111 protein-coding genes, 1 tRNA gene and 1 other RNA gene (1 of these 113 cut by a window edge) are annotated in these 110,513 nt (G+C 63.2%); 53 read left to right on the plus strand and 60 right to left on the minus strand.

The genetic code is table 11. From position 1 onward, the window contains the following. The 3 genes in view from ACFELO_RS01280 to ACFELO_RS01290 are tightly spaced (at most 10 nt apart) and all read left to right on the plus strand, a layout consistent with a single transcriptional unit that may run on beyond the window. On the plus strand, positions 1-568 hold the final stretch of the coding sequence (locus ACFELO_RS01280) for a TonB-dependent receptor (RefSeq protein WP_440958771.1). The gene continues 1,589 nt to the left of window position 1, outside the view; the window shows 568 of its 2,157 coding nt (coding positions 1,590-2,157); its start codon lies off the left edge, out of view; it ends in the stop codon at positions 566-568. Positions 569-578: 10 nt separating this feature from the next. Beyond that, positions 579-1,712, plus strand: coding sequence for a PepSY-associated TM helix domain-containing protein (locus ACFELO_RS01285; RefSeq protein ID WP_440958772.1), 1,134 nt, complete (start codon positions 579-581; stop codon positions 1,710-1,712). Continuing rightward, positions 1,709-1,888 carry a hypothetical protein gene (locus ACFELO_RS01290; protein WP_440958773.1) on the plus strand — a complete coding sequence of 60 codons (180 nt, stop codon included), beginning with the start codon at positions 1,709-1,711 and terminating at the stop codon, positions 1,886-1,888. Before ACFELO_RS01285 ends, ACFELO_RS01290 begins: the two co-directional genes overlap by 4 nt. On the opposite strand, the gene ACFELO_RS01295 is transcribed toward ACFELO_RS01290, so the two are convergent. The 3 genes from ACFELO_RS01295 to ACFELO_RS01305 form a co-directional block, all read right to left on the minus strand. Beyond that, positions 1,885-2,703, minus strand: coding sequence for an SDR family NAD(P)-dependent oxidoreductase (locus ACFELO_RS01295; RefSeq protein ID WP_440958774.1), 819 nt, complete (start codon positions 2,701-2,703; stop codon positions 1,885-1,887). The genes ACFELO_RS01290 and ACFELO_RS01295 overlap by 4 nt on opposite strands. 88 nt (positions 2,704-2,791) lie before the next feature. After that, on the minus strand, positions 2,792-3,661 hold the full coding sequence (locus tag ACFELO_RS01300; RefSeq protein ID WP_440958775.1) for a tetratricopeptide repeat protein: 870 nt from the start codon (positions 3,659-3,661) through the stop codon (positions 2,792-2,794). Positions 3,662-3,746: 85 nt separating this feature from the next. Continuing rightward, entirely contained in the window at positions 3,747-3,917 is a 171-nt protein-coding gene (locus ACFELO_RS01305) for a DUF465 domain-containing protein (RefSeq protein ID WP_009802004.1), read from the minus strand. A gap of 106 nt (positions 3,918-4,023) precedes the next feature. On the opposite strand from ACFELO_RS01305, the gene ACFELO_RS01310 reads away from it, so the two are divergent. The 3 genes from ACFELO_RS01310 to ACFELO_RS01320 all read left to right on the plus strand — a co-directional run bounded on the left by ACFELO_RS01310 (position 4,024) and on the right by ACFELO_RS01320 (position 5,442). After that, positions 4,024-4,629 carry a UbiX family flavin prenyltransferase gene (locus ACFELO_RS01310; RefSeq protein ID WP_440958776.1) on the plus strand — a complete coding sequence of 202 codons (606 nt, stop codon included), beginning with the start codon at positions 4,024-4,026 and terminating at the stop codon, positions 4,627-4,629. Next, entirely contained in the window at positions 4,626-5,111 is a 486-nt protein-coding gene (locus ACFELO_RS01315; RefSeq protein ID WP_440958777.1) for a TIGR02444 family protein, read from the plus strand. The genes ACFELO_RS01310 and ACFELO_RS01315 overlap by 4 nt, the downstream gene beginning before the upstream one ends. Before the next feature lie 121 nt (positions 5,112-5,232). Further along, positions 5,233-5,442: a YdcH family protein gene (locus ACFELO_RS01320; RefSeq protein ID WP_440958778.1), complete on the plus strand. Its 210-nt coding sequence runs from the start codon at positions 5,233-5,235 to the stop codon at positions 5,440-5,442. 10 nt (positions 5,443-5,452) lie between these two features. Here ACFELO_RS01320 and ACFELO_RS01325 read toward each other — a convergent pair whose 3' ends face one another. Further along, complete coding sequence (locus ACFELO_RS01325; protein WP_440958779.1) at positions 5,453-6,184, minus strand: GGDEF domain-containing protein; 732 nt, start codon at positions 6,182-6,184, stop codon at positions 5,453-5,455. A 218-nt stretch (positions 6,185-6,402) separates the two neighbouring features. Here ACFELO_RS01325 and arsH point away from each other — a divergent pair, with 218 nt between their 5' ends. The 3 genes from arsH to ACFELO_RS01340 all read left to right on the plus strand — a co-directional run bounded on the left by arsH (position 6,403) and on the right by ACFELO_RS01340 (position 8,802). Beyond that, a complete protein-coding gene (gene arsH / locus ACFELO_RS01330) occupies positions 6,403-7,122 on the plus strand; it encodes an arsenical resistance protein ArsH (RefSeq protein WP_440958780.1) in 720 nt (239 codons plus the stop codon). A 93-nt stretch (positions 7,123-7,215) separates the two neighbouring features. Then, positions 7,216-7,725, plus strand: a complete 510-nt coding sequence (purE, locus tag ACFELO_RS01335) for a 5-(carboxyamino)imidazole ribonucleotide mutase (RefSeq protein ID WP_440958781.1) — start codon at positions 7,216-7,218, stop codon at positions 7,723-7,725. 3 nt (positions 7,726-7,728) lie between these two features. Beyond that, a complete protein-coding gene (locus tag ACFELO_RS01340; RefSeq protein ID WP_440958782.1) occupies positions 7,729-8,802 on the plus strand; it encodes a 5-(carboxyamino)imidazole ribonucleotide synthase in 1,074 nt (357 codons plus the stop codon). Between the two features lie 6 nt (positions 8,803-8,808). On the opposite strand, the gene ACFELO_RS01345 is transcribed toward ACFELO_RS01340, so the two are convergent. Then, complete coding sequence (locus ACFELO_RS01345) at positions 8,809-9,483, minus strand: COQ9 family protein (RefSeq protein ID WP_440958783.1); 675 nt, start codon at positions 9,481-9,483, stop codon at positions 8,809-8,811. A 208-nt stretch (positions 9,484-9,691) separates the two neighbouring features. Between ACFELO_RS01345 and rpsU the strand changes: the two genes are divergently transcribed. Beyond that, positions 9,692-9,931, plus strand: a complete 240-nt coding sequence (rpsU, locus tag ACFELO_RS01350; protein WP_440959931.1) for a 30S ribosomal protein S21 — start codon at positions 9,692-9,694, stop codon at positions 9,929-9,931. Positions 9,932-10,052: 121 nt separating this feature from the next. Here rpsU and ACFELO_RS01355 read toward each other — a convergent pair whose 3' ends face one another. Beyond that, positions 10,053-11,522 carry an ABC transporter permease gene (locus tag ACFELO_RS01355; RefSeq protein WP_440958784.1) on the minus strand — a complete coding sequence of 490 codons (1,470 nt, stop codon included), beginning with the start codon at positions 11,520-11,522 and terminating at the stop codon, positions 10,053-10,055. 2 nt (positions 11,523-11,524) lie between these two features. Further along, positions 11,525-12,472: an ABC transporter ATP-binding protein gene (locus ACFELO_RS01360; RefSeq protein WP_440958785.1), complete on the minus strand. Its 948-nt coding sequence runs from the start codon at positions 12,470-12,472 to the stop codon at positions 11,525-11,527. Between the two features lie 118 nt (positions 12,473-12,590). Between ACFELO_RS01360 and ACFELO_RS01365 the strand changes: the two genes are divergently transcribed. Next, positions 12,591-12,992, plus strand: a complete 402-nt coding sequence (locus ACFELO_RS01365; RefSeq protein ID WP_440958786.1) for a DUF1499 domain-containing protein — start codon at positions 12,591-12,593, stop codon at positions 12,990-12,992. Here the strand turns inward: ACFELO_RS01365 and ACFELO_RS01370 are convergent. The 4 genes from ACFELO_RS01370 to ACFELO_RS01385 all read right to left on the minus strand — a co-directional run bounded on the left by ACFELO_RS01370 (position 12,989) and on the right by ACFELO_RS01385 (position 15,888). Continuing rightward, positions 12,989-13,495 carry a DinB family protein gene (locus ACFELO_RS01370; protein ID WP_440958787.1) on the minus strand — a complete coding sequence of 169 codons (507 nt, stop codon included), beginning with the start codon at positions 13,493-13,495 and terminating at the stop codon, positions 12,989-12,991. The two genes, ACFELO_RS01365 and ACFELO_RS01370, sit on opposite strands and share 4 nt — an antisense overlap. Before the next feature lie 152 nt (positions 13,496-13,647). Next, entirely contained in the window at positions 13,648-14,268 is a 621-nt protein-coding gene (locus ACFELO_RS01375; protein ID WP_440958788.1) for a class I SAM-dependent methyltransferase, read from the minus strand. A 9-nt stretch (positions 14,269-14,277) separates the two neighbouring features. Next, a complete protein-coding gene (locus tag ACFELO_RS01380) occupies positions 14,278-15,258 on the minus strand; it encodes an alpha/beta hydrolase (RefSeq protein WP_440958789.1) in 981 nt (326 codons plus the stop codon). A 129-nt stretch (positions 15,259-15,387) separates the two neighbouring features. Continuing rightward, a complete protein-coding gene (locus ACFELO_RS01385; RefSeq protein ID WP_440959932.1) occupies positions 15,388-15,888 on the minus strand; it encodes a MarR family winged helix-turn-helix transcriptional regulator in 501 nt (166 codons plus the stop codon). 79 nt (positions 15,889-15,967) lie between these two features. Here ACFELO_RS01385 and ACFELO_RS01390 point away from each other — a divergent pair, with 79 nt between their 5' ends. Then, positions 15,968-16,843: an EamA family transporter gene (locus ACFELO_RS01390; protein ID WP_440958790.1), complete on the plus strand. Its 876-nt coding sequence runs from the start codon at positions 15,968-15,970 to the stop codon at positions 16,841-16,843. Positions 16,844-16,886: 43 nt separating this feature from the next. On the opposite strand, the gene ACFELO_RS01395 is transcribed toward ACFELO_RS01390, so the two are convergent. From ACFELO_RS01395 to ACFELO_RS01415, 5 genes are all read right to left on the minus strand, one after another. Beyond that, positions 16,887-18,293, minus strand: a complete 1,407-nt coding sequence (locus ACFELO_RS01395; RefSeq protein ID WP_440958791.1) for an NAD(P)(+) transhydrogenase (Re/Si-specific) subunit beta — start codon at positions 18,291-18,293, stop codon at positions 16,887-16,889. A gap of 3 nt (positions 18,294-18,296) precedes the next feature. After that, positions 18,297-18,629, minus strand: a complete 333-nt coding sequence (locus ACFELO_RS01400) for a proton-translocating transhydrogenase family protein (RefSeq protein WP_293011783.1) — start codon at positions 18,627-18,629, stop codon at positions 18,297-18,299. Between the two features lie 60 nt (positions 18,630-18,689). Then, positions 18,690-19,820: a Re/Si-specific NAD(P)(+) transhydrogenase subunit alpha gene (locus ACFELO_RS01405; protein ID WP_440958792.1), complete on the minus strand. Its 1,131-nt coding sequence runs from the start codon at positions 19,818-19,820 to the stop codon at positions 18,690-18,692. A 139-nt stretch (positions 19,821-19,959) separates the two neighbouring features. Then, a complete protein-coding gene (locus ACFELO_RS01410; RefSeq protein ID WP_440958793.1) occupies positions 19,960-20,250 on the minus strand; it encodes an aa3-type cytochrome c oxidase subunit IV in 291 nt (96 codons plus the stop codon). A gap of 80 nt (positions 20,251-20,330) precedes the next feature. After that, positions 20,331-21,266 carry an alpha/beta fold hydrolase gene (locus ACFELO_RS01415; protein WP_440958794.1) on the minus strand — a complete coding sequence of 312 codons (936 nt, stop codon included), beginning with the start codon at positions 21,264-21,266 and terminating at the stop codon, positions 20,331-20,333. A 280-nt stretch (positions 21,267-21,546) separates the two neighbouring features. Here ACFELO_RS01415 and ACFELO_RS01420 point away from each other — a divergent pair, with 280 nt between their 5' ends. Continuing rightward, on the plus strand, positions 21,547-23,043 hold the full coding sequence (locus ACFELO_RS01420; RefSeq protein ID WP_440958795.1) for a sigma 54-interacting transcriptional regulator: 1,497 nt from the start codon (positions 21,547-21,549) through the stop codon (positions 23,041-23,043). Between the two features lie 222 nt (positions 23,044-23,265). Next, positions 23,266-23,658, plus strand: a complete 393-nt coding sequence (locus ACFELO_RS01425; RefSeq protein ID WP_440958796.1) for a VOC family protein — start codon at positions 23,266-23,268, stop codon at positions 23,656-23,658. A 56-nt stretch (positions 23,659-23,714) separates the two neighbouring features. Here ACFELO_RS01425 and ACFELO_RS01430 read toward each other — a convergent pair whose 3' ends face one another. Continuing rightward, positions 23,715-24,320 (minus strand): hypothetical protein, encoded by a 606-nt coding sequence (locus ACFELO_RS01430; protein WP_440958797.1) that lies wholly within the window; start codon positions 24,318-24,320, stop codon positions 23,715-23,717. A gap of 8 nt (positions 24,321-24,328) precedes the next feature. After that, positions 24,329-24,613, minus strand: coding sequence for a DUF2312 domain-containing protein (locus tag ACFELO_RS01435; RefSeq protein ID WP_009801976.1), 285 nt, complete (start codon positions 24,611-24,613; stop codon positions 24,329-24,331). A gap of 172 nt (positions 24,614-24,785) precedes the next feature. On the opposite strand from ACFELO_RS01435, the gene ACFELO_RS01440 reads away from it, so the two are divergent. Then, positions 24,786-25,661 carry a 50S ribosomal protein L11 methyltransferase gene (locus ACFELO_RS01440; RefSeq protein WP_440958798.1) on the plus strand — a complete coding sequence of 292 codons (876 nt, stop codon included), beginning with the start codon at positions 24,786-24,788 and terminating at the stop codon, positions 25,659-25,661. Between the two features lie 69 nt (positions 25,662-25,730). On the opposite strand, the gene ACFELO_RS01445 is transcribed toward ACFELO_RS01440, so the two are convergent. Next, entirely contained in the window at positions 25,731-25,889 is a 159-nt protein-coding gene (locus ACFELO_RS01445) for a hypothetical protein (RefSeq protein WP_440958799.1), read from the minus strand. A 175-nt stretch (positions 25,890-26,064) separates the two neighbouring features. Here ACFELO_RS01445 and ACFELO_RS01450 point away from each other — a divergent pair, with 175 nt between their 5' ends. Beyond that, complete coding sequence (locus ACFELO_RS01450; RefSeq protein ID WP_440958800.1) at positions 26,065-27,900, plus strand: aminopeptidase P family protein; 1,836 nt, start codon at positions 26,065-26,067, stop codon at positions 27,898-27,900. Beyond that, entirely contained in the window at positions 27,900-28,460 is a 561-nt protein-coding gene (locus tag ACFELO_RS01455) for a hypothetical protein (protein WP_440958801.1), read from the plus strand. Before ACFELO_RS01450 ends, ACFELO_RS01455 begins: the two co-directional genes overlap by 1 nt. Positions 28,461-28,525: 65 nt before the next feature. On the opposite strand, the gene ACFELO_RS01460 is transcribed toward ACFELO_RS01455, so the two are convergent. The 4 genes from ACFELO_RS01460 to ykgO form a co-directional block, all read right to left on the minus strand. Then, on the minus strand, positions 28,526-29,365 hold the full coding sequence (locus ACFELO_RS01460) for an alpha/beta fold hydrolase (RefSeq protein WP_440958802.1): 840 nt from the start codon (positions 29,363-29,365) through the stop codon (positions 28,526-28,528). Positions 29,366-29,386: 21 nt separating this feature from the next. Further along, positions 29,387-29,959, minus strand: a complete 573-nt coding sequence (locus tag ACFELO_RS01465; protein WP_440958803.1) for a hypothetical protein — start codon at positions 29,957-29,959, stop codon at positions 29,387-29,389. Positions 29,960-30,075: 116 nt separating this feature from the next. Continuing rightward, a complete protein-coding gene (locus ACFELO_RS01470; protein WP_440958804.1) occupies positions 30,076-30,681 on the minus strand; it encodes an HAD family hydrolase in 606 nt (201 codons plus the stop codon). Positions 30,682-30,687: 6 nt separating this feature from the next. After that, positions 30,688-30,813 carry a type B 50S ribosomal protein L36 gene (gene ykgO / locus ACFELO_RS01475; protein WP_009801967.1) on the minus strand — a complete coding sequence of 42 codons (126 nt, stop codon included), beginning with the start codon at positions 30,811-30,813 and terminating at the stop codon, positions 30,688-30,690. A gap of 175 nt (positions 30,814-30,988) precedes the next feature. On the opposite strand from ykgO, the gene ACFELO_RS01480 reads away from it, so the two are divergent. Continuing rightward, the gene (locus tag ACFELO_RS01480; RefSeq protein ID WP_440958805.1) at positions 30,989-32,197 is read left to right on the plus strand and encodes a lytic murein transglycosylase; all 1,209 of its coding nucleotides are present in this window, start codon (positions 30,989-30,991) and stop codon (positions 32,195-32,197) included. Positions 32,198-32,204: 7 nt separating this feature from the next. Here ACFELO_RS01480 and ACFELO_RS01485 read toward each other — a convergent pair whose 3' ends face one another. Together ACFELO_RS01485 and ACFELO_RS01490 are read right to left on the minus strand one after the other, a co-directional pair. Then, on the minus strand, positions 32,205-33,491 hold the full coding sequence (locus ACFELO_RS01485) for an MFS transporter (RefSeq protein ID WP_440958806.1): 1,287 nt from the start codon (positions 33,489-33,491) through the stop codon (positions 32,205-32,207). A gap of 129 nt (positions 33,492-33,620) precedes the next feature. Then, positions 33,621-33,860 carry a hypothetical protein gene (locus ACFELO_RS01490; protein WP_440958807.1) on the minus strand — a complete coding sequence of 80 codons (240 nt, stop codon included), beginning with the start codon at positions 33,858-33,860 and terminating at the stop codon, positions 33,621-33,623. Here ACFELO_RS01490 and ACFELO_RS01495 point away from each other — a divergent pair. From ACFELO_RS01495 to ACFELO_RS01510, 4 genes are all read left to right on the plus strand, one after another. Continuing rightward, positions 33,859-34,512, plus strand: a complete 654-nt coding sequence (locus ACFELO_RS01495; RefSeq protein WP_440958808.1) for a hypothetical protein — start codon at positions 33,859-33,861, stop codon at positions 34,510-34,512. The genes ACFELO_RS01490 and ACFELO_RS01495 overlap by 2 nt on opposite strands. Positions 34,513-34,809: 297 nt before the next feature. Then, the gene (gene motA, locus ACFELO_RS01500; protein WP_440958809.1) at positions 34,810-35,676 is read left to right on the plus strand and encodes a flagellar motor stator protein MotA; all 867 of its coding nucleotides are present in this window, start codon (positions 34,810-34,812) and stop codon (positions 35,674-35,676) included. A 69-nt stretch (positions 35,677-35,745) separates the two neighbouring features. Then, the gene (gene mnmC, locus ACFELO_RS01505; RefSeq protein WP_440958810.1) at positions 35,746-37,647 is read left to right on the plus strand and encodes a bifunctional tRNA (5-methylaminomethyl-2-thiouridine)(34)-methyltransferase MnmD/FAD-dependent 5-carboxymethylaminomethyl-2-thiouridine(34) oxidoreductase MnmC; all 1,902 of its coding nucleotides are present in this window, start codon (positions 35,746-35,748) and stop codon (positions 37,645-37,647) included. A 340-nt stretch (positions 37,648-37,987) separates the two neighbouring features. Then, positions 37,988-38,842 (plus strand): WecB/TagA/CpsF family glycosyltransferase, encoded by an 855-nt coding sequence (locus tag ACFELO_RS01510; protein ID WP_440958811.1) that lies wholly within the window; start codon positions 37,988-37,990, stop codon positions 38,840-38,842. 117 nt (positions 38,843-38,959) lie between these two features. Here the strand turns inward: ACFELO_RS01510 and ACFELO_RS01515 are convergent. Beyond that, positions 38,960-39,036: transfer RNA gene (locus tag ACFELO_RS01515), tRNA-Val, on the minus strand. A 327-nt stretch (positions 39,037-39,363) separates the two neighbouring features. On the opposite strand from ACFELO_RS01515, the gene ACFELO_RS01520 reads away from it, so the two are divergent. Continuing rightward, positions 39,364-42,474 (plus strand): TonB-dependent receptor plug domain-containing protein, encoded by a 3,111-nt coding sequence (locus ACFELO_RS01520; protein ID WP_440958812.1) that lies wholly within the window; start codon positions 39,364-39,366, stop codon positions 42,472-42,474. Positions 42,475-42,609: 135 nt separating this feature from the next. Here the strand turns inward: ACFELO_RS01520 and ACFELO_RS01525 are convergent, their stop codons facing one another. Further along, the gene (locus ACFELO_RS01525) at positions 42,610-43,239 is read right to left on the minus strand and encodes a hypothetical protein (protein WP_440958813.1); all 630 of its coding nucleotides are present in this window, start codon (positions 43,237-43,239) and stop codon (positions 42,610-42,612) included. A 178-nt stretch (positions 43,240-43,417) separates the two neighbouring features. On the opposite strand from ACFELO_RS01525, the gene ACFELO_RS01530 reads away from it, so the two are divergent. Further along, entirely contained in the window at positions 43,418-45,397 is a 1,980-nt protein-coding gene (locus ACFELO_RS01530; protein ID WP_440958814.1) for an alpha/beta hydrolase family protein, read from the plus strand. A 58-nt stretch (positions 45,398-45,455) separates the two neighbouring features. Here ACFELO_RS01530 and cpdR read toward each other — a convergent pair whose 3' ends face one another. Then, entirely contained in the window at positions 45,456-45,824 is a 369-nt protein-coding gene (cpdR, locus tag ACFELO_RS01535) for a cell cycle two-component system response regulator CpdR (RefSeq protein WP_440958815.1), read from the minus strand. Positions 45,825-45,970: 146 nt separating this feature from the next. On the opposite strand from cpdR, the gene ACFELO_RS01540 reads away from it, so the two are divergent. The 3 genes from ACFELO_RS01540 (at position 45,971) to ACFELO_RS01550 (ending at position 48,237) form a co-directional block, all read left to right on the plus strand. Next, positions 45,971-46,843 carry an N-formylglutamate amidohydrolase gene (locus tag ACFELO_RS01540; RefSeq protein ID WP_440958816.1) on the plus strand — a complete coding sequence of 291 codons (873 nt, stop codon included), beginning with the start codon at positions 45,971-45,973 and terminating at the stop codon, positions 46,841-46,843. 170 nt (positions 46,844-47,013) lie between these two features. Further along, positions 47,014-47,406: a helix-turn-helix domain-containing protein gene (locus ACFELO_RS01545; protein ID WP_440958817.1), complete on the plus strand. Its 393-nt coding sequence runs from the start codon at positions 47,014-47,016 to the stop codon at positions 47,404-47,406. Positions 47,407-47,433: 27 nt separating this feature from the next. Continuing rightward, positions 47,434-48,237: an inositol monophosphatase family protein gene (locus ACFELO_RS01550; RefSeq protein WP_440958818.1), complete on the plus strand. Its 804-nt coding sequence runs from the start codon at positions 47,434-47,436 to the stop codon at positions 48,235-48,237. A gap of 47 nt (positions 48,238-48,284) precedes the next feature. Here ACFELO_RS01550 and ACFELO_RS01555 read toward each other — a convergent pair whose 3' ends face one another. After that, positions 48,285-49,241, minus strand: coding sequence for a class I SAM-dependent methyltransferase (locus tag ACFELO_RS01555; protein ID WP_440958819.1), 957 nt, complete (start codon positions 49,239-49,241; stop codon positions 48,285-48,287). Between the two features lie 278 nt (positions 49,242-49,519). Here ACFELO_RS01555 and ACFELO_RS01560 point away from each other — a divergent pair, with 278 nt between their 5' ends. After that, positions 49,520-49,990: an Hsp20 family protein gene (locus ACFELO_RS01560; protein ID WP_440958820.1), complete on the plus strand. Its 471-nt coding sequence runs from the start codon at positions 49,520-49,522 to the stop codon at positions 49,988-49,990. 150 nt (positions 49,991-50,140) lie between these two features. On the opposite strand, the gene ACFELO_RS01565 is transcribed toward ACFELO_RS01560, so the two are convergent. The 4 genes from ACFELO_RS01565 to gpmA all read right to left on the minus strand — a co-directional run bounded on the left by ACFELO_RS01565 (position 50,141) and on the right by gpmA (position 54,987). Next, complete coding sequence (locus ACFELO_RS01565) at positions 50,141-52,198, minus strand: NAD(+) synthase (protein WP_440958821.1); 2,058 nt, start codon at positions 52,196-52,198, stop codon at positions 50,141-50,143. A 76-nt stretch (positions 52,199-52,274) separates the two neighbouring features. Beyond that, positions 52,275-53,573 carry a pentapeptide repeat-containing protein gene (locus ACFELO_RS01570; RefSeq protein ID WP_440958822.1) on the minus strand — a complete coding sequence of 433 codons (1,299 nt, stop codon included), beginning with the start codon at positions 53,571-53,573 and terminating at the stop codon, positions 52,275-52,277. A 101-nt stretch (positions 53,574-53,674) separates the two neighbouring features. Continuing rightward, entirely contained in the window at positions 53,675-54,262 is a 588-nt protein-coding gene (gene ribD / locus ACFELO_RS01575) for a bifunctional diaminohydroxyphosphoribosylaminopyrimidine deaminase/5-amino-6-(5-phosphoribosylamino)uracil reductase RibD (protein ID WP_440958823.1), read from the minus strand. Positions 54,263-54,267: 5 nt separating this feature from the next. Further along, positions 54,268-54,987, minus strand: coding sequence for a 2,3-diphosphoglycerate-dependent phosphoglycerate mutase (gpmA, locus tag ACFELO_RS01580; RefSeq protein ID WP_440958824.1), 720 nt, complete (start codon positions 54,985-54,987; stop codon positions 54,268-54,270). A 167-nt stretch (positions 54,988-55,154) separates the two neighbouring features. On the opposite strand from gpmA, the gene ACFELO_RS01585 reads away from it, so the two are divergent. From ACFELO_RS01585 to galU, 6 genes are all read left to right on the plus strand, one after another. After that, positions 55,155-56,144, plus strand: a complete 990-nt coding sequence (locus ACFELO_RS01585; protein ID WP_440958825.1) for a KpsF/GutQ family sugar-phosphate isomerase — start codon at positions 55,155-55,157, stop codon at positions 56,142-56,144. A 90-nt stretch (positions 56,145-56,234) separates the two neighbouring features. Beyond that, positions 56,235-57,167, plus strand: coding sequence for a Gfo/Idh/MocA family protein (locus tag ACFELO_RS01590; RefSeq protein WP_440958826.1), 933 nt, complete (start codon positions 56,235-56,237; stop codon positions 57,165-57,167). 88 nt (positions 57,168-57,255) lie between these two features. Beyond that, positions 57,256-58,764 carry a phosphomannomutase/phosphoglucomutase gene (locus ACFELO_RS01595; protein ID WP_440958827.1) on the plus strand — a complete coding sequence of 503 codons (1,509 nt, stop codon included), beginning with the start codon at positions 57,256-57,258 and terminating at the stop codon, positions 58,762-58,764. A 98-nt stretch (positions 58,765-58,862) separates the two neighbouring features. Continuing rightward, complete coding sequence (locus ACFELO_RS01600) at positions 58,863-60,164, plus strand: UDP-glucose dehydrogenase family protein (protein WP_440958828.1); 1,302 nt, start codon at positions 58,863-58,865, stop codon at positions 60,162-60,164. 136 nt (positions 60,165-60,300) lie between these two features. Continuing rightward, a complete protein-coding gene (gene glmS / locus ACFELO_RS01605; RefSeq protein ID WP_440958829.1) occupies positions 60,301-62,124 on the plus strand; it encodes a glutamine--fructose-6-phosphate transaminase (isomerizing) in 1,824 nt (607 codons plus the stop codon). A 76-nt stretch (positions 62,125-62,200) separates the two neighbouring features. Further along, the gene (galU, locus tag ACFELO_RS01610; RefSeq protein ID WP_440958830.1) at positions 62,201-63,082 is read left to right on the plus strand and encodes a UTP--glucose-1-phosphate uridylyltransferase GalU; all 882 of its coding nucleotides are present in this window, start codon (positions 62,201-62,203) and stop codon (positions 63,080-63,082) included. Here galU and glmM read toward each other — a convergent pair. Beyond that, on the minus strand, positions 63,079-64,422 hold the full coding sequence (glmM, locus tag ACFELO_RS01615; RefSeq protein WP_440958831.1) for a phosphoglucosamine mutase: 1,344 nt from the start codon (positions 64,420-64,422) through the stop codon (positions 63,079-63,081). The two genes, galU and glmM, sit on opposite strands and share 4 nt — an antisense overlap. A 180-nt stretch (positions 64,423-64,602) precedes the next feature. On the opposite strand from glmM, the gene ACFELO_RS01620 reads away from it, so the two are divergent. The 3 genes from ACFELO_RS01620 (at position 64,603) to cysN (ending at position 68,803) form a co-directional block, all read left to right on the plus strand. Then, positions 64,603-65,715: a DegT/DnrJ/EryC1/StrS family aminotransferase gene (locus tag ACFELO_RS01620; RefSeq protein WP_440958832.1), complete on the plus strand. Its 1,113-nt coding sequence runs from the start codon at positions 64,603-64,605 to the stop codon at positions 65,713-65,715. A gap of 216 nt (positions 65,716-65,931) precedes the next feature. Then, complete coding sequence (gene cysD / locus ACFELO_RS01625) at positions 65,932-66,903, plus strand: sulfate adenylyltransferase subunit CysD (protein WP_440958833.1); 972 nt, start codon at positions 65,932-65,934, stop codon at positions 66,901-66,903. Between the two features lies 1 nt (position 66,904). After that, positions 66,905-68,803: a sulfate adenylyltransferase subunit CysN gene (gene cysN / locus ACFELO_RS01630; RefSeq protein WP_440958834.1), complete on the plus strand. Its 1,899-nt coding sequence runs from the start codon at positions 66,905-66,907 to the stop codon at positions 68,801-68,803. Positions 68,804-68,850: 47 nt separating this feature from the next. On the opposite strand, the gene cysQ is transcribed toward cysN, so the two are convergent. From cysQ to ACFELO_RS01660, 6 genes are read right to left on the minus strand one after another with little or no spacing between them, the layout of a single operon-like run. Continuing rightward, positions 68,851-69,639 (minus strand): 3'(2'),5'-bisphosphate nucleotidase CysQ, encoded by a 789-nt coding sequence (cysQ, locus tag ACFELO_RS01635; protein WP_440958835.1) that lies wholly within the window; start codon positions 69,637-69,639, stop codon positions 68,851-68,853. A 24-nt stretch (positions 69,640-69,663) separates the two neighbouring features. Further along, the gene (gene rfbA / locus ACFELO_RS01640; RefSeq protein ID WP_440958836.1) at positions 69,664-70,548 is read right to left on the minus strand and encodes a glucose-1-phosphate thymidylyltransferase RfbA; all 885 of its coding nucleotides are present in this window, start codon (positions 70,546-70,548) and stop codon (positions 69,664-69,666) included. 13 nt (positions 70,549-70,561) lie between these two features. Beyond that, positions 70,562-71,446 carry a dTDP-4-dehydrorhamnose reductase gene (gene rfbD, locus ACFELO_RS01645; protein WP_440958837.1) on the minus strand — a complete coding sequence of 295 codons (885 nt, stop codon included), beginning with the start codon at positions 71,444-71,446 and terminating at the stop codon, positions 70,562-70,564. Beyond that, complete coding sequence (gene rfbB / locus ACFELO_RS01650; protein ID WP_440958838.1) at positions 71,443-72,489, minus strand: dTDP-glucose 4,6-dehydratase; 1,047 nt, start codon at positions 72,487-72,489, stop codon at positions 71,443-71,445. The genes rfbD and rfbB overlap by 4 nt, the downstream gene beginning before the upstream one ends. Before the next feature lie 2 nt (positions 72,490-72,491). Further along, positions 72,492-73,070, minus strand: coding sequence for a dTDP-4-dehydrorhamnose 3,5-epimerase (rfbC, locus tag ACFELO_RS01655; RefSeq protein ID WP_440958839.1), 579 nt, complete (start codon positions 73,068-73,070; stop codon positions 72,492-72,494). A 9-nt stretch (positions 73,071-73,079) separates the two neighbouring features. Beyond that, a complete protein-coding gene (locus ACFELO_RS01660) occupies positions 73,080-75,230 on the minus strand; it encodes a sulfotransferase (RefSeq protein WP_440958840.1) in 2,151 nt (716 codons plus the stop codon). Between the two features lie 462 nt (positions 75,231-75,692). Between ACFELO_RS01660 and ACFELO_RS01665 the strand changes: the two genes are divergently transcribed. From ACFELO_RS01665 to ACFELO_RS01680, 4 genes are all read left to right on the plus strand, one after another. Continuing rightward, positions 75,693-77,099 (plus strand): hypothetical protein, encoded by a 1,407-nt coding sequence (locus ACFELO_RS01665; RefSeq protein WP_440958841.1) that lies wholly within the window; start codon positions 75,693-75,695, stop codon positions 77,097-77,099. 163 nt (positions 77,100-77,262) lie between these two features. Then, positions 77,263-79,029: a GspE/PulE family protein gene (locus ACFELO_RS01670; RefSeq protein ID WP_440958842.1), complete on the plus strand. Its 1,767-nt coding sequence runs from the start codon at positions 77,263-77,265 to the stop codon at positions 79,027-79,029. Positions 79,030-79,040: 11 nt separating this feature from the next. After that, on the plus strand, positions 79,041-79,736 hold the full coding sequence (locus ACFELO_RS01675) for a hypothetical protein (protein WP_440958843.1): 696 nt from the start codon (positions 79,041-79,043) through the stop codon (positions 79,734-79,736). Positions 79,737-79,738: 2 nt separating this feature from the next. Continuing rightward, the gene (locus ACFELO_RS01680) at positions 79,739-80,938 is read left to right on the plus strand and encodes a type II secretion system F family protein (protein ID WP_440958844.1); all 1,200 of its coding nucleotides are present in this window, start codon (positions 79,739-79,741) and stop codon (positions 80,936-80,938) included. Here the strand turns inward: ACFELO_RS01680 and ACFELO_RS01685 are convergent, their stop codons facing one another. After that, positions 80,939-81,652, minus strand: coding sequence for a methyltransferase domain-containing protein (locus ACFELO_RS01685; RefSeq protein WP_440958845.1), 714 nt, complete (start codon positions 81,650-81,652; stop codon positions 80,939-80,941). It abuts the gene before it with no gap. 164 nt (positions 81,653-81,816) lie between these two features. Here ACFELO_RS01685 and gspG point away from each other — a divergent pair, with 164 nt between their 5' ends. Next, positions 81,817-82,269 carry a type II secretion system major pseudopilin GspG gene (gspG, locus tag ACFELO_RS01690; protein WP_440958846.1) on the plus strand — a complete coding sequence of 151 codons (453 nt, stop codon included), beginning with the start codon at positions 81,817-81,819 and terminating at the stop codon, positions 82,267-82,269. A gap of 3 nt (positions 82,270-82,272) precedes the next feature. Further along, a complete protein-coding gene (locus tag ACFELO_RS01695; RefSeq protein ID WP_440958847.1) occupies positions 82,273-82,689 on the plus strand; it encodes a pilus assembly FimT family protein in 417 nt (138 codons plus the stop codon). On the opposite strand, the gene ACFELO_RS01700 is transcribed toward ACFELO_RS01695, so the two are convergent. Genes ACFELO_RS01700 through ACFELO_RS01745 form a run of 10 tightly spaced genes read right to left on the minus strand, consistent with a single transcriptional unit; the run spans position 82,686 to position 91,653 of the window. Further along, entirely contained in the window at positions 82,686-83,102 is a 417-nt protein-coding gene (locus tag ACFELO_RS01700) for a PulJ/GspJ family protein (protein WP_440958848.1), read from the minus strand. The two genes, ACFELO_RS01695 and ACFELO_RS01700, sit on opposite strands and share 4 nt — an antisense overlap. Beyond that, positions 83,099-83,722 (minus strand): hypothetical protein, encoded by a 624-nt coding sequence (locus tag ACFELO_RS01705; RefSeq protein WP_440958849.1) that lies wholly within the window; start codon positions 83,720-83,722, stop codon positions 83,099-83,101. The genes ACFELO_RS01700 and ACFELO_RS01705 overlap by 4 nt, the downstream gene beginning before the upstream one ends. Positions 83,723-83,731: 9 nt before the next feature. Beyond that, a complete protein-coding gene (locus tag ACFELO_RS01710; RefSeq protein WP_440958850.1) occupies positions 83,732-85,891 on the minus strand; it encodes a secretin N-terminal domain-containing protein in 2,160 nt (719 codons plus the stop codon). After that, positions 85,888-86,376, minus strand: coding sequence for a hypothetical protein (locus ACFELO_RS01715; RefSeq protein ID WP_440958851.1), 489 nt, complete (start codon positions 86,374-86,376; stop codon positions 85,888-85,890). Before ACFELO_RS01715 ends, ACFELO_RS01710 begins: the two co-directional genes overlap by 4 nt. Beyond that, positions 86,373-86,957 carry a hypothetical protein gene (locus ACFELO_RS01720; protein WP_440958852.1) on the minus strand — a complete coding sequence of 195 codons (585 nt, stop codon included), beginning with the start codon at positions 86,955-86,957 and terminating at the stop codon, positions 86,373-86,375. The genes ACFELO_RS01715 and ACFELO_RS01720 overlap by 4 nt, the downstream gene beginning before the upstream one ends. Then, positions 86,954-88,006 carry a hypothetical protein gene (locus ACFELO_RS01725; protein WP_440958853.1) on the minus strand — a complete coding sequence of 351 codons (1,053 nt, stop codon included), beginning with the start codon at positions 88,004-88,006 and terminating at the stop codon, positions 86,954-86,956. Before ACFELO_RS01725 ends, ACFELO_RS01720 begins: the two co-directional genes overlap by 4 nt. Beyond that, complete coding sequence (locus tag ACFELO_RS01730; RefSeq protein ID WP_440958854.1) at positions 87,960-89,006, minus strand: hypothetical protein; 1,047 nt, start codon at positions 89,004-89,006, stop codon at positions 87,960-87,962. Before ACFELO_RS01730 ends, ACFELO_RS01725 begins: the two co-directional genes overlap by 47 nt. Then, entirely contained in the window at positions 89,003-89,671 is a 669-nt protein-coding gene (locus ACFELO_RS01735) for a type II secretion system protein (RefSeq protein WP_440958855.1), read from the minus strand. Before ACFELO_RS01735 ends, ACFELO_RS01730 begins: the two co-directional genes overlap by 4 nt. A 45-nt stretch (positions 89,672-89,716) precedes the next feature. After that, positions 89,717-90,727: a glycosyltransferase family 2 protein gene (locus ACFELO_RS01740; RefSeq protein ID WP_440958856.1), complete on the minus strand. Its 1,011-nt coding sequence runs from the start codon at positions 90,725-90,727 to the stop codon at positions 89,717-89,719. After that, complete coding sequence (locus ACFELO_RS01745) at positions 90,724-91,653, minus strand: sulfotransferase family protein (protein WP_440958857.1); 930 nt, start codon at positions 91,651-91,653, stop codon at positions 90,724-90,726. Before ACFELO_RS01745 ends, ACFELO_RS01740 begins: the two co-directional genes overlap by 4 nt. Positions 91,654-91,805: 152 nt before the next feature. On the opposite strand from ACFELO_RS01745, the gene ACFELO_RS01750 reads away from it, so the two are divergent. The 8 genes from ACFELO_RS01750 to ACFELO_RS01785 all read left to right on the plus strand — a co-directional run bounded on the left by ACFELO_RS01750 (position 91,806) and on the right by ACFELO_RS01785 (position 99,525). Further along, a complete protein-coding gene (locus ACFELO_RS01750) occupies positions 91,806-95,285 on the plus strand; it encodes a glycosyltransferase (RefSeq protein WP_440958858.1) in 3,480 nt (1,159 codons plus the stop codon). Positions 95,286-95,364: 79 nt separating this feature from the next. Further along, on the plus strand, positions 95,365-95,682 hold the full coding sequence (locus tag ACFELO_RS01755; protein WP_440958859.1) for a DUF4164 family protein: 318 nt from the start codon (positions 95,365-95,367) through the stop codon (positions 95,680-95,682). Next, positions 95,679-96,083, plus strand: coding sequence for a cell division protein ZapA (locus tag ACFELO_RS01760; protein ID WP_440958860.1), 405 nt, complete (start codon positions 95,679-95,681; stop codon positions 96,081-96,083). The genes ACFELO_RS01755 and ACFELO_RS01760 overlap by 4 nt, the downstream gene beginning before the upstream one ends. Positions 96,084-96,117: 34 nt before the next feature. Then, a non-coding RNA gene (gene ssrS / locus ACFELO_RS01765) (6S RNA) lies at positions 96,118-96,277 on the plus strand. Positions 96,278-96,297: 20 nt separating this feature from the next. Beyond that, positions 96,298-96,873 (plus strand): 5-formyltetrahydrofolate cyclo-ligase, encoded by a 576-nt coding sequence (locus tag ACFELO_RS01770; RefSeq protein WP_440958861.1) that lies wholly within the window; start codon positions 96,298-96,300, stop codon positions 96,871-96,873. An 89-nt stretch (positions 96,874-96,962) separates the two neighbouring features. After that, on the plus strand, positions 96,963-97,751 hold the full coding sequence (locus ACFELO_RS01775; protein WP_440958862.1) for a hypothetical protein: 789 nt from the start codon (positions 96,963-96,965) through the stop codon (positions 97,749-97,751). A gap of 107 nt (positions 97,752-97,858) precedes the next feature. Beyond that, positions 97,859-98,629 carry a ferredoxin--NADP reductase gene (locus tag ACFELO_RS01780; RefSeq protein WP_440958863.1) on the plus strand — a complete coding sequence of 257 codons (771 nt, stop codon included), beginning with the start codon at positions 97,859-97,861 and terminating at the stop codon, positions 98,627-98,629. A gap of 77 nt (positions 98,630-98,706) precedes the next feature. Continuing rightward, positions 98,707-99,525, plus strand: coding sequence for a TIGR00282 family metallophosphoesterase (locus ACFELO_RS01785; protein ID WP_440958864.1), 819 nt, complete (start codon positions 98,707-98,709; stop codon positions 99,523-99,525). Here the strand turns inward: ACFELO_RS01785 and fghA are convergent, their stop codons facing one another. Genes fghA through ACFELO_RS01800 form a run of 3 tightly spaced genes read right to left on the minus strand, consistent with a single transcriptional unit; the run spans position 99,526 to position 101,941 of the window. Beyond that, the gene (fghA, locus tag ACFELO_RS01790) at positions 99,526-100,362 is read right to left on the minus strand and encodes an S-formylglutathione hydrolase (protein WP_440958865.1); all 837 of its coding nucleotides are present in this window, start codon (positions 100,360-100,362) and stop codon (positions 99,526-99,528) included. It lies immediately after the preceding gene. A gap of 4 nt (positions 100,363-100,366) precedes the next feature. Next, positions 100,367-100,819 carry a YaiI/YqxD family protein gene (locus ACFELO_RS01795; protein WP_440959881.1) on the minus strand — a complete coding sequence of 151 codons (453 nt, stop codon included), beginning with the start codon at positions 100,817-100,819 and terminating at the stop codon, positions 100,367-100,369. A 9-nt stretch (positions 100,820-100,828) separates the two neighbouring features. Next, entirely contained in the window at positions 100,829-101,941 is a 1,113-nt protein-coding gene (locus ACFELO_RS01800; RefSeq protein ID WP_440958866.1) for an S-(hydroxymethyl)glutathione dehydrogenase/class III alcohol dehydrogenase, read from the minus strand. Between the two features lie 168 nt (positions 101,942-102,109). On the opposite strand from ACFELO_RS01800, the gene serA reads away from it, so the two are divergent. Further along, positions 102,110-103,333 (plus strand): phosphoglycerate dehydrogenase, encoded by a 1,224-nt coding sequence (gene serA / locus ACFELO_RS01805; RefSeq protein ID WP_440958867.1) that lies wholly within the window; start codon positions 102,110-102,112, stop codon positions 103,331-103,333. Here serA and ACFELO_RS01810 read toward each other — a convergent pair. Beyond that, positions 103,323-104,624, minus strand: coding sequence for a hypothetical protein (locus ACFELO_RS01810; RefSeq protein WP_440958868.1), 1,302 nt, complete (start codon positions 104,622-104,624; stop codon positions 103,323-103,325). The two genes, serA and ACFELO_RS01810, sit on opposite strands and share 11 nt — an antisense overlap. Before the next feature lie 13 nt (positions 104,625-104,637). Further along, positions 104,638-105,288 (minus strand): fructose-6-phosphate aldolase, encoded by a 651-nt coding sequence (fsa, locus tag ACFELO_RS01815; protein ID WP_440958869.1) that lies wholly within the window; start codon positions 105,286-105,288, stop codon positions 104,638-104,640. A 99-nt stretch (positions 105,289-105,387) separates the two neighbouring features. Between fsa and ACFELO_RS01820 the strand changes: the two genes are divergently transcribed. Beyond that, the gene (locus ACFELO_RS01820) at positions 105,388-106,224 is read left to right on the plus strand and encodes a class I SAM-dependent methyltransferase (RefSeq protein ID WP_440958870.1); all 837 of its coding nucleotides are present in this window, start codon (positions 105,388-105,390) and stop codon (positions 106,222-106,224) included. Here the strand turns inward: ACFELO_RS01820 and ACFELO_RS01825 are convergent. The 4 genes from ACFELO_RS01825 to kdsB all read right to left on the minus strand — a co-directional run bounded on the left by ACFELO_RS01825 (position 106,221) and on the right by kdsB (position 110,342). After that, positions 106,221-107,627: an exopolysaccharide biosynthesis polyprenyl glycosylphosphotransferase gene (locus ACFELO_RS01825; protein WP_440958871.1), complete on the minus strand. Its 1,407-nt coding sequence runs from the start codon at positions 107,625-107,627 to the stop codon at positions 106,221-106,223. The two genes, ACFELO_RS01820 and ACFELO_RS01825, sit on opposite strands and share 4 nt — an antisense overlap. A gap of 83 nt (positions 107,628-107,710) precedes the next feature. Next, positions 107,711-108,925 carry an O-antigen ligase family protein gene (locus ACFELO_RS01830; RefSeq protein WP_440958872.1) on the minus strand — a complete coding sequence of 405 codons (1,215 nt, stop codon included), beginning with the start codon at positions 108,923-108,925 and terminating at the stop codon, positions 107,711-107,713. After that, the gene (locus tag ACFELO_RS01835; RefSeq protein WP_440958873.1) at positions 108,922-109,566 is read right to left on the minus strand and encodes a histidine phosphatase family protein; all 645 of its coding nucleotides are present in this window, start codon (positions 109,564-109,566) and stop codon (positions 108,922-108,924) included. Before ACFELO_RS01835 ends, ACFELO_RS01830 begins: the two co-directional genes overlap by 4 nt. Next, entirely contained in the window at positions 109,566-110,342 is a 777-nt protein-coding gene (kdsB, locus tag ACFELO_RS01840; RefSeq protein WP_440958874.1) for a 3-deoxy-manno-octulosonate cytidylyltransferase, read from the minus strand. Before kdsB ends, ACFELO_RS01835 begins: the two co-directional genes overlap by 1 nt. Positions 110,343-110,513 lie beyond the last annotated feature (171 nt).

Here is a 110,513-nt window from a genome sequence, read left to right on the forward strand (position 1 = left end):
AGCGGGCATCAAGTATGACGGCGGCAATTTCGGCGTGACCGCGAACCTGTTCGAGCTGACCCAGCCAAACGCCATCGTGGTGGGCGACCGCTTCACCGACGCCGGCGAGCAGCGCACCCGCGGCGCCGAGCTGACAGTCTTTGGCGAACCTCTTGAAGGCGTGCGCCTGATCGGCGGGGCGACCTGGCTTGATTCCGAACAGGCCAGAACCGAAGGCGGTCTCAATGAGGGCAAGGCGACCGTGGGCGTGCCGGAATTCCAGGCCAGCTTCAATGCGGAATGGGATGCCAGCTTCCTGCCGGGTCTCGTTCTGGAAGGTCGCGTGATCTACACCGGCGAGCAATACGCCAGCGCGGACAACACGCTGGAGATCCCGGCCTGGGCGCGGTTTGACGCCGGTGTGCGCTACAGCTTTGAGGCGCAAGGCCATCCGGTCGCGCTGCGGGCGCGGGTGGAGAACCTGCTTGATGATGATTACTGGGCCTCGACGGGTGGATATCCGGGCGCGAACTATCTGGTGCAGGGCGAGCCGCGCACCGTTCGCGTGTCCGTGAGCACCGACTTCTAGGCGAGGCGAGATGACCCAATCGGCGATCCGGATCTGGAGCGGCATTCACACCTGGACATCCCTGGTGTGCACGCTCTTCCTGCTCATGCTCTGCGTGACCGGATTGCCGATCATCTTCCATGACGAGTTCGAGGCGGCGCTGAACCCGTCTGAATTCATGCCGGGCAATCCTGACGGGACGATGCTGGATCTCGATCAGATCCTGGACCGCTCACTGGACAACCGCCCCGGCGAAGTCCCGCTCTTCATGAGCTTTGACATCGACCGTCCCGTGGTGAACGTCACCACCGGACCGACCCCGGATGCGCCGGGCGGAGCGATGTGGTTTGAGCGGTTCGATCAGACCGACGGCTCCATCGTTGCAGCGCCCGCAGATGCGGGCGGTGTCATGGACTTCCTGGTCCAGCTGCACACCGACATGTTCCTCGGACTGCCGGGCAAGCTGTTTCTGGGCGCCATGGGGGTGAGCTTCATCCTCGCCATCATTTCCGGCGTGGTGCTCTACTGGCCCTTCATGCGCAAGCACCGTTTCGGCCTGTTGCGGCTGGAGCGATCAGCGCGCACCAAATGGCTCGACTATCACAATCTTCTGGGCGTGGTGACGCTGGGCTGGGTGATCGTGGTGGGCGGCACAGGGGTCATCAATACGCTGGACGATGTCATCTACGGATACTGGCGAGACGCGGCGCTGGCCGATCTGATCGCCGAATACCCTGACCGCGCTGTCCCAACGCCGGATGAGATGGCCTCGCTTGATCAGGCGGTGAGAGCTGCGATCGTGGCCGCGCCGAACATGACCTTGCAGTTCGTGGCCTTTCCGGGCGGGACTTTCTCGACCGATTTTCACTACGCCATCTTCCTGCATGGCGATACGCCGCTGACCGAGCATCTGATTGCACCAGTGCTGGTGGATGCGGTGACGGGCGAGGTGGCGGGCCTGCGGGAGATGCCGTGGTACACGAAAGCGCTGGCGCTTTCCCAGCCTCTGCATTTCGGCGATTATGCCGGTCTGCCGCTGAAGGTCCTCTGGGCGCTTCTGGATGTCCTGACCATCGTCGTGCTGATCAGCGGGCTCTATCTGTGGGCCGTGCGCAAGGGCTATCTCAGCAGCACGCGCCGCCGCACCGGGGAGGTCCCTGCATGAGCGAGCTCTGGCGCGTGTTCGGCTGGCCGCTGGTGATCCTCGGCCTCAGCCTGTTCGGGCTGATCGTCTCGCTTGTGGGCAATGGCGTCTGGGATGCGGCGGGCTGGATCGGCCTGTTCAGCCCGCTCGCCATCCTGGTCTGGGCGCGCTTTGTCCGCGCGCCCTCAAGGACCTAGTCCTCGTAGTCTTCTGGCTTCATCGTGTAATTGAGCGCCAGTCGGCCGCCATCGGCGTAGATGCATTCGCCGGTGATGTAGCTGGCATCCTTGCCCGCCAGGAACCAGGCGACGCCTGCAATCTCGTCCGGGTCGCCCAGGCGGTTCAGCGGCGTGCGCGACAGGATGCGCTGCATCGCCTCGCGGTCATCGGCGACGGCCTTGAGGATGTCGGTGTTGATCGAGCCCGGCCCGATGGCGTTCACCCGGACGCCCCAGGGCGCCAGCGCCAGCGCCATGGACTTGGTCATCTGGTTCAGTGCGCCCTTGCTCATCGTATAGGCGAGCTGGTCGGGCAGGGAGACCACGGCGTTCACCGAGCTCATATTGATGATGGCGTAGCGCTTGCGGCAATCCTCGGCGCGGGCCTGCTCTTCCTCGATCTGTTCGATCATCTGCTTGGAGGCCGCCTTGGCCACCAGGAAAGCGCCACGCAGATTGACGTCCATCACCGCGTTGAAATCGTCAAAGGACAGGTCGAGCACGTCGCCCTTGGCCAAAGTCGCAGCGTTGTTGATCAGGATGTCGACACGGTCAAAGGCCGATCGGGTCTCGGCCATGAGATTGGCCACGGCCAGCTTGTCAGAGACGTCGCAGCTGACATAGAGCGCGCGCTCCTTGCCTGCGTTCAGCGTCTCGACCAGCGCCTCACCGGCCTCGTCATCAATATCGGCGACCACCACCCGCAGGCCTTCCTCGACAAAGCGTCGGGCGCATGCCGCGCCAATGCCCTTGGCGCCGCCGGTGATGATGGCCACGCGATCAGATACGGCCATGAGGATACTCCACTTCCCAAAAATCGGCGGCGATCAAACAGCCGTCGGACGGTTCTGTAAACCGCTCAGTCAGTCACAATGAAAGAGATCAGGGCGTCTGGTTGAAGACCCGCTCATAGTCTGCGGTCACTACCGGATCGTCCGGAGCCTGCTCATGGGCGAGCGCAAACAGGCGATGCGCTTCCTCGGTCTCGCCAATCTGCTCCAGCGCTGCGGCGAGCGAATGGGTGATCGAGCCTTCTTCGGGCGCAGCGTCCGAAGCGGCGCGGCAGGTCGCCAGACCATCTGCAGCGCGGCCGTCCTTGACCAGCGCCCAGCACAGGGCGTTGAGCGCGCCGGGGTCCTCGGGCGCGAGCGCAACCGCTTCCTGGGCGTCCTCGACCGCCAGTTCGGTGAGGTCCATTTCCACAAACGCCGCCGAGCGCCCGATCCACGCGGAGGGATAATCGGGTTCAGCGCGCACGGCCTGATCAAAGGCGGCGACGGCTTCCTCGGGGCGGTAAAGATCCAGATAGGCCGAGCCGGCCAGCACGGCTGTGAAGCCGTCCTCGGGGATGCGCGCCAGAGCGATCTCGAGATCGGTGATGGCGTCCTCGGGGCGGTCCAGCTGCAGATAGGCGGCGGCGCGATTGCGGCGGATCAGCGGATTGTCGACATCGCCGTCATTGGCCTCGACCAGCGCGAAAATCTGATTGTAGGCGATCAACGCCTCTTCGGAGCGGGCGGTGGCCAGATAGGCCGCGCCCAGCCGGGTGCGCAATTCCGCTTCCTGTGGCCAGTCATAGAACTGATCGGCGAGGCAGTCCTGAAAGGCGGCGATGGCGGCTTCGGCGTCATTGTCGGAGAGGGCGGCATAGCCTTCCGGGCAAAGCTGCTCGCGCGGGGTCTGGGCCTCAGCGGTTAACGGCGCGAAGCCGATGACAGCAAAAATCGTCAGAAGGCGGACGGGATCAAGCACGGGCGGCCTCGACCTTGAGGGTGCGACAAAAGAAAAGGGCGGACGCAATGTCCGCCCTTTCCGATCAGGCTAGCAGCTCGCGGCGTTATTGTCGTCGTCTGAGCGCTTCGATCTCTTCTTTAAGTTTAAGCTTTTGTTTTTTAAGGGAGGCGATCTGAAGGGTGTCGGTGGAGGGGCGCTTCATTTCTTCGACAATCAGGTGGTCCAGCTTGTCGTGGCGGGCGTCCAGTTCACGAATACGCGCGTCAGTGGCCATTAATGCCTCCCTTGCTATAGGACTTACATTGAACCATTTGATAGCGCGTTCTGACAATTCAAATTCGATTGCGACATTTTAACGGAGTTAACTCGCGGTGACGGATGTGACGCCAGATCGGCTCGTGGTTGGAATTTCCGGCGCATCTGGCGTGATTTACGCCATGAGGGCTCTGGAAGCGCTTCGGCAATTAGGTGTGGAAAGTCATGTGGTGGCCTCCAAGGCCGCCGAGATGACCCTGTCCTATGAGCTGGACGAAAAGCCGTCGATCCTGCGCGAGAAGGCGGATTATCTTTACAAGCCCGCCGATGTGGGCGCGCCGGTCGCTTCGGGCTCCTTCAAGACCCGCGGCATGCTGATTGCGCCCTGTTCGGTGCGCACGATGAGCGAGATCGCCACCGGGGTGACCTCATCCCTGCTGACCCGCGCCGCCGATGTGGTGCTCAAGGAGCGCCGTCTTCTGGTTCTGATGGTGCGGGAGACGCCCTTCCATCTGGGCCATCTGCGCACCATGACCCAGCTGGCGGAAATGGGGGCTGTGATCCTGCCGCCCCTGCCAGCCTTCTACGCCCACCCTGAGACCGTGGATGACATCGTCAACCAGTCCGTGGGCCGGGCGCTTGATCTGTTCGGGCTGGATTGGGACGCCACCAAGCGCTGGGGCGAGGATCTTGAGCAGGGCCGCCGTCCCCAGGCGCGGACCGACCGGTGAGCGCGTTCTGGAATTTCTCCGTTCGCCTGTACGCTCAGGAGGGCGTGAAACCCGCCTGTCTGGCGCTGCAGGCGGCGGGCATGGATGTGAATGTGGGGCTGTGGATCATCTGGGCCTGCGTCAATGGCCGTGATCCGGGCCCGGCGCTGGGGCAGGCGGTTGAGCTGTCGGCCCTGTGGAGCGCACAGGTCGTCAAGCCGTTGCGGGGCGCGCGCGACCATCTCAAGCATCCGCTCTCAAGCGTGGACACGAATGCGGCGCTCGCCCTGAGAAAGAGCGTGCTGGCCGCCGAGCTGGAAGCGGAAAAGCTGGAGCAACAGGCTCTTGAGGCCCTGACCCATGCTTGCCCGGAAATCGGCGCGGCGGACCGTCGCGATCTGGCGCTCAAACGCTTGCAGGACTATGCGGCCCGGCTGGGCTCGAGTGCGGTCAGCGCAGGCGCATTTGTGGAAAACGTTTTCGAGACGACCAAAAATGTGTAATATAGGCGTCCTCGAAACGAAGTGAGCGCAAGCGTATCGCTGAGGCGCCCGAGGTCTTTTCGACAATCCACTCAGCCGGATGGGTCCGGCTTGCGTCTGATTGAAGAGGTCGGTCACGGTAATGGACGGCGAGTTCGACGAAACCGCGCTCAAGCGCAGGCTCGAAGATCTGCAGATCGAACACCGCACCCTCGATGAAGAGGTGTCGGCTCTGGCGGCCTGCGGCGTGTCCGACCAGCTCAAGCTGGTGCGGCTCAAGCGTCGCAAGCTGTTGCTGAAAGACGAGATCTATCGTCTGGAAGACATCCTGAACCCGGACATCATCGCCTAGCGAGACGGTGCTAGCCCGCTGCGCGGGCCTTGCTGGCCTGTTTGTGCGCATACATGGCGGCGTCCGCAGCGGCGAGTGCGTCTTCAGGGGCGACGCCGTGCGAGAGCGCATGAACGCCCCAGGCCGCGCCCACTTTCAGCGCCTTGCCCTTATGTGTGATTGACGCGTCGGCGATGGCCTTGGCGAGATCCGCCGCCTTCTGACGCGCGGCGTTTTCCGGGGTCAGCGTCAGGACGATGCCGAACTCATCCCCGCCCAGACGGCCGACTGCATCGGTTTCGCGCACATGATCGGTGATCAGGTTCGCGACCTGCTCGAGCGCGGCATCACCGGCGGCATGGCCATGCTCGTCATTGATCTGCTTGAAGCCATTGAGATCGATGTAGATCAGGCTCGACGGCGCGCCATGACGTTCGGCCAACGCCAGGGCCTTTGAAACCTCACGCAGAAAGGCGCGACGATTGAAGACGGGCAGCAGGGCGTCCCGATCAGCCAGGCTTTCCAGATCACGCAGGCGACCGCGCAGGGCCTCGGTCTCGCGACGCAGCTGGTCGACCTCGCCCATCAATGACAGCAAGGCGCGCTGCACGTTCGGCGTCAGCTCGGCTTCGGGCACGCCCATGATGGACGCGCTGTCTGTCGGTGCGCTCGTCCCCTTGGGCGCAGCAGAGGTGCGCCGGGTGTCTTCACGTCGACCCACCGGGCCGGCGCCAGCGAGCGGACCGCCGGATCGAATTCGCATGTCGCGGGCTCCATGAGACAGGTCTCGCCCTGTAAGCCTCGGTGGTTGTGGTAAAAAAAAGGTTCATTCGCGCCAGACAGACAGGTCGGGCCTCAGAAAATCCTCTATTTCAAAACATCATGAATCATTGAGCAGGAGGGCCCGCGAGGCTAGGCTTCCATCCCATCTTCAGCGCCTGGCCCGGTTCGGGCGTCGCGCCTTTGATCCGGAGCCACTTCGTGTCTGATCTTCACGCCAAGTCCCTGCCCAATCTGGCGGCCGGTTGCATCGCCCCGATCGATCGCGAAGCGCTGGCGCCGGCGGGCCGGATGACCCACAAACCGCGCATCTTGCTGCTCTACGGTTCCTTGCGGCAGCGGTCTTTCTCGCGCTTTGCGGCGATGGAGGCGGCACGCCTTCTTGAGATGTTCGGGGCCGAGACGCGGATCTTTCATGCGGACGGTCTGCCGCTGCCTGACGACGCGGAAGCGGATCATCCCAAAGTGGCCGAGCTGCGCGATCTCGTGACCTGGTCTGAAGGCATGGTCTGGTGCAGCCCCGAGCGGCATGGCGCGATGACGGCGGTGCTGAAGGCGCAGATTGACTGGATTCCGCTGGCGCTGGGCGCGGTGCGTCCGACCCAGGGCAAGACGCTGGCGCTGATGCAGGTGTCGGGCGGCTCGCAGAGTTTCAACGCGCTTAATCAGATGCGGGTGCTGGGCCGCTGGATGCGGATGATCACCATTCCCAACCAGTCCTCGATTCCCAAGGCTTTTCTGGAGTTTGACGAGGCGGGGCGGATGAAGCCCTCCGCGCTGTATGACCGGATCGTCGATGTCATGGAGGAGCTGGTGAAGTTCACCCTCATGACCCGCGAGCAGGCGGGCTATCTCGTGGACCGCTACTCCGAACGCAAGGAAAGCGCAGAGGAATTGATGGCGCGGGTGAACTCCGCCTAGCGCTCTTGCAGTGCAGATATGGGTTTTGCTTGACCGAAAGCGCGCCGCGGTTAAGTTGGCGTGCTTTCCAATCGCCTGTCAGGCAAGGCTATTATGAGCGAAAGCACTTCGGGCGGCGCCAAAGCTGCTCCCATCTCCATCATCATGGGTTCCCGGTCAGACTGGCCGACGATGAAAGCCGGCGCCGATCTTCTGGATCAGCTGGGTGCGTCCTATGAGACCAAGGTGGTCTCCGCGCACCGTACGCCCGACCGTCTGGTGGAGTTCTCCAAGTCTGCAGCCGGTCGCGGCGTCCAGGTGATCATCGCCGGCGCAGGCGGTGCGGCGCACCTGCCGGGCATGGTGGCGTCCATGACGCATCTGCCGGTGCTGGGCGTGCCGGTGCAATCGCGCGCCCTGTCAGGTCTGGATTCGCTTCTGTCCATCGTTCAGATGCCCGGCGGCGTGCCGGTGGGCACGCTGGCGATCGGTGAGGCGGGCGCCAAGAACGCCGCCATCATGGCCGCGTCCATTGTGGGGCTGTATGACGCGGAGCTGATGGAGCGCCTGAAGGCCTATCGGGCGTCGCTGACGGAGTCGGTGGCTGAAACGGTCGAGGACTGATCCATGACGCAAGCTCTGGCGCCGACCTCCCGGATCGGCATTCTGGGCGGTGGCCAGCTGGGCCGCATGCTGGCGCTGTCGGCGGCCCGGATGGGGCTCGATGTGGTGATCTTCGATCCCGAGCCTGATTGCCCGGCCAGCCGCGTCGCCGCCGAGACCGTGACCGCCGCGTATGACGATCTCGACGCCGTGGCGAAGTTCGCCGCCAGCGTGGATGCGGTCACCTACGAGTTTGAAAATGTGCCCGCCGCGACGGCGGCGGCGGCCGCCGAGCATGCCCCCCTGCGTCCGGGCGCGAAGGCGCTCGACGTGGCGCAGGATCGCCTGACCGAGAAAACCTTCCTCAACGCGCATGGCGCAACGACCGTGGCCTTCCGGCCTGTGAGCACTCTTGCAGAGCTGCACACGGCGATTTCCGAGCTTGGCCTGCCCGCCATCCTGAAAACCCGCCGCTTCGGCTATGACGGCAAGGGGCAGGCGGTGATCCGTGAGATGTCGGACGCTGAAGAGGCGCTGGCCGCCATGAACGGCCAACCGGCCATCCTCGAAGCCTTTGCTGACTTTACTCACGAGCTGTCCATCGTGGCCGCGCGCGGCGTGGATGGCGAGGTGCGCGCCTATCCCCTGTCCGAGAACCGGCATTCAGACGGGATTCTGCGTGAAAGCCTCGCTCCGGCCAAAGTCAGTGACGAGACGACGAAGACCGCGCTCGGCATGGCGACGCGGGTGCTGGATGCGCTCGAGTATGTAGGCGTGATGGGAATGGAGCTGTTTGCGCTGAAAGACGGTACGCTGCTGGTCAACGAGATCGCGCCACGGGTCCACAATACCGGACACTGGACGCAGGACGCCTGCACGGTCTGTCAGTTCGAACAGCATATCCGCGCGGTTGCGGGCTGGCCGCTAGGCGATCCCGTTCCGCACGCCTCGGCTCGCATGGTCAACCTGATCGGCCATGACGCGGATGCCTGGGAAGACTGGCTGAAGACGCCGAATGCGGTGCTGCATCTTTATGGCAAGCGCGAGACGCGCGATGGCCGCAAGATGGGCCATGTGAACGTGCTGGGGTCGCTCTAGGGGCGCCTAGCGCGCCCGGCGGAAGCCGTAGCGCAGATCCCCCATCAGGCCGGGCAGGCCGGGCAGGCTTTTCGTCAGCTTGGTGACCTGGCCTTTGACCTTTTCAAACTGCATGACGTTCCCGATCCGGCGGTCGAGGAATTCGGTCGTCTTGGTGCGGCCCTCGGTGTCGTCTTCGAGCCAGATGGCGAAGGTCGAGGCGTAAACGCCAGAGAGAATCGCCCGCTTGGAATAGAAATTCGCATCGGTGCTTTTGTCCCCGATGGCGCTCCAGATCATGTGAGATGTGGCCCAGACAAGCCGGGCGCCGCGATCAAGTCCGTCAGGCAAAAGCAGTCGGGCGCGGGCGCGGGCGGCGGCCTCTTCATGACCCTCATACTGCGCCAGACGGATCAGCACCGCCTGGCTGACCTTGTCGCGAATCCGGTTGGCGGGATTGGCCTCGATCTCGACGCGGGCCTGGGCGTCGCAGCGTCGCGTCCAGGTCTCGATGACGTCGAGAATCCCTGCAGGGCAATAGAGTTGCACCTCCCCCTCGCTCAGGCCGGCTTCCTCGGCGGCGCGGGCGAGGGTGTGCTCGCTCCAGCCATCAAACGCGGCGTTGGGCAGGGCGGCGTCCACAAGCGCTTCACGGGCGCGCTGGGCGCGGGACGGGGCGGTGTTTTGTGCTTTTGCGGTCATGGGTGTATATCTAGTGCGCTCTTGGCCTGACGTCACGGGGCGTTTCGCCGCGCTCTACGCTGGACAGGGGCTTCCAGACCCGGTATATCGCCCGCCTCTGTTGGAAGCGATCCGGCGCGGACGGTGGAGCCACGCGGCTCTTGGGTTCGCGTGAGCTATATCGGTCTGGGTTCCGGAGCGGGCTTAGACCACCTATTCGAAGGGAGAGATTACCATCGTCCAGATCGTCGTGCGCGATAACAACGTTGAGCAAGCGCTCAAGGCGTTGAAGAAAAAGATGCAGCGGGAAGGCACTTTCCGCGAGATGAAGCGCCGCAACCACTACGAAAAGCCGTCTGAAAAGAAAACGCGCCAGAAAGCGGAGGCGATCCGTCGCGCCCGCAAACTGGCTCGCAAGCGCGCTCAGCGCGAGGGCCTGCTGCCGAAACGCGGCGGTGGTCGCCGCTAGAACGCTGCGCCGGGCTTAACCGCTCCTAAGCAGACACGAAAAACCCCGTACGCCTGGCGTACGGGGTTTTGCTGTATCTGCGCGGGCCTGACAGACAGGCTCAAGGCCTGAGGCTTGCGCCTCAGGCCTTTTTCTTGCCGCCCATTTTCAGGAGCTTGCGGACAGAATCCGCATTGGCCTGACGCAGCGCGCCCTGGCGGAACACCGCCGCAGCGCCCCACAGGACGATCAGGGTGGTCGCCACCATCAGCGCACAGGCGCTCAGAAGCTCCCACAGCGGCGGATCGGTGGGCAGGCGGGCCATCATCACGAAAGGCGTCCACAGCGGCACCCAGGAGCCGATCTGGATGACCATGGAATCCAGCGCCTCGATGGAGAACACGATGATCAGCATGGGCAGCATCAGGATCCAGATCACCGGGCCCATCAGGGTCTGGGCGTCCTGCAGCGTGTCGCACAGCGAGCCCATGGCGAGGAAGATCGCGCCATACATCAGATAGCCGCAGGTGAAGAAGAACAGACCCGCCAGCAACAGACCCGGATCAAAGACCGAGGTGAGAAGCTGCAGAAGGTCCGGGTCAAGCGCTGCGATTGCTGAACCGCCCAGCGTGCTCAGAAGCACGCCCACGCCGCCCCAGATGGCGAACAGGGTAACGGACACGCCCGCCACGCCCAACAGCTTGCCCAGAAGGATGTCCTCGAGCCGGGCGGTGGAGAGCAGCAGCTCGATGATCTTGCCGCCCTTCTCCTCGATCATGGAGGTGAGCAGCATGTTGGCGACCGAGAACACCGCCATCCAGAGGATGAAGGCGAGGCCGAGCGCCACGAAGAAGGGCGCCCGGTCGGCGAAGGTGACTTCCTCTTCCACGCCTGCCTCACTGGACGGATCAAGGCTCGTCACCAGCGGGCGGATGTCGAGGATGGTGTCGATCCGGCCCGGGTCGAGGCCTTCGCTCACCAGCGCCTGTTCGCGCATGTGTGCGCGGACGATGTCGCGGACATCACCGCGCAGCTCGGAATTGGTCAGGTTGGTGGAGAGATAGACGATCTCCAGCCCGTCTTCGGCATGCTCGCGGATGATGAAGGCGGCGAACAGGGCCTTGGGGCCTTCAGGGGTGTCGATGGTCCGGTCGCCGGACAGATAGGGGCGCAGGGCCTCTACAGACTGTGCAGGGGGCGTGACCTGCACAGCCTTGGTGCGTCCGGCCTCAAGCGCGCTGGCGGCGTCTGACAGGCCCACAGACTGCAAGGCGACCTCGGTCTGGCTGACCCCGTCCGGGTCTTCGTCAAAAATGGCGAGGGCGCGTTCAGCGGCCTCTTCGCCCCCGACGCCTTGGGCCATCATCTCGATGGCGCCGCGCACCTGGGCGCGCCGCTCCTCGAGACGGGCCACCTGGACCAGCCGGTCCAGCCCTTGGCCGGTTTCATCGATGACCGAGAAATAGCGCACAGGCTGACTCGACTGGATCAGCGCCGGGGTCACCCCGCCAATGGTGGCGAAGATCGGCACGGCCAGCAGCGAGAGCCAGAAGCCCCAGGTGGCGACATAGGAGAGGTATTCGCGGCGAGCGATCAGATAGGCGGCGCGCATGATCAGGCCTCCTGACGGAGTGTTTCGACCGCATCCTCGCCCACAAGGGCGACAAAGGCGTCGTGGAGATGGGGGCGACGGGGCTCAAAGCGGGTCAGGGGCACGCCCGCCTGCACGCAGGCGCGCAGCACGTCCTGAGCGTCCACGCCCGGCTTGAGCGTCAGAAGCAGGTTCACCGCGCCGTCTTCATCAGGCGCAAGCGTCTCTATCTCGCCCATCGGGGAGATCACTTCGGCGAGGTTGGAGCCCGCCGACGCGCCCAGCGTCACCTGTCGCGGCACGCGCGCCAACGCTTCGTCCACCCGACCGTCAAACACCTTCTGGCCGCGCGCCATCAAGACGATGCGGTCACACAGCCGTTCGGCGTGTTCCATCACATGGGTGGAGAACAGCACGGTGCGGCCCGCCTGGGCCTGCTCGCGGATCACCTGCTCCAGCATGGCCTGATTGACCGGGTCGAGGCCGGAGAAGGGCTCGTCGAGAATGATGAAATCGGGCTCGTGGATGATGGCGGAGATGATCTGGATCTTCTGGGCCATGCCCTTGGAGAGTTCCTTGATCTTCTTGGTCGCCGCATCCTTGAGGCCGAAGCGTTCGAGATAGACCAGCGCCCGGCGGCGGGCTTCGCTGGCGGACAGGCCTTTCAGGCGCGCAAAGAACACGATCACGGCCTCTGCGGTCATCTTGCGATAGACGCCGCGCTCTTCAGGCAGGAAACCCACCCGGTCCATGCTGGAGGCGTTGGGGGTTTCGCCAAACAGCTTCACCGTGCCCGTGTCCGGTACGATCACGCCCAGCGACATGCGCAATGTGGTGGTCTTGCCGGCTCCGTTCGGGCCCAGAAAGCCCGTCAGCTCGCCCTTGCGAGCCTTGAATGAGACGTCGCGTACGGCCGGTTTGCCGCCGAACGTCTTGCTCAGGCCTTCGACCTCAAGCGCATATTCAGTCATCGGATTGGATGCTCCCCGAACTCTTTGGTTCATCTTTAGGGTGATGCGAGCGCGTAATCCAGTTACGAATGGGGTAGGTGAATCGCACGCGATGGGATCGCGCAGGAGGAAAACCGCCATGGCTGACAGACCCTTCCCGCTGAACTTTTCGACCCTTGTTCCTGACACGCGCCCGCGTCGCTGGCTGGTCCTGCCCGAGGGGTTCAAGGCCGCCGTCGCGCCCGATCAGACCAGCCCGGTCTTCAGCGTGGCGCCTGACGCCTTGCTGGCGGCCTTCAAGGGGTATGCGCAGGAGCAACCGCGCGTCTCGCTCGTGCGGGAAGGTGAGGGTCAGGTCGAGCTGGTGCAGCGCACGAAGCTGTTCCGCTTTCCCGACTACATCACCGCCGAGGCGTTTGACGTGGAGGGCGGTGCGGCGCTGGCGATCTATTCGCGCGCGGTGATCGGCTATTCCGATATCGGGGTGAACCGCAAACGCATCACGGCGTGGCTTGAGGCGTTGAAAACCCGGCTCGACTAGGCGGTCGGCAGGGCGAAATACAACAGGTCGAGCGAGGGCGGCTCGGCCACGCCCAGCTGACGCAGGATATGGGTCGCCTGTCCGCGGTGATGGGTCTGGTGATTGAACAGATGGGTCAGCACCACGCCCAGCGGCAGGGCCTTCGCCTCGCCGCGCGTGTTCACATACTCAAGGATGGTCTCAAGCTGCTCGGGCTTCACTGTGGCGGCGTAGTCCATCAAGCGCTTGTCCTCGACCTCACGGGCTTCGCGCAGCTCCGAGAATTGCTCAAACAAGACCGTGTCGAGCCTGGCGGGCGCCTCGCCTTCTCCGGTGAGGCGCTTGAGCCAGATCCGGTCCGCAGTGAGCAGATGGTTGAGCGTACCGTGCAGGCTGGTGAAATAGGCTTTCACATCACGCTTGCGCTCGAAATCTGTCAGCGCGGTCGCAGCATCATACAGGCGCGCATTCGCCCAGGTGTTGTAGGCCGCCATGCGGGACGGGTGGCTGTAGAGCATCGCCATATGTCATCACTCATTCAGACGCCGGACCAGACAGGCGCACGGATCATTGTAGACGTCCGGCCCGGCGCGGCGCCAGCCCGGCGGACGCCTCAGAGGCGTATCACCCTGTTATTGACCGAAGATAAAGCTGTAAAGGCGGCGCAGGGCCTTGCCTATCGGATAAGTGCGGAGCCCGCATAATTGAAGCTGGCGAATTTCGGACTCTTGGGCAGATAGCCTGCCGTCATCTCCTCGATCGCAAAGCCGGCCGCCTCGATCAGCCGGTCCGGCTGACGGGTCAGATGGCAGCCGCCGCCGATGGGCTTCCAGACCGGCTCGATGAACTTTTGCCAGCGCTGCACACCCGCGTCCGGCGCCAGTCCGTGTTCGGAGAATAAAAGCCGCCCGCCCGGTTTCAACACCCGGCGCATCTGTGCGAGGGCGGCGTTCACATCGGGAATGGTGCAGGCGGTATAGGTGAGCACCACCGTGTCCACGTTGTCATCGTCAAGCGGGATCTCCTCGCCGGGCAGATCAATCAGCTCCACCTCGATCGGGCAGTCTGCTATCGCCTTCTGCGCCTTGCGGCGCATGCCTTCTGATGGTTCCAGCGCGAAGACGCGGCTGACCTTTGCCGGATCGTAGAAGCTCAGATTGGGGCCGGCGCCGAAGCCGACCTCAAGCACCCGGCCTTCGGCTTTTGGCGCCAGAAGCGAGCGCTGTTTCATGATCTGGGGTGCGCCGCAGGCGCAGCCGATCAGATGGGGCAGGATATGGGTTTCATAAAACGACATGGCTTCAGGCTAGCGGGGTTTCCGCGTCAGAGGAACGCGGCGCTTTGACAGTTCGGGCCGGGCGTCTTCACGCGGCAGGACCGGATCGATGACGCTGATATCGGGCATAGGGCGGTCCCGCCCGCTCAGACTGGCGCAGGCTTCTGCAAAGAAGCGGATATGCTGGTTGAAGACCGCCTGGGTGTAGATGCCGAAATGGTTCGCGCCCTTCACCAGCGCCGCGTATTTCGTGGACAAGGCGGCGTCATAGAGCCGCCGTCCGCGTCCCTGCGGGATCACCCGGTCCTTGTCGCCATGAATCCACAAGACCGGCGCTTTCACAGCCCCGATCTGGCGGATGGAATCGTAGCGCTCGCGGAAGATCGCCCTTGGCAACAGCCAGGCGGTTCGTGAGCGGACAATGTCGCGGAAACTGTCATAGGGCGCGTGCAGGATCAGCCCGCCCACAGGCCGCACCGCCGCCAGCTGCACGGCTGTGCCAGAGCCCAGGCTTTCGCCATAGACCACGATCCGCCCCGGCCTCATGCCTTCGCTGACGAGCGCATCAAAGGCATGGATGGCGTCGGCCACATTCGCTGGCTCGCTTGGCCGACCGGTCGAGCCGTTAAAGCCGCGATGGGCCAGGGCGCTCAACCCCCAGCCCGAGACGATGAACAGCCGGAAGAAGCGCGCCCGTCGCCAGAGCGCCCGACGATTGCCGTGCAGGTAGAGGATATGGGGCAGGTCATCATCGTCCGCATCAGCGCGCCATATGACCAGCGTCTGGCCATCGAGGGTGCGCAGCTCGGTCTCTTCGGTGCGCTCAAGCTCGCAATCAGAGGGATGGATGCGGGTCGGGTCGGTGAAATACAGGATGCGGCGCTGGGTGAAGAACAGCACCAGCCACAGAACGTACACCCCGATCAGAGCGAGGATGGCATAGCGCACCGGCTCCGGCGTGTCCTGCCAGACACGCCAGGCGGCTTCGCTCCAGTGCACGAAGCGATCCATCCCCGTTTCCATCCCCATTACGCCGTGTCCCCTTTGGCGTTTGAGACAGGAAGGCGGACCGGGCGAGCAGAGTCCAGCACGAAGCCGGGATCACGGTCGGAAAAGAGGGGCCGGTGCGGCGCGAGAGCCTCACCCGGCTGGATCTGATGCTTCAAAACTGGCGAGCCAGGCGCGCAGTCCCTCTTCAAAGGCAGGGCGCAGCGTGTCTGGCAGCTGGCGGATCAGACGGTGCTGATTGGCGACGTGCTCATCAATGACGGTATCGATGAGGGCGAACCCTGCCTTCGACAGGGCGACAACCGTACTGCGTCGGTCTTCGGGATTGGGGCGGCGCTCGATCAGGCCTTGCGCCTCAAGCCGGTCAATCCGGTTGGTCATGGTGCCCGAAGTGACCATGGTCCAGCGGATCAGGTCTGACGGGCTGAGCGCATAGGGCGGACCCGAACGGCGCAAGGTCGCCAGAACGTCAAAGCTGGCGAAGCTGAGCCCGTGCTTGCGATAGACCGCATCAATCTCGGCCTGCAGATGATCGCTCAGGCGCTTGAGGCGCCCAAACAGCCCCATAGGGCTGACATCCAGCTCCGGTCGCTCTGAGGCCCATTGGGCAAGAATTCGGTCCACATGATCCATGTGAGACAGGGTATCGCCAGTTATCTTGACGTCAAGGCAATCGCTCGTTATCTCGACGTCAAGATAAAAGGAGGCGGCCATGTCGCGTACGCTTGATATTACCCTGACGGCCAGCGCGCCGGTCATCTGGGGCACGACCTATCTGGTCACAACACATATGCTGCCCGATGGCTATCCGCTGACCGCGGCCGTATTGCGGGCCTTGCCGGCTGGTCTCGTCCTGATGGCGATGACGCGGACACTGCCGCCTCTGACCTGGCTCGCGCGCCTTCTGGTCCTGGGCGGGCTGAACTTCTCGGTCTTCTGGTCGGCCCTGTTTATCGCCGCCTACCGCTTGCCGGGCGGGGTTGCGGCGACCCTTGGGGCCGTACAGCCCCTGATCGTCCTGTTCCTGTCGAGCCTGTTGCTGGGAACGGCGTTGACGGCGCGCAAGCTCATCGCCGCGTTCGCAGGCATTGGCGGCGTGGCGCTGCTGGTGCTGGGTCCGCAAGCCCAGCTGGATGGCGTTGGCGTGATCGCGGCGCTTGCCGGGGCGGGCGCCATGGGGCTGGGCAGCGTGCTGACGAGGCGCTGGCAGCCGCCGGTTTCGCCATTGGTGTTTACCGGCTGGCAGCTCACCGCGGGCGGTGTGCTGCTCTTGCCGGTCGCGCTGATCCTGGAGCCGGCCTTGCCGCCCTTCACCCTGGCGAGCACGGCAGGCTTTGTCTGGTTGGGGCTGTTCGGCGCCGCCTTCACCTATTTCGTCTGGTTCCGGGGCATTGCCCGTTTGGGTCCGGCCTCGGTGACGGCGTTCGGGTTTCTGAGCCCGCTGACCGCCGTGCTTCTGGGCTGGATTGTACTCGGTCAGGCGCTCAGCCCGCTTCAGATCGCAGGGGCGGTCATTGTTATGGGATGCGTCTGGCTGGGCGGAGCGTCGGGCAAGCCGGCTCAGGCGCGGGTCAGCGTGAAGGCCTGACAGTCAACGCCCCGCCGCGGAGGTCCGGGCGGGGCGCTTTGGCCTAGTCGAGCGATTTGACGATGCTTTCGCTCATCTTCTTGGCGTCGCCGAGCAACATCATGGTGTTGTCGCGGAAGAAGAGCGGGTTCTCGATGCCCGCATAGCCCGAACCGAGCGAGCGTTTGACGAAGAATACGGTCTTCGCCTTCCACACCTGCAGCACCGGCATGCCATAGATCGGGCTGGTCGGATCTTCCTCGGCGGCGGGGTTGGTGACGTCATTGGCCCCGATCACGAACGCCACGTCAGCGGTCGCAAATTCGGAGTTGATGTCCTCCAGCTCGAACACCTCGTCATAGGGCACCTGGGCTTCGGCCAGGAGCACGTTCATATGCCCCGGCATCCGGCCCGCCACCGGGTGGATGGCGTAGGAGACGTCCACGCCCTCTTCCTTGAGGATGTCAGCCATTTCCTTGAGCGCATGCTGGGCCTGAGCCACCGCCATGCCATAGCCGGGCACGATGATGACCTTGCCGGCGTTCTTCATGATGAAGGCGGCGTCCTCGGCCGAGCCCTGCTTGACGCTGCGATCCACATCGGACGCAGCCGCTGCAGCAGAGGTGTCGGCGCCGAAGCCGCCCAGGATCACCGAGATGAAGGAGCGGTTCATGCCCTTGCACATGATGTAGGACAGGATCGCGCCCGAGCTGCCCACCAGCGCGCCGGTGATCAGCAGCGCCGTGTTCTCCAGCGTGAAGCCGAGCGCGGCCGCCGCCCAACCCGAATAGGAGTTGAGCATGGAGACCACGACCGGCATGTCCGCGCCGCCGATCGGGATGATCAGCAGCACGCCCAGCACCAGTGCGAGGAGGGTGATGATCCAGAATGCGATCTTGGCGTCCCCGCCCGAGGCGGTCAGGAAGGTGATGAACACGAAGATCGCAACGCCAATTGCAAGGTTCAGCCAGTGCTGGCCCTTGAAGACGATCGGCGCGCCGCTCATCAGGCCCTGAAGCTTCATGAAGGCGATGACCGAGCCCGAGAAGGTGATCGCGCCGATGGCGACGCCCAGCGACAGCTCGACCAGCGACAGGCCCTTGAGCTTGCCGGTGGCGGTGGCGATGTGGAAGGCGTGCGGTTCATAGAGCGCGGCGGCGGCGACCAGCACGGCGCACAGACCCACCAGCGAGTGAAAGCCTGCGACCAGCTGGGGCATGTCCGTCATGGGGATGCGCTTGGCGATGACCGCGCCAATGCCGCCGCCAATGGCGACTGCGCCCAGGATCAGGAACAGGCCCAACCCGTCAAGCTCGACATAGAACAGGGTCGTGCCAATGGCGATGGCCATGCCGGCCATGCCCAGATAATTGCCCTGACGGGAGGTTTCCGGGCTCGACAGGCCCCGAAGCGCCATGATGAACAGGATGCCCGAGACCATGTAGAGAAGTGCGGCGAGATTGGCTGACATGTCCTAGCCCTCCGCCTTCGGCTTGGCCGCCGGCTTTTCTTTTTTCTTGTACATCGCCAGCATGCGCTGGGTGACCATGAAGCCGCCGAAGATGTTGATGCTGGCGAGGATCACCGCGAGCACGCCCACGCCTTTGGAGAACTGTCCCGCCTGATCCAGCGCGGTGGCGCCCGCTGCGATCAGCGCGCCGACAATGATCACCGAGGAGATGGCGTTGGTCACGCTCATCAGCGGCGTATGAAGGGCCGGGGTCACCGACCAGACGACGTAATAGCCCACGAAACAGGCGAGCACGAAAATCGCCAGGCGAAAGATAATCGGATCAACGGCTTCCATGAGAGGCTCCGTATGCGGGGGCGGTCAGAAAGAGGTGAGTGCGGCGTGCGAGGCAAACCATTACGCGTCGCCTGTCAGGCTGGGATGGATGACGGCGCCGTCCCGGGTCAGGGCCATGCCCTTGATGATCTCGTCATCCCAATGGGGCGCGAAAGCGGCGTCTTCGCCCACCAGAAGCGGGAAGAGATTGACGAGGTTCTTGGCCAGAAGCTGGCTTGAATCCGCAGCGAGGCGGGCGGGCAGATTGGTGAAGCCCGCGATTTTCACGCCATTATGGTCGACGACCTTGTCGGGTTCGGTCAGCTCGCAATTGCCGCCATTGGCCGCGGCGATGTCGATGATCACAGAGCCCGGACGCATGCTTTCGACCATGGCTTTGGTGATCAGGCGCGGCGCCGGGCGGCCCGGAATAAGGGCTGTGGTGACCACGATGTCCTGTTTGGCGATGTGGCTGGCGACCAGCTCGGCCTGCTTGGCTTTATACTCGTCGCTCATTTCCTTGGCGTAGCCGCCCGCGGTCTCGGCTTCCTTGAACTCGTCATCCTCGACGGCGACGAATTTCGCGCCCAGCGAGCCCACCTGCTCCTTGGCGGCGGGCCGCACATCGGTGGCGGAAACGACCGCGCCCAGACGGCGGGCGGTGGCGATGGCCTGAAGGCCCGCCACGCCGGCGCCCATGACGAAGGCCTTGGCGGGCGCGATGGTGCCCGCCGCCGTCATCATCATCGGGAAGGCGCGACCATAAAGTTCCGCTGCTTCGATGACGGCGCGATAGCCCGACAGGTTTGACTGGCTCGACAGCGCGTCCATGGCCTGGGCGCGGGTGATGCGGGGCGTGTATTCCATGGCCAGCGCATTGACCTTGGCCTCTGCACAAGCCTTGGCGAAATCAACAGCGCCATGCGGTTCAAGCAGGCCGATCACCACGGCGCCGTCTTTTAAACGTTTGAGGGTTTCGTCATCAGGGCGGCGCACGCAGAACAGGGCGTCGGCGCCTTTGACGGCGTTGGCGCGGGTGGCGAGCTTCGCCCCGGCGGCCTCATAGGCGGCGTCGGGATAGGCGGCGCGCTCGCCCGCGCCCTTCTGGACCGTGACCTCCGCCCCGGCCTTGATCAGCGCCTTGACGCTGTCCGGCGTGGCGGCGACCCGGGATTCTCCATCCCGGGTTTCGGCGAGTACGGCGATATGCATAAAAAACCCCGTCTTCCGGCATTAACGTTGTGCGCAGTCTGCGACAAACGTCTAACGCCGGAAAGGGGTAAACTGGCTTGTACGGACAAAAGACCGTTCAACAGGGGGTGAGCCTGCTGTGAGCCGAGCAGAAACGCTCTTAGGCCAGAAGGGTGACCAGGCCGCCAATGATGAAGCCGATGATGGCCAGCACCACCAGGGTCGCCCAGTAGCCTGCGCCCTGCTTCATGAAGACGCCGCCCAGACCGCCAACGATGGCGGCGGTGAACATGGCGGTCAGCCAATGAAAATGAGCGCCGAAGACCAGGATCACGCACAGCAGCGTGGTGACCACGACCAGCGTGGAATACACCGACACGCCGATAAAGCCGTCAAAGGAAGCTTTATGCTCGGAGATATCCATGTCTCCGCGGATGTATTCTTCAGCCATGATGGTCCTCACCTGAAAAGAAGTCTTCTGAGCGCGGCACATATCACGCTCCTCGCGATCCGCCAAGACGGTGTGCTCGTCTAGACTGGCCGCTTCGCCCAGCCCTCGATCAGCGCATCCAGCGCCGCGGTGACGGCGATCGGGTCATCCAGGATCAGATGATGCTGGGTGTTCGGTATGCTGACGAAGGGCGAACGAGTGAAGACGGACTTCATGTAATCCCAGGTCTCCGCCCCCATCAGGACCGAATGCTCGCCACGGATAAACGCCAGCGGGCATTTCAGATTCGCCGCCGCCGCTTCGGGATCGCGACGGTGATAGGTCAGTTTGGCCCACAGGTCCGGATCAAACAGCCATGTATAGCCGCCCTCGACCTGTTTCAGGCTGCCGCGCGCGATGTGGTCGATGATCCAGAGGTTCTCGCACTCTTGTTCCGGCAGCAGGCGGAAGCGTTCCAGCGCGGCGGGCAGATCGGCATAGGTGCGGCCGCCCCGACGGGGCGGGCTGCCTTCGCGTTGCTTTTCAGGTTTGCGAATCGGGCTGTCGAGAATGATCGCCGCCGCCAGTTGCTCACCCATGACGGTCGAAGCCTGCAAGGTGACGAAGCCGCCAAAGGAATGGCCGATCATGATCGGTTTTCCGGCCTCGCATGCGCCGCCCTCTTCCGCCGCGACCAGCATATCTGCGGCGTGGTCATCCATGGTGTAGACCTCGCGCCAGCCGCTTTCGCCCATGCCGGCGAGGTCTGCGGCGACAACGCGGCGACCGCCGCCTTCGCGCGCCAGATAGGGGCCCAGCGCGTCCCACCAGCCTTTATGGGCCGTACCGCCATGCACCAGCAAAAGCCCTGGCTTGCCGCGCTCGCCCCAGGCCTTCCAGGCCAGCTTTGTGCCCTCGCGCTCGGCGAAGCCGGTTTCGACGGCGGTGTCTTGCGCTGTGTTGAACCAGTCCGGGGCGGTCACGGGCTCGCCCTTGAAGGGGGCGAGAGGCGGGGGCATGCGGTCAGCTTTGGTCATGATGGGACCTTGGGACTCTTATACTTAGGAGCTTCAGGGGTAGACCGTCGTTAGCCGACCCGTCAAACGCCTGAGTCTCACCTGAACCTTAAGACAAGGCTAACCCTCTATTTACCCTAACAATTTCTGAGTCGCGTCTACACCTCATCTTTACGCCGGGTGTCCCATAAAGGGTCACACAACAGGTGGGAGGGCGGTTCGGACCGGCACGGGGAAAACCTCGGTCGGTCCGCGCAAAGGATCGCCCCGAAAATAAAGCGACCGAAAAGGCGTGGGTGTGATGGCCAAGACCGTATTGATCGTTGATGACGATCCGACTCAGCGTCGCCTGATGCAGGCGGTTCTGGAAAAACAGGGGCATCTGGCGGAGACCGCCGAAGATGGGGAGGCCGGCCTCGAGCGCGTCAAGCGCGGCGGGGTGGATGTGGTCATGCTCGACATGGTCATGCCCGGCATGGATGGCATTGAGACGCTGGAAGCGATCAAGGCCCGCAATCCCGATCTGCCAGTGATCGTGCTGACTGCGCACGGCGGCATTGAGACTGTCGTCAAGGCGATGCGCGCAGGCGCAGTGGACTTCTTTGTGAAGCCTGCAAGCCCGGAACGTATCGCGGTGTCGATCCGCAACGCCCTGAAGGTCAAAGACCTTTCCGGCGAAGTGACGCGCCTGAAAAAGAAGACCAGCGGTGCGCTAGGCTTCTCTGACATGATCGCCGGCGCTCCGGCCATGCGTCAGGTGGTGCGTCTGGGTGAGCGGGCGGCCAAGTCCAACATTCCGATCCTGATCACGGGCGAAAGCGGCGTGGGCAAGGAATTGGTGGCGCGCGCTATTGCGGCGGGCTCTGACCGGGCCGGTCGTCCCTTCGTGGCGGTGAACTGCGGCGCGATCCCCGAGAACCTCGTGGAATCCACCCTGTTCGGTCACGAGAAGGGCTCGTTCACGGGCGCTGTGGCCAAGCATCTGGGTAAATTCCAGGAAGCCGATGGCGGCACGCTGTTCCTTGACGAGATTGGCGAGCTGCCCCTCGACATGCAGGTCAAACTGCTGCGCGCGCTTCAGGAAGGCGAAGTGGACCCGGTGGGTTCCAAGCGCCCGGTGAAAGTGGATGTTCGCATTGTCTCCGCGACCAACCGCGATCTCGCCGAACAGGTGAAGACCGGCGCCTTCCGCGAAGACCTGTTCTATCGCCTGAACGTGTTCCCGATCGAGGTGCCGTCCCTGAAAGAGCGGACTGAAGACATTCCGGCTCTGGTGCGCCATTTCATTGCGCGCTTCAACGCCCAGGAAGGCAAGTCCGTGCTCGACGCCACGGCGGAGACCATGCACATGCTCGCCAGCCATGACTGGAAAGGCAATGTGCGCCAGCTTGAGAACTCGGTGTTCCGCGCGGTGGTCCTGTCTGACAGCGATTATCTGACCGAAGAGGATTTCCCGCAGATCTCGGGTCTCGCCCCGACCCTGCGTGATGCGCCTGCTCCGTCGGTCGCCCCGGCCCAGCCGGTTGCAAATGCGGTTTCGGCCTTGCCAGCAGAGCAGTTTGAAGGTGCAGCTCCGAACGGCGCCGAGGAAGACCATCTTGCGGTCGATATTCTCGACGAGGGCGGTCATCTGCGCTCGCTGGAGAGCATTGAACGCGATCTGATCGCCTTCGCCATCGAGACCTATTCGGGCCGCATGGCCGAGGTCGCCCGGCGTCTGGGCGTGGGTCGCTCCACGCTTTACCGCAAGGTGCGTGAATACGATCTCGACGTGGACAATTTCCGCGAAGCGGGCTGATCGATCACGGCTGGACGCTCAGTACGGCGTCCAGGTTTTGAGCCAAAACTTCATCGCGGTTCAGGCGTTCAGCCTGGACCGCGATTTGTTGTTGGATGCGGGCTTTCCCCAAGGTGGCGTCCTTGGTCTGATGCTATGCGATAACGAATGGACTTGGCCTGAGCCTCAGTGACAATGCGACCGATAAGTGGGCCGAATGGCCCCTCGCAGAAGGAGGACTGCATGTTCAATCACATCATGGTCGGCTCGAACGATATCGAGCGGTCCAAGCGCTTTTACGACGCCGTTCTGGGCGTTCTGGGCGCAGGCGAGCCTGTGCGCAATGAAGCGCCGACCGGTCATATCCGCCTGTTCTACATCCATGATGGGAACGTCTTCTGCGTCAGCGAGCCGATTGACGGTCAAGCCGCGACGGCCGGGAATGGCGGCACGATCGGCTTCAAATGCCAATCCTTTGAGCAACTGAAAGAGTTCCACGATGTGGCGGTCGCTCATGGCGGCAGGTCCATCGAGGACCCGCCCGGCCTGCGTCAGGGCTCGCTGGGGGCGATCAATCTTGCCTATGTACGTGATCCGGACGGCCACAAGCTCTGCGCCATCCACCGCGTGGGCTAGGAGTTTTGGAAAGGCGGGCGAGAGCCCGCCTTTTTCATTCGCGTCGAGACGCGGAGCTAGTCTTTCCCGCCGTCGATCACCCGGAAGCCGCGCCGCGGCGGGGTAGGCGGTTCGGACGGCGGGTCTGACGGCGCCTCATCCGTCACAGGCGCCTCTGGCGTCTCGATCACCTCTGGCGTGAAGCCCTTGCGCACGAGGCCGGACTTGCGCAGCTCCTGCACCGGGTCGGGCGCAGCGTCCTCGACAGGGGCGATGACATCTTCATGGATGTCGCGATCGCGGGAGCGGCGCTCAGGCCCCTTGCGCTTGAAGCCTGAGCCCTTGGTCTTGAAGCTCGACCCGCCGCCACGCGAGAAGCCCTTGGGCGCCTTGCCCTTGGCCTTCTTCTCGATTTCCTTGAGCTTGGCGAGCTGGAGCGTGGACAGCGCCTCGCCGTCAGCGCCCAGCGACGGGTCGGCATAGGCCGAGCCGAACGTGTTCAGGCGCTCCTCGATAGAGCTCATGAACTCGTCCTCCCAGTCAGTCAGCTCGATCCGGGCGGCTTCAGCGGCGTCGGGATTGTCGTCTTCAGCCTTGGCGATGGCGCGCTCGACGGCGGCCTTGGCCCGGCGGATGCGGGCCAGGGCCTTGCGGGTCGACTTGTCATCAACCTCACGCGCCATGACGAGCCTTAGTGTTCGCCGACCGCGCCCAGATACAGCTCCAGAAGCGCTTCCATTTCCTGGCGCTCATGGGCGTCCTGTTTGCGCAGGGAGATCACCTTGCGCAGCACCTTGGTGTCATAGCCCATGGATTTGGCTTCGGCGTAGACTTCCTTGATGTCGGCGGCGACGCCGGCCTTGTCTTCTTCAAGACGCTCGATGCGGGCCACAAGCGCGCGGAGCTGGTCGCGGGCGGCGGCGCCGATGGCGTCAGATTCGTCTTTCTCGGGGGTCGAGGCGGCAAAGTCGGCCATGAAGGTCTCCTGGCGGGGATTTACGATCTTGCCCTCATCGATAGGCGAGCAGGGCGGGGCGGGGCAAGCCGGTCGTGACGCGTAAAGCCGATCTGATGCAGACGCGTTGCATGCTTTCCTTATCCCCGAAGAGTCTTTAGAGCCCTTGCCAGCACGAAACAGGAGACCTTGCATGACCACGCTCTGGCGCCTTGAAGCGCGCGGCCCGATGGCGATCATTCGCGCAGCGAATGAGCGTCTGGACGCGGCCCTTGAACCCCTGCCGGTCAGCTGGTCCATGTTCGAGGACGGCTCGCCGGAAGCGGGCCGCATCGACATCCTGTTTGATCATGAGCCCGACGCAGAGGCCTTCGCCATCGAGGCCGGTCTTGAGCATGAGTATGTGGAAATCCTGTTCGGCCCGCTGCCGGATGAAGACTGGATCGCCATGTCGCTGGAAGGCTTGCCGAGCGTCGAGGCGGGCCGCTTCCTGGTGTATGGCGAGCACACCTCGTCAGACCTGAGCGAGGGTCAGATCGGTTTGTGGATCGAAGCCGGCCCGGCTTTCGGCACCGGCCATCACGGCACCACCAAGGGCTGTCTGGAAGCGCTCGACCGGATCGACCAGTCCGGCTTCCATCCCAAAACCGTTCTGGATCTCGGGACCGGCACGGGCCTTCTGGCCATCGCGGCGGCGAAAATCTGGTCTGATTGCGAGATCCTCGCCACCGATATCGATGAGGAATCCGTCATCGAGACGGTGGAGAACACCGCCAAGAACAATGTCAAACCTCGCATCGAGGCGGTGACGGCTGACGGCTTCCACCATCCGGTGTTCGACGGCGCGAAATTCGAGCTGATCTTCGCCAATATTCTGGCGGGCCCGCTGATCACGCTGGCGCCGGAAATCGCGGCCCGGCTTGAAGCCGGCGGTCGGATCATCCTGTCGGGGCTTCTGGAAGAGCAGTCTGAAAAGGTCGAGGCGGCCTATGACGCAGAAGGTCTGACGCTGATCGACAAGGCGATCCTGGATGGCTGGGCGACGCTTGTGTACGCCAGCAAGGCCTAGGCCCATAAAGAAAAAGCGCGCCAGCTGTGAGGCCTGGCGCGCTTTTAACAAAGCCGGAGAGAGATCGGCTTAGAGTTTGCGGACGCGATCGGCGAGGCCGATTTTCTCGAACAGCGAGTTGGCGTCGGTGTTGCGCGGACGGGCGCGTACGCCTGCCGTTTCCGCGCGGCGCGTGGAGCGCAGGCCGTCGCAGGCGTTCAGGCGAAGATGAGCGTCATGATGGAACATGGCGGGGCTCCCAAAGGGCGTGAATTTCGTGAGCCCGGATATGGCCTTGAACGTTTTGTTTAGCCATATCCAATCGCGCAGGTCCGCTCTGCGTTTCTGCAAGGCGGGCGGCGTCGCTGCTCACTGTCGCACAGATGAGATTGATAAGGCGATGGCGCGAGCCTAGCTTGTGCGCATGACCCATCAGATCCAGCAGTTTCACGTGAAGGGCGGGCCTCAATACGGGCGCGACAACCTTCCCAAGCTCCGCGCCAGCCTGGCCCAAGCCGGTCTGGACGGTTTCCTGATCCCGCACGAGGACGAGTACAATAACGAGTACTTGCCTGCGAACGCCGAACGTCTGGCCTGGGCCACCGGTTTCACCGGGTCCGCCGGCGCTGCGGCGGTGCTCGGCGACAAGGCCGCGGTTTTCGTGGATGGTCGCTATACCGAGCAGGTCAAATCCCAGGTCGATAACAGCCTCTATGATTATGAGGACCTGGTGAAGACCGGCATGGCGGGCTGGATCCGCAAGACCGCCAAGCCGGGCCAGGTGATCGGCTATGATCCGCGCCTGCACTCTCCGGACGCGCTCGCCAGGCTTCAGGAAGCCGCTGACAAGACCGGCGCCAAGCTGGTTGCGGTCGAGACCAACCCGATTGACGCCGCCTGGGAAGACCGTCCCGCCGCGCCGATGGCGGCTGTGCACCCCCAGCCGCTGGACGTTGCGGGCGAGGCCCATGGCGACAAGCGCAAGCGCATTGGCGCGGATGTGAAGGAAGATGGCGCGGACGCCGCCGTGATCACCGATCCGGCTTCCATCGCCTGGCTGTTCAATATTCGCGGCGGCGATGTGGCGTGCACGCCCCTGCCGCTGTCCTCGGCCATTCTCGAGCCATCCGGTCAGGCCACGCTGTTCATCAATGAAGCCAAGCTGACCGACGCGACCCGCAGCCATCTCGGGAATGAAGTCGCGATCCGGCCCGAAACCGAATTCGCCGACGGTCTGAAAGCACTGTCCGGCAAGACCGTCCGCGTCGATCCGGCCACCGCATCTGTCTGGGTGGTCCAGCAGCTTGAAGGCGCGGACGCGAAGGTTCAGCGCAAGTCTGATCCGGTGGCGTTGCCCAAGGCGTGCAAGAACCCGGTCGAGGTGGAAGGCAGCCGTCAGGCGCATATCCGCGACGGCGCGGCCATTGTGCGTTTCCTGCACTGGCTCGATACCGAAGCCCAGTCCGGCGAGATGGACGAGATCCGCGCGGCGATGAAGCTGGAAGAGTTCCGGCACATGTCGCCCCAGCTCAAGGACATCTCTTTCGAGACGATTTCTGCGGCGGGCCCGAACGGCGCCTTCCCGCACTATCGGGTGAACACGGACTCCAATCGCAAGCTGAAGCAGGGCTCGCTGTTCCTCGTGGATTCCGGCGGCCAGTATCCCGACGGCACGACCGACATCACCCGCACGGTTCCCATTGGCGAGCCGACCGCGCAGATGCGTCGCCACTTCACCCTGGTGCTCAAGGGTCATATCGCCCTGTCACGCATCCGCTTCCCTGAAGGCACGTCGGGCCATGCGCTGGATGCGCTGGCGCGTCAGCCGCTGTGGATGGCGGGGCTCGATTACGATCACGGCACCGGTCACGGCGTGGGCAGCTATCTGGGCGTTCACGAAGGCCCGCAGCGCATTTCCAAGGCGCCGAACGCCATTGCGCTTGAAACCGGCATGATCGTCTCCAACGAGCCGGGTTATTATCAGGTGGGCGATTACGGCATCCGCATCGAGAACCTGCAGGTGGTTACGCCCGCCGAGCCGGTTCCGGGCGGCAATCGCTCCATGCACGGGTTTGAGACCCTGACCATGGCGCCGATGCACCGGGCGCTGGTGGATGTGTCCTTGCTCGACAAGGACGAGCTGGTGTGGCTCGACGCCTACCACGCCGATGTGCGCAAGAAGGTTCTGCCGCTGCTCGATGGCGAGGCGGCGAGCTGGCTGGTGAAGGCCTGCGAACCCTTCCTGAACGCCACGCCCTGATGAGAGCTCTGGCTCTGACCTGTGTGAAAGCGAGCCTGCGCCTTGCCGCCGGGCTCGCTTTTGCGCTGGGGCTGACCGCCTGCTTCGCCAGCGAGGAGGAGCTGGTGGGCTATTGGGGCGCCGATCGCCCCGTGGCTGAGGGCGTTTACGCCCACACGCCCACCCATCCCGATGGCCGCGAATGGGACCGCCCGACCTGGACCGGCGCAATAACCGTGTCCCAGAGGCGATATGTCTCCGACGAACCGAACTTCCCGCATCAGAACGCCCGCTTCCATGAGCTGTTTGACGACGTCTATATCGTCCAGTCCCCGCGTGAGGATGGCGTCGGCTATGGCCTCGCCTTCGTCTATGAGGACGGTCGTGTAGTGAGCTATCACCAGCCCTCCTGCTCGGATGTGGAAGAGGCGGTGCTGGATGCGGCGGGCGTCAGTCTGGATGCGGAGGGCTATTGCCCGATCCATGATCTGGATCAGCTGGAAACCGTGATGCGGGGCCTCTATGAGGCGGCGGAAGGCCAGCTGCGCGTGGATGGCGTCTATCGGCGGGTAGAGGGTTAGGTTTCGACCTTTCCTCGCTTCGCTGCGGGCGGGCGTTCGCCCTTGCGAACCCTGCGGGTTCGAGACTAACGCTTGCGCGCGAATACGTCCTGCACCGCTTTTGTCACTTCATGGGAATAGCCATGGTGCAGGTTGTGGCCCGCCTTGGGAAACAGCCGCACCTCGCCATGGGGCAGGGATTTGGCCACCGGTTCGGCATGTCGGCTGGTGCGCACCACGGTGTCCTTGGGCCCCGCCAGTATCACCACCGGCTGGGTGATCTCGCTGTAGCGGGTTTCCTGTTCGGCGAGATGGAGGTTCACCTTCGCCATATCCGCTGCGTTGGCTTTCCAGACTGACGGGGTGAACAGGCGCTCCAGCTGCGCGGACTCGATATAGCCGGTCGGGACGGGTTCGGGGTGGAAGGCGCTGGCGACCCCCTTTTCCAGCTGCCCCGGCCCGATCATGGGCGCGATCACATGGCTGATCAGCGGGCCGATTACGGGCCAGCCCGTCATCTTGTTGTAGTCCGCAGCTTCCCCGACCCAGGCGCGCGCCGCCGGGCTGACCAGCACGCCGCCGCCCACATGGTGCGGATAATCCATCAGAAGGCGCAGCGCGATCGCCGCCCCCCAGGAATGACCCAGCACCACGGCTCTCGGAACGCCGAGGGCTGTCAGGAAATGGGCGATCAGCTCGGCTTCGCGCCGGGGCGACCACGGGCCCCTGGGACGCTCGCTCCAGCCCAGACCTGGCCGATCCAGCCAGATGACGCGATAGGCTTCCAGCGCCCCTGAGAGCGCCATGAGCGGCTCGTACAAAGAGGTGGACGCGCCGTGCAGCACCAGCACGACCGGGGCGGTCTCCGGCCCTGTAATGAGATGGTGAAGTTTGACGCCGCCCAGTTCGATGAAATCGCCTGTCATGCGTCAGCCCCCAAACCGCGCCTAGAGCGCGCGTCCCGCCAGCTCGCGCTCGAGCCGGGCAAGGGCGGGGCCAGCCGCCGGGTGCAGGGGGTAGAGCATCACCGCTTCGCGATAGGCCTCCATCGCCGCCTCCCGCGCCTGCGCCTGCTCAAGCGCCCGTCCCAGAAGCGCCCAGGCGTCAAACCGGCGCTCATCCAGCGTCACCGCCTGATTGAGCGCTTGCAGGGCGAATTCCCAGTCCGCCGCCTGAACCGCCAGCTCGGCGGAAACCACCCAGCCCTCGGCATAGTCCGGCTCCAGCGCGCGCAAATGGTCATAGCTGCGCCAGGCAGTGTTGATATCGCCGCGTTCGCGCGCTTCAGCGCCGCGTTGCAGGAGCAGGTCTGCGGTCGCGCCTGCTTGCTGACGCCAGAGCGAGCGCACTTCATCGGCCAGATTGGCGGCGCGGTCTTCATCGGTCTCGCTGGCGAGCGACAACAGCTTGTCGTCCAGATGCGCGTCGATGGACTGATGCACGCGCGGCTCGGCCGTCTCCTGCGTTGGAGCGAGGTCAAGCGGCATCGCCTGCAGGGCGGCCAGGAGGCTGAGCAGCATCATCGCCGCTGAGGATACGCGTCCTGACCCATGCGGCAAGCAGGCTCTGCGTTTTCAGGGTGAAGAGTTTGCACTTGCACAGCGCTGCGGGCGGGCGTTGAGCCCGGATGCGCGGGCTAGAGCGCGATCCCGTGATCGCGGATCGCCTGTATCGCGCCCTCGGCGCCGCGGAAGACATGGCCCTTGAAGCCCGCTTCGATGCCGGCGCGGATATTGTCCTCGCGATCATCGATGAACAGCACGTCCTCAGGCGCGTGGCCGATGCGGTCGATGGTCAGCTGATAAAGACGGGGATCGGGTTTGACCATCTTCTCCGCGCCCGAGACCACGACGGTGTCAAACGCGGCGATCTTGGGATAGGTCTCTTCGATATGAGACCATTTCTCGGCGGGCAGATTGGTCAGGGCGTATTGCGCGACGCCTTGCGCGTTCAGGGCGTCCACAACCGCTTCCATGCCAGTGATCCAGCCGTCGAACATGTCCGGCCAGTGCGTGTCCCAGGCCGTGATCAGCTCGGCCTTGTCGGGGTGGGCGTCAATCAGGGGCTTGCGGTTCTCGGCCATGGGCACGCCGCGATCATGCTCGGTGTGCCAGGCCATCGTACAAACACCGCCGAGGAATTGCTCCACGGCGGCGTCGTCAGATAACAGAGATCTGTAGACCCGGCGCGGGTCCCAGTCGACCAGGGTATGCCCCAGGTCCCAGAGAACCGCGCGCGACACGGCTGTCTAGCCGGCGCGGGCTTTGAAGCGCGGGTCGGTTTTGTTGATCACGTAGACCTTGCCGCGACGGCGCACGACTTGGCAGTCGCGGTGGCGGTTTTTCAAGGACTTCAGGGAGCTGCGCACTTTCATGGTCGTCGCCCTAGCTAAAAGCGGGTGGAGGACATAACGGCCCCCGGAAAATTCAAGAGGGCGCGATGTACTCAACCCTCAGCGCAGAGTCAACGCTTCTGGCGCCTCGCAAGTGCGCGCAAGCAGCGTTATCATCTGCTTCGGCGAGGGGCGCAAAGGCGAGTTCAGGATCTTCATGATGGTACGTACACTGTTCAAGGCTGCGGTTCTGACCGCGACCGTGCTGGTTTCATCAGCGGCGGGCGCGCAGGAGACAAGCTTTGAGGATTGGGCCAACGGCTTCCGCACACGCCTGGCCGATCATGGCGCCCAGCCGGCCACGATTGCGCTGATGATGGACGGGCTGGAGCCTGATTCCCGCATCATCGAGCGCGATCAGTCCCAGCCTGAATTCGTGCGTCCGGTCTGGCAGTATCTCGAAGGCGCAGCGTCCGATGCGCGCACTCAGAACGGCCTCAGCGCTCAGGCAACCCATCGCGACTCCCTTGAACGGGTCGAATCACAATTTGGCGTCGATGCGGACATTCTCACCGCCGTCTGGGGGCTTGAGAGCGCCTATGGCGTCATTCAGGGTGATTTCGACATTGTCCGCTCGCTGGCGACGCTCGCCTGGGAAGGTCGCCGCCGCAGCTTCGCCGAGAGCCAGTTGCTGGCTGTCTCTGAAATGCTGGAGCGCGGCTACGCTGATCGTGACCAGCTGACAGGCAGCTGGGCGGGGGCGATGGGCCAGACCCAGTTCATTCCCACCACCTACATGCGGACGGCTGTGGATGTGGAAGGTGATGGCCACCGCGACATCTGGAGCAGTGAAATTGATGCGCTGGGATCAGCCGCAAACCTGCTGCGCAGCGAGGGCTGGCAGACCGGCGCGCCGGTCGTCACCGAAGTCGCTCTGCCGGAGGGTTTTGACTTTGCGGGCTGGGAAGAACGCGACCGCCGCGCCGTGTCGGCCTGGGCGATGGATGGCGTGCGGCCGGTGAGCGGGGAGTGGAGCCCGGATGATCTGTATCGTCCCGCCCGCATCGTGCTGCCTGCAGGCGCGTCGGGTCCGGCCTTCATGGCCTTCACCAATTTCGACGTCATCATGCGCTACAACAATTCAACCGCCTATGCGCTGGGCGTCAGCTATCTCGCCAAGCGTTTTGACGGGCTGGATGCGCTGCCGGGCGGCTGGCCGGAAGACAATCCGCCGATCACCCGCTCCCAATCGCGTGAGCTGCAGCAGACCCTGACCGATCTTGGTCATGACACACGGGGCGTGGACGGTATTTTCGGGGCGAACAGCCGCGCGGCGCTGAAATCCTTCCAGGCCGCCAATGGCCTGACGCCGGACGGCTATGCCGGGCGTCTGGCGTATGAGGCGGTGATGGCGCGGGCGCAGTAAGTCCCGCTCAGGCGGGCGGCGTGTCCTCGACATTGGGGACCAGCGCCGCCGTCGTCTCTCGGACGCGCGGATGCAGGAGCGCCAGCGCGCAGCCAATCACGGCGAGGCTGGCGTTCAATTCGAACGGGGCTGCTGGCGCGACGCTCTGATAGAGCCACAGCCCGGTAATGGGCGCGATCATGAAGCCCACGCCCGCCGTGGCGGTGGTCAGACCCGCCGCCCGGCCTTGCTCTTCAGGTTCGACCGCCAGCGACGCGCCCGCGGTGAAGCCTGAGCGGGCGAGGCCGAAGCCGAAACTGTTGAACATGTAGCCCACCACGATCACCGCGTAGTTGGGCGCGAAGACCATGGTCACATTGCCCAGCACCACCATCACCGCCCCGATGATCATCAGAACGCGCGGAGAGGTGTTCAGCACCGGGATCACGACAAGCTGGGCGAAGATCAGGCCCGCCGCGCCTGCGGTAAGCGCGATCGAGCCCAGCTGCAGCCCGCCCGCCGCGTCCATGCCCAAGCGGTCCATGATGTAAAAGCTCAGCGATTGCAGGCTCGCCGCCTGGGCCATCCACATGGCGCAGCCATAGATCATGAAGGCGGTCAGGCGCGGATCCGCCGCGAACTTGAACTGTACCAGCGGATTGATGGGGCGGCCCTTTTTCTGGGGCGGGGTCTGTTCAGGCAGGAACAGGCGCACGCACACCGCCGCCACGCCCACCAGCAAGGCGACCAGCACCATGAAGGTGGAAATGCCGATCCGGTGGGAGAAAAAGCCCGCCAGCGCCGGACCGATCACGGTCCCAAGCCCGAACGCTGCTGTCAGGCTCGACAGGGCTCGGGTGCGCTTTGCAGGTTCGGTGCGGTCGGCCACATAGGCTTGCGCGGCGGGGTTCGTCGCTGAGCCCAGCCCGCCAAAGATCGACCGCGCCATCGCCATGGCGATGATCGCCGCCATGGGCGGCAGAAGGCCCACCTGACCCGCCCATGCGCCCGCCGCAAAGACGAGGCAGGAGCCTGCAAAGGCGGACAAGCCGAACACGATCAGCGGGCGGCGGCCATGCCGGTCTGACAAGGCGCCCCAGACCGGGCTCATCACCAGAAACAGAAGCGCGGAAACCGTGTAGATTGCCCCGACAAATATCTCGTCCACCTGTAGCTCCCGCGCCAGCGGCGGCAGGATCGCAAACAGCATGGAATTGCCGATGGAGGTCGCGATCAGGCACAGGAATAAAAGCCGGAAGGCGCGCCTGCGCACATCAGGGCTCGACGGATTGGCGGGATCATAGGGCGGGTTCATAGGCTTACAGACATAGGCCCGCCCGCCCGCGCCGTCCATGCCTATGCGAGCAGGGCGGCTATGCGTGGGGCTCGTACAGCTAGCCCGCACATTAAGGGGCAAGACGAAGGGGTAACTAACTCAGAAGCGTCACGGGCTGCCTATCTGCGACGCAAAGCCAATTGGAAGTTTCTCGACTTCCGGTTCGGCTTCCGGTTTCAAGAACAGAGATAGCCGCGCTTGGTCTGCGGGGGCATATGGCACAGCGTAAGCCGTGGAAAAGATTTGTAGGCAGATATGCATATCGGTGGGAAATTGAAGTAACCCATGCTCCAACAACACCTGAAAATACTTGCGTGACACTGGCGGATATTCAATGATGGCATCCATGAAATCTTGCGCAGCGACGATCGTGATGGGCTTGCATATCGTCGGGTGTGTCGAATTGCCTGCAACATACCCAGCGCAAGGCCTGATCGTGGTAAGCGATGAGGATGCTAGTCCGTGTGCTGCAATTCTTGATTTACGACCCCTGAGCAGTGAAGAGCGCGTGATCGCATTTGAAGCGGTAAGTGAACGGGTGGGGGCGCGGATTTACCGGAGTGACTTTCCTACTCTCTTTGAAGTGGGTTTATTCCGCGCGCATCCCTGTTCACAGATAGAGCTGGAAGCCGACATCGATGTGTTTGCGCGTGACTTACTTGATATCGAGGACCCAGTGATTACGGCCTCTCCCGATAGCCATGTGATATTTGTAGAAAACTACGAGGGCCTTACTTCTGAACAACAATTGTTGGCGCTTGTTGATCGGGGAAACACAGGTGGCTACTGCGAGGTTCGGAAAGAATACGACCTTTCTACCAATTACATGTATCTAGGGCTTGGAGCTACCGCAGTTATGCGTGATCAGGCTTTTCCATTGATAGACTTTTATCAGTCAAATAACGTAGTTGATTATACATTCTATATTCCCTGCGGATCGCAGGTCGATTCATATGTATCTGATGCAGAGTCTAAGGTGTTCAGATCCGAACCAAATTAAGGCGAATGCTTTGTGGGTAATTAGAGGCAGCTGACTTGTGTTTGAGAGAGCGGGCCAGCTGTGGCAACCATGTGGCTGTCGTCGTGCTTGGTGCTGGGGCTTATGTTCGAGCATCAAACACGGACGGGCGAAATGAGTAGCGCCCCAGCCAACTCCAGAGTCTTTCCCACCTCCTAACAGCACGCAAACCCGGCCTTAAGCATCAGCGCGTATAACCGTCCCGAAATCGGACGCTGAAGGCGACAGAGCGGCAGGAGCCGCCGGGTCTTCAGACGTTGCCTAGAACGGGTGGTGGGAATGTTTCAGATTATCGGGATTGTGGTCCTGTTCGGCATGGTGTTCGGCGGCTTTACGCTCGCCGGTGGTCACTTCGACATCATCGTCGCGGCCTTGCCGTTCGAACTGATGATGATCGGCGGCGCTGCGATCGGCGCCTTCCTGATCTCTAACTCCATGGGCACGGTCACCAAGACGGCGGGCGATTTCGCCAAGCTGATCTCCGGCCCCAAATGGGGCAAGCAGGATTATATGGACCTGCTGACCCTCTTGTTTCAGCTGACCAAGACCATGAAGACCAAGGGCGTGATCGCGCTGGAGACTCATATCGAGAACCCGCACGACAGCTCGATCTTCTCCGCCTATCCCAAGATCATGAAGGACCATTTCGCCATCGACTTCATCTGCGACACGCTGCGGATGATGACGATGAACCTCGAGGACCCGCACCAGGTCGAGGACGCGATGGAAAAGCAGATCGAAAAGCACCATCACGAGGCCGCCACCCCGGCCCACGCCCTGCAAAGCATGGCCGACGCCCTTCCGGCGCTGGGGATCGTGGCCGCAGTGCTGGGCATCATCAAGACCATGGGCGCGATCGACTCGCCCCCGACGGTGCTGGGCGCCAAGATCGGCTCGGCGCTGGTGGGGACGTTCCTCGGGGTGTTCCTGGCCTATGGCCTGGTCGGCCCGTTCGCGGCGCGCCTGAACGAGATCTACGAAGAAGAGGGCGCTTTCTACAAGATCATCCAGGCGGTTCTGGTGGCGCACCTGCACGGCAACGCCGCCCAGATCTCCGTCGAGATCGGTCGCGGCAATGTGCCGAGCTCCTTCCAGCCGAGCTTCGCCGAGCTTGAGGAAGCCAGCTCCAACGCGCCGACGATCTAGGCTCACGCGCAGCGCATTTGACATTTCCCCTTGCGCCCGCCCTGGTCTTTGGCCAAGGCGGGCGCTGTCATGTCTGAAAACCTTGATCCTTACGCCCTCAAACGCCCCCACGCACGGATCGACTGGACCGAGACCGGCCCGGTCGCAGTGGATGCGGGCGATGTCTATTTCTCCGCCGAGGATGGCCTGGCGGAAACCCGCTCGGTTTTCCTGCAAGCCGCGAATTTCCCGGATCGTTTCGCCAAGGGGCGCTCGACCGTGGTGGCCGAGCTGGGCTTTGGCACCGGGCTGAACTTTCTGGCGCTGTGGGATCTGTTTGTGAAAACCGCGCCGTCTGATGCGCGCCTGCACTTTGTCAGCATAGAGGGCTTCCCGCTTCACAAGGCGGATGCGGAGCGGGCGCTGTCAGCCTTTCCCGAGCTGGCGGCGTTAAGCGCGCAACTGACCGAAGTCTGGCCAAGCCCGCACAAAGGCCCGCACCGGCGTGTGTTCGAGAACGGCCGCGTCATGCTGACCGTCTTTCATGATCTGGCCGAGACCGCGCTGCCGAACATGGCGTTCAAGGCGGATGCCTGGTTCCTTGATGGCTTCGCGCCCGCCAAGAACCCCGACATGTGGGACACCGATGTCTTCGCCGAACTGGCGCGATTGAGCGCGCCCGGCGCTCCGGCGGTCACGTTTACGGTGGCGGGCGCTGTCAGGCGCGGCCTCGCAGCGGCTGGCTTCAGTGTCGAGAAAAAGCCCGGCTTCGGGCGCAAGCGCGAACGGCTGGAAGCCATCTTCAAGGGCGCCGAACACGTGGCGGAGCCGACGCCTTTCCCCTCAGCGCAACCGACAGACGGCCCCATCGCCATCATTGGCGGCGGCATCGCCGCAGCCAGTCTGGTTCACGCTTTAGCCCTGAGGGGGCGCAGCGTGGATGTGTTCGCAGAAGGCGGCTGGGCGGCTGGGGCTTCTGGCGCGCCACGTGGCTTGCTGACGCCCAGGCTGGAGCTGGGCGACCGTCCGCACAATCGCGCCCTGCTGGCGGCGTTCGACTATGCGCGCACGCTCTATCGCGATCTCGTGGGGTTCGAGCCCACCGGCGTAGTGCGACTGGCGGCGGACACAAAGGGCGCGGAGCGTCTGGTTCAGCTGGCGGATGCGCTGGATGACAGCTTCAGCTTTCTGGACCCCGTCGAAGCGGCGGATAGATGCGGGCTCGGCGGCGAGGCGGGGGCGCTGTGGATGTCCAACGCCGCTCAGATCCGGCCCGAGGCGCTTGTTCCCGCTCTGGCGGGGGGCGCGGCCTGTCAGGATGTGAGGATCGATCGTTTGGAGCAGGTTGAGGGCGGTTGGCGGCTTCAGGGCGCAGGCGGCGGCGTCTTCGGGCCTTATGCCGGGGTCGTCCTGGCGGGCGGATGGGAACAGCATGCGCTCCTGTCAGAGCATGGCCTGTCTCTTGAGCCCACGGCGGGGCAGGTGGGTCTGTTTGACAGCACCTTTGACCTGCGCGCGCCCGCCAATTGGGGCGGGTACGCCGCCCGGCTGGATGATCTGATGCTGATCGGCGCAACCCATGAGAAAAGCGCCGATCCGGGCGCGATCGAGGATGCGGAAGAGGCCTTGCGAACCTTGGCTGAGGCCGCGCCGGGCGGGCCCATCCCGCTGGGTGAACGTCAGGGGAGTTGGTCAGGCGTCCGCGCGGCGGTCGCGGACCGTTTGCCGCTTGTAGGCGCTTTGCCGCCAGCCGGGTTTGAAACGGTCTGGCGCAGTCATGCAAAGGGCGGCCCCGCGCCACACGATGCGCCCCTGGCGCCTTCCGGTCTTTTCGTCCTAGGCGGTTTCGGGGCGCGCGGTTTCGCACACGCGCCACTCCTCGCCGAGGCCCTCGTCAGCGCGCTTTGCGATGAACCAGCCCCGCTCGAGCGCGCCGCGCTCGCAAGTCTGCACCCGGCGCGCTTCGCCTGGCGGGCCCTGCGCCGGGGATGAGGGCTCAAAGCTGAGGTTCAGAAGCGGACAGCGCCGGCTCAAACAGTCCGCGCGGGTGCCCAGACGCACATAAGCCGGGCCGCCCAGCTCCAGGGTGAGGGGCCCGCTTTGAAGCTGCACATAGGCGCCTGCCGCCCGGCCAGCCTGCCCGGGTGAGGCCAGAAGCAGCAGGCCGGCGGCGACGGAGCCCAGCGTTAAAGCCAGAACATGATCAGAGACGGGCATGGCGTTTCATCCGTGGCGGGTTTGCCGGTAAGATGCACGCAGGCGCGCCATTGGATGCGGCGCCCTTTTTGCTCCTGTTTGCTTGACGTCATTCTGACTGGAGCAAAACGGCACGATGAACGCGCATCTTGATCCCGGAACGCTGAACGCCGTGTCCTCACAGGAGGCCTGGAGTGGTCAGGATCGTAGGCAGAGTGCGCGCCATATCTGGTTCCTGAATGCGGCGTTTGACCGGATCTCGGCCGATGTCGCGCTCAAACGCATCGCCGAACGTCCCGCATCGGCGCCGTTTGCCTTCGTGGTCACCCCCAATGTGGATCATCTGGTCCGGCTGCAGGGCGAAACCGTGCTGGCCCGGCTCTACGCCCAGGCCTGGCTGACGGTCTGTGACAGCCGGGTTCTGGAGTTGATTGCCGAGCTGTCAGGCCAGGAGGTGGATGTCACGACGGGCTCCGACCTGACCGAGGCCTTGTTTGATCAAGTGATTGATCCGAGTGAGCCGGTTGTCGTGATCGGCGGCGGTGAAGGGGTTATCGAGGGGCTCAAGGCGCGGTACGGCCTGACCGATATTCGCTGGCATCAGCCGCCCATGGGCCTGAAGTCCAACCCTGAGGCGATCGCCGAGTGCGCCGCCTTTGTGGCCGCCAATCCGTGCCGCTTCAGCTTTTTGTGTGTGGGATCGCCCCAGCAGGAGCTGGTGGCGGAAGCCTGTCTCGAGCGCGGTGACTGTACGGGCGTGGGCCTGTGCGTGGGCGCTTCTCTGGACTTCTTGTCCGGCAAGGCGCGTCGGGCGCCCAGATGGATGCAGACCCTGCGCCTTGAATGGATGTTCCGCCTGATGGCGGAGCCTCGCCGCATGTGGAAGCGCTATCTGGTGGATGGCTCGAAGGTTGTGGCGCTGTGGTGGGGCTGGCGTCGGGCCCGCACCCGCCTGCGTGATCTCGAGCAGGATCTGCTCGACCGTCTCTGAGTCTTTTCAGTCACAGGCACAAGACAGGGCCGCGCTCAGCGCGGCCTTGGTCTATGAGCGCATGAGCGTTCTTCTGACGTGTCAGAAGGTCGGGTCTTGAGGATGCTGGGTAGGGAATGGTGGGCGCGACAAGATTCGAACTTGTGACCCCTACGATGTCAACGTAGTGCTCTGACCAACTGAGCTACGCGCCCGCTATGGCTTGCCATAGGCCCTGCGACCGGGGCCGCGAGGGAGGACGCGTAATAAGTCGGACGACTTGGCCCTGTCAATCGCTCAGACTGCCCAGTGACGAATGTTTTGCAGCTCGTTCTGCATGCGCCGCCCCGGCTTCCCGCGCCTGACGGGATTATTGCAAAAAAGCAACATTGGGGGCGAAAGCCGTACGAGAATGTGTCAAATCTGTGATCCGGCTCTTTGAGGCTTCCTTTTCCTGATTTAGAAATCTGCGCAAGCGTAAAAAAATATGCGCTACCGCCTTCGTCCAACTGGGCGAAGATCAAATCCGAAGGGGAACGATCGTGAGCATTTCTACTAAAGAGCGCCTGTTGCGCTCGACCGTTCTGGCTGGCGTTGCGGCGCTGTCCATGGGCGGCGCCCCGGTTTTCGCTCAAGAAGCGGATCAATCGGCACAGACTCAGGAAGAGGAAGAAGAAGCCTCTGAAGACACCATCGTGGTGACGGGTTCGCGGATTCGCCGCGACTCCTTTACCTCGACCGCACCGCTGCAGGTGATCGACTCTGAAGAAATCCGTGACGCCGGTCTGATCGACGCCGCGCAAATCCTTCAGACGACCACCGTTGCACAGGGCGTGCAGCTGGACTCCACCATCACCTCGGCTTTCGTCACCGACGGCGGCCCGGGCGCGAACAACGTCTCGCTGCGTGGCCTGAACCCTGACCAGACCCTGGTCCTGATCAACGGCCGTCGCTTCGCACCGGCTGGTGTGGAAGGCGCTCCGGCGCTTCCGGACGTGAACCTGATCCCGTCCTCGATGATTTCTCGCATCGACATCCTGCTTGACGGCGCGTCTTCCGTTTACGGTTCTGACGCCGTGGCCGGCGTGGTCAACGTGATCCTGCGCGACGAGTTCGACGGCCTGCAGGTCGACGGCTTCGTGTCCGTGCCGGAACAGTCTGGCGGCGACTCGCAACGCTGGAACATCCTGATGGGTGACTCCACCGAGCGTTCGTCCTTCATGTTCGCCATGGAATACTTCAACCAGGACGAGCTTGAAGTTCGTGACCGCGACTGGGCTCAAGATCCCGACAGCGGCCTGTACTGCTCGCGCGACATCGAGCTGGACGCCAACGGCAACATGCTGTCCGAGTGCGAAGGCTCCATCATCAACCGTGCGCGTATCTACTCCGCATACGTTGACGGCAATGTTGACCTGACCAACTACAACCCGTCCCTGCAAGGCCGTGACGTGTACTTCAACGGCGCAGAAGATTTCGGCCTTCTGGTCGGCACCGGCTTCGGTACGGGTGATTCTGCAGACCTGCGTGCGCGTTCTTCCTACCTGGAAGGCGGCGATGACATCATCCCGCAATCCCAGCGTTACTCGATGTTCCTGACCGCCAACCGCGACCTGGGTCCGGTGTTCGGCATCGAAGGCATCAACGCATTCATCGAGGCCTCGCACTCCAACAGCCAGACCGCTGTGAAGAACACCTTCCACGGTCAGCTCTTCCCGACCGTTCCGGGCTCCAACCCGTTCAACCCGTTCGGCGTTGACGCGGTTCCGATCCTGTCGCTGCCGGTCGAGCGCGGCAACATTGACCTGGAAGTCCAGCAGACCCGCCTGATCGGCGGCCTGACGGGCGACCTGGCGGCCATCAACGCTCCGCAGTGGAGCTGGGAACTGTTCGCTGGTTACACCCGCTCCATGGGTTACTCCTCGCGTCCGGGTATCGATGAAGACCGTCTGCGTCACAGCATCTACACCACCCGCGTCGAGAACGGCGAAATCGTCTGCGGCACGCCGCAAGACGCTGAACTGTTCGGCTTCCTTGGCCCGGACAGCTGTGTGCCGGTCAACCTGTTCGCTCCGAGCCTCTATGCTTATGACGGCCAAAGCGCGACCTCTTTCGCAACGCAGGAAGAGCTCGACTATCTGCTGATCGAACGCACCGTGACCACCACGGTTGATCAGAAGATCGCTGGCGGCTTCGTGACCGGCCCGGTCTTCACCCTGCCGGCTGGCGACGTCTCCGTCGTGGCGGGTGTCGAATGGCGTGAAGATGGCCTGGACTCCGGTGTGGACACCGTTGCGGCTCAAGGCCGTGGCGCCGGCTTCTTCGCCGACCGTCTGTCCCGTGGCTCCGTGAACCTGCTCGAGTTCTACGGCGAAGCTTCCATCCCGGTCCTGTCCGGCGTGGCGTTCGCTGAAGACCTCACGATCGACCTGGCGGCGCGTCTGACCGACCACGAATTCTACGGTGAGAACGAAACCTACTCGATCCGTGGTTCCTGGTCTCCGACCAACTCGCTGACCTTCCGCGGCACCTACGGCACGTCCTTCCGCGCGCCGAACGTGCGGGAACTGTTCCTGGGCGGCCAGACGGGTTTCTCCTCGGGCTTCGCCGATCCGTGCGTCGTGCCGAGTGCAGCTCAGAACGCTGGCGTCTATGACCCGACCGAAGACAACCGTGATCCGATCGTGATCGCGAACTGTCAGGCTGAAGGTGTGGATCCGTTCTCTCTGGGTCTGACCGGCACCCCGTCGATCGAATCCTTCCGCGCAGGTAACCCGGGTCTGGATCCGGAAACCTCCGAAGCGATCAGCTATGGTGCGGTCTTCGAGCAGCCTTGGTTTGACGGTTTCGACCTGACCCTGGGCGTGACCTACTTCGACATCTCCGTCGATGACTCCATCGCCATCCCGGGCACCGCATTCTCTCTGAGCGAGTGCTACAACTCCTCAGATTTCCCGAACAACGTGTTCTGCTCGCGTCGTGAACGTGATCCGAACACCGGGCTTCTGCGGTTCGTGGACAACACGCCGTTCAACGTTTCGACCCAGGAAACCTCTGGCGTCGACTTCAACGCGCGTTTCAACTACGACATTCCGGAAAGCTTCTTCGGCGGCTTCAACCTGGACGTGAACACCGTCTGGACCTGGTCTGACGAGATCCTCAACCAGACCACCGCTGACTCCGAAGTGAACAACTACGTTGGTGACTGGGGCAACCCCGAATGGCGCGGTACGCTGAACACGCGTATCAGCCGTGGTGACTGGTCGGCTCTGTGGCGGATGCGTTATGTGGGTGAGCAAGCCTCTATCTACAACGACACCACCCCGGGTTCCGACACCCCGTACGGTCAGCGTATCTACGCAGCTTGCGAAATGGCTGGTTGCGTCGAGAACGACGATCCGTCCACCCCGTGGCTGGACTTCTCTTCGGTCGTTACCGAAGCTGATGCTCAGTACTACCACGACCTGTCGGTGTCCTACTCTCGCGACACCTGGGTCATCCGCGCTGGTGTGAACAACGTGTTCGACGAAGATCCGGTCATCATCGACCAGGACGCTTCCGGCAGCACCCAAGCTTCCTCCAACGCACAGCTGGGCTCGGGTTACGACCTCCTTGGCCGTCGCTTCTTCCTGAACGTGACCAAGCAGTTCTAATCCAGCAAGCAATTGCTGAACTAACAGAGGCCCGCAGCTTAGCTGCGGGCCTCTTCTTTTGGGCTCTGACGCGCAACGAAAAAGGCCCGCAGCATGTGCTGCGGGCCTTGTTTGTGTGCGTTCTTTCGGGGCGCTTTAGTCGATGCGCTGGACCCGGATCGCGCGACCTTCCCCTTCGATACGCAGGAAATAGCCACCGAAGGATGCGGTTCTGATTTCCGCGGACAGGTTCTGCGTATTGCGCGGGATCGAGAAGCGCATGCCGTCAGTGACTTCCCAGACCTGACCATTGGTCATGTGGAAGCGTTTGGTGTTGTAGCCGTGGGTGGAAATCCGGTCGATCTGCATCATGACGCGGCTGGGATCGCCGCTGCTGTTGCGCTCGATGATTTCGGTGTCGGGCGCAACCTGGCCGGATCCGTTTTCTCCCGCGAGTGCTTCGCCATCCTGTTGGCCGAACGACGGAAACTGCGGGGTGGGGATGGACGGGAAGCGCAGCGCGGACCCTGCCGTCGTATCCGGACGACCAAAATCATCCCCTTCGCCAACAGCGACGGCGGTGTCTGATTGCGATGCGGCGGAGCCGGTTTGTGCGGCGTTGGTCGCGCTGCCGCCGCCCATGACGATGTCAAAGCAGCTCAGGCGCGCCTGATCATTGGTGATCTGGGCGCACCGGGCGAGCGCTTCGGCGCGGGAATCCTGTGCGAAGCTGATCGGGGTTGCGGCCGCAGCCAGAACCGTGCAAGTCAACAATGTTCGGATCAATTTCTGCACTCCTGCGAACGGATGTTTTTTGAGACGCGTTCCGTCCAATCATATACCCTCTAAGCTTGAAGGCGAACAGGTATTGAAGTTACCTAGAGCCCTAAATCACATAGACGTTCAGGGGAGAACGGAAGTGTTTCTGAAACATGCCAGATGGGCATCCTCGGCCTTAGGGGCCTTGGCGCTCAGCTTCATGGTTGGCGGAGGGGCGGCAAACGCCCAGCCGACCATAGATCTCAGTGCGTATGCACGCCTGCCGGAAATCACGCAGGTCCGGATTTCACCCAATGGCGAGCAGCTCGCCATGCTCACCGGCGCAGACCGCTCCGAGATGAGATTGCTGGTCACGTCGCTCAATGGCGGCCCGGCTCAGGCTTTTGACGCGAGCTCGCAGGACATCAACGACCTGCTGGCGTTCGGCGTGAATTGGCTGTCTGACCGCTATCTGCTGGTCTCTTACCGGGAGCGGACCCGTCTTCCTGGCGCGCCCGCTGATCAGGCCGACATTGGCCGTCTGGTCGTCTGGGACCTGGAAGAGGGCGATTACACGGAGTTCGCTCCGAACGCCCAGATCGAGGCCATCCTTCCGGATCAGCCGAACAAGATCATCGTTTCCGCCAGCATTGCCCGCTTCCGTGAAGGCGCTGCAGGGCGCAACCGCGGTGATGGCCGGTATGTGGAAGTGAACCTGTACGAGTATGATCTCGACCGGGACGACTATCGCCGTATTCTGCGTGGCACGCCCAACACGTCCAACTGGGTGCTTGACGCCAACGCCAATCCGATCGCGCGCCAGGATTTCTCCTATGAGGATCGCTGGCTGCGGGTGTTCCGTCTGGACCAGCGCAATGCGCAGATGGTCCATGAGGAAGACATCGCGTTTGATGATTTTGGCCGGTCTGGCCGCCGTATCGAGGCGCGCGTCGGTAACCTGGTGGCGCCGAGCGCCGACGGGAGCGGTGTCTGGTTCGCCGAGCTCGTGGATGATGACCTGATGCGCGGCTCCCTGTTTGATCTTCAAACGGGCGAGATCCAGAGCAGTCTGGTGGCGCCGGAAGGCTTTGACCTGGGCGGCTTCGTGACGGACTGGCGTACAGGCGCCGTGATTGCGGCATCCTGGGATGGCCGTCGCCGGGGCTACACCTGGTTCGACGACGAATTTGGCCAGCTGCACCAGCAGATCAGCGAGATATTTCCCGACAGTGATGTCGCGCTGAGCAGCTGGGACCGTGACGCCAACCGGTTCGTGATCTCCGTCTCCGGCGGTCAGACCTCGACCGATTATTATCTTCTGGATCGCAGCTCGGGTGAGCTGTCCTTCCTGCAGACCCAGTACCCGGAAGTTCCGCAAGACCGCATTCACCCGGTCGAGACGGTGGAATACCGCTCCAGCGACGGCCTGCGTCTCTGGGGTTATATGACCCATCCTGTGGATCGCCCGCTTGAAAACCTGCCCATGGTGGTGCTGCCGCACGGTGGTCCCCAGGCCCGGGATTCCTACGGCTTTGACTTCTGGGCCCAGCCGCTGGCTGAAATGGGTTATCTGGTGTTCCAGCCGCAGTTCCGCGGTTCTGACGGTCAGGGCGATGACTTTGTCCGCCTGGGTCATGGCGAATGGGGCCGGCTGATGCAGGACGATGTGACCACATCGGTCCAGCATTTTGTCGAGCAGGGCATGGTCGATGCGGACCGCGTCTGCATCTTTGGCTGGTCTTACGGCGGGTATGCCGCGCTGGCCGGCTACTCACTGACGCCGGACACCTATCGTTGCGCCATCGCCGGCGCTCCGGTGTCGGACATTCTGGACATGATGGCCTGGCAGGGAAATCAGCCCGGCGGTGTCGGTTCGGTGAACTACTGGACCGAATACATAGGCGATTGGCGCACGCAGCGTGATGAAATGATCGCCATTTCTCCGGCGCGCAACATTCCGGCGAATGCGCCTGCGCTGATGCTGATCCACGGCCGTGAAGACTTCATCGTGCCGTACGAGCAGTCCGAGATCATGCGCGACGCCGTTCAGGCTGCGGGCAAACCGGTTGAACTGGTGACGATCGAAGGCGACGGACACAATCTGTTGTTCCGCAATTCGCGGATGATCACCGTGCAGGCGCTCCATGACTTCCTGATGGAGCACAATCCGCCGGATCCGCGTTGATCTTGAAACTTTGAAGATCCTGATCAGCCCCCTCTTGGAAAAGAGGGGGCTGATTGATTCAGGCGGCAGCCACGACCTTGGCGACTTCATCCACGAGGTCGCGCAGGTGGAAGGGCTTTGACAGGACCTTGGCCTGGTTGGGCGCTTGCGCCCCTGCGTTCAGCGCCACGGCTGCAAAGCCGGTGATGAACATGATTTTCAGCCCTGCGTCGATCTGCGCCGCGCGTCGCGCCAGCTCAATGCCGTCTACGCCGGGCATGACGATATCCGTCAGCAGCAATTCATAGGCGCCGGGCGTTTCGCCCAGGGCGTCGAGCCCTTCCTCGCCATCCGCCACGGCGTCCACTTCATGGCCGGCGCGATTGAGCGCCTTGGCCAGGAAGTCGCGCATGGAGTCATCGTCTTCTGCGAGAAGAATGCGGGCCATCGCCGCCCCCTTGTCTGTTTCCACCAACGGAAAGGCTAACCCAAACTCGTAAAAGTCACCTGAACGCACTGGCAGTGGCGGAGCTGATTTGTCAGTGGGCTCCTATGTCTCATTGACCTGCAGCGTACAGGGCTCACAATCGACGCATGCAACCGGCCCAAGACTCTCTGATTGGCGACATTTATGAACCCGTGATGGTTCATGAGCCTGAGGTGCGCACATCGCCCTTCATCTTCGCCTCGCCCCATTCCGGGCGGTGCTATGAGGACGGGTTCCTGAAACAGGCCTGTGCGCCCTTGACGGTGCTGCGTCGGTCAGAGGACGCCTATGTAGATCAGTTCTTCAGCTGTGTGACCGAGCTAGGCGCAAGTTTTGTCGAGGCGGTCTTTCCGCGCGCCTTTGTAGACCCGAACCGGGGGCCGGACGAGCTGGACGCCAGATTGTTTGACGGGGTTCCTGCGGCTGGTTTTGCGCCGCCCAATGCCCGGACCTCGGCTGGTCTTGGCGTGATCCCGCGACTGGCGGCGGACGGGCGCAGCATTCATCCGGGCAAGATCGACTATTGTGAGGGGCGTCGAAGACTAGACGCGTATTACCGTCCTTATCACGAAGCTTTGAAGAACCAGATCCGTCAGATCGTTGACCAGTTCGGGCACGCAGTTCTGATTGATTGCCACTCCATGCCGTCCTCATCCGGACGAGGGGCGGATATCGTACTTGGAGATCGATTTGGCGCGTCCTGCGGGAGAAATTTGATCAACCATGCAGAAGCGTATTTCAAATCACTGGGCTTTGCGGTAACCCGGAACCGTCCATATGCCGGGGGGTACACGACGGAGCACTATGGTCAGCCTTTGATTGGCGTCCATGTGATGCAAGTAGAAATCAATCGCGGATTGTATTTGCACGAAGCCGATGTGCAACCTTCGTCTAATATGGCCAACTTGACAGAACGCCTTCAGACGTGGGCCAAGTCTATGATTTATACAGAGCACACAGGTAGACTTGCCGCGGAGTAAAGTTTTTTGGAAAGCATATTCCAAGAGTCTTTCCTGGAGCGCGATTTGTGCTGCTGTGTTCACTTGCGAGGCGAGCTGTGCTGTGCCATATCTCAGGTGTCATTGAAGTGTCGTGTTGCGATGATGACGGGGGAGTCGCAACGAGAAAAGTTTGATCGAGGGTTTTCACAATGACCAATGCAATTGACCATCACGTGGGTAAGCGGATCCGTCGCCGTCGCCGTCTGTTGGGCCTGACCCAGCAGCAGCTTGCGCAATCGGTCGGTATTCGCTTCCAGCAAATCCAGAAGTATGAAAGCGGCGCCAACCGCGTCAGCGCATCTCGCCTGTTCGAGCTCGCTGAAGCGCTCGATGTGCCGGTGCAGTACTTCTACGAAGGCCTTCAAGGGTCTGGCGAATCCGCCGCGCCTGAAGGCGAGAACGTCGCTGCTGACGTGCTCTCCCAGAAAGAGACGCTCGATCTGGTCCGCGCTTACTACAAGCTCAATGAGCGGCCGCGTCGTCGTCTTCTCGAGCTGGCCCGGTCCCTGGACCCGGATGCCCGGGGTGAAAACGTCGCCTAATCGCTGACGTCAAACGCCGAGTTCCTGATGCCCGATCTGGATGTGACTGCAGAGTTGGCGCTGGCCGCTCAACTGGCGGACGCTGCGCGTCCCATTGCTCTGCAGCACTTCCGGACCGGGCTTCGCGTCGACGCCAAGCCGGCGCACGAGTTTGATCCCGTTACCGAAGCAGATCGCGCCATCGAGGCGCGGATCCGTGCGCTTCTGGCCGAGGCCCGTCCTCAGGATGGCGTGCTGGGTGAAGAGCAGGCGGAGACCGTCGGTCAATCGGGGCGAACCTGGGTTATTGACCCGATTGATGGCACACGTGCCTTCATTGCAGGACTGCCGACCTGGTGCGTTCTGATTGCGCTATACGGGCCGGATGGCCCCCTTCTTTCCATTATCGACCAGCCGTTCACGGGCGAGCGCTATAGCGGCGTTTTGAATGAAGCGGCGTGGTTGGAGCATGCAGGTTCGCGACAACCGCTTCGAACCCGCTCGGGTGTGGAGCGGATTGAGGACGCGATCGTGTCGACAACCGATCCCGGGCTCTTTGCCGGGGAGGAAGCTGAATGCTTCAGCATCCTGTCGCAAGGCGCGAAAGTGCGCCGCTACGGTTTGGACGCCTATGCCTATGCCGCACTGGCGGCAGGGGGCGTGGATCTGGTGATCGAGAGCGGGCTCAAGGCCTGGGATGTGGGCGCCCTGATCCCTGTGGTCAGCGGTGCGGGCGGGGTCATTACGAACTGGCGCGGCGGCCCGGCTCATGAGGGCGGGCAGATGCTTGCGGCGGCGACGCCCCAACTGCATGCCCGGGCGCTGGACCTGCTGGCGCCGGCTGCGCGATAGGCTGAAGCAAAAACGCCGGCCTAGCGGACCAGACCGGCGTTTGCGTTCTACTCGCCCGCGGGTTTTCTGAACAACAGGGTCATCCGGTCAGATTCCCCGATCGCGTCATAGGGCGCGCGGTCGAAGTTCGGATCCGCCGGTTCACCGAAATCAGAGGTGCGCGACACCGGCGGCAGGGTCCAGACGCCAAACGGGTGGTCGGCGGTGTCGGCCGGATTGGCGTTGATCTCGCTGGCTTCAACCAGCTCGAAGCCCGCCTCTTCCGCCATGGAGACCACAAGGTCCTGCTGGACATAGCCGGTGCTGGCGCGCGGATCCTGAACGCGGTCCGCCGGCAGGCGGTGCTGGACCAGGCCCAGAACGCCGCCCGGTGCGAGCGCATCATAGAAATCGCTGAAGGCTTTCTCCGCGATGCCGCGGCTCATCCACGAATGGGTGTTGCGGAAGGTTACGATGGCGTCGACGGAACCCGGCTCTGCGATGGGGCCGGTTTCGCTGTCAAACGTCGCCATGGTCACGTCGCCAAAAGGTTCGTCGCCGAACTTGTCTTCAAAGCTCTGACGGAAGGCGAGGGCGCGTTCATTGTCCGGCGCGATGTCAGACCAGACGGCGATGTATTCGCCGCCATTGGCATTGATCCAGGGCGCCAGCACATCCGTGTACCAGCCGCCGCCCGGCCAGATTTCCATGACGCGACCGGACGGATCGATGCCAAAGAACTCAAGGGTTTCCTGCGGATGGCGGTAGGCGTCGCGCGCTTGCGCGTCATCGCCGCGCCAGTCGCCTTCCAGGGCCCAGCTCAGGCTGCCAGCCTCGGCGCCTTCGGCCTCGTCCATCATGTCCTGAGCGCCGTCGAGGCCCTCATCCATGCTGGCGGAGTCGTCGGCGGACATGTCTGCGGCGGGTGCGGAAGCATCCTGCTCCTCGTCCGCAGTCGGGGCGCCGCAGGCGGCCAGGACGGCGCAGGCCGAGACGGTGAAAAGAAGGGCTGTCAGACGTTGCATGTACTCACTCCGGTTAGCCGAGATTGTGCTGATCATAGAGCTGGAATGCACTCGCTCACAATGGCGCGAGCGCGTTCGTTGACGCGAAGTTGAAAAAAATGGCGTTGACCTCTTGCGCCCTCCAATTGGCTTACCCAATTCAATTGACGTAGAGCCGCCGAACGGGGCTTTACGGATTACCGGAGGGGTTACGCTGCACGCTGCGGGTGGCCTTGAAGGTGAACTCTGAAACCATAGCCCGCACGCGGGCCCGATCGCTTCCAAGGAGGATCGAACTCATGCGTACTACTGATTTCTCGCCGCTTTACCGCACCATTGTCGGATTTGACCGTCTGGCCAACATGATCGACAACGCGGCCAAGCTGGAGCCGAGCGGCGGCTACCCCCCGTACAATATCGAGCAGCTCTCTGAACACGAGTATCAGATCGAGCTCGCCGTGGCCGGGTTCGGTGAAGACGATCTCGACATTGAAGTTCAGGAAAATGTTCTGACCATTGCAGGCAAGCGCGTGCCGTCAGAAGACGCAGAGCAGCGCAACTACCTGCATCGCGGTATTGCGGAGCGCTCTTTCGAGCGTCGCTTCCATCTCGCCGACCATGTCCAGGTGCGTGAGGCCAGCCTTCAGAACGGCCTGCTGCGCATCCAGCTGGAGCGTGAAATTCCCGAAGCGAAAAAACCGCGTCGGATCGCCGTGAACGGCAAATCCGAAACCAAGCTGATCTCGGCTGACAAGGCGTCCGCCGCCTAAGCCGGGATCGCGGCCCGATCGGACGGACGCGACACGTCCCTCCCCCCGATAGTCTGCGTTTGACCGGTCGGGCCCTAATCTTCTGACTGACTTCCCCTTTTTCGACCTTGCGGCGCTCCTTTCCTCATTGAGGAGCGCCGTTTTTTCGTATCAGAGGAGCTCGTCCCTGAGCACCGCCACGGCGTCTCGCCAGACCTTGGCGCTGGAATCTGATGGCATGCGCCAGTCACCCCTGGGGCTCAGCGCGCCGGCGGAGGTCAGTTTCGGACCATTTGGAATGGCGGAGCGCTTGAACTGGGAATTGCCGAAGAAGCGCCGCGCAAACTCGCCCAGCCAATGCAGGATAGTGTCCCGGTCAAAGGCGCGCCTGTCAGCGTCGGCGACATGTGGCGGCCAGCCGCCCGCATCACTGTCGCCCCAGGCCTGTTCGGCCAGGAAGGCGATCTTGGCGGGCGAAAAGCCGTGTCGAACCACATAGTGCAGGAAGAAATCATTGAGCGGGTAGGGGCCGATCGCGGCTTCCGTGCTCTGGATCGCGCCGTCCGCACCCGCAGGCACCAGTTCGGGCGAGATTTCTGTGTTGAGCACGTCCATCAGAGCGCGAGACACCTCGGCGCCATACTCCTCACGCCGCGCCGCCCAACCGATCAGGTGCTGGATCAGGGTTTTGGCGACCCCGGCATTGACGTTGTAATGGCTCATATGGTCGCCGACGCCATAGGTGCACCAGCCAAGCGCCAGCTCGGACAGGTCGCCCGTTCCGATCACCAGCCCGCCCTCATGATTGGCCATACGGAAGAGGTAGTCCGTCCGCAGGCCCGCCTGAACATTCTCGAAGGTCACGTCGTACTGGTTCGCGCCCTCTGAGTAGGGGTGGTTGAGGTCGGCCAGCATGCGCTCGGCGGCGGGGCGGATATCGATCTCGCGATGGGTCGCGCCCAGTCCTTCGATCAGCGCCAGCGCATTGTTGCGTGTGCCCTCGGAGGTGGCGAAGCCGGGCAGGGTGACAGCAATGATGCCGGAGCGATCAAGACCCAGTCGGTCGAAGGCGCGGGCTGTGATGATCAGCGCCTGAGTGGAATCCAGCCCGCCTGACACGCCGATGACGGCCGTTTTCAAGCCTGTCGCCTTCAGGCGCTGGACGAGGCCCTGAACCTGAATGTTGTAGGCTTCATAGCAGTCTTCATCCAGGCGCGCGGCGTCGTTGGGCACGAACGGGAAGCGATCGACGCTCCGCTCCAATGCGATCTCGGCGTCCTTATCCATCTCCAGCGTAAAGCCGATACGCGTAAACCCTTTGAGGGCGTCCGCATGCCGGGCGGAGGCATCGCGCCAGGTGGACAGGCGCGCGCGCTCACCCGTGATGCGTTCCAGATCCACATCCGCGTACACAATAGCGGGGGCGTTATTGAGGAAGCGCTCGCCCGCTGCGATCAGCTCACCTTGCTGGTAGGCCAGAAGCTGGCCGTCCCAGGCGAGGTCGGTTGTGGATTCTCCTGCGCTGGCCGCAGAGAAGATGTAGGCGCCCTGGGTGCGGCGGGACTGGGCATCACACAGCGCTGCGCGTTCGCGGGCCTTGCCGATGGTGGCGTTGGACGCGGACAGGTTCACCATCACTGTCGCCCCGGCGAGCGCGCCGTGAAGGCTGGGCGGTATGGGCGACCAGAAGTCCTCGCAGATTTCGGCATGAACCACGAGGCCGGGCAGATCGAGCGCTTCAAACAGAAGGTCTGTGCCGAACGGCGCGATATGCTCGCCCACCGAGATCGTATCCTCGATGACGCTTGAGGAATCCGAGAACCAGCGCTTTTCGTAGAACTCGCGATAATTGGGCAGATAGCTCTTGGGAATGACGCCCAGAAGCTGGCCATCCTGCACCGCCAGCGCACAGTTGAAGAGCTGTCCTGAACTTCTGAGCGCGCAACCGAACAGGATCAGCGGGCGCAGGCCTTCGCTGGCTTCTATGATCCGCGCCGCCGCGTCTTCAGCGGCATCCAGAAGCGCCGCCTGATGATGCAGGTCATCCACCGAATAGCCGGTCAGGCCGAGTTCGGGAAACAGGCAGACAGCCGCATGACGCTCATGCGCCTGACGGACAAGGCCGATCAGGGTCTCGGCATTGGCCAGCGGCTCGGCCAGATGAACCTCTGGCGCGAAAGCGGCGATCCGGGCGAAGCCGTGGCGGTAGATATTCTTGAAAGCGGACATGCGGTCACCTGTCAGAGGGGCGACGCCCCCTTATGCTCAGGATGAGTATTTATCGGTTGGCGCAGCCAGCGTCTACTCAGGCCGCGTTGATATCCACCGCGTCGGTCAGGTCATCGACCTGGGAGGTGAAGTGCTCGCTCAGCTTTGTGCCGGTGAAGAGGGCGCGCTTGAAGACGGCCTTGCGCGCGTCCACGCCGTGCATGCGGGCAAAGGACAGATCGGCGTCTTCGGCCTGAAGATGGTGCAGGTCGGCGCCTGAGAGGTCCGCATAACGCAGGCAGGCTTCAGCAATGGAGGCGGCCAGCAAGCGGTCATTGGGCAGAACGAGCGGGCCCAGCTGAGCCTCGCGCAGGTCCGCATTGTTGAGCTTGGCGCCTTTGAGGTCTGCGCCGCGCAGGTCCGCGCCCCGCAAGGAGGTCATGCGAAGATCAGCGCCGGCCAGTTTCGCGCCCTGCAGCTCTACGCCTTCCATATCAAGACCGTAGAGAATGGCGTTGCGGGCCTGGAGCGCCGTCAGGTTCCGCCCCGCCAGCGATTTCAGGCCGCGCAAATCCTTGTCATTGAAGGTGGAGGGAGCGCCCTCTGCGCCGCCGGTTTCACACCAGCGCGCATGCCGGTCGAGCGCCTTGGCGGTTTCTCCGCCCGGGTCAGCGATTTCGGCTGGCGGTGCGTCACGCAAGGCGCCTTCGAGATTGGCGCGCTGGAACTGGCACATCTCGGTCTTGGCGCCGATCAGCACGCAATCGCGCATGTCGGCGTCACTGAGGTCTGCGCCGTAAAGGTCCGCGTCCTGAAGATTGGCGCCGGGGAAGCGCGAGCCGCGCAGATTGGCACGGGTCAGGCGCGCACCGATCAGGACAGCGTCGGTAAAGTCTGATGATTGCGCCACAGCGCCCGTCATCTTGGTCTGGGACAGGTTCGCCCCCTTGAAGCGCGCTTCGCTGGCTTCGCCGGGGCGTTGTTCATGGGTGATGACGGCGAGGCCTTTCTCGCGGTCCACCTGGGCGATGGCGCCTTCTCGCAGATCGGCCTGGCTAAGGTCTGCCCCGGTCAGATCCGCCCCACGCAGGATCACCCCGCGCATATCGGCCCGGTGCAGCACCGCGCCGGAGAGGTTCGCCTGACGCATGTCGGCGGCGAAGATCGTCGCGCGGGTCAGGTTGGCGCCAGAGAAATTCGTGCCCTCAAGGATCGCGCCGGACAGATCGGCGTCAGCAAGGTTGCGGCCCGACAGGTCGAGCCCTTTGAGGATCTTGTAGGAAAAATTGGCCCGTGCGCCGCCCATGCGCCCATTCATCAGGAACTCATGCTTGCGGCAGGCTTCATCCACCTCAAGCTGGGTCAGGGGCTGGTACTGGATGGGCTTGCCGATCATCTTTGATCCGTTACGGGCGATGGGCGTGACCGCCCGTTGGGGGCGAGTGTGGACCCGTGCCTGTTAACGCTATCTTGTCGGCGCGTACACTTGAGGTGTTTTTATCGCTGCCGCACCCGCGTCAGCCCCTGCGCACCCAGTCGCTCTAGCGCAGCATCGACATCCTCGCCCTGCTCCAGGGCAAGCTCGGCATCAAACAGGCCAGGCCGGTTATCCCGGACGAGGAGAGGGCGGCCCGTCTTCAGGCGTTCAAAGAAACCGGCGTTCAGGGTGATGGCTTGCGCCTCACGCACACCTTCCAGGACGGTGATCCCGGCGTCTGCCAGCATGGCGATCCCGCGACCGGCGACCTGTTCGAACGGGTCGCGGCAGGCGATCACCACTTCAGACGGTCTGGCCGCGATCAACGCTTTGGCGCAAGGGGGCGTCTTGCCGGTATGGGCGCAGGGCTCAAGCGTGACATAGACTGTCGCGCCGTCTGCTGCAGCTCCGGCCTGCTCGATCGCCTGTGGTTCGGCATGCGGGCGGCCGCCTGGCGCGGTCGCGGCGGCGCCGATGATCCGTGCGTCCTTGACAATGACGCAGCCTACAGACGGGTTCGGTGCGGTCTGGCCCAGACGGGCATAGGCCAGCGCCAGCGCCGTATCCATGTAGCGCAAATCCTCAGCCGTGACCGGGCGTGAGGTCATGGCGGCTATTTCGCGAAGTCGAGCGGTTGGGCGCGGTCTTCATCGAGATAGCGCACGGAGACGGGTTTCAGGCCATCAAGCTCGATCATCAGCGGGTTGCCGGTGGGCACCTCGACCTTGACGATGTCCTCGTTGGAGACGTCGAACAGCATCTTGATCAGCGCACGCAGGGAGTTGCCGTGGGCGGAGATCAGGATGTCCTCGCCCGCCTTGATCTTCGGCGCGATGGTGCTGTCGAAGTAAGGTGCGACGCGATCCAGGGTCAGTTTCAGGCTTTCCGTGCCCGGCAAAAGCGCCGGGTCGAGATGGGCGTAGCGGTCGTCAAAGCGCGGATGACGCTCGTCCGTTGTTTCCAGCGCCGGCGGCGGAATGTCATAGGAGCGACGCCAGATCTTCACCTGCTCCTCGCCATGCTTCTCGGTGGTCTCTGCCTTGTTCAGCCCCGTCAGGGCTCCGTAATGGCGCTCGTTCAGAAGCCAGGTCTTCTCCACCGGAACCCAGACCCGGTCCACGCCTTCAAGGGCGAACCAGAGCGTGCGGATGGCGCGCTTGAGCAAGGAGGTGCAGGCGAAATCGGGTTTGAAGCCGGCCTCGGCCAGAAGTTCGCCGCCGCGCCGGGCCTGTTTGACGCCTTCCTCGGTCAGATCCACATCCACCCAGCCCGTAAACCGGTTCTCAAGGTTCCAGACGCTCTGGCCGTGACGGGTGAGCACAAGACGGGTCATGATGGGTTTCCTCTGACGGGCAGACTGTGTTGGCGGGCGGTTTACCCCTTTTACCGCCTGTCCGTCGAGCCCATCTGAAGACGCAACCTGCGTCTAGCCTCTTCGCGCCGTGCTTGGTACAGGAGGCGCCCCGCGTGATCGCCGCGCGTCAATTCAGGGATCAGACCATGTCGCCCGCCGCTACCGCGCTAGACCCTTCCGCTATTCTTTCCGCCATGCGCCGTACGCTGAGCCTGGAGAAGGATGGCCTGTCTCAACTCAGCGAGGCGCTGGATGAGGTGAGCGTCGAGGCCGTGCGGGTGATTGCAGGGCTCAAGGGTCGACTGATCTGCGCCGGGGTCGGCAAATCCGGCCATGTGGCGCGCAAGATCGCCGCAACGCTTGCTTCTACCGGCACACCTGCCTCCTACGTGCACCCGGCCGAAGCCAGCCATGGCGATCTGGGGATGATCACCGCCGATGACGCGGTGCTGGCGCTCTCCAACTCCGGCGAAACCAAAGAGCTAGGCGACATGATCGCCTATTGCCGCCGCTTCGGCGTGCCGCTGATCGGCATGACCGCCGGCGCGGAGTCCACCCTCGCGAAGGGCTCTGACATCCTCTTGCTGTGCCCCAAGGCGCCCGAGGCGTGCGGCGAGACCCGCGCGCCCACCACCTCGACCACCATGATGATGGCGTTTGGTGATGCGCTGGCTGTGGCGCTGATCGAGGCGCGCGGCTTCACCGCGATGGACTTCGCTCGTTACCATCCCGGCGGCGCGCTCGGCTCGGCGCTGGCGCGGGTGGATGAATTGATGCATGCGGGCGACGCCATGCCGCTGGCGCCTGAACTCGCCAGCATGGGCGACGCTCTGATCGTGATGAGCGAAAAGGGCTTTGGCTGTGTCGGCGTCACCGATGGGGCGGGCAAGCTGTCCGGCATCGTCACGGATGGCGATCTGCGTCGCAAGATGGGACCGGACCTCATCGAGCAATCGGTGAAGAGCGTGATGACGCCCAGCCCGGTGACCACCACGCCCGGCGCCCTGGCCTCTGACGCCCTGCGCGTGATGACGGCGGGCAACCGCAAGATCACCCAGCTCTTTGTCTGCGATAACGCCGGCAAGCCGGTCGGCCTTCTGCACATCCACGATCTTCTGCGCGCCGGGGTCAGCTAGGCGCGGCGATCCGGCCCTTTGCGTCCTTTCCGAACGCGGTCTAAGACGACGCACATCCTCAAGCCTTCAGCATCATTACGGGGCATTCTCATGACCAGCACGGCGACTTCTCCCCTGCGCGCAGGCGTCATCGGCGCAGGCGTTTTCGGCGGCTATCACGCCGGTAAATACGTCGAGAACCCGGACACCACGCTCACCGCCATTTTCGACCCGGACAAGGACCGCGCCCAGGCGTTGGCCGACAAGCATGGCGTGACGGCCTATTCCGAGGTTGGCGTATTTCTGGAGGCGGTCGACGTGGTCACCATCGCCAGCCCCGGCGTCACCCATGCGCAAATGGGCGCGCGCGTGCTGGAAGCCGGCAAGCCGGTGTTGATCGAGAAGCCGCTGGCGGTGACCGGCGAGGAGGCGGATCAACTGGTGAAGCTGGCCGACGAAATGCGGCTGCCGCTCGCCTGCGGGCATCAGGAGCGACTGGTCTTTGACGTCATGGGCCTGACCGCCATCCAGACCCCGCCCAAGCGCATCACTGCCTGGCGCGAAGGGCCGTGGAGCGGACGAAGCACCGATATCTCCGTCACCTTTGACCTGATGGTCCACGACCTTGATCTGGCGCTGACCCTGATCGGGCAGGACGAGGCCGAGAGCCTGTCTGTCGAAGGCAAGAGTGAACGCAGCGACAGTCTGGATGAAGTCAGCATGACGGCCTGCTTCGCCAATGGCGCCGAGCTGGAGCTGAAAGCCAGCCGGATCGCCGATGACCGCCGCCGCGGCATGGTGGTGGAGTATGAGGAAGGTGTGATCGAGATCGATTTCGTCGCCCGAACCTTCAAGAACACCACCGGCTTTGACCTCAACCCTGACTATATGGACACGCCTGAAGGTCGCGACCCTCTTGGGGCGAATGTGGCGCGGTTCGTGGACGCGGTTCTTGGGCGCGTCAGCGGCCCTGCAGCGCCGGGCGAGGCGGGAGCGGCCGCCGTGCGGTTTGCGGAACGGATTGACGCGACGGCGGGGAAGTAGCCGTCACACTTGTTTGCTAATTCCGTACGCGGCACAGTTGAAGACAATCGATGGCGCGCTCCGGGCGTGCTGATCACAGGGGACCCGAATGCGCACCGACCTTCAGCCCAATACCTGGGAATTTGAAACCGAAGCCTTTGTCACGCCGACCGGGTTCCGGGAATACGATGCGCGCTGGTGGTTCGGCCATCCGGGTTCTGAGCAACCGCCCCAGATCAATCTTTATGGCATTCAAGCGCTGGGCTTGGGCCTCGGCACCCTGATCCACGAGCTGGGCAAGGAGCCCAGGATCGTTACCGGGCATGACTTCCGCAGCTATTCTCTCGGCGTGAAACAGGCGCTGGAAGTGGGTCTGATGCAGGCCGGGATCGAGGTACATGACATCGGGCTGGCGCTGTCGCCCACGGCCTATTTTGCGCAATTCCATCTTGATATCGCCTCGGTGGCGATGGTGACGGCCAGCCATAACTCCAATGGCTGGACCGGGGTGAAGATGGGCGTCGAGCGTCCGCTGACTTTCGGGCCGGACGAGATGAGCCGTCTGAAGGAAATCGTGCTCAAGGATCAAGGCGTGGCGCGGTCGGGTGGCGGTTATGTGCGCGAGACCGGTGTGGCGGAAGCCTACAAGGCCGAGCTGTCCAAGGGCGTCTCGCTTACGCGCAAGATCAAGGCGGTGGTCGCCTGCGGCAATGGCACGGCGGGCGCGTTCGCTCCGGACGTGCTTGAAGCCATGGGCGTCGAGGTGATCGCCATGGATTGCGAGCTCGACCACTCCTTCCCCAAGTACAATCCGAACCCTGAAGACATGAAGATGCTGCACGCTCTGTCTGACCGGGTGAAGGAGACGGGCGCAGATATCGGCCTGGCGTTTGATGGCGACGGCGACCGCTGCGGCGTGGTGGACAATACCGGCGATGAAATCTTCGCTGACAAGGTTGGTCTGATGCTGGCCCGTGATCTGTCCGAGCGGCACAAGGGCGCCAAGTTCGTTGTGGACGTGAAATCCACCGGCCTGTTCGCCATCGACCCGGTGCTCAAGGCCAATGGCTGCGAGACCGAGTACTGGAAGACCGGTCACTCCTATATCAAGCGTCGCGCCAATGAGCTGGGTGCGCTGGCGGGCTTTGAGAAGTCCGGGCACTTCTTCCTGCAGCCGCCGGTAGGGCGCGGCTATGACGATGGCATTGTCGCTGCGCGCTGCATTCTCGAGATGATGGACCGCAACCCGGACAAGACCGTCGCGGACCTGAAACAGGACCTGCCGGTCAGCTATGGCTCGCCCACCATGTCGCCGGCCTGTTCGGATGAAGAGAAATACGCCGTGGTTGAGCGCATCGTCGCCAATTTCAAGGCGAAGCATGCCGAGAGCGCAGACGTTGCGGGCCGCAAGATCATTGATGTGAACACCGTCAACGGCGTGCGCTTCACGCTCGAGGGCGGCGCCTGGGGGCTTGTGCGAGCCAGCTCGAACACGCCGAACCTTGTGATCGTGGTTGAAAGCCCGGACAGCGCAGACGATGTGAAGTCGATCTTCAGCGCTATCAAGGACGAGTTGTCGGCTCATCCTGAAATCGGCGCGTTTGACCAGGAGCTGTAGCTGCAGCTCGCTGTCTGTGATTTTGGGTTGTCACATTCTGGCCGGAATGGCCTATCAGAAACCCGAACTCGATCCCGGCTCTAGGAAGGAGACCCCCCATGCGCGTAGCAATGATCGGCACCGGATATGTGGGTCTGGTCTCCGGAGCGTGTTTCGCCGATTTCGGCCATCACGTGACCTGTATCGACAAGAACGCCGAGAAGATCGACCAGCTGCGTTCGGGCGGCGTGCCGATTTATGAGCCGGGCCTTGATCTTCTGATCGAGCGCAATGTGCGTGAAGGTCGCCTCGATTTCGCCACCGACCTCACCGATGCGGTGAAGGCGGCGGATGTGGTGTTCATCGCAGTGGGCACGCCCTCGCGTCGCGGCGATGGCCATGCGGATCTGAGCTATGTCTACGCCGCAGCGGAAGAGATCGCCAACGCCATGGACGGCTTCACGGTTGTGGTGACCAAGTCCACGGTGCCGGTGGGCACCGGAGATGAGGTTGAGGCGGTCATCCGCAAGACCCGTCCGGACGCCGAGTTCGCCGTGGTCTCCAACCCTGAATTCCTGCGTGAAGGCGCGGCGATCGAGGACTTCAAACGTCCTGACCGCGTTGTTGTGGGCGTCGAGAATGACAAGGCGCGCGAAGTGATGCGCGAGCTTTATCGTCCGCTCTTCCTCAACGAGACCCCGATCGTGTTTACCGCACGCCGGACGTCCGAGCTGATCAAGTACGCCGCGAACGCCTTCCTCGCCATGAAGATCACCTTCATCAACGAGATGGCTGATCTGTGCGAAGCCGTGGGCGCTGATGTTCAGCAGGTCGCCAAGGGCATTGGCCTGGATAACCGGATTGGCGGCAAATTCCTGCACGCCGGGCCCGGCTATGGCGGTTCGTGTTTCCCCAAGGATACGCTGGCGCTGACCCGCACCGCCCAGGAGCATGACAGCCCCGTGCGTCTGGTGGAGACCGTGGTCGACATCAATGACAAGCGCAAGGCGGCGATGGCGGACAAGGTCATCAAGGCGTGCGATGGCGATGTCACGGGCAAAACCGTGGCGGTTCTGGGTCTGACCTTCAAACCCAATACCGATGACATGCGCGATGCGCCGAGCCTCGACATCATCCCCGCGCTTCAAAAAGCCGGCGCGAAGGTGAAGGCCTATGACCCCGCCGGCGCGCTGGAAGCGGAGAAGCTTCTGAGCGATGTGGAGATGACCTCCGGCGCCTATTTGTGTGCGGAAGATGCCGACGTGCTGGTGATCATCACCGAGTGGAATGAATTCCGCGCGCTGGATCTGGGGCGGGTGAAGGAGTCCATGAAAGGCTCCACCCTGGTGGATCTGCGCAATATCTATGACCCCGCAGACATGGCCGCCAAAGGCTTCAAATATGTCAGCGTCGGGCGCTGATTTTAACCCGACCTGAAATCTGCCGCAGTATTTGTTGAAGCCTTTCACAGGTCTAGAGCGCGCCTTCTGCTGGCCAGACTGGCGCGCTCTGGCTATCGAAGGTTGACGCAACCCGGTTTGAGTTCAGGAGCAGCCCATGTGCGGCATTGTCGGCATCGTCGGATCGACCACGGTCACAGAACGGCTCGTGGAAGGGCTGCGGCGGCTTGAATACCGCGGCTATGACTCCGCGGGTGTGGCCGTCATTACCCCGGATGGCGCTCTGGAGCGTCGCCGGGCGCCGGGCAAGATCGCAGGGCTGGACCAGGCGATCGCCAGCGCGCCGACCGACGGCGTCATCGGCATCGGGCACACACGCTGGGCCACCCATGGCGCCCCGACGCTCGAGAACGCCCACCCGCATGTCTCCGGCCCTGTCGCGATTGTCCATAACGGCATTATCGAGAACTATCAGGAGCTGCGTGAAGAGCTGAAGGCGGAAGGCCTGGTCTGTGTCACGCCGACCGATTCAGAAGTCATTGCGCATCTCATCGCGGCCGGTCTGAACCGTGGACTTGGCATGGCGGAGGCCTTTAACGCGGCGGTGGACCGTCTGCGGGGCGCCTATGCGCTCGCCGCGCTGAATGTGGAGGAGACGGACGCGCTTTATGTGGCGCGATCGGGCTGTCCGCTGGTGGTCGGCCTGGGCGAAAACGAGGGCTATGTCGGCTCGGACTCACTCGCGCTCGCAGGTTGGACCAACAAGGTCATCTATTTGGAAGAAGGTGATCGCGCCGTGGTCACGGCCGGGGATGTGCGCATCCTTGACGCCCAGCAGCGCCCTGCCAATCGCGAGGTGCATGTCTCCCGCGCCGTTGCGGGGTTTGCGGACAAGGGCGAGTACCGGCACTTCATGGAGAAGGAAATCCATGAACAGCCTGACGCCATCGCCCATACCCTGTCACGGTATCTCGATGTGGACGCCGGCCGGTTCACCACGGGCGGGTTGCTGGATTGGAAGAGCGTCAACCGATTGCTTGGTACGGCTTGCGGCACGGCGTTCTATGCAGCTGCCATCGGCAAGTACTGGTTTGAGAAATATGCCCGCCTGTCGGTCGAGATCGATGTGGCGTCAGAGTTCCGCTACCGCGATCCGGTGATCGGTCCGAACGATGCGGCGCTGTTCATTTCCCAGTCTGGCGAAACCGCCGACACGCTGGCCGCCCTGCGCTATTGCAAGCAAGCGGGCGCCAAGACGCTCGCCGTGGTCAATGTCGCGGAATCCACCATTGCCCGCGAAGCGGACGCCATCGCCCAGACCCAGGCCGGGCCCGAAATTGGCGTCGCCTCCACCAAGGCGTTCACCGCACAGCTGACCGCCATCGCCAGCCTCGCGATCGGTGCCGGTCGGGCGCGCGGCGTTCTGACCGAAGCGGATGAAGCGCGCTTTGTGACGGCGCTTCTGGAAGCGCCGCGTCTGATCAATGCGGCGCTGGGCGTGGAGCCGCAGATTGAGAAGATCGCCCAACGGCTGACCCAGGCGCGGGACGTGCTGTATCTGGGCCGCGGCGTCTATCACCCGCTGGCCATGGAAGGTGCGCTGAAGCTCAAGGAAATCAGCTATATCCATGCTGAAGGCTATGCCGCTGGCGAGCTCAAGCACGGCCCGATCGCCCTGATCGAAGAAGGCACGCCCGTAGTGGTGGCTGCGCCGCATGACGGATTGTTTGAAAAGACGCTGTCCAACATGCAGGAAGTGGCGGCGCGCGGGGCGGAGATCATTCTGATTACCGACGAGAAGGGCGCGTCTCTGGCTATGGATACGGCCGAGCACATCGTCACCATGCCGGAATGCCCCGAATTCATCCGTCCAATCGTGGCGGCGGCGCCGATCCAGCTTCTCGCCTATCACACCGCTTCGCTCAAAGGCACGGATGTGGATCAGCCGAGAAATCTCGCAAAGTCTGTGACGGTTGAATAAACGCGTTCGCGCAGACATTGCGGTATGCCGGTTCAGAAGCTATCAACCACGCTGATAGTGTTCAGGGGGGTCTTAAATGTCGCGCGCCGTTCGTAAAGCCGTCATTCCGGTCGCAGGGTTCGGGACGCGCGTGCTGCCCGCCACGAAAGTGATCCCCAAGGAAATGCTGCCGGTCTATGACCGTCCGGCCCTTCAATATGTGGTCGACGAGGCTCTGGCAGCCGGCATTGAACACTTCATCTTCATCACGGGCCGCAACAAAGGCGCGATCGAGGACTATTTCGATCATGCCTATGAGCTGGAAGATGCGCTGGCGAAGAAGAACAAGTCCGACCTTCTGGACACGCTCAATACGCTGCGCCCTGAGGCCGGGACCTGCAGCTTTGTGCGCCAGCAGGCGCCGCGCGGTCTGGGTCACGCCATCTGGTGTGCGCGCGATCTGATCGGTGATGATCCGTTTGCGGTCATGCTGCCGGACATGATCATGGACGGCGCCACGCCGTGCCTTAAGGGCATGGTCGACGCCTATGCCGAAACCGGCGGCAATCTGGTCTCGGTAGAGGCTGTGCCCCATGAAGACGTGTCAAAATACGGCGTGATCAAGCCGGGCGCGGACAAGGGCGTGCTGCTTGAGATGACGGGCATGGTGGAAAAGCCGCCGGTGGATCAGGCGCCGTCCAATCTGATGATTTCAGGCCGCTATATCCTCGAGCCGCAGATCATGGCGCTTCTGGGCGATCAGAAGCCGGGCGCCGGCGGAGAAATCCAGCTGACCGACTCCATGGTCACCCTGCTCGAGAGCCGGCCGTTCCACGCCTACAAGTTTGACGGCGTCACCTATGACACAGGCTCGCCGCAAGGCTATCTCGAAGCCTTTGCCGCCATGGCTCTGAAAGCGGACGCATCCGCCAGCGAGGCGGTGCTGTCCGGGCTTCTGAAAGGCGAGCGCCGGGTCTAACCCGCCGCCTGCCGGATCGCTTCAGCCAGATCTTCCGCCACCGAGGTGACGAGGTGATCGTCATCGCCCTGGGTCATGACCCGGATGAGCGGTTCCGTGCCTGATTTGCGCAGGACAAGACGGCCCTGATTGCCAAGGCGGGTCTCGGCGTCCTGTTGGGCCTTCTGGACGCTCTCAAGCTCCAGCGGCGAGGCGCCCTCATAGCGCACATTGATCAGCACCTGAGGCGCCGGTTCGAACAGGTGACAGATCTCGCTTGCCGGTTTCTGGGCGCGCACACAGCTCGCCAGCACCTGCAGCGCCGCGATCAGGCCGTCCCCTGTCGTGGCATGGTCCAGAAGGACCACATGGCCCGATTGCTCGCCGCCCACATTGTAGCCGCCATTGCGCATGGCCTCAACCACATGGCGGTCACCAACCTTGGTGCGGATGAGTTTGAGGTTTTCTGACTGCAGATACCGCTCAAGCCCGAAATTGCTCATCACGGTAGTGACGACGCCATCGCCGGTCAGCTGGCCGGTGTCGAGCTGGTCCTTGCCGATGCGGGCGATGATCTGATCCCCATCGATCAGTTCGCCCTTCTCGTCGCACAGAATGGCGCGGTCGGCGTCGCCGTCGAGTGCAATGCCGATATCTGCGCCCAATTCGCGGACAGCCCTGATCATGGCGTCGGGCGCTGTGGAGCCGCACTCGCGATTGATGTTGGTGCCGTTTGGGGTCACGCCGATCGGGTGCACGTCCGCGCCCAGCTCCCACAGGGCGATCGGCGCGGTCTTGTAACCACCGCCATTGGCGCAATCGACCACGACCTTGATGCCGGACAGCGACAGCTCACGCGGGAAGCTCGCCTTGGCGCCTTCGATATAGCGGCCATAGGCGTCCTTGTAGTGATCGAGCTTGCCGATCTTCTCTCCGTCCACGGAAGAGGCGTCAGGATCTTGCTCGATCAGTCGCTCGATCTCCAGCTCGCTTGCGTCGGCGAGCTTGAAGCCATCCGGACCAAACAGCTTGATGCCGTTATCAGTATAGGGGTTGTGAGACGCGGTGATCATGATGCCCAGATCGGCGCGCATGGAGCGGGTGAGCATACCGATGGCGGGCGTGGGGCAGGGGCCGATCAGGCGTACATCCATGCCCGCAGCCGTGAGCCCGCCCACCATGGCATGCTCGATCATGTATCCCGACAGGCGGGTGTCCTTGCCGATGACCACCATGTGGCGGCGCTCGCCCTGTTTGACGAAAGAGCCAATGGCCCGGCCCAGCTTCAGCGCCACCTCCGGGGTCATCGGGTGCTGGTTCGCGCGGCCGCGAACGCCGTCAGTGCCGAAATACTGTTTCATGGGTCGGGTCCCCGTGCTGGCTCAGGTGCTCTGGTCGTAGGCTGATCGCAGAGCCGATGCAATCACATGGCCGTTCAGGCCGCTGGTGAAATAAAACGACAGGCTTCGTGACTTTTCTCCAAACTGCGAAGCCAATAAGAGCAGGATCACCCTTTTCGCTTTGCGCCAGGAATACGCATCATGCTGCCTTTCATTGACCTCGCCGCCCAGCGGGCCCGCCTTCAGCCCAAGCTGGACCAGGCTATCGCCAAGGTGATCGAGGAGGGACGCTATATCTTCGGCCCGGAAGTCACCGAGCTGGAAGAGAAGCTTGCCGCGTTCAGCGCCGCCAAACACGCCCTGACCTGCGCCAACGGCACCGATGCGCTCGCACTGCCGCTCATGGCCTGGCAGGTGGGGGAGAAGGACGCGATCTTCGTGCCGAGCTTCACCTTTGCGTCGACCGCTGAAATGCCGGCGCATCTGGGCGCGCACCCGGTGTTTGTCGACATTGATCCCGAGACCTATTGCATGGATCCCAAATCGCTTGAGAAAGCGGTGGCCTGGGCCAAGGCTGAGGGTTTGAAACCGCATACGGTGATCGCGGTGGACCTGTTTGGTCAGCCAGCGGACTACCCGGCGCTCTCGGCGATCTGCAAGGCCGAAGGCATGAAGCTGATCGCAGATAGCGCGCAGGGCTTTGGCTGCACGCTCAATGGCAAACATCCGGTCGAATGGGCGGATGTGGCGACGATCAGCTTCTACCCGGCAAAGCCTCTGGGCTGTTATGGCGATGGCGGCGCCGTGGTAACCCAGGATGACGAGCTGCAGCACCTTATGAAGTCGCTGCGCAATCACGGTGAGGCGGATGAGCGTTATTACTATGCCCGCATCGGCCTGAACTCGCGTCTGGATACGATCCAGGCGGCGGTGCTGTTGCTGAAGATGGAAATCTTCGCAGACGAAATAAGTGCGCGCAATGTGGCGGCTGACGCCTACGCCAAAGGCTTTGGTGATGTGGTGAAAGCGCCCAAGGTCATTGAAGGTGGTATCTCCACCTGGGCGCAGTACACCATTGAAGTCGATGATCGCGAGGGCTTCCGCGCCAGCCTGGGCGAAAAGAAAGTGCCGACAGCGGTGTATTACCCTGTCCCGCTTCACCTTCAGGATTGCTACGCCGCGTTCAAGCAAATGCCGGGCGGCCTGCCGGTGACCGAAGCCGCGGCCCATCGCGTCGTTTCGCTTCCGATGGACGCCTATCTGGAGGGCGACCGTCTCGAGCAGGTAATCGCGGCTGTGCGCGCCGCAGTGTGATCAGCGGTACGACCGCTTGAACACGGGGCTTCAGCGCCCATGTAAGAGCTGAACCAGACGGGCGGTCCTGCATGGGGTCGCCCGTTTTTTATCGTCACTATCCATTCGAATGCTGCGGTGCACACTGGTGAGGGTTTGTCGGGTTTCTCCGCTTTGCAAACCTTTCTAAACTGACTACCACAACCGCTGCTCTTCTCCTGACTAAGGGACGTCGTCATGACCGACATCCAGTCGCGCATTCACGCCTATGCGCAGCGCTTTGCGAACGGCGGCAAGCCGCGCGAACGCGAACTCTCCCCGCACCTCAAGGCGCTTGAGGCTGAAGCTATTCATATCATGCGGGAAGTCGCCGCCGAGTTTGAGCGACCAGTCATGCTCTATTCGATCGGCAAGGACTCAACGGTCATGCTGCATCTGGCTATGAAGGCGTTCTTTCCTTCAAAGCCGCCTTTCCCCTTTCTTCACATCGACTCCCTGTGGGAGTTCCAGGCCATGGGTGAGTTTCGCGACGCGCTGACCGAGGCGCTCGGGCTCGACATGATTGTCTGGGTGAACGAGGAGGGCAAACAGCGCCAGATCAATCCGTTCACCGACGGATCGGCTCTGCATACCCAGGTCATGCGCACCGAAGGCCTGCTGCAGGCTCTCAATGATGGTCGCTATGATGCGGCTTTCGGCGGCGGTCGTCGCGACGAGGAGAAATCCCGCGCCAAGGAGCGCGTCTTCTCTTTCCGGAACGCTGCACATGCCTGGGACCCGCGCAATCAGCGCCCCGAACTCTGGCGCACCTACAACACCCGTATTCGCAAGGGTGAAAGCATTCGCGTCTTCCCGCTGTCCAACTGGACCGAAGTGGATATCTGGCAATACATTCTGGAAGAAGACATCCCTATTGTGCCGCTTTACTTCGCGGGCGAACGACCTGTCGTGGAGCGGGATGGCACGCTCCTAATGGTCGATGACGAGCGCATGGTGTTCGAGGACGGCGAGATCCCGGAAATGCGCAAGATCCGCTTCCGGACGCTGGGCTGCTATCCACTGACCGGCGCTGTGGAAAGCGAAGCGGAAACGCTCGACGATATTGTCCTTGAAATGCTGACGGCACGGACATCTGAACGCGCAGGCCGCCTGATCGATTTCGACGAGGCGGGCTCCATGGAGAAGAAGAAGCGCGAGGGGTATTTCTAAGATGGCTGATGATGCAATCCGCGCTGAAGTCTCCGAGCGTCTGACCCGGGCGGGCGAAAACGGCGTGCTGCGGGTCATTACCTGCGGTTCCGTGGATGACGGCAAATCCACCCTGATTGGCCGCTTGCTCTATGATTCCAAGCTTCTCTTCGAAGACCAGATCAAGGTGCTCGAGCGCGACTCTCGCAAGCACGGCACGGCGGGTGAGGAGATCGACTTCGCGCTGCTGCTGGACGGTCTTGAAGCTGAACGCGAGCAGGGCATCACGATTGATGTGGCCTATCGCTTCTTCAACACCGAGAAGCGCAAATTCATCGTGGCCGATACGCCCGGACACGAGCAGTACACCCGCAACATGGCCACGGGCGCCTCGACGGCGGACCTCGCCATCATTCTGGTGGATGCGCGCAAGGGTGTGCTGACCCAGACCAAGCGCCATACCTATATCGCAAACATGATGGGCATCCGCCATGCTGTGCTGGCGGTGAACAAGATGGACCTGGTGGAGCATTCGCGCGCCCGCTTCCACGAGATCGTGTCTGAATACCTGACCATCGCCGAGGATCTGGGTTTTGCGACCATCACGCCGATCCCGATCTCGGCGCGTTATGGCGACAACATCTTCTCGCGCTCTGACGCCATGAAATGGCATGACGGCCCGACATTGATGGAGCATCTCGAACGGGTGGACACCAACACCGACAAGGAGGCGGCCTATGCTTTCCGCTTCCCGGTGCAATGGGTGAACCGGCCCAATCTCGATTTCCGTGGCTTCTCCGGCACGGTGGCTTCCGGCGCTGTGGCGCCGGGGGACGCCGTGATTGTCGCCCATTCTGGCAAGACCGCCACGATCAGCCGTGTGGTGACCGCGGATGGTGATCTGGCCTCTGCAAGCGCTGGCGATGCCGTAACCCTGGTGCTCGATCGGGAAATTGATATTGCACGCGGCGACATGCTCGCCGACCCCCAGAAGCGCCCGGAAGTTTCAGACCAGTTCGCAGCCGAAATTCTCTGGATGACAGAGGAAGAAATGCTGCCCGGGCGGTCTTATCTCCTGAAGGCTGGCGGGCAGACCTCTCCCGTGTCTGTGACCACGCTCAAGCACAAGCTCAACGTCAACAGCTTCGAGAAAGAGCCGGGCAAGTCGCTCAAGCTCAACGAGATTGGCGTTTGCACGCTTTCGACGTCACGGCCCATCGCTTTTGACCCTTACAAGGACCAGCGCGAAACCGGCTCCTTTGTCCTGATCGACCGCTTCACCAACCAGACGGTGGGTGCGGGCATGATTGAATTCTCGCTGCGTCGGGCCAGCAACATCCACACCCATGCCATGGACGTGGACAAGGCGCGTCGGGCTGACATGAAGGGCCAGAAACCGGCTGTGCTGTGGTTCACGGGCCTGTCGGGGGCGGGCAAGTCCACCATCGCCAACCTGGTCGAGCGCAAGCTGGCCGAGGCCGGGCGTCATACCTATTCGCTGGATGGCGACAATGTCCGCCATGGGCTGAACAAGGATCTGGGCTTCACCGACGTGGACCGGGTGGAGAATATCCGCCGGATCGGGGAAGTGGCGAAACTGTTTGTGGATGCGGGCCTGATCGTGACCTGCTCCTTCATCTCGCCCTTCCGCTCGGAGCGTCAGATGGTGCGTGAGCTGGTGGATGAGGCGGAGTTCATCGAGATCTTCGTGGATGCACCGCTGGACGTGTGTATCGAGCGTGACCCCAAGGGCCTCTACAAGAAGGCGCAGGCGGGTGAGATCAAGAACTTCACCGGTTTTGACAGCCCGTATGAAGCGCCCGAGAGCGCCGAGATACATCTGAAGACGGGCGATATGTCTGCGGAAGATGCGGCAGAGCGCGTGATCGAGACGCTGATCGAGCGCGGCTTTATCGGCTAAAGGCTTCAGGCGTTGTCCGGCGGAAGGCCGGACAACGCTTGCGCTTTCTAGCGGGGCGGCTGCGCCCAGGCCACGAAGGCGCCGTTCTTGTAGCCCGCTTCAGTTTTGCCATAGCGGAAGGGTGCGCCATCCGGTTCGGTGACGGCGCCGCCAGCGGCCTTGAGCACGGCGTGTCCGGCGGCGGTATCCCATTCCATGGTCGGCCCGAAGCGCGGATAGAGATCGGCGGCGCCTTCCGCCAGCTTGCAGAATTTGAGAGACGAGCCGGCTGAGACCGCCTCGGTCACGCCTTGCGCCTCGGCGAAGGCCTTGGTCTGATCGTCGGCGTGGGAGCGGCTCATCACGGCGGTCATGCCGCTGGCGGGTTTTTCACGCGTCTTCGCGGGTTTCAGACGGTCGATCGCCAGGGTCTCACCAGGCTCAAACGCGCCGGTGAACGCGGTTTCTCCGCCCAGATAGAGTTGATTGAGAGCTGGGGCAAAGACGGCGCCGGCCACCGGCACGCCGTTGCGGATCAGGGCGATGTTGATGGTGAACTCGCCGCGTTTGGCGATGAACTCCTTGGTGCCGTCCACAGGATCGACAAGCAGGAACTCATCCTCGACCGACGGGCGGATGCCCGCCTCAAAGCTTTCTTCCGCCAGAACCGGCACGTCCGGCATCAGCTCGGCGAGGGCCTTCAGAATGATGATTTCGGCGCGCTTGTCTGCTTCGGTGACGGGAGACTTGTCAGCTTTCTGCTCAGCCGTGAAATCGCTCTCATACACCTCCATCACCGGGATGGCGGCCTCAAGACAGATCTGACCAAAGGACCGGGCGAGAGCGTCGAGTGTCATGGTCAGGTCCTTGTCGTCTACGAGTTAGCGGCGTTCGGCTTTCAGGAGGTTTTTCAGATAAGCGCCATAGGCGTTCGGGATCGAATTGGCGGCCTTCTTCAATTGCTCGTCATTGATGAAGCCATTGCGCCAGGCGATCTCTTCAGGGCAGGCGATTTTCAGGCCCTGGCGTTTCTCGATGGCGCGCACATATTCGGTCGCCTCCACCATGCCTTCGACCGTGCCGGTATCCAGCCAGGCGACGCCGCGGGACAAGAGCTGAACCTTCAGCTGGCCGCGCTCCATATAAGCTTCGTTGACCGAGGTGATCTCCAGCTCGCCGCGGGCGGACGGGGTGATCGATTTGGCGATCTCCACCACGCTGGAATCATAAAAATAAAGCCCGGTCACCGCCCAGTTGCTGCGCGGCTTCTTGGGTTTTTCTTCAAGGCTGATGGCGCGGCCGTCATCATCGAGTTCGACAACGCCGAAGGACGTCGGATCAGCGACGTGATAGGCGAAGACCAGCGCGCCTTCATCAAATTCGCCCGCGGTGCGCAGACCTTCAACAAGGCCTGCCCCATGGAAGAGATTGTCGCCCAGGATCAGCGCGACATTGTCGTCGCCGATGAAGTCTTCACCGATCAGGAAAGCTTCGGCCAGCCCGCGCGGCTTGTCCTGCTCTGCGTACTGAATGCTCACGCCATAGCGGGAGCCGTCGCCCAGAAGTGTCTGGTATGCGGCTTTGCTCTCTGGCGTGGTGATGATCAGGATTTCACGAATGCCGGCGAGGAGCAGCGTCGAGAAGGGGTAGAAAATCAGCGGCTTGTCGTAGATCGGCAGAAGCTGCTTGGAGACGGCGAGCGTGATCGGGCGCAAACGGCTGCCCAGCCCGCCGGCCAGAATGATCCCTTTGGTAGTCTTCGACATGGTGCGCGCTCACTCAACCCTTGGGGTGCTCATAGCGCCGGGCGATCACTTCAGGCAAGCCCGCGCGCCAGTCTCCGGGTCCGATTCCGGTCGTCGCCAGCAAGGCTTGCGCGTCCATCCGGGTGTCGAGCGGGCGTTGTGCGGGTTGAGGGAACGCACTGGAATCGACGGGCTCGATCACCGGTTCCACAGGCAGATGCGCCTGCGCGAGCCGGATGGCGGCGCGCGCGAAATCATACCAGCTGGCGGCTGGGCCGCCGCTGAAATGGAACACTCCGCTGGGCAGGGTTTCCCGCTGTGCAAGACCGACAAGGGCTCTGGCGAGATCAGGCGCCCAGGTGGGCGTGCTGATCTGGTCGTTGACGACCTTCAGGGGCAGTCCGTTATCCAGGCGGTTGAGGATGGCGTTCAGGAAGCTGCCGCCGCGCCCGTCAAAGATCCAGGCGGCGCGCAGGATCATCGCGTCCTCGTTGGCGGTCATTACGGCGTCTTCGCCATTGCGTTTGGTGCGGGCGTAGACATTCAGCGGATGCGTACGAGCCGTTTCCTTGTACGGAGCACCGCCGGGAGCGCCGTCAAAAACGTAGTCGGTCGACACGTGCAGGAAATGGATGTCGCGCGCCTTGCAGGCCGCGGCCAGACGGGACGGGCCGGAGCAATTGAGCGCCTGCGCTGCGTCAGGGTCGGCTTCCGCCCCGTTCACATCGGTATAGGCGGCGGCGTTGATGACGGCGTGAGGCTTATGGGCGTCGAGCAGCGCCGACGGGTCATCCTGCGCCAGATCGAACTGGTCACGGCCGCAGGCGACCAGCTTTGCGTCGGTTTCGAGCAGGGCTTGCGCCAGCTGTCCAGACCGACCGATCACCAGAATGGGGGCGTCGACAGCCTGTGACGTCATGCGCTCAGTCCGAGACGCTCGCCCTGATAGGTCTTGTCCAGGATCGGACGCCACCAGCCTTCGTGCTGAAGATACCAGTCGATCGTCCGGGCCAGCCCGTCCTCGAAGTCGACCGACGGCGCCCAGCCCAGCTGGTCCTTGATGGTGCTGGCGTCGATGGCGTAGCGCAGGTCGTGGCCGGGACGATCCGTCACGAAGCTGATCTGGTCTTTGCGTCCTTTATCGGTCGGGTGAAGCGTATCCAGCCGGTCGCAAATGGCGCTGACAACCTGAAGATTGGTGCGCTCGGCGTCGCCGCCAATGCAATAGGTCTGCCCGGCCTGGCCGTGTGAGACGATCAGCTCGAGCGCGCGGGCGTGATCATCCACATACAGCCAGTCGCGAATGTTCGAGCCGTCGCCATAGACGGGCAGGGGCTCGCCGGACAGCGCCTTCAGGATCATCAGAGGGATCAGCTTTTCGGGGAACTGGCGCGGACCGTAATTGTTCGAGCAATTGGAGACGCGCACATCCAGACCGTAGGTCCGGCCCCAGGCGCGCGCCAGATGATCGGATGCGGCCTTGGACGCGGAATAGGGCGAGGAGGGATCATAGGCCGTGGTCTCAGAGAACTTGCCCTCCGCGCCCAGCGAGCCGAACACCTCGTCGGTCGATACGTGCAGGAAGCAGAAGTCCTCCGCCGCCTGTCCGCGTGCGTCGCGCCAGGCGCGCGCCGCTTCAAGCAGGGTGAAGGTGCCCAGCACATTGGTGTCGACGAAGTCCTTCGCGCCGGTGATGGAGCGATCCACATGGCTTTCAGCCGCCAGATGCATCACAGCGTCCGGCTCAAACTGTGCGAAGGCCTGATGGACGGCGTCGGCGTTGCGAATATCGGCGTGCAGGAAGGTGTAGTTGGGGTGGTCCTCGAGATCGGCCAGCGAGGCCGGGGAGGCGGCATAGGTCAGGGCGTCAAGATTGAGCACCTGCCAGCCGGTCTCCAGCACCAGACGCCGCACAAGAGCCGAGCCGATAAAGCCCGATCCGCCCGTCACCAAAACCCGCATGCTTATGCTCCATCCCATCCCGCCGGGAAGAGCGGGGCGACTTCTTTCAGGCGCGGGGCGGCGGCGTCCTTGTCCGACAGGATCGGATCGTCCACCCCCCAGTCGACGCCCAGATCGGGGTCGTTCCACGCCACCGATCCATCATGCTCTTTCGAGTAATAGTCCGTCACCTTGTAGGCAACCCGGGTGTTGTCCGTCAGCGTCACGAACCCGTGCAGGAAACCGGGCGGAACCCAGAGCTGCTGACCGTTCTCCTCGCTCAGCTCGATCGCCGCCCAGCGACCATAGGACGGCGAGCCCTCGCGGATATCAACGACGACATCCCGGATCGCGCCGGTCATGACGCCCACCAGCTTGCCCTGGGCGTGGGGCGGGGACTGATAGTGCAAGCCGCGCAACGTGCCTTTGTGGGCCGAGAAGGACAGATTGTCCTGCACAAAGCACGTCGTGAAACCGGCCTCGGCGAGGCGGCGCTGGTTATAGCTCTCGGAGAACCAGCCCCGCGAATCGCCAAAGCGCGGCGGGGTGATCACGAGCGGGCCATCCGCGTCGAACAGATCATTGGAAAGCGGTGAAATCATGGTCAGGCTTTACGCGTATCCAAAATGCTTGCGCCAGGGCTCCAGCGGCGCCAGGGCCCCGTTGTTCAGGGCGCTGTAGCGGGTCCAGCGTCCTTTCGAGGTGGTGTAGAGCTTCTGGATCACCTGGTCAGCGGAGGCGGTGCGGATCACTTCACGCTCGCGCGCGGTCTTCCAGAAGTCGACCAAGCTGTCTTCCCATGGCAGACCCAGGCTTTCCACGATGGGTTGCACCACTCCCTGCAAATCGGTGATCAGCTCTTCATAGCGCACATAGCTGACATCGAGGTCGAGGATCTCCTCGGCCTTCACCCAGAAGTTCATCACCTGATCATAAATGGCCACCGCGCGTTCGACCGAGGTGAAGTGGTACATGCCGTCATTCATCAGGAAGTTCTGGAAGAAGCAGGACGTAATGACATCAGCCGGATCGCGAACCGAGAAGATCACCCGGGAATCCGGGAACATGTACTTGATCAGTCGGGCGAAAGGCGTGTTGAGGGGCATCTTGTCGATATACACTTTGCCCGGATCTAGCGGCGCCTTGTTCAGGCGCGCCAGATTGTTCAGATACAGCTCCTGCAGGCGCTCGGGCTCGGTTTTGTAGAAGGTATCCAGCAATTCGCTCCAGGAGACGCCATGCTCATGAGGCGCGTCGCCGAAATGAGCGTCCAGCAGCGTATCGCGAATCGTTGGCTGTTCTTCCAGAACCTCGATGTCAGAGTGCGTGCGGAAAATCGTATCCAGCAGCGTCGTGCCCGAACGCGGGAAGCTGTACATGAAGGCGATCTGAGGGGCGTCGGGAGCGCTCTTCACGGTGTGCGCGCTCAGGCTGTCCTCTGCTTTTGAGGTCAGGTCAGAGTACAGCAACCGGACACGCGCCGGGAAAGCACTGGGTGAGATGCGTCCCAGGCTGACGCTGAGATTCCCGTGAATCTGGTTGCCCAGCTCGTACATGGCGTAGGCTTTGTCGTAGGCCTGAACCTTGTCGTAGAGCTTGCCGGCGACCATGGCGAAATTGGCCTGTTCGTCAGTGGGTGGTGATTTGGGATCAAAATGCGCCTCTACGATTTTCAGCGCTTCGTCGCTCTGACCCAGATCCTGGTGCATAAGCGCCCGGAAGAAATGCCCCGCCGGATGGGTGATCTTGACGCCGTTGGAGTCCAGAACATCAAACACCTCCTTCATCAGAGCCCCGGAGCCCGGCTTGTTGAGGATACGTAGCGCTCCCAGGAGAACGGCTTCATCCTCGGGGTGGGCGCGGGCGAGTTTGAGCGCCTCTGCGGCGGCGTCCGATTGCCGTCCCGCTTCGGAAAGGGCGTTGGCGTAGGCAAACCGGAATCTGACGTGCTCGCGAGCCGCTTTTGAAGATTGCTCAAAGAGGGTGACGGCATCCTCGGGCTTTTCATCCTGCGCGCAGGCGAAAGCGGCCGTTGCGAGTAGCTCCGGGTCTTCACCAATCCTTTTAAGGCTCTGGCGGGCGCAGGCATTCGCCATGTAGTGAAGGCCGCCGAAGGACATGAGTTCCAGGCTGAAGACGTGCAGGGATGCTGCGTCTGGGCTGAAGCACTGGGCGGCGCGGGCGGCGCCGAGGGCCTGGTGCGCCTGGGATGATTGTCGATGTGCGCTTGAGACCAGATGCCAGATCCGCCAGTCGCGCACTTCCAGATCCAGCGCTTTGTGAACGCTGGAGATCACCAGCTCATGCTGGCCGTTCTGGTGGAGTTTGTTGAGCGCTTCAAATGTCAAAGGAGCGGGTTTGCGCTTCAGGACGCTGTTGAGGGCGGCTCGCGTCAATCCGAGCGAAGCGGTGATTTGCCCCTGAAGTCGTTGTAGCGCGTCCTTGTTCTGGAAACGGTCCGCGTGCGCCTGGAGATACCGCAAGGCGAGCTTCCCCTTGCCAAGGTGGGTCAGCGCCAGTGCGTAGTCCGCTCGATACTGATCGGACCCGAGAAGGGTGGCTGCGGCCTGGCACAGATACAGGCCGCTAATGCGTTGGTCGTTGGAGTCTGCGCCCATTCGCAAGGCGGACAGATTGTGAACCGCGACCGCATTGTCAGGCTGTAGGCTGAGTGATTGCTGATAAAGCAGGGCGGCCTGGGTGTGGTGACCCTCTGCAAGCAAGGAGTTCGCCTCACGCATGAGCTCAATCGATTCTTGCAAGACATCACTCATCGCGCCGACTCCCCGAGTTTGTTCCTAGGGGATCGCTAAGGGGTCTCTTGGAAGGGGTCAATATCGGGTGGCGGGCAGACGGGCTGTTGTGGTTCTGGGCCGGATTGGGCGCTGACGCAGCCAGAAAATCCATTGTTAACCCTTCGCCTCTATTGCTCTCACTACCCATCAGGGTCAGATCTGAGGAGCGATCAGAATGACTGACACACTTCAACTGCGAGGACGTTGCCGGAAGGCGACACTCGCCGGAGAAGCACACCGGATGGGCGTGGCAGCCCGGGCCGTAAACCAAATAATCGGTTGACACTTGGACCGCAGCTCGCCTTTATTCCGATCGTTCGGCGCCTCGCTTGAGGGGGGCGTGTGACAGCACTCTCTGCAGGGGTGCGTTATGACAAACTGTCCCCATGGCGCTGAACAGCCATGGCTAAACCAATGGGGGATACCCAGATGAAACTGACTAACCTTCTTACCGGCGCTGCCGTTGCTGCTCTTCTGACTGGCACCGCCAACGCTCAGATCGTTGCCGGCAACCAAGACGGCAACGCGACCAACGACCTCGGCGCGTCCCTGGTCTTCGCTTCCGAGCTGGATCTGGCTGAAGCTGCTCCGACCGGTCACGTTGAACTGGCTCTGGGCGCTCTTGAGATTGCCGCTCTGAACGCTCTGGCCGCGACCGACTCCGTCACCATCAAGTTCGACCTCTCCGGCGGTCTGTCCTGGGACGGCAACCTGTCTGACGCCAACCACATCGGCGCTGTCGCAACCTGCGAATTCAACATCTCCGCAGCTGGCGGCACCGGCACCCAGACCGTGTCTTACGCTCTGGACGGCACCACCGAAGACGCGACCACTTGTGACGCCGCCGCCGACCTGGCGTTCCGTTTCCCGATCGAAATCACCGCACCGGGCAACGTGTCTTTCACCATGTCTCTGACGTCCACCGGCACCGTGCTGCGTTCCGGCGCTGTTGACGTGGACCTCGGGACCGCTGGCACCCAGGCTTATGTCCGCACCGCTCAAGCGTTCACCTACGCTTTTGCTGACGATGCAACCACCGAAGCTGTGTCTCTGGCAGCTGGCTACGAAACCTTCGTGGGTGGCGGCATTCTGGGCACCCTGACCGGCACCGACACCGCCGGCGTCATCGTGGCTGCCAACAACACGCTCAACACTGCAGCTGACTCCTCCAACGACGCGCAAGTTGACGGCGGCGAGCTGACCGTGACCTTCCCGCAACCGGCTGGTCTGGCTTCCGTGACCCTGGGCCTTGCTGTTCCGGTCACCGAAGATCTGGTCGCTGGCGTGGCTACCTTTGATCTGTCCGCAGCTCAAATGGATGAGTTCGACGGTGCGTCGATCAACATCATCGCCAACGAAGCCACCGGCGCTGACGCTGCTCCGATTGCTAACCAGCAACCGACCGCAGTCTTCACCGTGTCTTCTCCGAACGCGTCTGATCTGACCGTTTCTGGCGACACCGCCGTGAACAACACCGACCTCGACGCTCTGCTGCGTCAGGGTTCCAACACCACCACCTTCGAGTGGGTTGGTGACACGGAAGCTTCGGCCGCCAACATGTTCCGTGCTGTCGGCCTGGGCGCGACCCTGCCGACCATCCGCGTGACCCTGGCCAACTCCACCGCTGATGTGGACGGCGAGTACGTGCTGACCCCGTCGAACACCCTGACCAACGGTGAGCTGCTGATCACCGAAGACGACATCCAAGCTGCTGTGGGCTCTGCCTTCGGCCGCGCCGACGTCACCTTCTCCTTTGAAGCAGCTGGCGTGACCGTGCGTCGCTTCATCTTCAGCGCCAACGGCACCCTGACCGACATGGGTGACGACAACGGCTAATCCTTCTGATCTTCGGATCAATGGATGGAAAGGGCGGCTTCGGCCGCCCTTTCTTTTTGTGATTTAAGGCTGTTGGCTGAGAGCGGCGGCTTTCCCGCCCTGTCAGATGCAGTATGCTGGCCCGCCCGGACTGAACGCGGGCCTTTAGAGTACGGGTGTGCTGATGGATCACCGACGGATTGGCGACATTCTGCTGGAGCGCGGCCTGGTCAGCGCAGTCGATCTGGAGCGCGCCGCCCGTTATCAGGACGAGATTGGCGCCCTGTTCGGTCAGGCGTTGCTGCGTCTGGGCGCGGTGTCTGAAGACATCCTGCTCTCGGTCCTGTCGGATCAACTCGACATTCCGGTGGTGCGTCCCGAGCATCTGCCTCAAGCGGCGCAGGCCTATCATCACGCTGCTGAAGCGCTCGGCGTTTCCGTGGACTGGCTCCTGCTGCACGACACTGTGCTGTGGTTTGAAGCGGATACAGCTGCTGAAGAAACCTCCGATGTCACTGAGTCTGATGAACCTGCAGGCGCCAACCGGCTGATCGTTTTCTCACGCGCCCCGATGGACCCGGCGCTGCATGAAACCCTGTCCCGGTCCACGACCGGCCCGGTTCAGGTGGTGCTGGGGCCGAATCGCCTGCTCGACAGCGCCCTGTCCGCGCTGCGCTCAGCCGGGCGCGTCCAGTCGCGCGATGACATGGATGATGCCCAGCGGCTGCGGGAAATGGCCGAGGAAGCGCCCGTCATCGATTTTGTGAATGGGGTCTTTGAGGATGCGCTGCAACGCCGCGCCTCGGACATCCATATCGAACCCTTCGAGAGCCATTTCCAGATTCGTTTCCGCGTGGATGGCGTGTTGCACCAGATGCAGTCCTTGCCGCGCGCCCGGTTCGACGCCGTGGCGAGCCGGATCAAGCTGTTGTCCAACATGGACATCGCAGAGCGGCGTCTGCCTCAGGACGGCCGGCAATCGGTCCGCTTTGCGGGGCAGGATATCGACCTGCGGGTGTCCTCGCTTCCGGGCGCCTGGGGTGAAAGCCTGGTGCTTCGCCTTCTGCGCAAGCAGCAGGAGCTTCCATCTCTGGAAGGCCTGGGCCTTGAAGGCCACGCCATGCACGTGTTCCAGCAGCTGATTGCAGAGCCCAACGGGGTGATTCTCGTCACCGGCCCGACGGGGTCGGGCAAGTCCACCACGCTCTATCGCGGCCTTGAACTGGTCAATGATGGCGAGCGCAAGATCATCACCATCGAGGACCCGGTCGAGTATGACATGGCCGGCATCACCCAGGTCCAGGCGCGGTCGGAAATCGGCTACACTTTCGCAAAGGGTTTGCGGGCGATCCTGCGTCAGGACCCGGACGTCATCATGATCGGTGAGATCCGGGACGGGGAAACCGCCTCCATCTCGGCGCAAGCCGCGCTGACGGGGCACCTCGTGCTCTCTACGCTTCACACCAATTCCGCTCTGGCCGCGATTGAGCGCCTTGTGGATCTCGGCGTTGAGCCCTTCCTCGTCTCGTCCGCCCTGCGTGGCCTGATGGGCCAGCGTCTCGTGCGTCGTCTGTGCGAGCATTGCGCCCAGCCGGCAGGGGAAGAAGATCAGGCGTTGGGAAATCGCATGCTGGCCGAGGCGCGAGCAGAGGGCGCGCAGGGCCTTCCGCTGGAAACCCGCTGGCGTAGCGCGCCCGGCTGTCACCATTGCGGCGGGCAAGGCTATACGGGCCGGGTCGCTGTGTTCGAAGCGGCGCGGATCACGCCCGCTTTGCGCCATGCCATCAATGAGGGCGCTGATGCGACCGGCCTTCTGGCTGCGGCGCGTCAGGACGGATATCTGACCATGCTCGAGGATGGTCTGATCAAGGCCTCCCAGGGCGTGACGTCGATCGGCGAAGTTCTGCGCGTGCTGGGCGCCGGGCAAGCCCGCCAACAGATACAGGCCTGAGGGGAAGCTCCATGAGTGCGCATTACAGCCATTATGACGCCCTTGAGAACATGAAACGGGCCGTGGCGGACGGCCAGCACCGCTCCGTGATTGGCGGCATGTGGGATGAGCTGGGCGCGTTGCAGAAGCGCTTCCTGCTGGATCAGGGGCTCAAGCCCCATCATCGTTTCATCGATATGGGCTGTGGCTCCCTGCGCGCCGGCGTGCCGTTGACCGAGTATCTCGACCCTGATCGCTATTATGGCGTGGACATCAGTCAGGACCTGCTGGATGCGGGGTATGAGCGCGAGATCGTTCCTGCTGGTCTGGCGTCCAAGCTGCCGCGCGACCATCTGACCGCCAACCCCGATTTTGATGCGACGGGGTTCGGCGTGATGTTTGACTATGGCATTGCCCAGTCGGTCTTCACCCATATGCCGATCTCGCGTCTGACCGATTGTCTGAAAGCGCTCGCGCCAGTGTTCGTCGAAGGCGGACGGTTCTACGTCACCTTCTTCGAACGCCCCGAAGACGTGGCGGCTGAGGCGCCTGTCCCGCACGATCCGGGCGGCGTCGTGACTTATCCCGACCGCGATCCGTATGACACCACCCTGACGGCGCTGCGCGCGGCGACGTCTGCCGGCTGGCGGCTGGATATCATCGGACATTGGGACCACCCCCGCGATCAGCGCATGGCGCTGTTCGTGCGCGAAACCGGTCAGGACTGATCATGCCGACCTATGTCTATCGCGGCCTGAACGCTGACGGCGCCGAGGTGGATGGCCGTTTGACGGCGGCGGATGAGGTGGAAGCCCTGCGCCAGCTTGAAGGGCAGCGAATTGCGCCGTTCCGTCTGAACGAAGCCGGGCTCGAGCCGCGCAAATATGATCGCAAGAAAGCGCGTCCGCAGGATCGGTTCCGCTTCATGCGGCAACTCTCGGTCCTGCTGAAGGCCGGTACGCCGCTGCTGGATGCCTTTGATTCGCTGAGCGCGGACGAGCCGTGTCAGGACCTCGCCGAGCAGGCCCTGACCGTGCGCCGAAATTTGCGCTCGGGCACGCAATTGTCCGTGGCCATGCGCGAAGGGTTTCCGAACCTTCCTGCGTATGCCCCGCGCCTGATCGAGCTGGGCGAGGCGACGGGCCGTTTGCCCAAGGCGCTGGCTGACATCTCCACCCAGATGGAGCAGGACCTCAAGTCCGCATCCGAGATCCGCAACGCACTCGCCTATCCGTCCTTTCTCGCTGTGGCGGGGGCGGCGGGCATCGTCTTCATCTTCCTGTTTGTCGTGCCGCGTTTCGCCAATCTTCTGGGCGAGGACCGCAGTGCGCTACCCGCCCTGTCGCGCTGGGTGATCGAGACGGGCGTCTTCCTGCGCGGCCACATGGTCGAAACCCTGATCGTCATGGCTGCTGCTGCGGTGGGGGTGGTCCTGCTGGCCCGGACACCGAGCGTGCGATCGGCCGTGGGTGAGCTGCTGCATCGCGTGCCGGTCGTGGGCGGGTTTCTGGCCGCGTCCGAGATTGCGCGTTGGGCGCGAACCTGTGGCACGGCGCTGTCCGGCGGGGCGCCTTTGGTGGACGCGCTGGTCTTGGCGGAAGCGGCCGTCACCTCAACGCGTCGCAAGCAGGGTCTTGTGGAGGCGCGTCGGGCGATCCGGTCGGGTGAACCGATTGACGCCGCCCTCAAGACCCATGCGAACTTTGATTCCATGACGGTCAATCTGGTCCGCACTGGCCGGGCGTCGGCCAGTCTGGACGAGATGTTGTTGTTCGTTGCTGACCTTTATGAGGAAGAGACCCGCAACCGGGCCAAACGGCTTACCTCGATGGCCGAACCGGCGGCGATCCTGTTCATCGCCGCCGTGGTGGGCACGATCGTGATCAGCCTCGTGCTGGCGATGACCAGCCTTTACGACACCGCGATCTGATCAGGCGCGCCAGCGTTCGGCGGGTTTGCCGGCCAGTCCCAGCTCGGGGGTCAGCGCGTCCAGGCGTTGCGGATTACGGGCGATGGCGGCCCATTGTGCGCCGGGATGGTGCCAGTTGAGCAGCTTCAGCGTCAGTCCGCTCTCGGCGCAGATCTGGTCCAGCCAGGGCTTGGGGTAGGGCACATTGTGCGGATAGGTCCACTCCGCCTGCGGCAGCGGCGTGTCATCCTCACCCAGAATGAAGCTGAACAGGAACAGGCCGTCTTCCTTGAGGGCTTCGCCCGCTGTGCGGATCAGCTTTGCAGTCTGATCGGGGCCGGAATGGGTGATGATCGACTGCGCCATGATGAAGTCGAACCGCGTGTTGAACACCGTGCAGTCGAAATTGGCGTCGTTGGAGAAGAGCGGCGCCTTCAGGGTGCGCAGCTGACCGCCTGTTTCATGTGTGAAGCCGTCCTGGATCAGCCAGTCATGCGGTTCGATGCCGAAATACCGGCCGCGCAGCAGGAAGGGGATCAGGCACCGGCCCAGGCGCAGCGAGCCGCAGCCAAAATCGAGCACGGTGTCGGTTTCTTCCAGCCCGAGCGCGGTCAGAAGGTTCATCTGCAACAGACCCAGAAGGCCATACCGCCCGGGCGGTCCCACATAGGCGCGATAATGATCATCGCCAGCCTTGAGGGCGTTGGCGTCGGTGGGGGACAAATGGCGGGTCATGGGCGGCTCCTTCAGGTTCAAGAGCTATATCAGCGCCTTGCTCGCGCGAAAACCGGTCAAACCGCACTTGCGCCTTTCATTGCCCGTTCCGCGGGTGGTAAGACTGGCGGGTACGGCGAGGGGATGCCGTTTCAGCTCTTTTCTGACTTGCACGAGGTGCGCTCATGATCAGTCTCGTTCGACGCTTTCAGCCGCTCACCTGCACCGCAGCGCGGACGCGCGCGGGCTACTCACTGATGGAAGTGCTGATCGCTGTGGCGATCATCGCTGTACTGGCGACCCTCGTGGGCCCGCGCCTTCTGGGGCAGCTGGATCGTTCCAAGCAGACAGCAGCCCGCACCCAGATCCGCATGATCGAAACTTCGCTGGACACGATGCGTCTGGATATCGGTCGTTATCCCACACAGGACGAGGGTCTGGCCTTGCTGCAAACGCCGACCGACACTGTCTCCGGTCTTTGGGCCGGGCCGTATCTGGATGGCGGGCTTCCCGATGATCCGTGGGGCCGCCCCTATCAGTATCGCGTGGGCGTCGGCTCTGATCGCGGTCAGGTCTTCTCCTATGGCGGAGATGGCCAGGAAGGCGGCTCGGGCAACGACGCCGATATCGGCCTCTAGCCCATGGGGGGCTGGCTCAGACGCCACGCATCCGCGACCCGGCCGGGCTATTCCCTTCTGGAAGTCATGGTCGTCGTGGCGATCCTGGGCGTGGCGGCGACCCTGAGCGGTCCGTCCATTACGCGCATGATCGCAGGGCAGCAGGCCCAGCAGGTCGTTCGGGGGCTGGTCACGGAATTCGGCGCAATGCGCGCCGACGCCTTTCTGCGCAGCACGCCTTATGACGCTGACATGATGAGCGCGCGCTTGTCTGCAACAACGCCTGAAGGCTGGGATGTGCAGGTGGACGAAAGCGCCAGTCTGGCGGCCAGCGGTTATTGCACGCCGGGCGCAGTCTATGTCTACGCGCCGTCTGGCCGCCGCTGGTCGTTTCAGATCAATCGGGGTGACTGCGAGATCCGTTCATCTGACGGCGTCTAGAACTGGGACGGGTCGCGGACCTGGATCCACCCGACCCGCCGGATGCTGAAGGCATGACGGGTTGCGCCGCGTTCCAGCGTGGCGTCCACCTCATACAGGGTGATCCCCCAGATGCTCGTGCCCAGATAGCCGTCGGCGGGTTGTTCTGACGCCAGCTCCCGGCTTTCCCAACTCAACCGCCACCCCCCCAGATCCATCTCGCCTGCAGGCTGCGCAACCGGATCCATGGTCTGCAAAATCGCGAGCGCGCTCTCCTGGGCATCCAGAAGGTCGGAGGCGGTCTGAAGCCGCTGCGCGGCGTTCGCTAGCGTCTGCTGGAAGGCGTAAAGAGGGATGATGGCGATCGCCAGCAAGGCGACAGCCACCAGCGTCTCCATTACGGAAAATCCGGCGCGCGTACGAGTCAGGGTCATAGAACCCTCTGTAGGCCAAGCGCGAGCAGGAAACCAGCCGCCAGGCCCGGTCCGAACGGAAGACGCGATTGCCCGTCCGCGGCCCTCAAGAGGGCGACAAGCAGCGTCAGTCCGGCGCCAAGCGCCACGCCGAGCGCCGCCGTCACGGGCGCACACCACAGGCCGAGCGCGCCCGCGAGTACGATGTCGCCGCCGCCCAGCCCCATCTGGCCCCGACGCAATCTCCCGTACAGCCCCGCGAGCCCCAGAATGCCAGCCGCAAGAGCGGCGGAAATGACCATCTCAACAAGTGAAAGTCCGGGCGTCAGAACGGGCGCGAGGCTGAAGGCGGCAACGGCCAGAATGAGCGAGGTGAGGTCGGCGAGCAGGCCGAGCCTCAGATCAAGACTGACGGCGACGCAAAGCGCGGTTCCGGCGGCGAGCGCGGCGCTGGTCTGGACCCAATCCCCGTTGGCAAGGAACAGCGCCAGCGCGCAGGCAAGGCCTGACATCGCGGATACCCCGAGGCTGATCCGGGACGCCGCCCCGGTCTGCCTTCGGGTCACGACATGATCCACCCACAGGGCCGACAGCGCCGCAAGCGCGCCAATGAGTGGCGCGAGGGCTGTCAGCAGGTTCATCCCGGGGACCTAGCGCGGGTCCGTGTCCGTTTGCCCGGCCTCCGCACCGCCGGCGGCGCGGATCTGGAAGGGCTCACTGGGCGGCAGCAGGGTGCCGTTCATCCGGGTCTGGTTCTGGTAGCCGGTGTTCAGCGCCCGGACGAGGGTGTCCACGACCTGCTGACGATCACTGCGGGTGTCCAGCACGAAGGGGGTCACCAGCACCACGAGCATGGTGCGCGTGGCGGTCAGGGTTTCGCTGCGGAAGGGGGCGCCAATGAGCGGCACATCCTTGAGCAGCGGAATGCCGTTATTGCCCCGGGTGAAGCGGTTCTCGATCAGGCCGCCCAGAACGGCGGTTTGACCGTCTTGCAGGGAAAGCTGGGAGTTCATGGCCCGGGTGGAGATCAGCGGGCTCGAGATCGAGGAATTGTTATTGGCTTCCGCGGCGCTCGTCTCCTGAGAAATCTCAAGATCGATCCGGTTGCCGCTATAGACGCGCGGTGTCACGCTCAGAAGAACGCCGGTGCTGCGATACTGGACGGTTTGCAGGACATCCGTGGAGCCGCTTGATTGCGAGTTCGCCGCGCGTTGGGTGGTAATGATCGGAACATCATTACCCACCTGCACCGTCGCTTCCGTACCCGAGCGGGCGACGATGCGGGGTGTCGAGAGCACATTGACCTGATTATTGCTGGCGTCAGCCGAGCCTGTCAGCGTGACCTGCCCGGTTTCAACGGTCCCGGAAAACCCGCCACTGCTGGACAGGTCGGCGCGGAACCGCGGGGCGATGTCGGAATCAAAGATAAGATCCAGCCCGTAAGAAGAGTCATCGGTCAGCGTGACTTCGGCGATCGTCACCTCGATCATCACTTCGGGTACCGGGGTGTCGAGCTGGCGAGCGAGATTCACAAACTGGTCGTACTCCGCCTGGGTGCCGAAGAAGATGACCCGGTTGCCCTGCTCATCCACCGTGATGTTCTCGTAGGACTGGGTGAAGCCGCCGCCGCGCTCGGAGTCGGCGTTGTCGTTGCTGCTGGATTCAGGACGCGCCGCAGCGCCGCCCGTGGACGCAACGCCCATGACCCCGGCCACAATGCTCGCAAGCGCCGAGGCTTCGGTGTTCTGGGCCTGATAGACGTGGGCGGTGCGAACTTCGGCGTTGAACGCCTCGCGATCCAGACGGACCGCCAGCGCCAGAGCGTGGTCGGCAAGCTGGCGCGAGGAGGAGAAGATCATGATCTGGTTGGTGAAGTTCAGCGGCAACAGCGTCAGGGAGCGCGGCGCGTTCACGCCCACCCCGACAATGTAACCTTCCAGCGTCAGAATCTGGCCCATCGAGGTCGCCAGCTCCAGCGCTTCCCAGTTTCGCAGGCTGACGGTGACGACCTGAGTGCCGGCAAAGCGCAACTCGTCCATTTGCTGGATGATTGACATGGCGGCGTTCACATCGGGCGCCAGACCGCTGAGGGTCACCGTGTTCAGATTGCGGTTGGCGGTGATGTTGAGCACATCCCGATCCGGGAAGGCCTGCCGCAGGATCTGTTCCATGTCAGCAGCGTCGATAGCCTGAAGCTCGACGAACTGGACCACCGGACGCAGATCTGACGGCACGTTTGAATGGGCGCGGGCGCGAATGAATCGCGGCATCTGGGCGCGCAGCTCCGCCAGCTCGATAATGCGGAACAGGCCTTCATTATAGGTGACGCCCAGCCCGTAATCCTGCAGCGCCTGCTCGACCAGGGTCAGGAAGGTGTCCGCCGGCATGTCGTTGACGCTGCGCAGGGAGATGACTTCCTGGCGCTGGCCCACATTCGGACCCATGCTGAAAGGCTGTTCGAGAATGTCGCCGAAGACCGTGTTGATGAAAGCGGGCAGCGGTTGCGGCGGCAGGGTGACGTTGATCGTCGTGTCAGGCAGCTGGGGCGCGTCGCCAGCGTCATACCCGGCGCCGGTGCGCGGATTGCGCAGTGACGGGACCGTATTGCGGGTCACGATCGGGCCTTGCAGAGCCGTATCGGGCTGCGCCTGATCGGGGCCGCCCTCAAGCGTATCAGACGCTTCCGGCTCGGACGTGGTCAGGGTGTCGGGCAGGGCGAGCCATTCCAGCTGTCCCGTTTCCGATTGCGTCGCACAGCTCACGGTGAACAGCGCAGTCGCGCAAACCAGTGACAAACGAAGAGCGTTCATTGTGTATCAGGCTCCGCCATGAAAACTTCAATACGACGAGATTGCTCGCCCTTGACCAGAAGGACCGAGGTGGAATCAATGTTCTGGATAACCCAGCCGTCCGACAGCTGATCCCCGACCTCGCGCAACTGCGCCCCCTCGCCGACACCATAAAGAATGATGCGCCATGCGTCTCCCCGTTTCACGAACGCGGAGAGGGATGGATCACGCAAGGATTGCTCCAGCTCCTCAACGGTCTGGGGCCCGTCCGGGGACGGCTCCGCCTGCGTGTCAGAGCGAAGCTCGACCTCAGGGAACAGGTTGGAATCAAAGACGGCGCGCACATATCGGTCGATATCGTCAGAGGCCGCCAGTTGCGGGGTGACGAGCCCGTTACGACGCCCGGCAGGCGGCGCATCATCAGAGGCGATACCGCTCATCCAGCCCGCGAGCAGGGCGATGAGAGCGGCGGCGGCGGCGAGCATAAGGCGCAGGCGTGACGTCATGACGCCGTCTCCTGTTCGCTGACGCGGGCCGGCGCCTGTAGCCGGATGTCCAGCGCGCCATTGCTGCGCCGCCAGTTAAAGCGCGTGATGACAAGCTGACGTTCGGTCCGGCTCAATTCCTGAAACAGGGCGAGGAACTGGCCATCGGTGTCGCGGGCGGTCATGGAGATTTCGAACAGGCTGGCCTGTGCGCCCAGCGGCTCCGGGGTCGGCGTCACATTTACGCGCACGCGGGTCAGATTCGCATTGCGCGCCGCGCGCTCGACCGCACCCTGAAGCTGGGCGGCGACAATGCCGTTGGTCGCGCCTTCCCAGAAGACGCTTTGGCTCTGATCAAGCCGGGTCTGCAGGTCGCCAGCCTGATCCAGCCAGCCCTGATCATTGAGCAGGCTCAACTCCAGACGGCGCGCGCGTTCAAGCTCTTCGACATTCTGGCGCAGGCTCGTCACCGAGGCGCTCATTTCGCCCAGCGCCCAGAACACCACGATCACAATCAGGACGCCGAGTCCGATAAGGGCGCGGGGCGTGGCCTGTTCCTGAAGTTGGGCGACCCAACGGGCCCTTTGTTCGGGAGCGATCATTGGCCAGCCTCCAGTTGGGCGGAGAGCAGCCATTCGCCTGATCCCCGGCCCGGTTCAAGGCTGACCGAATTCATCAGGGGATTGCTTTCCATGGCGAGCACCAGGGCTTCAGGCGCGAAGTCATCGCTGGCGTGAAGGGTCAGGACCAGCCGGTCTTCGGTCTGGTCAAAAGCATCAAGCCGGATCGAGAACCGCGCCAGCTCCTCGCTGACGCTGGCCAGCATCGCGGCGGGATGGCGGCGGTTGAGCGCGGAGGCATAGGTCGCCAGCTCGTTGGAGGCGCGCTGGGCGTCCTGCCGGGCGGCGCTGATTTCGGCCGTTTCCAGAGACAGGGCTTCAAGCTCGGAGGACAGAGACGCCTCTGTGCGGCTCAGCTGGACCCACTCACCGGCAAGATAGAGCGCCGGGACCGCCAGCAGGACGAGCGCGAGTGCGGTGATGTCCCGGGCGTTGATTCGCTTGAGCCGGTCGATCCAGGCGATATAGGGCTGAGCGTTTGCGGGGCGCGCCGTCAGGATCGGCGTAACCGGTTCGGGCACGACGCCTGTCAGTTCGGCCATGCGGGTGGCGCGCAGAAAACCGGTCCAGTCCGACAGGCCGGGCTCCCGGGGCCACCAGCGGCTGGCGACAAGCTCGCTGTCGCGCCAGACCTGACCTTCGAACCCGTCGATGGCTTTTACGAGCCGTGCGCCAGAGGGAAGGGGCGGGTGCAATACGGTTTCGGGCAGGATCTCGCCTTCGAAATCAGCCAGTCCCTCGGTCAGGTCGCTCGGCCAGCTCCAGATGCCGATCCGCTCATCACCCCAGTCGAAATGAAAGCCGGGATTGGCGATTGGCGTGCGCGCCTTCGCGCTCAACCGGGCGGCTTCATATCGCTTCAGGCTCTGACCGCCGCCAGGCAGGTGAGGCATGGTCTCGAAGTGACAGAGTGCGCGGCTGATCACCAGCCGTTCGCCCAGCACAAGACGCTCGAGCGCAGAGCCCTGACGCGTGACGCCGGTGCTAGCGCTCAGCTGCGATTGCGGGCGTTTGGGGAAGCGGCGCGACATCGTCAATACTCTCGATACGCAAGATGTTTTGCGAATAGGCCCCCCCAATAGCGTACTTGCTGTGAACCACAAAGGGTGAGTTGAGGCTGTTGGGCGTAAGCTCGATAACCGTGCGCTGAATGACCCGCGCATCCGGTGTGTGCGTGACCAGAGTCAGGTGCGGTCCGGGCATGGTGATGATGCTCAACGGGTCCCGAACCTGGTCGAGCTCATCGTGATTGATCTGGCTGAAAGTGGAGAGTTGGCGATTGCGATAGAGCCGGAAGGTTTCGGCGAGGGTCGAGCGGTCCGCACCCGGCATCAGCACGCTCAACATGGCCTCAGAGGCCAGTGCGGGGCTCAGACGATCCGCCGCCCGGTTGCGGAAGGTCAGCAAGAGCCGACCCGGATCTTCACACAGGGCGGTCTCGGACCAGTACATCACCGAGCACAGTTCGAGCGCATCGCGCAGGGGCTCGTTGGACGGCAGGCCGGTCAGGTCATAGTCAGACGCTTCCGCACCACCAAGCGTGCGCAGGTCATCTTCATCCTGATAGTCGCGCAGCGCGGCGGTCATCCGGGCGTGCTGGGTGCGGGGCACGCCATAAGCACTGAGAACGTCCGATAGATAGCCCGGGTCACTGCTGGTCGCGTTGAAAAAGGACTGATCGTCAAAGATCCGGGTGATGACCGGGTTTGTCCGGCCGTACCGATAGGCGTTCCCGTTGGCGTAAATGATGGATTCGGTCGGTGTGTCGGGATTGTTGCCCAGAAACATGTTCAGACTGTCGGACTGCATCCCCACCGCCACGCCCTGTTGGGTCATCGGCTCGGTCAGAAGCTCGTAGATCAGGGTTTGCTCCGCCGCGACGATTCCGGCTCGGGCACGCATCTGATCGGCGAGTGCGCTGATGGTGCGGGTGGAGCTCTGGACCTGCTCGGCGGCGATCGCGGCAACGATCGAGATCACCACGATGGCGGCCAGGGTCATGGGCAGGGCGTATCCGGGACGGGTCGTCATTGCGGCAGGCTTCCCAGTACATCCTCGAGCCGTAGAGGCGGCGGCGCGGTGATCGGCAGGTGCAGGACCATCACATCCCGGCGTCCGTCAGCCAGGGTGATCTCGGCGCGCACGGCCAGGGGCAGGGCCTGATAGTAACGTGTCTGCACCCGGGCGCCGAGCGGCTGCGGCGCAGGCCATTGGCTCGTCCAAATGCGGGCATCAGTCTCGCCTGGACGGGGCATGAAGCCTGGGCGGGACACGGTTTCCTCGCCGAAATAGGACCAGTGGCCTTCTGCGCCGGGCCAGTACTGCACCTCGAACTCCGCGCCGGGCTCTTCATAGATGAGCCGCACACCGTCCGTGCCGTTGACCAGGCGCAGCGTGTAGGGCCGCAACCCCGGTCGGGAGGTTGTAATGGGGAAGCTCGTCATCGCTCTGAACTCGCGGGAATCCCCGGCGAAGCGGTCTTCGCGATTTGTATAGTCTGGCCGGGTGCCCTCGATCGCCCGCCGCACGCTGGCCAGAGTAACATAGTCTTGGGAGGCGTTCCTGGCGGCCTGCTCGATCCGGACGCCGTTCGCGGTGGAGGCGCGCACGGTCTCCAGCACCGTGGCGGCCAGAAGCGCCGTCACGGCCAGCATGACCAGAACCTCAATCAGCGTATACCCGGCGGTGCGTTTCATCGGCGCTCTGGGTGATCCTTTGTTGGCCGGTTCAGGGCTGGTTGTTCAGGGGCGGCTCGAAACGCGCTCACCCGACGATGTCAGCTTGGCGCCCCGGCGTGTGACGAGCAATGGTGACCAGATCATCGCGCGCATCAACGCTGTGACAGGCCCCGTGCGCAGCGGCTTCAGGGCCCGTCTTTGCTGCATCACCTCGCCCAGCCCGGCCCAGGCGGCCGCATAGGCCTTGCCCAGATAGCCGCGACGTTCGGTGTCGGCGCGCAGGTACAGATACAGATTGATGGCGAGATGGACCGGAACCAGCACCGGCAGCAGCCAGAGCGGCGTGTTCTTGAAGAACACCCAGATGCGATTGCGATGGCCATGAAACAGGGTGAATTCTGAATGTCGTCCGGTCGTGCCCGATCCGGCATGATAGACGCGTGCGCTATCGAGCTGGATGCAGACCTGACCGGTCAGGCGGACCCGGAAGCCATAGTCCACATCCTCGCAATAACAGAAGAAGCGCTCGTCAAAGCCCCCAAGCTCGACAAAACGCACGCGGTCATAGAAGGCCGCGGCGCCGCAGGGCGCGAAACTCTCGCCGTCTGGCGGATTGTCACTCAGAGGACGCCCCTCCAGCGCTCGCCAGGCGACCCCGCCTGCAAACCAGACATCACCCGCTCCATCCAGAATGTTAGGCTCGTCCAGCCGGATCTGGGTCGACCCGAAAGCCGGACAGTCCGGCCAGCGTTTCGTCCCGTCCATCAGCGCTTCGAGCCAGGCGCCGTCCACACGGGTGTCGGGGTTGAGCAGCGCGATCCAGCGCGCCCGGCTCTGGCGGGCGATACGGTTGTTCGCGCCGGCGAACCCCAGATTGGCGCCGGGCCGGTCGATGCGGAAACGCTCGTCCGGCAAGGACAGGGCGTCGACGGCGACGTCCGTGGACGCGTTGTCGACAATCACCGCTTCAAAATCGCCAAAGCTCTGTTGCGCGAGCGCGTCGATGCAGGGCTGCAGGAAGTCGCCGCTATTGTACGCGACAATAATGACCGTGATGGTGGGATCAGCTGTCATGAGGCGTCGCCCAGCAGGGGCCGGTTTTCCGACAGGCTTTTATACAGGGAACGAAGATAGGCGACCGCCTTGCCATCCCCGCCGGCCCTTTCGGGCTGGATGGTGCAGACTGCCTCGTACAGGGCCTGAGCTTCAGGCCAGTGCTCCAGCGAGGAGAGCTCGCTCCCAATGTCTTCCGCATAGGTGCCTGAAGAGTTGAGCCGTCGGTTCAGGAAGGCCGTGCAGGCCTCGTCCGGGGGCTCGCCCAGGAAGGCGCAAATCTCGGACATCAGCTGGGCGGGCTCTGATTGCAGACGGTCAAACTCCACGCGGAACACACGCTCTGACCCCAGGGCCAGCTCTGTCTTCCAGGCGGCCTTTACATGGTTGGCCCAGATCTGAAGGGCTTCATCGCGCGCACGCGGTTGCCCGCCCGCCACCTCGAATTTCTCAAGCGAGGCGATCACGCCCTGGGGCGCGCGCAGATGAAACAGGAATTGCGCTTGGGGAAACATCTGCGCCAAAGCCCAAGTGTAGAAGGTGTTGACCGGCGCGCCATCCACCCAACGGGTCTTGGGATGGTCAGGATCAAGCCGGATATGGAGAAACTCCGGATCGGAGAGCTGGTCCGGGCCCGGTTGTCCTGTCGGTCCGTACTTGTCTGTCAGTCGGCGGCTGAACGCCTCATGCACGACCGCATTCACCGCATCGCCCTTGTGCTTGAGGAAGCGATCAAACGGGAAGCGGACATTGGACAGATGCGAGAACTCGCCGCGGTCCGAGCCCAGACGGAAGCTCTGAAGGCCGGCCACCGCCTCGGCGGCGATCCAGGCCGTTTCCGGCATGGGCTGGATGTCGGGATGCTGTCCCAGCGCCCAGGTCATCACCGAAGTGCCCGAGCGTGGCGCGCCGATGATGAAAACGGGCCTTGGTGCGGGCGTGGACATGCGGGAAAGCCTGATCATGCAAGGAGGTGGGCTGTGCAGAGCTGTTTACCAGTTTTCCCCCCTGACGCAACGCAACACGCATGTCTCGCCTTGACGGAGAGGGTCGGATAAGGGCTACACAGATATACAGATTCAGGGCGCCGGCGGGACAGATGACTGACAAGACAGCGATAGCGATCATGGTGCTGGGCATGCACCGTTCGGGCACCTCGGCCCTGACGCGGGTGCTCAACCTGCTGGGCGCCGATCTGCCCGAGGATCTGGTTCCGGCGAACGCCTATAACAAGTCCGGCTATTGGGAGCCATCCGACGTCGTGGCGCTCAATGATGGCTGGCTCTCCAAAGCCGGGGCGAGCTGGGATGCGCCTTTCCTGCCTGACGGCGACATGACGCAGGCTCTGCCGCGCACGTCGGTGAAGGCGGCGGCTGATACGATCAAGGCCGCCTATGGCGCAGATCACACGCTTATTGCGGTCAAGGACCCGCGCTGCACGCTCTATGCGCCGACCTGGCGTCAGGGGCTTGAACGCGCCGGGTATGCACCCGCCCAGCTCATCATCCATCGTGATCCTGCCGAAGTGGCGCAATCACTGGCGCATCGCGACCGGTTCGCCGCCGATGAAGCCGGCTTGCTGTGGGCCTGGTATTGCCTGAAATCTCTTGAGGCTTACCGCGATGCAGGCGGCGTCGTGGTCAGCTATTCCGCCCTGCGTCAGGACTGGCGGGCTGTGGTCGCCGATATCCGGTCGGGTCTGGGCCTTGAAGGCCTGAAGATCACACCGGGTGCCGCGAAGAAGGTGGACGCCTTCCTGACCGAACCGCGCTCCGTGCCGGAGGCGGAGTTTTCAAAGGATGTCTCGCGCATTCTGGAAGCTGTCACCGAACAGCATGAACGGGCTGGTCGCGGGGATGCGCCTGGCGACCTTGAAACGCTGGAACAGGACGTTCTGAACCGCGCCGCCCATGCTCGGCTGTCTGTCGTTCGCGTGCGTGCGGAAGGACGCAAGGAGGCGGCGCGGATCGAACGCGAGCGTGATCGCGCCCGCGAAGACCAGAAGCGCACGGAAGCAGATCTCTCTGCAGAACGCGACACGGCGCGTCGCGCCCACACAGAAGCGACCGCCCGGGCGGGCAAGGCGGAGGCCGAGCTGAAGGACCGTACGGCCGCCCACGAAGCCGCCGTGCAGGGCTATGAGAGCCATGTCAGCTCTCTTGATGCGGAGCTGCGTCAGACCCAGGCGGATTATGTCGCGGCGGATGCCGAGCGTCAGGCGCTCCGTGTCGAGGTGAACCGGCTGCGCGCGATTGAGCAGAGCTCGATCTGGAAGGCCACGACGCCCCTGCGCGCGGTTCTGGTGCGCGTGCCCGGCGTGCGCAATCTGGTCCGGCGTGGCCTTAAGGCGGCCTGGTGGACCGTGACCGGTCAGCTGGGTGCGCGCCTGAAGGCCCGCAATGCAGCCGAGCTCGCCGCGCAGCTGGATGCGACCCGCGTGGTTGAGGGCGGCAAGCCGGGCTCTGGCGTCAAGAATCCGATCAAGACGCTGAACGGCGTCCTGACCGAAGAATTCGCGGATGGCGCAAGCTATATCCCTGAGCTGATCAGCCGGTATGAACTGGCGTTCCAGTCTGAAGGGCAGGCGCCGATCAAAACCGTTGTGGGCGATGAGGCGGCGCGCAAGATGGCCGAGCGGTTGGCGAAGATCACCGCCAGGCGTCCGGACGCGGAAGCGCCCGACGTCTCCATCATCATCCCGGCCTATAACCAGATTTCCTACACCCTGGCCTGCATCGAAAGCGTCTTCGCCAGTAACCCCAGGGCCAGCTTTGAAATTCTGGTGGGGGACGACCAGTCCACGGACGGCACTCAGGCGGCTGCCAGCGTGCCGATGGCTCATGTACGCTGGGTGCGTCACGAGACCAATCAGGGCTTCGTCGGCAATTGCAATCTGACCGCGGAACACGCGCGCGGCCGCATTGTCCTGATGCTCAACAACGACACGCTGGTTCTGCCTGACTGGCTGGATACGCTGGTTGAGACGCTGGATGCGGACCCCGGGATTGGGCTCGTCGGCTCCAAGCTGATCTATCCCGATGGCCGGCTTCAGGAAGCGGGCGGCATTTTCTGGCAGGACGGTTCGGCCTGGAATCTGGGCCGGTTCGATCATCCGCGCCGTCCTGAATTCAGCTATGCCCGGGATGTTGATTACATCTCCGGCGCGTCCATTGCCCTGCCGCGCTCGCTCTGGGAAAAGCTCGGCGGTTTTGATGATCTGTACCGCCCGGCCTATGCCGAGGATGCGGATCTGGCCTTCCGGGTGCGGGCGGATGGCCTGCGTACCGTCTTCCAGCCGCGCTCCATGCTGATCCATTTTGAAGGGGTGAGCTCGGGGACCGATCTGGCCTCGGGCGCGAAAGCCTATCAGGTGAAGAATCTGGAGAAGCTACGCGAGCGCTGGGCGGGTGTTCTGGCCGCGCACCGTCCGAACGCCCAGGAACCCGAGCGCGAGAAAGAGCGCTCGGTCACCAAACGCGTTCTCTTCATCGACATGACCACGCCTGAACCCCAGCATGACGCCGGCTCTCTGGTGGCGGTCGAGACCATGCGCGCGCTTCAGGGGCTGGGTTTCAAGGTGACCTTTGTGCCGGTCGACAATTTCTTGTGGACCAAGGCGTACACCGCCCCCCTGCAGGCGATGGGGATCGAAGCGATCTATCATCCCTTCTATTCGCGGTTCGAGCCGTTCATCAGCGCACGCGGTTCAGAGTTCGACCTTGTGGTGGTGCACCGCTTCGCCGCCGCGGAGCGGGTGCTGGGCGCCCTACGCACGCATGCTCCGCAAGCCAGGATCGCCTTCATGCCGGCGGATCTGCATTTCCTGAGAGAGCAGCGCGAGGTCGAGCTCTCCGGGGACAAGGCTGCGCTGGAGCGGGTGGAGGAGACCAAGCGCCGGGAACTGGCCATCATCCGCTCGGTGGACGCCGTGCTGCCGCATTCGGATGTTGAGATTGACCTTCTCAAGGCGGAAACCCCGCAGACAGCCTCTTTCAAGCTGCCGCTGATCCATGATCCTGCGCCCCTGGCCACGGGCTTTCATGGCCGCGCGGGTGTAGGCTTTATCGGTGGCTTCGGTCATCCGCCGAACGCCGATGCCGTGGACTGGCTGCTTGCCGAGATCTGGCCGAAGGTGCGGGCGCAGAAACCGGATGCACGGTTCGTGCTGGCGGGCAGCAAGATGCCGGACCGCTTCAAGTCGCTGAATGGACGGGACGGGATAGAGGTTCTCGGTTTTGTTGAGTCCATCGAGGATTTCTTCGGCACGGTGCGGGCTTCCGTCGCCCCCTTGCGCTATGGCGCCGGGGCGAAGGGCAAGGTCGCAGCCAGTCTCGCGCTGGGCACGCCGTGCGTGACCACCTCGGTCGGGGCGGAAGGCATGGGTTTGACGTCCGGTGTTGATGTGCTGGTGTCAGATGATTCTGACGGGCTCGCCCGCCATATCCTCGCCATGCTTGATGATGAGAACCGCTGGAATGAGCTGCGTCAGGCGGGTCTGGATTTTGCGCGTCGCGAAACCTCACGTGAGGTGGTCAGGGCGCGCCTGTCGGGCATGCTGGGGCATCTGAAGCTGGGCTGAGCGACGGCGCGGGCGATTCTTTCAGGCCCGCCCTGTCACACTGCTTGAACTTTTGCCGTTAAAGGCGGATTTTAAGGGCATGAGCGCGCCTGAACCTTCTCCCGCCGACGATCCGTTGGCCGACGCCGTCGCCCGTCTGGACCGGGCGGTGTCGCGCGTTGGCGCGCGCCTTGAGGACTATCAGCTGCGTCTGAGCGCGGCGGCGGGTGATGTGGAAGCGGCGCACGAGCTGGATAATGACCGCGCTCGCCTGGCTGCAGCGCTTGATGAGGCCCGCGCGCGTGAAGATGATCTCCAGGGCGCAGCCGAAGAGGCGGCGCAGGCGCTTGATGACGCCATGGCTGATCTGAAGGCCTTGCTGGCTGAAGAGGGTGACGACGCCGGAGATCCGGCGTGAGCAAGGTGACCATCTCCCTCAACGGTCGGGCATTCACCATTGGCTGCGAAGACGGCCAGCAGGCCTATCTGCGTGAGCTCGCCGGACATCTCGATACGCATGTGCGCGATCTTGCCGAGAAGGTCGGCCAGATCGGGGATGTGCGTCTGTTGCTGATGGCCGCCCTGATCGTCACCGATGAAATGCGTGAGGCGCGCGGCAAGGTCGATGAACTGGAAGACACGGTTCTCGACCTCAAGGGCAAGGTCTCCCAGGCTGACGCGCGGCGTCGTGCTGACCGGGCGCGAGCGGCCGAAGCCCTGATCAGCGCTGCGGAAAAGCTTGAGACCATGATCGGGATCGAGGCGGCCACCGGGGCCATGACTGCGTCATCGGAGCCCTCAGATGGAGAAAGCGCTTGAGCGCGGGGCCCTGCGACCCCATCTTCCCTGCTGGCGGTAGCTGGACCGTTCGACAGGTCTTAACATCCCGAGGACCTTACATCTCTGAGAGGGAGCTGCCTCTGGACTGGACCGTGGTCCTATCTAAGCGGCGCCCACCTGGTTTACCGGGTCATCAGGGTTGGAAAACGATCATCGGCGGAATTGGCGCCGCCACCCATTCCCTCCAATTGTCATGCTGACCGCCTGGCGCAAGACCAATGCGCGGCGGAACGCCCGGGCCGCCCGGGCTGCGGCGCATGCGGCGAACCCGGATGCAGGGCGTCAGCTGGTGGAGCATTTTCCCGATCAGCTCTGGCCCAAGGTCCGGCAGGTCGTCGCCGGGTACGCCGCCATTGGCGATGAAATCGATCCGTTGTCTCTTCTGGAAACCTTCGCACTGGAGCAGGCGCGGATTGCGCTGCCCTGCGTCGTGGGCCGGGATCAGCCCCTGGTCTTTCGCAGCTGGACACTGGACCAGCCTCTGCAGGCGGGCGCGTTCGGCACGCGGGAGCCGGCGCAGAACCATCCCGAGCTCAAACCCAGCCTGGTTCTGGTTCCGCTGGTCGGCTTTGACCTGAAGGGGCGACGGCTGGGCTATGGCGGCGGCTTTTATGACCGTACGCTCGAAGCGCTAAAGGCCCAGGGGCCGCTGACCATTGTCGGGCTGGCCTATGACGCGCAACGCCTGAACAAGGTCCCGGCGGAAAGCCATGATGTGCGTCTTGATTGGGTGGTGACCGAGGAACGCGCCTACGAAATCGCATCCTGACGAGATTACAAAGACGCAAGCTGGACGCCATGTCATTGACCGGCAGGGCGCAGGCTGGCTGAGTGTGGTGAAACGCGTTCACGGAAGTCATGACCGCATTTGCACTGTCTCAACGATGGGCGCTCCCGATGGAGGCGCTGACATCGCGCCTCGGTCCTGCTGGCCTGAAATGGTCGTCGGGCGGGGCGGCGCTTGTCCTGCATCTGGGACTGGGTGTGGCGGCGCTGACCCTTATGCAGATGCAGTCCAGACCCGCGCCTGTGATCCCGCGCACGCTGAATGTGACCCTGTTTACGCCCGTGGTGGCCGAAGCGCCCGATGAGCCTGTCGTGGAGACGGTGACCGAGACGCCGCCCATCGCGGAGCTGGTTCCGCAGGACCGGGTTGAACCGGCGCCCGTTGAGCCTGACTCTCAGGCGGAGCCTCCGGCGCCCGCACAAGCCTCAACGCTCACGCCCCCCGCGTCCACGGTCCCGGCTGGGCCCACACAGGTGTTGACCGCTGAAGGGGGAGAGGCGGGCTGGGCGCCGGATACGGGCGTTCAGGTCAGTGAACGCACCGCGGGGGCCTTGCGGGGGCTTTTATGCGCGGGCGGCTCTGAGCATACCCGTGCTGCGGCAGGCTGTGATCCTGCCTCACAGACTGACCCTAACGGCTATGCCGTTTACGCCAGCGCCGAGGAAATCGCCAAGATCGAGAGCGCGTTCGGCCCGATCGAAACGCTGCGCTATGACGGCGGCTCGACGGTCAATCTCAGTGGCTTCAGCCTGCCCGGACAGGTCAATAACAACCAGCCTCACTATGTCTCCGGCGTGCACTCGGTCTTTGGCCAATTGCCGGTGTCGGACAAGGTCCGTGATCCCGGTTTCGGGGACTGAACGCCCCGCCTGGGGGCGTGACCGCGCGCCGCAGTGCAGGCCATTGGCAAGTTTCTGATCCCGGCCTAGAACGCCCTCACTTATCAGTTTTAGAAAGCGAGACGGCGATGGGCGCGTTTACGGAAGAGAAAGTCATTGCGGTCCGGCATTATACCGACCGCCTGTTTTCATTCCGGGTGACCCGCCCGCAGAGCTTCCGCTTCCGCTCTGGCGAGTTCGTGATGATCGGCCTGATGGTCGACGGCAAGCCGCTCCTGCGCGCCTATTCCATCGCCAGTCCGAGCTGGGATGAGGCGCTTGATTTCTACTCGATCAAGGTGCCCGACGGGCCGCTGACCAGCCAGCTGCAACACATTCAACCTGGCGACACCATCCTGATGGGCAAGAAGTCGGTCGGCACGCTCGTGCTTGATGCGCTGGAGCCGGGCAAGCGGCTCTATCTTCTGTCCACCGGCACCGGCATTGCGCCCTTCGCGTCCGTGATCCGCGATCCGGAAACCTATGAGCGTTTTGATCAGGTGATCCTGACCCATACTTGCCGCGAGGTCGCCGAGCTGACCTATGGCAAGGAGCTGGTGGAGGCCGTGCGCGAGGATCCGCTGGTGGGCGAGTTCGTCGGCGACAAGCTGGTCTATTACCCGTCCTGTACGCGTGAAGACTTCGAGCGCAAGGGCCGTATCACACAGCTGATGGATGATGGCGTCATCTATGAGGAGCTGGGCATTCCTCCGCTCAATCCTGAAACCGACCGGGTGATGATCTGTGGCTCCATGGAGATGCTGGAATCCTGCAAGCAGCGCTGTGAGCAGGCAGGCCTGAAAGAAGGCTCCAACGCCCGCCCGGCCCAGTATGTGGTCGAGAAGTCGTTCGTGGGCTGAGGGTGTGAACACGCCCGGCTGGCCTAATGGCTACGCTTCGCCTATATCCGCACGCCTGAAGAAGTGAAGGCGAGCTCATGCGTATTGCGTTTTTCGGTGATGTGGTTGGCAAGTCGGGCCGCGATGGTTTGTGCGATGTGCTGCCGGATCTGCGCAAACAGCTTCAGCTCGACTTTGTCGTCGTCAACGCCGAGAACGCGGCGGGCGGCTTCGGCATCACCGAAAAAACCGCGAACGAGATGTATGATGCGGGCGCAGATGTCCTGACGCTCGGCAATCATGCCTGGGACCAGTCTGAAACCCTGTCGCATATCGAGCGCGAGCCGCGGCTTCTGCGTCCGGTGAACTATCGCGAGGGCACCGCGCCGGGTCGCGGGGCGGGGCTGTATGACCTGCCGGACGGGCGTCGGGTGCTGGTGATGAATGTGATGCTGCGCCTGTACATGCAGCCGCTGGAAGACCCGTTCGCCTACGTCAATCACGAGATCGAATCCTGCCCGCTGAGCGCGGTGGCGGACGCCATCATCGTGGACATGCATGGCGAGGCGACCAGCGAAAAAGTGGCGCTGGGCAATTATTGTGATGGCCGCGCCAGCCTGGTCGTGGGCACGCACACGCACGTCCCCACCGCTGACCATCGCATCCTGCCCAAGGGCACGGCCTATCAGACCGATGCGGGCATGTGCGGCGATTATGATTCCGTCATTGGCATGGTGAAGGACGAGCCGATCAACCGCTTCGTCACCCATATGCGGTCTGGCCGCTTCGTGCCGGCCTCGGGCGAGGCGACGGTGTGCGGGCTCTATGTGGAGACCGATGATGCGACGGGGCTGGCGGTGCGCTGCGAGCCGATCCGCACTGGCGGTCAGCTCGCAGAGTTTATCCCCGAGGTTTGATCAGAGCCGCTCGCTCAGCCACCGCAAATGGTCTTCCATGAAGGTGGCGATGAAGAAGTAGCTGTGGTCATAGCCCTCCTGACGGTGAAGCGTCAGCGGCTGGCCAGCTGCCTTGCAGGTCGCTTCCAGCAGTTCTGGCTTGAGCTGGTCGGTGAGGAACTGATCGCTCAGCCCCTGATCTACCAGAATGCCGGCGTCACAGCGTGCGCCATCCTCGATCAGGGCGCAGGCGTCATACTTGCGCCAGACGCTCTGGTCATCACCGAGATAGCCGCCCAGCGCCTTCTGCCCCCAGGGGCACTGGATGGGCGAGCTGATCGGCGCAAAGGCGCTGATCGCCTTGAACAGGTCGGGGCGTTTCAGGCCCAGGGTCAGCGCGCCGTGACCGCCCATGGAATGGCCGGTGATGGCGATGTCCTCAAGGTCAAGACAAGGCGCAGCTTCGGCGGCGACCTTCAGAAGCTCGCCGGTGACATAGCTTTCCATGCGGTAGTGTTTCGACCAGGGCGCCTGGGTGGCGTCCACATAGAAGCCTGCGCCAGAGCCGAAATCATAGCTGTCATGCTCGCCGGGTAGATCCAGGCCGCGCGGCGAGGTGTCGGGCGCGAGGAAGGCGAGACCCAGCTCGGCGCAGACGCGCTGGAAGCCGCCCTTGTCGGTGACATTGGCATGGGTGCAGGTCAGACCCGACAGATACAGCACCACCGGGACAGGGCCGTCCTCGGCGGCGGGCGGCAGATAGAGCCCGAACGTCATCTCCGTGCCGGTCTCTTTTGACTGATGGCTCCAGACCTGCTGGCGGCCGCCAAAGCTGCGGTTCTCGGATTTGAGTTCCATAGGCTTACCGTCCTCGTTTGATATCCTGAAACAGGCGTTCAAGCCCGTTGAGAAAGTTTGATCGGTCGCGCGGCCCGAAGGGCTTGCCGCCCCCACCTTCCATGGTTCCGGCGCTGCGTAAATCCGTCATCAGGTCGCGCATGGCCAGTTTGGAACCGATGGAATGGGCGTCAAACTCGGTCCCGCGATGGTCCATCGCCTTGCCGCCCGCCTTCAGGCAGCGGTCAGCAAGCGGAATGTCGCCGGTGATGCAGATATCGCCCGGACCGATCCGTTCGGCGATCCAGTTGTCTGCGGCGTCCGCGCCCTCGGGTACGATCACCAGCTCGGCCCATTGGCTTTGCGGGCGGCGCAGACCGCCATCGCACACAAGCTTGATCTCGGTGCGATGGCGTTCGGCCACCTTGATCGCCTCATCCTTCACCGGACAGGCGTCAGCGTCGATATAGAGGGTCAGACCCGCCCCCTAGAATTCCACGACCGATCGGATGCTCTCGCCCGCATGCATCAGGTCGAAAGCGGTGTTGATGTCATCGAGCGGCATCTTGTGGGTGATCAGGCTGTCGATATCGATCTTGCCGTCCATGTACCAGTCGACGATTTTCGGCACGTCGGTGCGGCCGCGCGCGCCGCCGAACGCCGAGCCTTTCCAGACCCGGCCTGTGACCAGCTGGAACGGGCGGGTGGAGATTTCCTGACCGGCTTCGGCCACGCCGATGATGATGCTTTCGCCCCAGCCGCGATGGCAGCATTCCAGAGCCTGACGCATCACATGGGTGTTGCCGGTGCAGTCAAAGCTGTAATCCGCGCCGCCGCCGGAAATGTCGAGGATCGCCTCGACCACCTTGTCCATGCCGATTTCGTTGGGATTGATGAAATCGGTCATGCCGAACTTTTCGGCATGGGCGCGTTTGGCGGGGTTGATGTCGATGCCGATGATCTTGTCCGCGCCGACCATGCGGGCGGCCTGAATCACGTTCAGACCGATGCCGCCCAGACCAAACACCGCGACGTTCGCGCCCGGCTCCACGCCGGCGGTGAAGATCACCGCGCCCACGCCCGTGGTGACGCCGCAGCCGATATAGCAAACCTTGTCGAAGGGGGCGTCTTCGCGGATTTTCGCCAGCGCGATTTCCGGCATGACGGTGAAGTTGGAGAAGGTCGAGCAGCCCATATAATGGTGCAGCATCTCGCCGTTCAGGCTGAAGCGCGAGGTGCCGTCCGGCATCAGGCCCTGACCCTGGGTGGAGCGGATCGAGGTGCACAGATTGGTCTTCTGGCTCAGGCAGCTTTTGCACTGGCGGCATTCGGGCGTGTAGAGCGGGATCACATGGTCGCCCGGCTTCACGCTGGTCACGCCTTCACCAACCTCACGGACAATGCCCGCACCTTCATGGCCGAGGATGGAGGGGAACAGGCCTTCGCTGTCCTTGCCTTCCAGCGTGTAGGCGTCGGTATGGCAGACGCCCGTGGCCATGATCTCGACCAGAACTTCACCAGCGCGCGGACCGTCCAGGTCCACTTCGTGAATTTCCAGCGGTTTGTTGGGAGCGAAGGCGATGGCGGCGCGGGTCTTCATGGCGACCTCCTGAAACGTTGCGATATCTGCGGGACCAGATACGCGTCACGGGCCTGGCTCGCAAGGATGTGACGTATGAGCCATCAGTCTTAGCTGAGCGGCTGGCATTGAAATGTTCGGTCAAACAGGCACAGTGACGCAATGCAGCATAACCAAGGGACGCCCGTCATGGCCCAGACCCCTGAATACACCGCTCTTTTGCTGGAAAATGTCCATTCGGACGCCGACAGCGCGCTCCAGACTGCGGGGCCTGTGACCGTCAAGCGGGTCTCGGGCTCGCCAGACCGGGCGCAGCTTGAAACCGAGATTGCTTCCGCCAGCGTCCTGGGCATCCGCTCGCGCACCCATGTGGACGCCGCCCTTCTGGACGCGGCGAAAGAGCTTCAGGCGATCGGCTGCTTCTGCATTGGCACCAATCAGGTGGATCTGAACGCGGCGGCCGAACGCGGCGTGCCGGTGTTCAACGCCCCCTTCGCCAATACGCGGTCCGTGGCCGAACTGACCATGGCGTCGGTCATCATGCTGATGCGGCGCATTCCCGAGAAGATGTTCTCCATCCAGCGCGGGGAATGGCTGAAGACCGCTGATGGCGCCAACGAGGTGCGCAAGAAGAAGCTCGGCATTATCGGCTACGGCAATATCGGCGCCCAGCTGTCGGTGATCGCCTCGGCGCTCGGGATGCATGTCTATTTCTATGACATCTCGCCCAAGCTGGCCCATGGCAATGCCCGACCGATGGATACGCTGGATGACATTCTGACCGAGTGTGATGTGGTCACCCTTCATGTGCCGTCCACCCCGCGCACCAAGAACATGATCGGCAAGGACCAGATCGCGCTGATGAAGCACGGCGCTTTCCTGATCAATCAGGCGCGCGGCGACCTTGTGGATGTGGACGCTCTGGCCGATGCGCTCAACTCGGGCCATCTGGCGGGCGCCGCCGTGGACGTGTTCCCGGTCGAACCCAAGAGTAAGGATGAGAAATTCGAGAGCCCGCTGACCCGGTGCGCCAATGTCATCCTGACGCCCCATATCGGCGGCTCGACGCTGGAAGCCCAGCAAGCCATTGGCCTTGATGCGGCCGGTAAGCTCGCGCGCTATCTGCATGAAGGCTCGACCACCTTTGCGGTGAACTTCCCGCATGTGGACCCCGGTCCGATCCAGCCCGGTCGCACCCGCGTGCTGGTTCCGCACCGCAACCGTCCCGGTTTCCTGCGTCGTCTGAACGATGCGGCCGAGCAGGCGGGCGCCAACGTCGCCGCCCAGTTCCTGCAGACCGAGGGCGATCTGGGGTATGCGGTGGCGGATCTCGAAGGCGAGCTGCCCGCCGACTTCCTCGACCGCGTGCGCGCCATTGACGGCACGATCCGGGCGCGTGTGATCAAAGGCTGAGCACGTCGCGCATGTGACCCAGCGTGAAAGCGGCGGCGGCTTCCGGATCGGTGATCCGGTAGTTCATGTTGCGCGGCGCGCTGGGATGGTGGCGGGAGGCTTCGGTGTCCTCCACCAGCTCGGCGGGCAAGGTCGCAGGCTTGATCGCGATGGCGGACTGGTCGGCGTGCCATTGGGCGGTGCTGTCGTTCATCGTTATCTTGGGGCCGTGCACCAGCCCGGGCAGAGCCTGAAGCCAGGCCACCTTGTGCTGGATCGAGCCGACCGGCGTGATGTAATAATCCGCCGTCCGGGCCAGCGCGATCGCCGCGCGAACGCCAAGGCCCGAGGTAGTCGTCAGAAGAGCGTCAGGCCGCCTGATGATCTCCGACATTTGCTTGAACAAGGCCTCTGATTGCGCGCGCCGGGCCTCAAATTGCGGACGCACGGGCGCATACCAGGCCTGATCAAGATCCTCGGGGTCCGAGAAGCTGTCCAGGATATAGCGCGGGGCGCAAACCTTGCGCGCTTCCCGGTCAAAGGCCGCCAGATAGGCCATGAAATTCTCGCACATCCGCCCATCCTCGCGGTACGCGATCCAGATGACGGGGCTTTGCACGTTACCGCGGCGAGGGGCGCGTTCAGGCATGTCTGCGGTCAGAACATCAATGGTGGGCTGATCGAGATGCTCTCCGCCAAGAGGCGTGAAGAAAGGCGGCGACGTGCGGTGCATCGGCGTGAACGGCGCGGGCGGGGTCACGCCCTGAAGCGGACCGAGCGGCGCAAAGAAACTGCGGGTCTGGACGGGCTGCTCGCTCTGGAGCGCAAAGAGCGCGGGCAACTCGTTCCACATATGGTGGGCGAAATTGGGATGCCCGGTCATCGCCAGCGGTTCTGACAGGGGCGTCTCTTCGGGCGTTTTCGCGGATGTGGGCAAGTCGCGCGACAAGCGCTCCAGGACCTTGAACACCGCGGGTCCGGGCGGGGCATCATGGGTGTAGACCCAGTACAATCCATCGATGAACAGGGCGCAGAGCGGGAAGCCGAGCCCGATCTGGAAGCTCATCACCCAGAGGTCGCGCTCATCCTCGAACCGATAGGCATAGAGCGGCAGTTTGAAATGGTACGGATCGTTGATGAAGGCGATCAGTCGGGCCTCGGCGCACGCCAGCGCTCGACCGGAAAAGGGCGAAACGAGCTCAAGGCTGTCACCACTGAGAAGGGTGCGCTGGAAGCGACGAACCTTGCGATCGAACACATAGGCGTTCAGCGCCTCGATCGAAGCGAGGGTCTGATCGAGATGCGGCAACATGCGGTGTGTGCCTTCAGACCAGACCGTCGCGTCCCGTGGCTTTCCAGTCCGCCATGAAGGCGTCCAGACCCAGATCCGTCTGCGGGTGTGCGATCAGCTGGTCAAAGACCTTCACCGGCAGCGTGGCGGCGTCGCTGCCCGCCAGCGCGGCGCCCTCGACATGCTGCAGGCTGCGCAGGGAGGCGGCGAGAATGGAGGTGTCAAAGCCGTACTGGTCAAAGACCGCACGGATATCCTGAAGAAGCTGGAGCCCGTCGCCGCCTGCGTCATCGATGCGCCCGACAAAGGGTGAGATGTAGGTTGCGCCCGCCTTGGCCGCCATCAGCGCCTGATTGAGCGAGAAGCACAGGGTGACGTTCGTGGCGATGCCTTCCTCGTTGAAGATCCGGCAGGCGGCCAGTCCGGCGGCGGTCAGCGGCAGCTTGATCACCACATTGTCGCCGATGGCGCGCAGCTTGCGGCCTTCTTCCAGCATGCCGTCGAGATCGGTGGCGACCACTTCAGCGCTGACCGGACCGGACACCGCCTTGGCGATTTCCTTGATGCGTTCCATGACGCCGGCGCCCGATTTGGCGATCAGGGACGGGTTGGTCGTCACGCCGTCAATCAGGCCGGCGCGGGCTTCGATCTCGCTAATTTCGGCGGTGTCGAGAAAGATCTGCATGGGGCCCTCCGGTTCGTGTGCGGCGTGTTCAACTTGAACACCCCTTACTCCTCAATCATAACAGCACCATAAAACGGCTTTGGGAATGAGGAAGACTGTATGCGCCCGGCGACCGCATTCAAATCCTGGGCGCATCGGGTGCTGCCCCGACCTGTCGTGAACGGGGTGTGGAACCTGGCGAGCGACGTCAAGGACTTGCCGCTGCGTCTCCGGTCTCCAGGCGTGCCACGGCCCTGGCGGGTCTGGCACAATGTCGGCGGCGGCGATTTCCATCTCATCGGACAACAGTATTTCGACTGGTTCCGCAGCTCAGCCCGGCTGCAACCGGATGCGCATGTGCTGGATATGGGATGCGGCGCCGGGCGGCTCGCATTTCCACTGGCCGATTACCTCGACGCTCAGGGCGCCTATACCGGCTTTGATCTTTCCGAGCGTGCGCTGGGCTTCGCCCGACGCCACGCCCGCGGCGCCGCGCATTTCAACTTCATCCGGGCGGACGTGCAAAGCCGGGAATATGGCGGCGCAGGGGCCAAGGCGGCTGCGTATCGCTTTCCCGCAGATGACGAGAGCATGGATGCAGCGCTGGCGATCTCTCTGTTTAGCCATTTACTGCCTGAAGACGCTGCGGCCTATCTCAAGGAGGCGGGGCGGGTCCTCAAGCCGGGAGGGCGTCTTTGCCTGACAGGCTTTCTGGTGGAGCCCGGCATGACGCTCGACGCAGCGGTCCTGCCGCTCAAGCCGTTCCGGGATGGCGCCTGGGCGGCTGATCCGCGCGAACCTGAACGCGCCATCGGCTATGAACGCGCCGCCTTTGAGGGCTGGCTGCGGGATGCAGGACTGCAACTCGCAGAGCCGGTCGCAAGCGGGCACTGGTCGACAGCAGTAAGAGCCGGTGAGTTCCAGGACCGGATCGTTGCGGAAAAGCTGCCCGCCTAGCGTCCCGAGCTGAACAGGACTTCACGAACGGTCCGCACGATGATCACGGCGTCGCGCCACAAGGACCAGTTGCGCACATAATAGCGGTCCAGCCGGGCGCGTTCCTCGAACGTGGTCTGATTGCGCCCATTGACTTGCCACAGGCCGGTCAGGCCGGGGCGCACGCGCTCATATTCCATCAGCGCGGGGCCATAGCACTCTTCCTGATCCAGCGTCATGGGACGCGGACCGACCAGGCTCATATCGCCCCGCAGGACATTGATCAGCTGGGGCAGCTCATCAAGGCTGGTCATGCGCAGGAAACGTCCGGCCGCCGTGATGCGCGGGTCGTCATCAAGTTTCTGATAGGCGCGCCATTGGGCTTCGCGTTCCGGGTCGCTCTTCAGGATGGCTTCCAGCTCGGCTTCGGCGTTGACCATCATGGTGCGGAATTTGAGGCAATCGAACACCTGGCCGTCTGCACCCAACCGTTTCTGGCTGAACAGAACCGGACCGCCGTCGCGGCGGATGGCCAGCACGATGAGGGCGAGTACAGGGGAGAGGAAGGCAAGCGCGGCCAGAGAGGCCAGAATGTCGAACCCACGCTTGATCGCGAGCGCAAAGGGGCGGTCGAGCGCGTCCTGCATGGACAGGATCAGACCATCCTCTGGCGGCAGGGCCAGCGCGTCATAGGACTCAACGGATATGCTGCCGATGGCGGGACGGTAATAGAACTGGCCGCCCTGCGCGGTCAGCATGTCCGCCAGACGGGAGGCGATGGGCTGGGTCTCGGCGTCTGGCGCCAGGAACAGCGGACGCCCGGACAGGGCGCGGACCTGCTCCAGAAGCGCGTCTTCATCAAGCTGTCCGAAAGGTTCAAGAGCAAGGCTGCGTTCGGCGCGCAGACCATGGCCGGTGTCGGCGCTGATGACGCTATCCGGCGACAGGGTCAGCGCCTGCGGCGCCAGCACGGTGACGGGTTGAAGCCAGCCGCCCGTGAACTTGAACAGGTTGCGGACCAGAAGGCGCAGGCCCATGACCAGAACCGGGACGGCCATCCAGCCTGCCGCCAGCGGCCAAGCCTGTTGAAGGTCGCCATAGGCCCCTGACCCGGCAAGCTGCGCCAGCATGGCGAGCATGCAGGCTTTGAACACAGAGCCGGCGGCGCTCATGACAGGCTGGCGCGTGCGATACTGGCCCCGGGCGTTGAACCAGCCCATCAGGAGGGCGCCAAACAGGAAGAAGACCGCTAACTCACCCTTGTCATGGGCTGCGGGGGTCAGGCTCTGCAGGGCCTGCAGGCCAATGCCCGCCAGGCTGATCGCGCTCATGTCGGAGAGGACGAACACTTGAAGCGGATTGATTTTGCGCGACGTCCGACCTGCGGCGAAGGGCGGTGCATGTGCTTCAATCCGGGACGACATGTGGCTCTCCTCGATACGCGCAGCCCGCTCTTGAAGGCGGATATGGCGGTATCGAGCAAGAACGGCGCCGTGCTCAGGCGGTTTCAGGAGGCGGGGTCTGTCCTGTTGAGGAACGCCGTGAACACGCCAAGCGCCAGCGCCGCATGGTGCCATTCCTGGTACACGCCATACCCCAGCATGATGCTGACCAACCAGATGCCGCCCACATAGGAGAGGCTGATCAGCTGGTCGGTGCTCAGGCGCGCCCGTCCAAGGGCTCCCGCCGCAGCAAACAGCGTCGCCGAGCACAGGATGGCGCCGGTGGCGCCGGCATCCATCCAGATCTGCAAGCCGGCGTTATGGGCATGCAGGGGCAGGCGGTCGATGATGATGTCTCGATAGGGCACGGGATCGCTCAGCGCGCGCATGCTGTCCAGGCCGTGTCCGATCAGTGGCGCCTGACGAATCTGGTCCAGTACTGCGCGCCAGATCTCGAGCCGCCAGGCCCAGGAAAGCGGCAGCCGGTCTTCAAGCCCGTCGGGCAGCAGGGCGAGCCCTATGCCCATGAACAACGGTGCGCCCAGGACCCAGACGCCCGCGCCGCCAAGCAGCATTTGAGGCGCGAGGCGTGGTTTGAAGAGTGTCGCCCCCGCAATCGCCAGTCCGCAGCCGAACGCCAGAATATTGGCTTCCACGTCAAAACTGGCGGCTGCAAAGCCCGCCATGACTATCAGGATCATGGCGCCGGCCCGGTCCAGGGTCTCGCCCCGCCGCCAGAGCATCAGGGCCACGGGACCGGCCAGCATGAGAAAAGCGGTCGCGCCGCGCGACAGGGTCACTTTGGCGTTGCGGATGGCCTCCGCCGGATAGGTGGATTCTTCAAGATTGAGTTCGATCCAGCCGCCGATCATCCCGCCTGACAGTGCTTCGATCAGGAAATACCCGCCCACCAGAAGACAGACGATGGTGAGAACCTGCCCCTGTCGTTCCGCTTCCTCGCGCGTCAGCCTGAAACCGGCATAGGCGCCCATGACGAAGAGCGGGATGAGCAGCGCCATCTTGTAGGCCTGATCAGCCTTCTCGTACGGCGACCATGCATGGGAGAGGCATAACCAGCCCACGCACAGCACGCCCAGAAAGACCAGGGTCGGGGCGCTTTTGAACGCGCGCCAGCCGGAGACGAAAACGACCGGCGCGAAGATGAAGCCGATTAGCGCCATGGATGTCGCCAGACCCAGGCCGCCTGCTGCAATGAACAGGGCGCTCAGCGTCAGCAGCAACGCCAGGGTGGCTGACGTAAGACGCCAGCGCGTTCTCACGAACGCAGAGCCTCGACGAAGGCGTCCGGTGAAAGATTCCATCCCAGCAGCTCGCGGCTTTCAGCGGTGATGCGCACTGCGCCCATATGCCCGGTCTTGACCTTGGCGTCCTCTTTCGAGGCGTCCTGTCCCGCCAGGAGCTCGTGATAATAGCGCAAGACGCCGTTCGAGGTGAGAATGAAGACGACCTTGTCCTCGCCCCGGTCGCGCGACACCGAATCCAGAACGCTGCGAGCGTTGGATTTGAGGGTCTCCACGGTCGGGCTCCAGCCTGCGCCGGTCGGAGCGATGGAGCGCTCCCGCCAGTCCGTGATGGCGCTTTCGCCCCAGCTTTCGGTGATCTCGGCGTCAGACTTGCCGCCCCAGACGCCGTAATCGATTTCCTTCAGGCGCTCATCGATCTCAACTTCACCCGTGAAGCCGCAGATTTCCGCCACAAGACGGGCGCCATGACGGGTGCGTTTGAGGGGGCCGGCCAGGATGCGGTCCGGCAGCTGATTGAGATCGCGCAGGGCTTCGCCCATGGCGCGCGATTGCTCCAGCCCCTTGTCGACCAGAGGCAGGTCTTCGTTCGCGCCAACCCAGACCGGGGTGTCCTCGGGGCCGAAGGTGTTGCCGTGGCGGGCCAGGATGAGCAGCATTAGAGGATCTCTCCTTCGCGGGCGATGATCTCGGCGGCGACTTCGGCGTCGCGCGGGGAATCCACAGAATAGGGCGTGCGGCCGCGATACTCGGTCAGCACGACCCGGATCGGGATGCCGTTTTCGAGCGCGCGCAACTGTTCCAGACTTTCGGTCAGCTCCAGCGGGCTGGGCTCAAGCCTGACCAGATCGGACAGCGTGTCGAAGCGATAGGCGTAAAGCCCGATATGCTTGTAGATCGGCAGGCCGGTGTTCTCGCGTTTGAACGGGATAATCGCCTTGGAGAAGTAGAGCGCGTTCATGGCCTTGTCGAAAACGACCGTGGTGCCGCCCACTTCGCCACGGCGCTTGGCTTCGCTCAGCTTGTCCAGCGCATCCTCGCTCAGCGCGACTGCAGGCGTGGCGAGTTTCAGTGTGGGGTCCGCCTTCATCGCAGCGGCGGCGGCGTCCACCACCCAGGGCGGGGTCAGCGGCGCATCGCCTTGCAGATTGACGATCACGTCGTCGGGTTTGGCGAAGTCCTTCACCGCTTCATAGGCGCGCTCGGTGCCGTTGCGGCAGCTTTCGGGCGTCATCACCGCTTCGCCGCCAAAGTCTTTGACCGCTTGCAGAATGCGGTCGTCATCGGTGGCCACAAGCACCCGATCAATGGCGGGCGCGGCTGCGGCCAGTCGGCGCACCCGTTCGACCATGGGCACGCCGGCGATTTCGTGAAGGGGCTTGCCGGGAAAACGTGTGGAGCCGTAACGGGCGGGAATAACGGCGATAACAGTCATGGGGCGCCTTTAACGAGCATCAAAGCGGAGACTTCGGTTCAATGCCATGCCCCGCCGCTGAAGGCCAGTGCAGGCGCTGAGCGCTCAAGGTCTTGGCCGAAGCGCCCTCGATAGGGTAGAAGGCCCGCTCCAAGAATTCATGCGGCTTCGCAAAAGCCGTCGCGCCATTCG

This window comes from Oceanicaulis sp. LC35 (assembly GCF_052055585.1).
Classification (GTDB): Bacteria; Pseudomonadota; Alphaproteobacteria; order Caulobacterales; family Maricaulaceae; genus Oceanicaulis.

Coding starts and splice junctions, on each gene's coding strand:
- ACFELO_RS01285 (WP_440958772.1), top strand. CDS start 579: ATGACCCAATCGGCGATCCGGATCTGGAGCGGCATTCACACCTGGACA.
- ACFELO_RS01290 (WP_440958773.1), top strand. CDS start 1,709: ATGAGCGAGCTCTGGCGCGTGTTCGGCTGGCCGCTGGTGATCCTCGGC.
- ACFELO_RS01295 (WP_440958774.1), bottom strand. CDS start 2,703: ATGGCCGTATCTGATCGCGTGGCCATCATCACCGGCGGCGCCAAGGGC.
- ACFELO_RS01305 (WP_009802004.1), bottom strand. CDS start 3,917: ATGGCCACTGACGCGCGTATTCGTGAACTGGACGCCCGCCACGACAAG.
- ACFELO_RS01320 (WP_440958778.1), top strand. CDS start 5,233: ATGGACGGCGAGTTCGACGAAACCGCGCTCAAGCGCAGGCTCGAAGAT.
- ACFELO_RS01325 (WP_440958779.1), bottom strand. CDS start 6,184: ATGCGAATTCGATCCGGCGGTCCGCTCGCTGGCGCCGGCCCGGTGGGT.
- purE (WP_440958781.1), top strand. CDS start 7,216: ATGAGCGAAAGCACTTCGGGCGGCGCCAAAGCTGCTCCCATCTCCATC.
- ACFELO_RS01340 (WP_440958782.1), top strand. CDS start 7,729: ATGACGCAAGCTCTGGCGCCGACCTCCCGGATCGGCATTCTGGGCGGT.
- ACFELO_RS01345 (WP_440958783.1), bottom strand. CDS start 9,483: ATGACCGCAAAAGCACAAAACACCGCCCCGTCCCGCGCCCAGCGCGCC.
- ACFELO_RS01355 (WP_440958784.1), bottom strand. CDS start 11,522: ATGCGCGCCGCCTATCTGATCGCTCGCCGCGAATACCTCTCCTATGTC.
- ACFELO_RS01360 (WP_440958785.1), bottom strand. CDS start 12,472: ATGACTGAATATGCGCTTGAGGTCGAAGGCCTGAGCAAGACGTTCGGC.
- ACFELO_RS01365 (WP_440958786.1), top strand. CDS start 12,591: ATGGCTGACAGACCCTTCCCGCTGAACTTTTCGACCCTTGTTCCTGAC.
- ACFELO_RS01370 (WP_440958787.1), bottom strand. CDS start 13,495: ATGGCGATGCTCTACAGCCACCCGTCCCGCATGGCGGCCTACAACACC.
- ACFELO_RS01375 (WP_440958788.1), bottom strand. CDS start 14,268: ATGTCGTTTTATGAAACCCATATCCTGCCCCATCTGATCGGCTGCGCC.
- ACFELO_RS01380 (WP_440958789.1), bottom strand. CDS start 15,258: ATGGATCGCTTCGTGCACTGGAGCGAAGCCGCCTGGCGTGTCTGGCAG.
- ACFELO_RS01385 (WP_440959932.1), bottom strand. CDS start 15,888: ATGGATCATGTGGACCGAATTCTTGCCCAATGGGCCTCAGAGCGACCG.
- ACFELO_RS01390 (WP_440958790.1), top strand. CDS start 15,968: ATGTCGCGTACGCTTGATATTACCCTGACGGCCAGCGCGCCGGTCATC.
- ACFELO_RS01395 (WP_440958791.1), bottom strand. CDS start 18,293: ATGTCAGCCAATCTCGCCGCACTTCTCTACATGGTCTCGGGCATCCTG.
- ACFELO_RS01400 (WP_293011783.1), bottom strand. CDS start 18,629: ATGGAAGCCGTTGATCCGATTATCTTTCGCCTGGCGATTTTCGTGCTC.
- ACFELO_RS01405 (WP_440958792.1), bottom strand. CDS start 19,820: ATGCATATCGCCGTACTCGCCGAAACCCGGGATGGAGAATCCCGGGTC.
- ACFELO_RS01410 (WP_440958793.1), bottom strand. CDS start 20,250: ATGGCTGAAGAATACATCCGCGGAGACATGGATATCTCCGAGCATAAA.
- ACFELO_RS01415 (WP_440958794.1), bottom strand. CDS start 21,266: ATGACCAAAGCTGACCGCATGCCCCCGCCTCTCGCCCCCTTCAAGGGC.
- ACFELO_RS01420 (WP_440958795.1), top strand. CDS start 21,547: ATGGCCAAGACCGTATTGATCGTTGATGACGATCCGACTCAGCGTCGC.
- ACFELO_RS01425 (WP_440958796.1), top strand. CDS start 23,266: ATGTTCAATCACATCATGGTCGGCTCGAACGATATCGAGCGGTCCAAG.
- ACFELO_RS01430 (WP_440958797.1), bottom strand. CDS start 24,320: ATGGCGCGTGAGGTTGATGACAAGTCGACCCGCAAGGCCCTGGCCCGC.
- ACFELO_RS01435 (WP_009801976.1), bottom strand. CDS start 24,613: ATGGCCGACTTTGCCGCCTCGACCCCCGAGAAAGACGAATCTGACGCC.
- ACFELO_RS01440 (WP_440958798.1), top strand. CDS start 24,786: ATGACCACGCTCTGGCGCCTTGAAGCGCGCGGCCCGATGGCGATCATT.
- ACFELO_RS01445 (WP_440958799.1), bottom strand. CDS start 25,889: ATGTTCCATCATGACGCTCATCTTCGCCTGAACGCCTGCGACGGCCTG.
- ACFELO_RS01450 (WP_440958800.1), top strand. CDS start 26,065: ATGACCCATCAGATCCAGCAGTTTCACGTGAAGGGCGGGCCTCAATAC.
- ACFELO_RS01455 (WP_440958801.1), top strand. CDS start 27,900: ATGAGAGCTCTGGCTCTGACCTGTGTGAAAGCGAGCCTGCGCCTTGCC.
- ACFELO_RS01460 (WP_440958802.1), bottom strand. CDS start 29,365: ATGACAGGCGATTTCATCGAACTGGGCGGCGTCAAACTTCACCATCTC.
- ACFELO_RS01465 (WP_440958803.1), bottom strand. CDS start 29,959: ATGCTGCTCAGCCTCCTGGCCGCCCTGCAGGCGATGCCGCTTGACCTC.
- ykgO (WP_009801967.1), bottom strand. CDS start 30,813: ATGAAAGTGCGCAGCTCCCTGAAGTCCTTGAAAAACCGCCACCGCGAC.
- ACFELO_RS01480 (WP_440958805.1), top strand. CDS start 30,989: ATGATGGTACGTACACTGTTCAAGGCTGCGGTTCTGACCGCGACCGTG.
- ACFELO_RS01485 (WP_440958806.1), bottom strand. CDS start 33,491: ATGAACCCGCCCTATGATCCCGCCAATCCGTCGAGCCCTGATGTGCGC.
- ACFELO_RS01495 (WP_440958808.1), top strand. CDS start 33,859: ATGAAATCTTGCGCAGCGACGATCGTGATGGGCTTGCATATCGTCGGG.
- ACFELO_RS01490 (WP_440958807.1), bottom strand. CDS start 33,860: ATGGATGCCATCATTGAATATCCGCCAGTGTCACGCAAGTATTTTCAG.
- motA (WP_440958809.1), top strand. CDS start 34,810: ATGTTTCAGATTATCGGGATTGTGGTCCTGTTCGGCATGGTGTTCGGC.
- mnmC (WP_440958810.1), top strand. CDS start 35,746: ATGTCTGAAAACCTTGATCCTTACGCCCTCAAACGCCCCCACGCACGG.
- ACFELO_RS01510 (WP_440958811.1), top strand. CDS start 37,988: ATGAACGCGCATCTTGATCCCGGAACGCTGAACGCCGTGTCCTCACAG.
- cpdR (WP_440958815.1), bottom strand. CDS start 45,824: ATGGCCCGCATTCTTCTCGCAGAAGACGATGACTCCATGCGCGACTTC.
- ACFELO_RS01540 (WP_440958816.1), top strand. CDS start 45,971: ATGCAACCGGCCCAAGACTCTCTGATTGGCGACATTTATGAACCCGTG.
- ACFELO_RS01545 (WP_440958817.1), top strand. CDS start 47,014: ATGACCAATGCAATTGACCATCACGTGGGTAAGCGGATCCGTCGCCGT.
- ACFELO_RS01550 (WP_440958818.1), top strand. CDS start 47,434: ATGCCCGATCTGGATGTGACTGCAGAGTTGGCGCTGGCCGCTCAACTG.
- ACFELO_RS01555 (WP_440958819.1), bottom strand. CDS start 49,241: ATGCAACGTCTGACAGCCCTTCTTTTCACCGTCTCGGCCTGCGCCGTC.
- ACFELO_RS01560 (WP_440958820.1), top strand. CDS start 49,520: ATGCGTACTACTGATTTCTCGCCGCTTTACCGCACCATTGTCGGATTT.
- ACFELO_RS01565 (WP_440958821.1), bottom strand. CDS start 52,198: ATGTCCGCTTTCAAGAATATCTACCGCCACGGCTTCGCCCGGATCGCC.
- ACFELO_RS01570 (WP_440958822.1), bottom strand. CDS start 53,573: ATGATCGGCAAGCCCATCCAGTACCAGCCCCTGACCCAGCTTGAGGTG.
- ribD (WP_440958823.1), bottom strand. CDS start 54,262: ATGACCTCACGCCCGGTCACGGCTGAGGATTTGCGCTACATGGATACG.
- gpmA (WP_440958824.1), bottom strand. CDS start 54,987: ATGACCCGTCTTGTGCTCACCCGTCACGGCCAGAGCGTCTGGAACCTT.
- ACFELO_RS01585 (WP_440958825.1), top strand. CDS start 55,155: ATGTCGCCCGCCGCTACCGCGCTAGACCCTTCCGCTATTCTTTCCGCC.
- ACFELO_RS01590 (WP_440958826.1), top strand. CDS start 56,235: ATGACCAGCACGGCGACTTCTCCCCTGCGCGCAGGCGTCATCGGCGCA.
- ACFELO_RS01595 (WP_440958827.1), top strand. CDS start 57,256: ATGCGCACCGACCTTCAGCCCAATACCTGGGAATTTGAAACCGAAGCC.
- ACFELO_RS01600 (WP_440958828.1), top strand. CDS start 58,863: ATGCGCGTAGCAATGATCGGCACCGGATATGTGGGTCTGGTCTCCGGA.
- glmS (WP_440958829.1), top strand. CDS start 60,301: ATGTGCGGCATTGTCGGCATCGTCGGATCGACCACGGTCACAGAACGG.
- galU (WP_440958830.1), top strand. CDS start 62,201: ATGTCGCGCGCCGTTCGTAAAGCCGTCATTCCGGTCGCAGGGTTCGGG.
- glmM (WP_440958831.1), bottom strand. CDS start 64,422: ATGAAACAGTATTTCGGCACTGACGGCGTTCGCGGCCGCGCGAACCAG.
- ACFELO_RS01620 (WP_440958832.1), top strand. CDS start 64,603: ATGCTGCCTTTCATTGACCTCGCCGCCCAGCGGGCCCGCCTTCAGCCC.
- cysD (WP_440958833.1), top strand. CDS start 65,932: ATGACCGACATCCAGTCGCGCATTCACGCCTATGCGCAGCGCTTTGCG.
- cysN (WP_440958834.1), top strand. CDS start 66,905: ATGGCTGATGATGCAATCCGCGCTGAAGTCTCCGAGCGTCTGACCCGG.
- cysQ (WP_440958835.1), bottom strand. CDS start 69,639: ATGACACTCGACGCTCTCGCCCGGTCCTTTGGTCAGATCTGTCTTGAG.
- rfbA (WP_440958836.1), bottom strand. CDS start 70,548: ATGTCGAAGACTACCAAAGGGATCATTCTGGCCGGCGGGCTGGGCAGC.
- rfbD (WP_440958837.1), bottom strand. CDS start 71,446: ATGACGTCACAGGCTGTCGACGCCCCCATTCTGGTGATCGGTCGGTCT.
- rfbB (WP_440958838.1), bottom strand. CDS start 72,489: ATGCGGGTTTTGGTGACGGGCGGATCGGGCTTTATCGGCTCGGCTCTT.
- rfbC (WP_440958839.1), bottom strand. CDS start 73,070: ATGATTTCACCGCTTTCCAATGATCTGTTCGACGCGGATGGCCCGCTC.
- ACFELO_RS01665 (WP_440958841.1), top strand. CDS start 75,693: ATGAAACTGACTAACCTTCTTACCGGCGCTGCCGTTGCTGCTCTTCTG.
- ACFELO_RS01670 (WP_440958842.1), top strand. CDS start 77,263: ATGGATCACCGACGGATTGGCGACATTCTGCTGGAGCGCGGCCTGGTC.
- ACFELO_RS01675 (WP_440958843.1), top strand. CDS start 79,041: ATGAGTGCGCATTACAGCCATTATGACGCCCTTGAGAACATGAAACGG.
- ACFELO_RS01680 (WP_440958844.1), top strand. CDS start 79,739: ATGCCGACCTATGTCTATCGCGGCCTGAACGCTGACGGCGCCGAGGTG.
- ACFELO_RS01685 (WP_440958845.1), bottom strand. CDS start 81,652: ATGACCCGCCATTTGTCCCCCACCGACGCCAACGCCCTCAAGGCTGGC.
- gspG (WP_440958846.1), top strand. CDS start 81,817: ATGATCAGTCTCGTTCGACGCTTTCAGCCGCTCACCTGCACCGCAGCG.
- ACFELO_RS01695 (WP_440958847.1), top strand. CDS start 82,273: ATGGGGGGCTGGCTCAGACGCCACGCATCCGCGACCCGGCCGGGCTAT.
- ACFELO_RS01700 (WP_440958848.1), bottom strand. CDS start 83,102: ATGACCCTGACTCGTACGCGCGCCGGATTTTCCGTAATGGAGACGCTG.
- ACFELO_RS01705 (WP_440958849.1), bottom strand. CDS start 83,722: ATGAACCTGCTGACAGCCCTCGCGCCACTCATTGGCGCGCTTGCGGCG.
- ACFELO_RS01710 (WP_440958850.1), bottom strand. CDS start 85,891: ATGAACGCTCTTCGTTTGTCACTGGTTTGCGCGACTGCGCTGTTCACC.
- ACFELO_RS01715 (WP_440958851.1), bottom strand. CDS start 86,376: ATGACGTCACGCCTGCGCCTTATGCTCGCCGCCGCCGCCGCTCTCATC.
- ACFELO_RS01720 (WP_440958852.1), bottom strand. CDS start 86,957: ATGATCGCTCCCGAACAAAGGGCCCGTTGGGTCGCCCAACTTCAGGAA.
- ACFELO_RS01725 (WP_440958853.1), bottom strand. CDS start 88,006: ATGTCGCGCCGCTTCCCCAAACGCCCGCAATCGCAGCTGAGCGCTAGC.
- ACFELO_RS01730 (WP_440958854.1), bottom strand. CDS start 89,006: ATGACGACCCGTCCCGGATACGCCCTGCCCATGACCCTGGCCGCCATC.
- ACFELO_RS01735 (WP_440958855.1), bottom strand. CDS start 89,671: ATGAAACGCACCGCCGGGTATACGCTGATTGAGGTTCTGGTCATGCTG.
- ACFELO_RS01740 (WP_440958856.1), bottom strand. CDS start 90,727: ATGACAGCTGATCCCACCATCACGGTCATTATTGTCGCGTACAATAGC.
- ACFELO_RS01745 (WP_440958857.1), bottom strand. CDS start 91,653: ATGTCCACGCCCGCACCAAGGCCCGTTTTCATCATCGGCGCGCCACGC.
- ACFELO_RS01750 (WP_440958858.1), top strand. CDS start 91,806: ATGACTGACAAGACAGCGATAGCGATCATGGTGCTGGGCATGCACCGT.
- ACFELO_RS01755 (WP_440958859.1), top strand. CDS start 95,365: ATGAGCGCGCCTGAACCTTCTCCCGCCGACGATCCGTTGGCCGACGCC.
- ACFELO_RS01770 (WP_440958861.1), top strand. CDS start 96,298: ATGCTGACCGCCTGGCGCAAGACCAATGCGCGGCGGAACGCCCGGGCC.
- ACFELO_RS01775 (WP_440958862.1), top strand. CDS start 96,963: ATGACCGCATTTGCACTGTCTCAACGATGGGCGCTCCCGATGGAGGCG.
- ACFELO_RS01780 (WP_440958863.1), top strand. CDS start 97,859: ATGGGCGCGTTTACGGAAGAGAAAGTCATTGCGGTCCGGCATTATACC.
- ACFELO_RS01785 (WP_440958864.1), top strand. CDS start 98,707: ATGCGTATTGCGTTTTTCGGTGATGTGGTTGGCAAGTCGGGCCGCGAT.
- fghA (WP_440958865.1), bottom strand. CDS start 100,362: ATGGAACTCAAATCCGAGAACCGCAGCTTTGGCGGCCGCCAGCAGGTC.
- ACFELO_RS01800 (WP_440958866.1), bottom strand. CDS start 101,941: ATGAAGACCCGCGCCGCCATCGCCTTCGCTCCCAACAAACCGCTGGAA.
- serA (WP_440958867.1), top strand. CDS start 102,110: ATGGCCCAGACCCCTGAATACACCGCTCTTTTGCTGGAAAATGTCCAT.
- ACFELO_RS01810 (WP_440958868.1), bottom strand. CDS start 104,624: ATGTTGCCGCATCTCGATCAGACCCTCGCTTCGATCGAGGCGCTGAAC.
- fsa (WP_440958869.1), bottom strand. CDS start 105,288: ATGCAGATCTTTCTCGACACCGCCGAAATTAGCGAGATCGAAGCCCGC.
- ACFELO_RS01820 (WP_440958870.1), top strand. CDS start 105,388: ATGCGCCCGGCGACCGCATTCAAATCCTGGGCGCATCGGGTGCTGCCC.
- ACFELO_RS01825 (WP_440958871.1), bottom strand. CDS start 107,627: ATGTCGTCCCGGATTGAAGCACATGCACCGCCCTTCGCCGCAGGTCGG.
- ACFELO_RS01835 (WP_440958873.1), bottom strand. CDS start 109,566: ATGCTGCTCATCCTGGCCCGCCACGGCAACACCTTCGGCCCCGAGGAC.
- kdsB (WP_440958874.1), bottom strand. CDS start 110,342: ATGACTGTTATCGCCGTTATTCCCGCCCGTTACGGCTCCACACGTTTT.